Source organism: Sphingomonas adhaesiva, assembly GCF_036946125.1.
Taxonomy (GTDB): Bacteria; Pseudomonadota; Alphaproteobacteria; order Sphingomonadales; family Sphingomonadaceae; genus Sphingomonas; species Sphingomonas adhaesiva_A.
Window position 1 is genome coordinate 226,644 of record NZ_JAQIJT010000001.1, and the last position, 112,317, is coordinate 338,960.

A 112,317-nucleotide genomic window follows, 5' to 3' on the forward strand; every position below is an offset into this window, starting at 1 on the left:
CCCCATCACCCGTCACCCCGGACCTGTTCCGGGGTCCAGGGTTTCGCACGCCTCGCCGCCGTTGAGTCCGCGGAACCGTGGATGCCGGAACAGGTCCGGCATGACGAAGAAGCCGTTTCACCCCCGCGGCAACCCCTCGATATACGCGCGGATCGCGTCCGGGATCGCCACCGGCCGCCCCGTGGGCAGGTGGACGTTGACGCTCACCATCTGAATGACCGCACACAGCGCGTCCGTGCCCGCCTTCACCAGCTCGAACCGCTTCGTCACGCTCGAATTGCCGAGCTTTTCGATGCGCACGAAGGCCTCCACCTCGTCCCCCAGCACGAACGGGGCGAGATAATCGACCTCCGCCCGCCGCACGTGGAACTCGGTCTCGTGCCACAGCGCGCCCAGGGCGTCGCCGATCCCGGTCCATTCCCAGAATTCGGTCACCGCGACGTCGGCATATTCCAGATAGCGCGAGTTGAAGACGACCTTCTGGCCGTCGATCTCGGCGTAGCGGACCTTGAAACGGGTGGAAAAGGCGAAGCCGGGACGTGTCATGCGCGCCTGATGACGGCGCATGACGGGCCGGTCAACGCTGACGCGCGATGGATTACCCCGCCGCTTTCCCCGGCGTGTTGACCCCCATGCTCTGCAGATAGCGCTTCACGTTGCGCGCCGCCTGGCGCAGCCGCTGCTCGTTCTCCACCATCGCGATCCGCACGAACCCCTCGCCGTTCTCGCCGTAACCCACCCCGGGCGCCACCGCGACCTTGGCATGGCCGAGCAGCTGCTTGGAGAATTCGAGCGACCCCAGATGCGCCAGCGCCGGCGGCAGCGGGGCCCAGGCGAACATCGACGCCCGCGGCGACGGAATGTCCCACCCGGCGCGTCCGAAGCTCTCCACCATGACGTCGCGCCGCTTGTGATACAGCTGGCGATTCTTCTCGACGATGTCCTGCGGACCGTTGAGCGCCGCGCACGCCGCCGCCTGGATCGGGGTGAAGGCGCCGTAGTCCAGGTAAGACTTCACCCGCGTCATCGCCGCGATCAGCGTCTTGTTGCCGACCGCGAACCCGATCCGCCAGCCCGCCATCGAATAGGTCTTGCTGAGCGAGGTGAACTCGACCGCGACGTCCTTCGCGCCCTTCACCTGCAGGATGGAGGGCGTCGGGTTGCCGTCGTAATACAGCTCGGAATAGGCGAGATCGGAGATGATCCACACCTTGTTCTCGCGCGCCCAGGCGACCAGCCGCTCGTAGAAGGCGAGGTCGACCGCCTCCGCGGTGGGGTTCGACGGATAATTGACCACCAGCACGCTGGGCCGCGGCACGGTGAACGCCATCGCCCGGTCCAGGCTCTCGAAATAATGTTCGTCCGGCGTCGTCGGCACGGCGCGAATCGTCGCGCCCGCGATGATGAAGCCGAAGGTGTGGATTGGGTAGCTGGGGTTGGGTGCCAGCACCACGTCGCCGGGCGCGGTGATCGCAGTGGCGAGGCTCGCCAGCCCCTCCTTCGACCCCATCGTCACCACCACCTCGCTCTCGGGATCGAGGTCGACGCCGAAGCGGCGGCCATAATAATTGGCCTGTGCGCGCCGCAGCCCGGGAATCCCCTTCGACTGCGAATAGCCGTGCGCGTTGGGCTTGCGCGTCACCTCGATCAGCTTCTCGATGACATGGTCGGGCGGGGGCAGGTCGGGATTGCCCATGCCCAGGTCGATGATGTCCTCGCCCCCCGCCCGCGCCGCTGCCCGCATCGCGTTCACCTCGGCGATGACGTACGGGGGCAGGCGCTTCATGCGGTAGAATTCGTCGGACAAGGGAACGCTCCTCTTCTGCGTGACGCTATAGCCGCATCGGATGCCCGCGGCTATCATGGCGTGGAGAGGAAGCCCCGTGACCCAGCAAGCGCCCGAGTTCCGCCTCCCCGACCTGGCCGAGATGCAGCATTGGACGCAGATGGTCGGCCGTGCGCAGCAGCTGATGCTGGAGGCCGGCGTGCCGATCGCCTCGGGCGAGGCGGTGGCGGCGCAGGTCCGCGACTTCTGGAGCGACTATCTGGGGATGTGGCAGCGCTTCACCCAGCCGGGCGCCGCCGCCGACACCCCGCCGGAAAAGGACAAGCGCTTCGCCGCCGACGCCTGGCGCACCAACCCGCTCTTCGACTGGATGCGGCAAAGCTATGCGCTGATCGCCGACCACCTGCTACGCGGCGTTGATGCGCTCGAGGGGCTGGACGAGAAGCAGCGCGAGCAGCTGCGCTTCGCCACGCGCGGCTTCGTCGATGCGATGAGCCCGTCGAACTTTCCGATGACCAATCCCGAGGTGATCGAGAAGACGATCGCCACCCGCGGCGAAAACCTGCTGACCGGGCTGCAGAACATGCTGACCGATCTGGGCAAGGGGCAGCTGACCCACACCGATCCCGAGGCGTTCGAGCTGGGTCGCAACCTCGCCACCACGCCGGGACAGGTGGTGAAGCGCACGCCGCTGTACGAGCTGATCCAATATGCACCCACGACCGAGAAGGTGCTGAAGACGCCGCTGGTGATCTTCCCGCCGTGGATCAACCGCTTCTACATCCTCGACCTGACGCCGGAGAAAAGCTTCATCCGCTGGGCGGTGGAGCAGGGCGTGACCGTCTTCATGGTGTCGTGGAAGTCCGCCGACGCCTCGCTCGCGGACGTCACCTGGGACGATTACATCGCCGCGCAGATCGATGCGATCGACACGATCCGCGATCTGCTGGGCGTACCCGCGGTCCATACGATCGGCTATTGCGTCGCGGGGACGACCCTCGCGGCGACGCTGGCGCTGCTGGCGGCGCGGGGCGAGGCGGACAAGGTCGCCAGCGCCACCTTCTTCACCGCGCAGGTCGATTTCGCGAACGCGGGCGAGCTCACGAACTTCATCGACGACGAACAGCTCAAGCTGATCGAGCAGCTGAGCCCGGAGGGCTATCTCGACGGGCGCTTCATGGCGCTGACCTTCAACCTGCTGCGCGGGCGCGACCTGATCTGGAATTACGTCACCAACAACTATCTGCTGGGCAAGGATTACGCGCCGTTCGACCTGCTCCACTGGAACGGCGACACCACCAACCTGCCCGCGAAATGGCATCTGTCGTACCTGCGCGACCTCTATCGCGACAATTTGCTTGTGCAGCCCGGCGCGCTGAGCGCGCTCGGCACCCCGCTCGATTTGACGCAGGTCGTCACGCCCGCCTATGTCCAGGCCGGGCGCGAGGATCATATCGCCCCCGCCGAAAGCGTGTGGCAGCTGACCCGCCATTTCCGCGGCCCGGTGCGCTTCCTGCTCGCCGCCTCGGGGCATATCGCGGGCGTGGTCAATCCGCCCGCGGCGAAGAAGTACCGCTACTGGACCAACGATGCCGCGGTCGATTCGCTGGAGGCTTTCACCGCCGGCGCGCGCGAGACGGCGGGCAGCTGGTGGCCGGACTGGATCGACTGGTTGCGCGCGCGTGCGCCGGACGAGGTGAAGGCGAAGGGCGCGCGCGTCCCCGGCAAGGGCGACCTTCCCGCCATCGAACCCGCACCGGGGCGCTACGTCCGCACGCGCTGACGGTTTTTGCTGCACCGCAATAATGGCTTGAAACGCGCACCGCGAACCGCTATGTTGCACCGCAGCAAAAAGGAGTCGGTGCATGGCGGACCATCGCGAGCCAATCGCCCCCAAGGTTGCGGGCGCCGGATCGAACGGCGCCGGATCGAGCGGCAAGGGCAAGGTGCGGGTCGCCGCGCCCCGCGCCACGCGCGTCCGCGTCACCCCGCCGCCGCCCGCCGTCGCGACCCCGGTCGCCTCGGCACCCGTCGCGGCCGACATGACGACCGACCCGACCCCCCTCGCAGCGAAGGACGAGATCATGAACGAGACCGTGACCAACATCGCCGACAAGGCGCAGGACCAGGCCCGCACCATGTTCGCGCAGGCCAACGAGCAGACCCGCTCCACGATGGAGAAGGGCAAGAAGGTCGCCGAAGATATGGCGGAGTTCGGCAAGGGCAACGTCGAGGCGATCGTCGAGTCGGCGCGCATCGCCGCCAAGGGCATCGAATCGTTCGGCAAGGACAGCGCCGCCTTCGCGCGTGCGCGGTACGAGAGCACCGCCGAAACCGTCCGCGCGATGGCGTCGGTCAAGTCGCCGACCGAGCTGATGCAGCTCCAGGCCGACTATGTCCGCAGCGCGTTCGATGCGATCGTGGCCGAGGCGTCGCGCTCGACCGAGGCGTCGCTGAAGCTGGCCGGCGAGATCGCCGCCCCGCTGCAGAACCGCCTCGCGATCGCGACCGACAAGATCAAGGCCGCGGCCTGATCGACGTCCGCACGATCGACCGATCGTGCCCCGAAAGGGCGGCCGCAGCGATGCGGTCGCCCTTTTCGCATTCTCCGGGCTTGCCCTGCCCCGCCCCTATGCCATATTTTGCGAAACGTCCATGCAGCAGCTGATCCCCCTCACGGCCGCGGGCCAGAACGATGACGCCGACGGCGCCGATGGCAACGGCACCGGGCTGGGTGTCGCCACGCGGACGCGGACCCGCACGAAGAAGCCGACGCCGTACCGCGTCCTGATGCTCAACGACGATTATACGCCGATGGAATTCGTCGTCCTGTGCCTCCAGCGCTTCTTCCGCATGAGCACGGAGGAGGCGACCCGCGTGATGCTCCACGTCCACCAGCGCGGCGTCGGCGTCTGCGGCGTCTTCAGCTACGAGGTGGCGGAGACGAAGGTGACGCAGGTGATGGATTTCGCCCGCGCGAACCAGCACCCGCTACAATGCACGCTGGAGAAGGCGTAGGCGGGCAAGGCTCTCTGTGTGAGGACCGTCCCCCTCCGTTCGTGCCGAGGAGGCATCGAGCGAAGTCGAGAGGCCGTCTCGAAGCACAAGCACAGCGCCCGCCTCGGCCCACGCTGCGGCCGTCCCCCCCCTATTCCATCGCCATCCTGAGCGCCGCGCCCGCCACCACCGGCCCACCGACGCTCAGCAGCAGGCTGACCGCCGCCAGCAGCTTCAGCCCGCCGACGCCGCCCGCCAGCGCACCCGCGCCGAAGATCAGCAGCGGGACCGCCAGCGGCAGCATCACCAGCCCGGCGATCGCCCCCGCACCGCGCAACCCCGCGACCAGCGCCCCGGTCGCCACCGCCAGCGCGGCCAGCCCCGGCGTGCCCAGCAGCAACCCTGCCTCCACCAGCAGCAGCCGCTGGGTGGGCAGGTCGAGCAACCCCGCCGCCACCACCGCCGCCGCCATCAGCGGCGGCGCGAAGGCGAGCCAGTGCCCCAGCGTCCGTGCCGCCGCGATCGTCACCGGCGACAGCCCGCGCACCACCAGCTGGTCGAACACGCCCGCCTCCAGGTCGGGCTGGACCAGCCGCTCGACCGGCAGCAATGCCGCCAGCAGCGCCGCCGCCCAGATCACCCCGCCGCCGATCCGCGCCAGCAGCGCCGCATCCGGCCCGATCGCGAACGGGAACAGCATCGCCACCAGCAGGAAGAACGCGACCACCAGCGTCGCCCCGCCCGCGCCATAGCCGCGCCGCACGTCGCGCCAGATCAGCGCGATCACAGCCGCACCTCGACCGCGTCGGGCATGGCGAACGGCTGATGCGTCGCCGCCACCACCATGCCGCCCGTGGCGCGGTGCCCCGCGATCAGCTGCTCCAGCCGCACCACCGCGGGCGCATCCAGCCCGTTGGCGGGCTCGTCGAGCAGCCACAGCGGCGCCGCCGACGCGACCACCCGCGCCAGCGCCGCGCGCCGCCGCTGCCCGGTCGACAGCAGCCGCACCGGGACATCGCCCAGATCGTCCAGTCCGACCGCCGCCAGCGCCGCGTCGACGCGCAGGCCGGGCGCCCCGGCGGCGTCCAGCCGCGTCCAGAAGGTCAGCGCGTCGCGCAACCGCTGCTCGCCGTCCAGCGCCGCCGCCTCCGCCAGCAGCGCCACCGCGCCCGGCCGCTCGATCACGCCCGTACCGCGCACCAGCCCGGCCAGCGCGCGCAGCAGGCTCGACTTGCCGACGCCGTTCGGCCCGCTGACGCGCACCGCCCCGCCCCGCTGGGCCGCGAACGACAGGTCCTCGAACAGCACGCGCCCGCCGCGCACCAGCGTCAGCGCCTCGACGCGCAACGCGCCGCTCAATCCGCCACCGCCTCTTCCAGCGCGTGCATGTCGTCGTCCGACAGCCCGAAATGATGCCCGATCTCGTGAATGGTGACATGCGCGATCAGATCGTCCAGCCGTACCCCCGTCTCGCACCATTCCGCCAGGATCGCCTGGCGATACAGATGGATGCGATCGGGCATCGCACCGCTGTCGAACGCGGATTTCTCGCCGATCGGGCGGCCGTGGTACACGCCGGTCAGCTCCAGCGGATGCTCCAGCCCCAGGTCGGCCAGCGTCTCCGCATCCGCCTCCTCCTCGATCAGCAGCACGACCTCGCCCAGATGCGCGCGGAACGCATCGGGGAGGCGCGCGATCGTCGCGCGCGCCACCGCCTCGAACGCTGCGGCGTCGGGCGCTTCGCCCATCGGGTCTTGCCGGTCCATCGCCACCGCCATACCGCTGCGCTCACCAACGTCGCAAGGGAGGGACACGATGGCCAAAGCGATCCAGCAGCTGAGCGAGGCAGAGCGCGCCGATGCCCTCGATGGCCTGCCCGACTGGGACTATGACGACGGGCGCGACGCGATCACGCGTACCATCGTCTTCACCGATTTCGCCGAGGCGTTCGGTTTCATGACGCAGGTCGCGTTGCTGGCGGAGCGCGCCGACCACCATCCGGAATGGAGCAACGTGTGGAACCGGGTCGAAATCCTGCTCACCACCCATGACGCCGGCGGCCTGTCGTCGCGCGACATCGACCTGGCGACCGCGATCGACGGCATATTGGGGGGCTGATTCACCGCCCCAACGAGCGTTTCCTCATCGTCGCGCGCAGTCGCCCGGGCAGCCAGCGCGCGGCGAAGGTCAGCCGGCGCGCGGTCTTGCCCACCGGCGTGTGGACGCGGTCGCCGTGGACGGCCTCCCATGCCGCCTGCGCCACCGTCTCGACCGGGGTGAACTCCAGCCCGGCATCCACCACCGCGTCGCGTGCGGTACGGTTGGTGCCCGCCACCCCGATCGACAGCAGGTTGGTATCGATGAAGCCCGGCATCAGCGAGCGGACGCGGATGCCCTCCGCCGCCCATTCCGCGTCCAGCGCCTCGGTCAGGCCGCGCACCGCGAACTTGGTCGCGGAATAGGCCGCCAGCCCCGCCGTGCCATAGATGGCGGAGGCGGAGGCGGTGTTGAGCAGGCACGCCCCCGCTCCCCCTTCTGCGGCCGCCCGCCTCAGATACGGGTAGGACAGCCGCGCGCCATATGCCATGCCGCGGAAGTTGACGTCTATCACGCGGTCGAGCGCATCGATCGCCATGTCGCCGAACGCACCCCCCGCGGCGATCCCGGCATTGTTGAAGACCGTGTCGATCCGACCCCCGGTCCGCGCGGCGAACCCGGTCAGCACATGCTCCCATTGCGACGCATCGCGCACGTCCATGACATGCGTCGATGTGCGCTCCGCCGGCAGCATCGCGGCGGTGTCGCGCAGGCCGGTAGCGTCGATATCCGCCAGCCCCACGCGCCATCCCTTGTCCGCGAACAGCCGCGCCACCGCACGCCCGATCCCCGATCCGCCGCCCGTGACCAGGATCGCCTTCATGCCCGCTTCCTTATGCGCTTGTCTCCGCGGCGTTCCTCCCGCATCGTCGCCGCCGATGCCAGCACAATCGACCGGCCCCGCCGTCGCCTTCGACGGGATCACGAAGCGGTACGGCGACGGCACTGCCGCGGTCGACGCGGTGACGCTGGAAATCGCCGCGGGCGCGTTCGTCGCGCTGGTCGGCACGTCGGGGTCGGGCAAGTCGACGCTGCTCAAGACCGTCAACCGGCTGGTCGTGCCCAGCGCGGGCCGGATCACGCTGGACGGGGCGGACGTCGCCGAACAGCCCGCGCACGAATTGCGCCGCCGCATCGGCTATGTCTTCCAGAACGTCGGGCTGTTCCCGCACCTGAGCGTGGCGGACAATATCGCGATGCCGCTGACGCTGGTCGGGTGGCGCGATCCGGCCCGCGTCGCCGCGATGCTCGACCTGGTGGAACTGCCCGCCGCGCTCGCGACGCGGATGCCGGCCGATCTGTCCGGCGGGCAGCGCCAGCGCGTCGGGGTCGCGCGCGCGCTGGTCGCGGGCCCCGGACTGCTGCTGATGGACGAGCCGTTCGGCGCGCTCGATCCCGTCACGCGCGAGGCGCTGGCGCAAGGAGTGCGCCGGCTCCACGACGATCTCGCGCTCACCACGATCATGGTGACGCACGACATGGCGGAGGCGCTGCTGACCGCGGACCGCGTGCTGGTGATGGAGCGGGGGCGCGTCGTCGCCGATGCCACCCCCGCGGCGATGCTGGCGGGCGAGGGGGGCGCGGCGGCCGATGCGCTGGTCGCGGTCCCGCGCGAGCAGGCACGCCGGCTGGCGGCGCTGTCACGATGACGGATGCGCTCGCCCGCGTCCCCGGACTGGCGGCGCAGCATCTGCTGCTGGCGATGGCAGCGCTCGCGCTCGCGCTCGCCATCGCGCTGCCGCTGGGGGTGCGCGCCGCGCGCTCGCCGCGGCTGGCGGGGGTGGTGCTCGGGGCGGCCAGCCTGGTCCAGACGATCCCCAGCCTGGCGCTGCTGGCGCTCTTCTACCCGGTGCTGCTGTGGCTGTCGGGGCTGGTCGGCGGCGGCATCCCCGCGCTGGGTTTCCTGCCCGCGCTGCTGGCGCTGACGCTCTATGCGCTGCTGCCGATCGTGCGCAACCTCGTCACCGGGCTGACCGGGCTCGACCCCGCGGTGCTGGAGGCGGCGGACGGCATCGGCATGACCCCGCGGCAGAAGCTGTGGCGGGTCGAGGCGCCGCTGGTGCTGCCGATCGTCATGGCGGGCATCCGCACCGCCGCGGTCTGGACGATCGGCGCGGCGACGCTGTCGACCACCGTGGGGCAGCCGAGCCTCGGCGACCTGATCTTCGCCGGGCTTCAGACGCAGGCCTGGACGCTGGTCATCGCGGGCTGCATCGCCGCCGCAGCGCTGGCGCTGGCGGTCGACGCGCTGCTGGGCCTCGCCGAGCGCGCCGCGGGGCGGCGACGCTGGCCGCTGGTCTGGGGCGTCGCTGCCGCGCTGCTGCTCGCCACGCTCGCCGCCAGCGTACCGCTGTGGCCGCGCGGCGACGGCAGCGACCGGACCGTCGTCATCGGCGCCAAGAACTTCTCCGAGCAATATATCCTCGCCCGGCTGATCGGCGCGCGGCTGGAACGCGCCGGCTACACCGTCAGCTACCGCGACGGCCTGGGCTCCGCGGTCGCGTTCGGTGCGGTCGCGGGGGGCGGCATCGACGTCTATGTCGATTATGCCGGCACCATCTGGACCGGCGCGATGGCGCGGCGCGACGTGATCCCGCGCGAGGCGCAGGTCCGCGCGATCGCGGATTGGGCGGAAAAGTCGCGCGGCGTCACTTTGCTGGGCACGCTGGGGTTCGAGAATGCCTATGCGCTGGCGATGCGCGGCGCGGACGCGCGCGCGAAGGGGATCGCGACCATCGCCGACCTGGTCCCCGCCGCGCCGGCGCTGGCGCTGGGGGCGGACCTGGAATTCCTCGACCGGCCCGAATGGGCCGCGATCCGGCGCGCGTACCCGCTGCGCTTCGCCTCGACGACGCCGTACAGCCCGACGTTCATGTACCGCGCGCTGGCGAGCGGGCGCGCCGACGTCATCAGCGCCTTCTCCTCCGACGGCCGCATCGCGGCGGACGACCTGACCGTGCTCGCCGATCCCAGGGGGGCGATCCCGGGCTATGACGCCATCCTGCTGCTGGCGCCATCGCGGCGCGGCGACGCGCGGTTCCGCGACGCCCTGCGCCCGCTGGTCGGCCGCATCCCGGTCGCCGCGATGCGCGAGGCGAACTACCGTGTCGACCGCGACCGCGACAAGCAGACGCCGGAGGCCGCCGCCGCCTGGCTCGCGGCCCGCATCGGGCTGTAGCGCCTCAGAAGAACAGCTTGCGGATCGACACCCGCATCGTCCGCCCGATCGGATCGAGATACCCCGGCTGGTATCCGATCGGCACCGTCCCCGCGGCATCGGTGACCTGCTGCCGGGTATTGAACAGATTGTCGAGCTGCAGGCTGACGCGCATCCCGCGCATCCACGGATGCGCGCGGACCCAGTCGATATTGCCGCCCAGATCGGCGAACAGCCGCAGATTGGCGGTGGCCAGGCTGCCGAAGTTCAGCGTCTGCGGCGCGGCGGCGGTGCCGCCGTTGACGCGGGTCGCGCTCTGGTAGTTGACCGACAGCCGCGCGCCGAGCCCATTGTTGACATAGCCCGCCTGCCCCTCCAGCTCGTGCCGCGGCTGCCCGCCCGACGCGCCGATCGCATCGCCGCGCAGCAGGTCCAGAACGGGGCCGCCGTCCGCCACCGTCACCCGCTCCATCAGATGCCAGGTGTGATAGAGCGCGAACTGCAACCGACCGCCCGCCTGTCCGCCGCGTCCGCCACCACCGAAACGCCCGAAGCCGCCGCCGCCGCCACCACCGCGCCGCGCGCCGCCCCCGTCACCCGCACCCCCACCCGCACCCGCACCCGCACCCTCCGGCCGCTGCCGTCCGCCGGGCGGGCGCAACCCTTCGAACGGGTTCGGCCCGGTGCCGGCGCGAAACGCCTCCAGCTCGCGCTGGAGCTTCGACGTCAGCCGGAACGACAGGTTGACGCCGTAGCGCAGCTGCGACCGCTCGCTGCGCGCGAAGTTGATCGGGCGCGTATCGATCCGCAGCAGGTCGTTGGTCAGCGGATCGCGCGTGAAGCGATCGGGGAAGGCGCGCTCGATCGCCGCGGTCGCGCTGGGAAAGGCGGCGATCGGATCGTCGGTCGACTGGCGCGTATAATCGGCGCGAAGGTTGATCTCTCGCGCGCTCCACGGCTTGATCTCCAGCCCCAGCTTCAGCGCGTGGCGATTGTCCGCCCCCAGCGCGGGATTGCCGCCGGTGACGGTGGTGACGGTCGCGGTCGTGCCCTGGACATAGTCGAACACGCGCACGCCCGGCGTCGTCACCTGCGGATTGCCCAGCTGCTGCGCGCTGGGCGCCTCGTCCTGATCGGTGACCGATGCGAGCAGACGCACCGCGTCGATCGGCGACCAGTTCAGGCCGTAGCCGAGCGTCCACAGGGTTCCGAAGTCGGACAGCCGATCGACCGCGACATTGCCGTTGAGCGACAGCTTGCCCAGGAACGGCAGCACATCGGCGCTGCGGCTGGCGATCGGCAGGTCCAGGTTCCACTGCGCGTTGGCGACGTCGCGCCCGATGTCGCCCGGCGTCACCGTGCCGCCGCGGACCGAGCGGCTGGAGAAAGCGCTGGTCGACGCACCGATGCGCAGGCTGGTGCTCGCGTCCCCCGCGGGCAGGGCGAACAGCGGGCCGCTGACCAGCGTGTCCAGCCCCGCGGCGGTCGCGACCGACCGCGCGCTGTTGTCGGGCAGCCGCGCCAGCGTCAGCGGCCCGAACGGGTTGGCGGTCGGATCGCCGGCTGCCAGACGATCGGCGAACGCGGTCGCGTCGAGCCCCGCCTGCGTCACGGTATCGCTGCTGTCGCGGTCGACGGTGCCGGTCGCCGACCAGCGCCACCGCCCCGCGTCGCCGTTCAGCGTCGCGCCCAGATGCAGGTCGGTGGTCGCCACCCGCTGCCCCAGCGCGCCGATGTCGTCGAACGCGCGCGTGACCGTCACGTCCTGCGTAAACGGGGAGAAGGGATTGCCCGCCGGCAGCGGCAGCGCGATACCCGGCAGCCCGCGCAACGCCTGCGACGTGTTGCGATCGACCGTCGCGTTCAGGCTGGCGGCCACGTTGCCGAAGATCGTCGTCGCGTACGTGCCGTTGGCGGAGAAGCTCTGCTGGCGCGGCAACAGCGTGCGATAGGCGCCCGCATCGGTCGAATTGGGGGTGGCGAGGAAATCGGCCAGCTGCGGCGCGCCTGTCGCGGCGCTCGCGGGCACCCCCGCCACCTGCCCCAGCCCGCCGCCCAGCGTGGTGCCCCGCGGCGCGACGACGTTGCCCGCGACCGCGTTGTTGCCGACCGGCTGGAGGATGTCGCGCTCATCCTCGGTCAGCGCATCGGCGCGGCTGTATTCCAGATGCAGGTTGACGCGGCCGTTGTTGCGGATGCGCAGCAGGTCGACCTCCGCCTTGGGCTGATGGCGCCCGCCCTCGGTCGCGACACGATCCTCCGCCTCCGCGGTGACCGCGCGGAAGCGGCGGCGCAGGACGAAGTTCACCACGCGCTGGTCGGCGCGATAGCCGTATTTCAGCGCGACTTCCTCGGGCAGGATGTCGACCCGCGCGATCGCCTCGGTCGGCAGGTCGCGGATCTCCTGGAAGCCGGAGATGCGACGCCCGTTGAGCAGCACCACCGGCGCCCCGCCGGCGCCGCGCCCCGATGCGGTCTGCGGCGACAGTTCGTTGAGCAGTTCGGTGACCGAGCTGACGCCGTAGCTGCGGATGTCCGCGGGCGACAATTGCTGCTCGGCCTTGATATCGCCGATCACCGCGCCCGACTGCGCCCGCGATCCGGTGACGACGATGTCGGGGCCGCTTTCTTCCTCCTCCTCGTCCGACGCCACCGGCGCGGGCGCGGGGGCGGGGGTGGGCTGACGCACCGCGGGCGGCGGGGTCTGCGCGTGCGCCGGGATTGCCGCCACGCCGGCGAGAAGGAGGAAGGGGACGCGCATCGACAACTCCGTAAGGTAACGGAGCGCGGCTACGGCGCAATTGTCGCAGGATTATGCCGATGGCCCCGGCGCTTCGTCACCCCGGACTTGATCCGGGGTCCCGCTTGTACCTCGCAAGCGCCCTCGGGAAAAAGCGGGACCCCGGCTCAAGGCCGGGGTGACGAGCACAGTAGCAGGTGCGCGAGCGGATGGGTTCAGTCCTTCCAGCCCCAGTAGAGCTGCGCCGGCGGCACGTTCCACCATTCCATGTCATGGTCGATCCGCTGGAAGTGCGGCGCGATGAAGTCGCGGACCTTGGGGCTGAACTGATAGACCAGGAACGCGCCGCCGGGGCGGATCACGCGCTGCGTCGCGGCCGCGATCGCGGGGCCGACGCCATCGGGCAGCGTCGAGAAGGGCAGGCCCGACAGCACGTAATCGGCCGCGTCGTGGCCGTGCTCGGCCACGATCCGCTCCACGTCCGCGGCGGAGCCATGGACCGCGACGAAGCGGCTGTCGGTGATGGTATGGTCGAGATAGCGGATGAAATCGGCGTTGGTGTCGATCGCGATCAGCATCGCGTCGGGCGCCATCTTCTCCAGGATCGGGCGGCAGAAGGTGCCGACGCCGGGGCCGTATTCCACGAACAGCTTCGTGTTCGCCCAGTCGACCTTGCTCAGCATCTTCGCGATCAGCCGGTCGGACGACGGGATGATCGACCCCACCATCACCGGATGCTTCAGAAATCCCTGAAAAAACATCTGCCAGGGTCCGGGCACACCGGCGGTTCTGCTGCGGCCGCGCCGCATGGCGTTGGTCGAACTAGGCATGTGGAAAGATACGACTCCAGACCCGGAAGCGATGACACACGGGTGTCACCGCGATGACGAACGCCTTTGGGGCGCAGCGGTTGCCTTAGCGGGGTTGCGCGCCGCTCCCAAGCGCCTAATCGCTGTCGGGTGCCGTACCAAAAGGACGCGCCGGCAACAGGGGAGGCGAATTCAGCGATGCGCCGCGGCTTCGATTCGACCTTCATCCTGATGTTCCTCGTCATGCTGACCAGCGCGGCCGGCAATACCGCGCTGCAATCCGTCCTGCCCGCGCTGGGCCGCTCGCTGGGGGTGAAGGATTCCGCGGTCGCCGCGGCCTTTTCCGTTTCCGCGCTGCTGTGGGTGATCGCCGCGCCCTTCTGGGCCAATCGTTCCGACCGGCACGGGCGGCGGGTCATGATCCTGCTCGGCATGGGCGGCTTCTGCCTCAGCCTGCTGCTGTGCGGCGTGTTCCTGGCATTGGGGATCAACGGCTGGATCGGCGGGACCAGCGCGTTCCTGCTCTTCATCCTGGGGCGGCTGATCTACGGCACGTTCGGATCCGCCGCGCCGCCCGCGGTGCAGGCGCTGGTCGCGGGCAACACCACGCGGGAGGAACGCACCCGCGCGCTGACGCTGCTCGCCTCAGCCTTCGGGCTGGGGACGATCATGGGGCCCGCGATCGCGCCCTATCTGATCCTGGGGCATATCGGCACGTTCCATGTCGGGCTGGCGGGGCCGGCGTTCGTGTTCGCGGCCTTCGGCGCGATCATGTTCGTGCTGGTGCGCACGCGCCTGCCCGACGACCGCGATCTGGGCGCGGAGGCGCACGGCGCGGCCAACGCCTATCCCTCGATCGGCGGGCAGTCGAGCGGCGCCAGCGTGAAGGCTGCCACCTCGCCCAAGGGGACGCAGGTCGGCTATCTCGATCCGCGCATCCGCACCTGGATGATGGCCGGGCTGGTGATGGGCCATGCGCAGGCGATGACCAGCCAGGCGATCGGCTTCCTGGTGATCGACCGCATGAACCTGCCCCCGGCGCAGGCACTGGAATCGACCGGGCTGGTGCTGATGATGGGGGCGGGCGCGTCGCTTCTCGCGCAATGGGGGCTGATCCCCCTGCTCAACCTGCGCCCGCGCATGCTGGTGCTGGTCGGGCTGGTGCTGGCCGCGTTCGGCACCGCGCTGACGGGCCTCGCGCCGTCGCTCTACGGCATCGCCACCGCCTATGCGCTCGCCAGCCTCGGCTTCGGCTTCACCCGGCCCGGCTTCACCGCGGGGTCCAGCCTGGCGGTGGGTGCGGAATCGCAGGGGTCGGTCGCGGGCAAGGTCACCAGCATCAACGGCGCCAGCTTCGTGCTCGGGCCGTCGATCGGCGTCGGGCTGTACCAGATCACGCACGCGCTGCCCTATGTCGTCGCGGGCGCGGCGTGCGTGACCCTGTTCGTGTGGTGCTGGTTCGCGCTGCGCGACCCCGCGCCGGCCGAGGTGACGCGCTTCGACGATCCGGTGGTGTAGGTTCCCTGCAAGCCCGCGCCGTCATCCCGGGCTTGACCCGGGATCCCGCTTCTTCTCCCCAAGCGCCGACGAGGTAGCGGGACCCCGGGTCAAGCCCGGGGTGACGGGCGTCAATCGCTCCCCTTCGGCCCGCGCGGGGTCAGCTGCCCCGGCACGATGAAGCCCAAAGGCTGGATCGCATTGGCCTCCTGCTTCAGCTTCGATGCCATCTGCCGATACTCGCGCTCCACCTCGGGCGTGACGCTGGCGCGGCTTTCCTCCAGCGCGCGTTCGAAATGCGCCTGTGTCACCGCCGTCGTCTCCAGCGATTCGCGCAGCGCGACCAGGCCGGCGCGCCGCACCACGTCCTCCAGGTCGGCGCCGGTGAACCGCTCGGTCCGCGCCGCGATCGCGTCGAGGTCGACATCGTCCGCCAGCGGCATCTTCTGCGTCTGGATCGCCAGGATGCGCCGCCGCCCGTCCGCGCTCGGCACCCCGACGTAGATCAGTTCGTCGAACCGCCCCGGCCGCAGCAAGGCGGGATCGACCAGATTGGGGCGGTTGGTCGCACCGATCACGACCACCGACTGGAGTTCCTCCAGCCCGTCCATCTCCGCCAGGATGGTGTTCACCACCCGCTCGGTCACCTGCGGCTCGCCCATCCCGCCGCCGCGCGCCGGCACCAGCGAATCCAGCTCGTCGATGAAGATCACGCAGGGCGCCACCTGCCGCGCGCGCTGGAACAGCCGCGCGATCTGCTGCTCGCTCTCGCCATACCATTTGCTCAGCAGGTCGCTGGACTTGGTGGCGATGAAATTCGCCTCCGCCTCGCGCGCGACCGCCTTCGCCAGCAGCGTCTTGCCGGTGCCGGGCGGGCCGTACAGCAGGAACCCCTTGGCCGGGCGGATGCCCAGCCGGCGGAACGCATCGGGGTCCTTGAGCGGCAGCTCGACCCCTTCCTTCAGCCGCATCTGCGCATCGTCCAGCCCGCCGACGTCGGACCATTTGGTCGTCGGCGCCTGCACCATCACCTCGCGCATCGCGCTCGGCTGGACGCGCTTGAGCGCTTCCATGAAGTCCTCGCGCGTCACCGCCAGCGTGTCGAGCACCTCGGAGGGGATCGTGCGATCCTCCAGGTTCAGCCGCGGCATCATCCGCCGCACCGTCTCGATCGCCGCCTCGCGCGTCAGCGCCGCCAGATCGGCGCCGACGAAGCCGAACGTCGTGCGCGCCAGCTCGCCCAGGTCGACGCGGTCGCCCAGCGGCATGCCGCGCGTGTGGATGCCCAGGATCTCGCGCCGCCCGCGCTCGTCGGGCACGCCGACGATGATCTCGCGGTCGAACCGGCCTGGCCGGCGCAGCGCCTCGTCGATCGCCTCGGGCCGGTTGGTCGCCGCGATCACCACCAGGTTGGCGCGCGCCTCCAGCCCGTCCATCAGCGTCAGCAGCTGCGCGACGACGCGCTTCTCCGCCTCGCCCGACACCTGCCCGCGCTTGGGCGCGATCGAGTCGATCTCGTCGATGAAGACGATGGAGGGCGCGTTCTTCGTCGCCTCCTCGAACACCTGCCGCAGCCGCTGCTCGGATTCGCCATAGGCCGAGCCCATGATCTCCGGCCCGTTGATAAGGAAGAATTGCGCATCCGACTCGTTCGCCACCGCGCGGGCGAGGCGCGTCTTGCCGGTGCCGGGCGGTCCATGCAGCAGCACCCCCTTGGGCGGATCGACGCCCAGCCGCTGGAACAGCTCCGGGTAGCGCAGCGGCAGCTCGACCATCTCGCGCAATTGGTCGATCGTCTGTCCCATGCCGCCGATGTCGTCATAGGTGACGTCGGCGCGGCGCGTCGCCTCCGGCTCGGTATATTCCGGGCGCAGCTCGATCTCGGTATGCTCGTCGATATGCACCACGCCCTTGGGCGCGGCGGACACCACGGTCAGGCGGATTTCCTGCAGCGCATAGGCGGGCGCGTTGACGAACCGTTCCATCCCCGGCGGCATGTTCTGCACGCGCTGGTGACCCGCGGTCGCCACCACGTCGCCCGCGCACAGCGGCCGACCGAAGAAGGTGCGCTTCAGCGCGTTGGTCGACCCCTGCAACCGCAGGTTCTGCTGCGCGGGGGCGAAGACGACGCGGGTCGCCGCCTTGCTCTCCCCCTTGCGCACCTCGACGAAATCGCCCGAGCCGACCCCGGCATTGGCGCGTTGCAGCCCGTCGATCCGCAGCAGCTCCAGCCCCTCGTCCTCGGCATAGGGGCCGACCGCGCGCGCGGGCGTCGTCTTCTTGCCGACGATCTCGACCACGTCGCCGTCGGTGATGCCCAACTGCGCCATGATCGAACGCGGCAGATGCGCGATGCCGCGCCCGCTGTCCTCGGGGCGTGCATTCGCGACCTGGAGCTTGACCGTCTTCTCGCCCGCTGCCCGATCCTCGGCGTCGGCCATCCCGCTTCCTTCCATCGATCCGTTCGTATCGAGCGCGGAACATAGGGCGCGGGTTCCCGATTGCAGCGGGCGGGCCGGGCGTGGACCAAGAAAAAAGGGCCGGTCCCGAAGGACCGACCCGGAAAGTTTTATAGGAGAGGATGCCTGAAAGGCAGGCTCTATGTGCAGTGCAGCACGATCATTTGCAATTGCGAAATTATCCGCTACGAATGCAAATAGTGCAACTCAGGCGTACCGGGGGTTGCGCCCCGCGACGTGAATTGCATGATGCACTGCACAACGAACGAAACCGGAGCCGAATGCGCCGCCTGCCGCCCCTGACCGCCATCGAAGCCTTCATCGCGGTCGCGCGGCTGGGTTCGATCAAGGTCGCCGCGCAGGAACTGGCGCTGTCGGCCCCCGCGCTCAGCCGCCGGATCCAGACGCTGGAACGCTTCCTGGCGCGCCCGTTGTTCGACCGCCGGCATCAGGCGATGGTGCCCAATGCCGATGGCGAGCGGCTGCTGTCCGCGATCGCCCCCGCGCTCGACAGCCTGTCCGATGCGATCGAATCGATGACCAGCAGCACCGACGTGCTGCGGCTTCGGCTGGGGGTGCTGCCGCTGTACGCGTCGCAGCGGCTCTTCCCGCAGCTCGCCGCGCTGCGCGCGACGCATCCCGAGCTGCACCTCGACATCGATACCGGCGCGAATGCGATCGGGCGGCTGGGCGAGGGGCTGGACGCGGTGATCGTGCTGGCGCGCGACATCGACCCGACGCTCTATGCGGAGCGGCTGGATCGCAACATGGTCTATCCGATCGCCGCGCGGTCGCTGGTGGAGGGCGACGATCCGCTGGTCCATCCCGACCAGCTGGCGAGCCATACGGTGCTGCTCCACCGCGAGATGATCGACACGTTCGTGGCGTGGCGTCACGCGGCCGGACTGGGGGCGATCGAGCCGGCCGCGATCGACTATTTCGATTCCGGCGCGCTGATGCTGGAGGCCGCGGCGCAGGGGCTGGGTGTCGCGTTCATGCACGAAAGCCATTTCCACGACGCGAACGACCCGCGTCTGGTCAAGCTCTTCGACATCGATGTGACCAGCCCGTACAGCTATTGGTTCGCCTGCCGCCCGCGCGCGCTCCAGACCAAGCCGGTGCGGCTGTTCCGCGACTGGCTGATCGCGACGCTGCGGGAGGCGTGACGCCGCTATGTCGTCATTGCGAGCGGAGCGAAGCAATGACGGCGTCAGCTACGCTTCTTCGCTCGCCGCATCGTCGCCCCGGACTTGATCGAGACCTCGGCGAAACTCAGTTTTTTGTCCCCCGGCGAAGGCGGGACCTTTGCAAAAGGCTGCACCGTGCTTCTGCGCAGGCAGGAGCCCAGGGTTACAGGCACCATAAGGCGTTGATGTGCTGGGCCCTGGGCTCCTGCCTGCGCAGGAGCACGGCCACATTGTCGAGCGATCCACGACGTTCGCAGAGGTGTCGACTTGATCCGGGGTCCCGCTCCTTACCCACATCACGGACGAAGCAGGACCCCGGGTCGAGCCCGGGGTGACAGCAGGGCCTTACTCCGCCCGCATCGTGACGATCTTGCCCGGATTCGCCGGCGGCTCGCCCTTGGGCAGCGCGTCGATCAGCTCCATGCCCTCGGTCACTTCGCCCCAGACGGTGTACTGATTGTCCAGGAAGCGCGCGTCGTCGAAGCAGATGAAGAACTGCGAATTGGCGCTGTTCGGGTCCATCGTGCGCGCCATCGAGCACACGCCGCGCACATGCGGCTCCTTGTTGAATTCCTGCTTCAAATTGGGCTTGGACGAGCCGCCGGTGCCGTTGTGGTTCCCGCCGTCGCCGCCCTGCGCCATGAAGCCGGGGATCACGCGGTGGAACGGCACGCCGTCGTAGAAGCCTTCGTTCGCCAGCTCGGCGATGCGCTGCGCGTGGTTGGGCGCCAGGTCGGGGCGCAGCTTGATCGTCACGTCGCCGCCCTCGAGCGTCATCGTCAGCGTGGAATAGGTATCGGCCATGGGAATCCTTTCGGGACAGATGCCGCGCAGGTAGTGGCGCGGCTGGCAAATAGCCAGATGCCGCGCTAGGGCCGCCCATGCAGCAACACCGTGCAGCGATTGGGAGGCGGCACATGAGCGACACCGAGCTTCCCGAGGTGGCAGAGGATACCCGCCACGACGAGCTGGACGAGGACGACCGGCTGAAGCCCGAATTCGTCTCCGCGGTGCTCGACGCGGTCGAGGACGGCGATGCCGAGGCGGCGCGCGCGCTGGTCGAGCCGCTCCACCCCGCCGACATCGCCGACCTGTTCGAGCTGACGCCCGAGGACCGCCGCCGCGACCTGGCCGCCGCGATCGCCGATCTGGTCGACGCGGACGTGTTCGCGGAGATGAACGACTATGTCCGCGAGGCGCTGATCGACGCGCTCGACGCGCGCCAGGTCGCGGACATCGCCAGCGAGCTCGATACCGACGACGCCGTCGCCATCATCGAGGACATGGAGCCGGAGGACCAGCGCGAGGTCCTGCGCGCGATGGAGCCCGACGACCGCGCCGCGATCGAGGAGGCGCTGTCCTATCCCGAGGAATCCGCCGGCCGCCTGATGCAGCGCGACCTGGTCGCGGTGCCGGAGCATTGGACGGTGGGCGACGTGCTCGACTATCTGCGCGGGCACGAGGAGCTGACGACCGACTTCTGGGAGATCTTCGTCGTCGATCCGGGGCATCGCCCGATCGGCACCTGCGCGCTGTCGTGGATCCTGCGCACGCCGCGCGGCATCCCCGTCGGCGACGTCATGAAGCGCGAGCAGACGCTGATCCCGGTCGATATGGATCAGGAAGAGGTGGCGCTGCGCTTCCAGAAATATGCGCTCATCTCCGCTGCGGTCACCGATGCCTCCGGTCGGCTGGTGGGCATGATTACCGTCGACGACATCGTCCATATCATTCAGGAGGAGGCGGGCGAGGACACGCTGCGGCTCGCGGGCGCCGGTGACGGCGACATCAACGAGCCGATCCGGTTCACGGTGCGGACGCGCGTGGCGTGGCTGGTGGTCAACCTCGGCGCGACCCTGCTGTCCGCCTCGGTCGTCGGGCTGTTCCAGGGCGAGATCGCGCGCTTCGCGCTGCTCGCCGCCTTGATGCCGATCGTCTCGGCGCTCGGCGGCAATGCGGGGACGCAGACGCTGGCGGTGATGGTCCGCGCGATCGCCACCAACCAGCTGACCAGTTCCAACACGGTCCGCATGCTGCTGCGCGAGTTCCGCATCGCGATCTGCAACGGCATCGCGCTGGGCGCGGTGGGCGCGATCGGCAGCTACGTCCTGCTCGGCAACGGCGGGCTGTCGATCGTCTTCGCCGCGGCGATGATGCTGACGTCGGTGGTCGCCGGGCTGGTCGGCGTGATCGTCCCCGTCGCCCTCGACAAGGCGAACGTCGACCCTGCGGTGTCCTCTGCGGTGTTCGTGACCACCGCCACCGACGTCATGGGGTTCCTGTCGTTCCTGGGCCTCGCCAGCCTGTGGGGCCTGGGGGGCTGATCCTTTCGCCCCCTGCCCGTCGGCTCGACCTGCCATCCCGGCGCAGGCCGGGATCCAGTTGGGGGACGGCCGCGATCGATCTCCACCGCTCCGAAACCGGACCCGGCCTTCGCGGGGCCTTTGCAAAACAGGTGCAACGGCATCGAGCCCACGCCGCGCTCATGCGCAGGCAGGAGCCCAGGGCCCAGCAGAGCAACCCCTTATGGGACCTGCAACTCTGGGCTCCTGCCTTCGCAGGAGCACGGTGTAGCCTTTTGCAAAGGTCCCGCTCGAGGCCGGGGTGGATCGGGAAAGGCGATATCGTATCGCGATCCTGAAAGGGAGGGGAGTTGATCCCCCCTCCCCCCTCTCCCACATCTGACGCCATGCCGCTCCATCTCACGAAGGTCGCGTTCGGCGCCGCCAGCGTCGACCTGCTCGCCGAGCGTCTGGCGGCGCGCGCGCAGGCCGGCCCGGTGTTCCTCACGACGCGCTACCTGCCCAAGCGGCATGAGGAGATCGCGGGGACGGGTTCGCTGTTCTGGATCATCAGGCACCAGCTGGTCGCCCGCTCGCCGATCCTCTCCTTCGGCGAGGCGGAGGGCGGACGCATCGCGATCCACATCGATCCGGCGTTGCGGCTGGTCCAGGCGCGCCCGAAGCGCGCGCATCAGGGCTGGCGCTACCTGGAGGCGGCCGAGGCGCCGCTCGATCTCGGCGGCGAGGCAGCCGACGGCCTCGCTGCGATGCCCCCCGCGCTCGTCGGCCGGCTGAGCGAGCTGGCGCTGATCTGAACCGCCGCCGTCCGCGGGGATCAGTCCTTCCCCTCCAGCTTCGCCTTCAATCCCGCGAGCGCCCCGAACGGCCCCGCCTCGTCCTCGCTCAGCACCCCGGCCTCCTTCAGCCGCTCGGCCGCCCGCGGGCTGCGCGGAAAGGGATCGAGCGCCAGCGCCAGCGTCTCCGCCGCGGCCTCGCCCAGGTCGATGCCGCCGCCCTCGATCTCGATCGTATCCAGCTCGCCTTCGTTCAGCTCGACCTCTTCGCCCGTGCCGGACGATTCGACGAACAGCAGCGCCACCGGCTCCTCGACGCGCGCCGGCAGCGGGTCGCCGGTCACCCCGCAGGCCTGCACCACCTCGCCGTGCACCATTCCGGTCGCCGAAATGCCTGCCGCGGTACGCCGGATCGCGAACGTCGCCTCCAGTCTGTCGACCGACACCAGCCCGAATCGCGTCGCGAGCGCCGCGCGCTCCGCCTGATCGGCGGCAATGGCGACGCTGCGCTCCTCTTCGCCGATCGTATCCAGCCGCTCGACCCGCATGAATTCGGGCGCGTTCATGGCAATTCCCCGCGTTCGATCGCATCCAGCGGCACCGCGTCGAGCGCCCCGCGCCACGCGGTCAGGCGATCGCGCACATGCGCCACCGCCTCCTTCGCCGGCGCCTGCCCGCGATACACGTTGCGCACCAGCGCCTCGTCCAGCGTGCCCGCCTGCAATCCCTCGCGATACGCGCCCAACCGGCCGCCCAGCATCCCCATCATGCGGCCGACATGCTTGCCCACCACCATGTCGCCGAAGCCGATCTGGCGTACCTGCGCGTCCATATCGTCGACGAACCGCTCGGTCAGCTGCGCGATCACCGGCGCGCCGCCCTCCTCCCGCTCCAGCCGCAGCACCACCATCGCCAGCACCGCCGCGACCATGTCGAAGCGGCCGTCCAGCGTATCGGGCACCTGCCCGTCCAGATACCAGTGCGGCGCGCGCGCGCGCGCGATCACCGCATCGTACAGCGGCAGCGCGGCGGTGCGGTCGCGCCCGCGAAACAGTCGTTTCCACCAACCCAAAGCGTTTGATCCCTCACGTCGCCCCCGCGCTTGTCTCGCGCGGCCGGGCAGCATATTGAGGCGCACGGCCGCAAAGTCCACGCACGCGTTGCGGCGACCGGCCCTGACGCTGTGTCACGCGGAGTATCGATGCGCCCCCTACTCGCTTTTTCGCTCCTGGCCGGCGTGCTGGCCGCCGGTTGCACCCCGCTGCGCTCGCATCAGGGCTATATCGTCGATGCCGATCTGGTGAATTCGGTCCAGCCCGGCGTCGACAACCGCCAGTCGGTGCTCGCGACGCTCGGCACGCCCAGCTTCGCCAGCCAGTTCAACCAGGGCGACTGGTATTATATCGCGCGCGACAGCCGCAACCTGGCGTTCAACCCGCCCAAGCCGAAGGAGCAGCTGACGCTGCGCATCAGCTTCGACCAGGCCGGCAACGTCACCGCGGTGCGCAAGTCGGGGATGGAGCAGGTCGTCAACGTCGATCCCTGGGGCAAGACCACGCCCACGCTGGGGCGCAAGCGCGGCTTCTTCCAGGATCTGTTCGGCAACATCGGCACCGTCGGTGCGCCGGGCGCGGCCGGCGGCGGCACTGCGGGCGGGCGCAGCGGGCAGCCGTGACGTCCAACCTGTCGTTTCGCTGACGATCGCATTCCCGCCGCGTTCAGCGCGCGCAGCCTAGCAGTGTCGTCATGGCGGTGCCGAGCCCCGGTGCCGCCGCGACGAACGAAAGGCCTTGTGATGCGTAAGCTGATGACCGCGGCGCTGATCGCCGCCACGCTGATTCCCGGCTCGCTGGCCGCGGGCGCCGCCGCGGCGCAATCGCGCGGCGAATTGTGGCGCTATCGCGAGAATATCATGCGCGAGGAGCGCGACCTGCAGCGCGCGCAGGCACGCGGCAACGTGTGGGAGATCCGCCGCCAGCGGGCCGAGCTGCATCAGGCGCGACTGGCCTATCGCAATCTGATCTATGGCCCCGGCAGCCCCTACGCGCGCGGCAACTGGCGCGACGACGACCGCTACGACCGTTACGACCGACGGGACGACCGCGGCTATGGCCAGCGTGACGGTTACGTCCCGGATGCGTGGGATCGCGAACGCTTCTGATCGCGCGTCCGCGGCCGGAACTCCACGGTTCGGCCGCGTCGCAACAACGCGCGACGCGGCCAGTACCGGCTTGGGGTCGGCACTCGGTCCCGAAAGGGGGAAAGGGACCGGCGGGCCAACGCACCGATCGCCGGATGGTTCGGCGACGACGAGCGGTCGCGCGAGGTTCGGCGCTTGTCTGTCAAAAAGCGTTGCAGATGCGCCACAGCCCCCGCATGACATTAACTCATGTCAGGCTGGGGGGACGGGCTGGCGGCCTCGGCTGCCGAGATGCTGGCGCTGCTCGATGCGGCGCTGGCGGAGGTGACTCTGTTCGCCGCCGTGGCGATCCTGATCGGCGGGATCGACGACCTGCTGGTCGACCTGTTGTGGCGCGTACGCCGCACGCCGCCGTCCTCGCTCGACACGCTCCCCGATGCGCCGCCGCTGCGCCTGGCGGTCTTCGTCGCCGCGTGGGACGAGCATCGCGTCATCGGGGCGATGCTGCGCGCGGCGCTGCGCCGCTACGACCACCCCGATTATCGCCTCTATGTCGGCTGCTACCCCAACGATCCCGCCACCATCGCCGCGGTCGCGGAGGTGGCGGGGCAGGATGGGCGGGTACGCGTCGTCACCGTCACCGGCGACGGACCGACGACGAAGGCCGACTGCCTCAATCACCTGTGGCGCGCGCTGCGGCGCGACGATGCCGCGGGCGGCCGCCCGACCGACGCGGTCGTCCTCCACGATGCGGAGGATGTCGTCCACCCTGCGGAATTGCGCGTGTTCGACCATCACCTGCGCGCGGCGGCGCTCGTGCAACTGCCGGTCGTGCCGCTGATCGATCCGCGGCGCCGTCTGGTATCGGGGACGTACGCAGACGAATTCGCCGAGTCGCATGGCCGCCATCTGGTGGTGCGTGCCGGGTTGGGCGCGGCGCTGCCGCTGGCGGGGGTGGGCTGCGCCATCCGCTGCGATGCGCTGGTCGCGCTGGCGGGCGATGGACAGGCCCCGTTCGACGCGCACAGCCTGACCGAGGATTACGAACTCGGCCTGCGCATCGGGGCGATGGGGCTGCCCGCGTGCTTCGCGCGCTGGCGCGATCCGGACGGTGCGCTGGTGGCGACCCGCGCCTATTTCCCCGACACGATCGACGCCGCGGTACGTCAGAAGGCGCGCTGGGTGACGGGGATCGCGCTGTCCGGCTGGGATCGCACCGGCTGGGGCGGGCGCTGGCGCTGGGCGGAGCGCTGGATGCGGATGCGCGACCGCCGCGGGCCGCTGGCGGTCCTGGCGCTGCTCGCCGCCTATCTCGCGCTGGTCGGCTTCACGCTGTCGCTCGCCGGGCATGCGCTCGCGGGCGGCACCGTCCCGGCGGCGACGCCCGCGATGCGGCTGATGCTGATGGTCAATGCGGGGCTGCTCGGCTGGCGGCTCGCGGTGCGCGCGCGCAGCACCGCGCAGGAGCATGGCTGGCGCGAGGGGTGGTGGTCGCTGCCGCGCGCGCTGGTCGGCAACATCATCGCGATGCTGGCGGCGCGACGGGCGCTGGCGCGCTACGTGGCGACGCTGCGCGGTGTCCCGCCGCGCTGGGACAAGACCGTCCACCGCTTCCCCGACGTGCTGCCGGGCGACGCATGATCGCCGCGGGGCGTGGCCGGCCGCTCCGCTTCATGGGGCTGGTGCTGGGTGGATGGGTGGCGGCGCGGACGTGGTGGCTGTGGCCCGTCGCCACGCCGATCGAGATCGAGCCGTGGCGCGCGATCCTCCCCGTCGCCGTCGCGGCGACCGCGCCGGTGGAGCCGACGGAGATCGCGATGACGACGCCGCCGTCGTTCCCGACGCCTCGACGACCTTCCCCGTTGCGGTTCGTCACGCCCGCCGTCGCCACGCCGGCCAGCGCAGCCGCGCTTCCCGATCGATCGGCGCCACCCAAGGCGTCCGCGGCGCGGACGGATGACCGACGCGTCACGCTCGCGCTGCTGGGCATGGTCCGCTACGGCGCGCCCGCGCCGCCGCCGCCCGGCCCGTCGCGCTGGTCGGGCAGCCTCTGGTCGATCGTGCGCGACGGCCGCCAGCGCGCCGGGGTCGCCACGCCGCAGCTGGGGGGCAGCCAGATCGGCGCACGCATCGCCTACACGCTGGACGATGCGCGCCGCGTCGCCATCGTGGCGCGCGCCTCCGGCGCGCTGGCGGTGCGTCAGCAGGAACTCGCGCTCGGCATCGAATGGCAACCCGGCGCGCTGCCGGCGCGGGTCACGCTGGAACGCCGCATCGGGGTCGCCGGGATCCGCAGCGGCACCGCCATCGGCGTGGCCGGCGGGGTCGGCGACCGCGACCTCGCCGCCGGCTTTCGCCTCGACGGCTATGCGCAGGCCGGCGCGATTGCGCGTGATGGCATGGAGGGCTATGCCGATGGCGCGATCCGCATCGCGCGGCCCGTCGCCCGCTCGCATGGCGGCATCGCACTCGATCTCGGCATCGGCGCCTGGGGTGCGGCGCAGCGCGGCGCGGCCCGATTCGATATCGGCCCCACCGCCGCGGTGACGCTGCCCGCGGGGGCGCGGCGCCTGCGCGTCACGCTCGACTGGCGACAGCGCGTCGCGGGCAACGCCGCGCCCGTCTCCGGTCCCGCCCTGTCGCTCGGCACCGACTTCTGAATGGCGCGCGCGCACCGAACCGGGTAGCGACGGCGGCGTCATGGATCTCTACCTGCCGATCGCGAACCTGTCGGTGAACGCGCTGGTGATGATCGCGCTGGGCGCGGGCGTCGGGTTCCTGTCGGGAATGTTCGGGGTCGGCGGCGGGTTCCTGACCACGCCGCTGCTGATCGTCTACGGCATTCCCCCCACCGTCGCCGCCGCCTCCGCCGCGACGCAGGTCACCGGCGCGAGCGTGTCGGGCGTGTTCGCGCATTTCCGCCGCGGCGGGGTCGATACGCGGATGGGCATGGTGCTGGTGATCGGCGGCGTGCTGGGGTCGCTGTTCGGCGCGTGGCTGTTCCGCCTGCTCCAGCAATGGGGGCAGATCGATACCGTCATCGCCATCACCTACGTCCTGCTGCTCGGCACGATCGGCGTGCTGATGCTGCGCGAGGCGGTCGTCGCGATCCTCGTCTCGCGCGGGCGCCGCGTCGCCGCGGCGCGCCGGCGGCGGCACCACCCGCTGGTCGCGGCCATGCCGTTCCGCATGCGCTTCTATGCCTCTGGCCTGTACATCTCGCCGCTGGCGCCGTTGCTGCTGGGGTTCGCGACCGGCATCCTGACGATCCTGCTGGGCATCGGCGGCGGCTTCGTGCTGGTGCCGGCGATGATCTACCTGCTGGGCATGTCGACCGCGGTGGTGGTCGGCACCAGCCTGTTCCAGATCCTGTTCGTCACCGCCGCCGCGACCATGGTCCATGCCACCACCACCAAGGCCGTCGACATCGTGCTGGCCGCGCTGCTGCTGGTCGGCTCGGTCGTGGGGGCGCAGGTCGGCGCGCGCTTCGCGGCGAAGGCGAAGCCGGAATATCTCCGCCTCGCGCTGGCGATCATGGTGCTGCTGGTCGCGTTCCGCATCGCACTGGGGCTGGGGTGGCGGCCCGACGAAATCTATTCGGTCGAGCTGTCGTGAGGCGTGCCGCCCTCCTCCTCGCCGCGCCGCTGCTGACCGCGCAGGCCAAGCCGGTGCTGGTGCCCGACGTGTCGCAGCGCAATATCGAGATCGCGTACAGCTTCACCGGCGCCGAGCTGCTGCTGTTCGGCGCGATCCTCTACCCCGGCGGGCGGCTGCCGCGCGGCGCGGCGCCTACCGATGTGGTGATCGTCGTGAAGGGACCGACCCAGTCGATCGTCATCCGCGAGAAGGAGAAGGTCGCCGGCATCTGGGTCAATGCCGGCAAGCTGCGCTACCGCTCGGCCCCCAGCTTCTACGCGGTCGCCTCGTCCCGCCCGCTCGACCGGCTGGTCGATGCCCGTACCCGCGCGATCTACGAACTGGGGCTCGACGGCCTCCAACTCTCCCCCGCCTCCGCCGCCCCCGCGCCGGTGCAGGACCGCTTCACCCGCGGGCTGGTCGAGCAGCGCACCCGCACCGGCCTGTTCTACGAGGCGCCGGGCGCGGTCGAGATCACCGACGGCGTGCTCTACCGCGCGCGCGTCGCGATCCCGGCGCGCGTGCCGGTCGGGCGCTTCACCGCGGAGACGTTCCTGATCCGCGACGGCCGCGTCCTCGCCGCCGCGGTGCGCGACATCGATATCCGCAAATCGGGGCTCGAGCGTTTCGTGGCGCAGGCCGCCGACCGCCACTCGATCCTCTACGGCCTCAGCGCGGTGGCGCTGTCGGTGCTGCTGGGCTGGGCGGCGGGGCGCTGGGCGGCACGCGGCTGACCGGCTGCACGATTTCTTCATCCTCCCCGATTAGCGGTGGACCGTTCGGGCAGGGGTGATTCACGCAATGAACGATATTCCGGCAGCGTCCGCCTTCGCCGGCGTCCGGCACGATCCGGCCGCGCACGACCCCATCGGCTATGTCCGCGAGGTCGCCGGCGCGCAGAGCGAGGTGGTGCTGGATGCGACCGCGCTCGCGGCGCTGGCGAACGATCCCGATCCCATCGTCGCGACGGCGGGGCAGGTCGGCGGGCAGATCAAGGTCCGCGTCGGCACCCGCTGGCTGCTGGCCAACATCCGCACGCTCAGGCTGGCGAGCGCGACCGGGCATCAGGTCGCCGCCGCGATCGACTTCCTGGGGGAGGCCGACGAGCAACCGCTGACCGCGCGCCTGCACCACTTCCGCCGCGGCGTCACGCGCTATCCCATGCCCGGTGACGAGGTCTTTCCGGTCACCGACGCCGACCTGAAGCAGGTCCATGCCGCCCCCGACCGCCCCGCGATCGAGATCGGCCATGTCCATCCGACCGACGATGTGCGCGCCTCGCTGCTGATCGACCCGCTGCTCGGCAGGCATTTCGCGCTGCTGGGCTCCACCGGCACCGGCAAATCGACCGCCGCCGCGCTCATTCTCCACCGGATCTGCGCGCTCGCCCCGCAGGGACACGTCGTGATGATCGACCCGCACGGCGAATATGGCGCCGCGTTCGGCGAGATCGGCGCGCTGTACGACGTCTCGAACCTACAGATGCCCTATTGGCTGATGAATTTCGAGGAACATGCCGAGGTGTTCCTGACCACCACCGGCGCCGAGCGGCAGGTGGATGCCGACATCCTCGCCAAATGCCTGCTCACCGCCCGCGCGAAGAACCGGCTGGGACAGGAGATCCCCAAGCTGACGGTCGACGCGCCGATCCCGTACCTGCTCAGCGACCTGACGCAGATCATCCAGCAGGAGATGGGCAAGATGGACCGCGCGGGCGACACCGCGCCCTATCTGCGGCTGAAGAACAAGATCGACGAGATGAAGGGCGATCCGCGCTTCGGTTTCATGTTCTCCGGCATGCTGGTCGCGGACACGATGGCGTCGTTCCTGGCGCGTGTGTTCCGCCTGCCGGGCGACGGCAAGCCGATCTCGATCATCGACGTGTCGGGCGTGCCGAGCGAGATCACCTCGGTGGTGGTCGCGATGCTGAGCCGCATGGTCTTCGATTTCGCGATCTGGTCGCGCAACGAGCCGCAGCGCCCGATCCTCCTCGTCTGCGAGGAGGCGCACCGCTACATCCCGTCCGACCGCGAGGCGCCGACCGCCGTCGCGCGCATCCTGGGCCGCATCGCCAAGGAAGGCCGCAAGTACGGCGTGTCGCTGGGGCTCATCACGCAGCGACCGTCCGATCTGGCGGAGGGCGTGCTGTCGCAATGCGGCACGATCATCGCGATGCGCCTCAACAACGACCGCGATCAGTCGTTCGTCCGCGCCGCGATGCCGGAGGGTGCGCGCGGCTTCCTCGACACGCTGCCCGCCTTGCGCAACCGCGAATGCATCGTCTGTGGCGAGGGCGTCGCGATCCCGATCCGGGTCGCGTTCGACGCGCTCGAAGAGGGCAAGCGCCCCGCCTCGGCCGACCCGCTGTTCTCGTCGCTGTGGCGCGAAACCGGCGGCGAGGCGGACATCATCGCCCGCACGATCCAGCGCTGGCGCGCGCAGGGACGGTGAGAATGGCGTGTTCCGGCGAACGCCGGAACCCAAGGGTCAGGCGGACGACGCCTGATGGTGCGCTGGACCCTGGGCTCCTGCGTGCGCAGGAGCACGAGGTCAGCGCGCCGCCGTCCCCAGCAACCGCGCGATCTTCGCCTTCATCGCGCGCAGCGTCTCCGCCGGCAGCGTCTGGATGCTGCTCATCGAGATCGAGCGCGGGTTGACCGGCCGCCCGTTCCTCCACACTTCCCAGTGCAGGTGCGGCCCGGTCGAGATGCCGGTCGAGCCGACATAGCCGATCACCTGGCCGCGCCGCACGCGCGTCCCCGGCGACACCGCGATCCGGCTCATATGGCCGTACCCGGTCGCCAGTCCCCCGGCATGCGCCAGCTTGACGAAATTGCCGTAGCCGCCGGAGCGGCCCGCGAACTGCACCACGCCGTCGACCGCGGCCAGGATCGGGGCGCCGTAGCGCGCGCCGATGTCCATCCCCTTGTGCATCCGCATGAAGCCCAGCAGCGGGTGCATCCGCATCCCGAACGTGGACGTCACGCGGCCGGCGACCGGCATCCCCATCGCGCCGCGGCGCTCGTACTGGCCGTTGGCGTCCATGAACGTGCCCGACCCGCTGTCGCCCCAGCGCACCAGCTGGAGGCGGCCGCCGTTATGCTCCAGCCCGGCATATTGCAGCTGCCCGACCTCGACCTCGCCGGTCGCGGCGCGCGCCTGGTCGGCGACCAGGTCGAACGTGTCGGCGGCGGCGACGTCGCCGATCGACATGCTGCCCGCCAGCGCCTTGATATAGGCCTCGACCACGCGCGCCGGCACGCCTGCGGCGCGCGCCGAGCGGTACAGGCTGGGGCCGACGATCCCGCGCACGCGCAGCGGCGTGCGGTCGATCGCGATCGGGTGGCGATCGAGCGCCAGCCCGCCGTCCATCGTGCGATGGACCGACAGGTTGAGATCGAACGCGGCGCGAAACGCCAGCGCCTCCAGCGGGCGCGGCTGGAATTTCGTCGGGCGCCGTCCCAGCGTCAGCGACAGGATCGTGCCGGGGCGAAGGTCGTCCAGCTTGACCGCGCCCGCCACCAGACCGGCGACGCGCCCCGCCTCGCCCCCGCCGACCCCGGCGCGCTGGAGCGCGTTGCGCAGCGTGTCGCCGTCGGCCAGCGCCGCGGTCAGCTCGACCTGCGGGCGCTCGGGCGTCTCCGCCAGCGGCCGCACCAGCGCGCTCGCCGCCATCCGCCGCCCGGTGGTCGCCCCCAGCCCCAGCGGGGCGATCGACTGGGTACGTGTTTCCTCGAACGCGGCGCCGATCGCGACCGGCGCGGTATAGCCGGTGACGGGCGCGAATCCGGGCGATACCAGCCATGCCGCCCCCGCCAGCGCGGCGCAGGTGGCGAGCCCGCGCCACCACTGGCGCGAACCGATGCGCTGCCCCAGATCGGGTGTCCAGTCGGTGGTCGCGGCGGCGACGCGCAGGCGGTCGTACAGGCTGCGATCCGCCAGCGGCACCAGCGCACGCCCGAAGGCGCGCGATCCCGCGCCCCCGGCCCATTCCAGCCCCTGTTGCTCGCGCAAGAACACGCCCGCGTCAGCCCTTCGTCACAGGTTGAACGCCGACATACCCCCCGGCGCCTGAGGTGGGGAGCGTTGTGGACCGGAGTCGCTAAAGTCAAATTAACCGCACGCGTAGACCTTCGCGGCTGCGCCGAAACGTTCGCACCCTGCGCCGAACCGGGATGTACGCTCATCACGATTGCATCCGGCGCGCGCAGACCCGATGTACCGTGTACCATGACGCGCATCGATCGACCCCGCGTGACCGCGGTATTGGGGCCGACCAACACCGGCAAGACGCATCTCGCGATCGAGCGTATGTGCGCGCATTCCAGCGGCATGATCGGCTTCCCGCTGCGGCTGCTGGCGCGCGAGGTCTACGACCGCGTCGTCGCGATCAAGGGGCCGGACCGCGTCGCGCTCATCACCGGCGAGGAGCGGATCGTTCCCCCCGACGCGCGCTGGTTCCTGTGCACCGCCGAAAGCATGCCGCTCCAGCGCGATGTCGCCTTCGTCGCGCTGGACGAGGCGCAGCTGGGCGCGGATGCGGAGCGCGGCCACGTCTTCACCGACCGCCTGCTGCGCGCCCGCGGGCGCGAGGAGACGATGATCCTGGGGTCGGAGGCGCTGCGCCCGGTGCTGCGCGCGCTGATCCCCGACGTGGAGATCGTCGAGCGACCGCGTTTCTCCACCCTGTCCTATGCCGGCGCGAAGAAGCTGTCGCGCCTGCCGCGCCGCTCCGCGATCGTCGCCTTCTCCGCCGAAGAGGTCTATGCGACCGCCGAAATGCTGCGCCGGTTGCGCGGGGGTGCCGCGGTGGTGATGGGCGCGCTCAGCCCACGCACCCGCAACGCCCAGGTGGCGATGTTCCAGGCCGGTGAGGTCGACTATCTCGTCGCCACCGACGCGATCGGCATGGGGCTCAACCTCGACGTGGGGCATGTCGCGTTCGCCGGACTGTCGAAGTTCGACGGCCAGCGCCGCCGCCGGCTGACCGTCGCGGAGATGGCGCAGATTGCGGGCCGCGCCGGGCGCCATCAGCGCGACGGCACCTTCGGCGGACTGGTCGCGGAGGGACCCGACTCGTTCGAGCCCGAGGAGGTCGCCGCGATCGAGGCGCATCGCTTCCCCCGGCTCGACTGGCTCTACTGGCGCGAGGGGCAGCCCGATCTGTCGAGCGTCGATGCGCTGATCGCCAGCCTGACCACGCGGCCGGACCACGAACGGCTGCGCGCCGCGCCGGAGGCGATCGATCTCAAGGTGCTGAAGCGGCTGGTCGAGGATCCCGCGATCCGTGCGAGCGCGCGCGGCGGCAACGTGTCGCGGCTGTGGGCGGCGTGCGGCATTCCCGACTTCGCGAAGCTGGGGCTCGACCCGCATGCACGCTTCGTCGCGCGCGTGTTCGGCTATCTCGCGCAGGGCCATATCCCGCACCAGTGGTTCGCCGACGAGGTCGCGCGGCTCGACCGGACCGAGGGCGATGTCGAGACGATCGCCGGGCGCATCGCCGCGATCCGCAGCTGGGCGTATATCGCGCAGCGCCCCGACTGGCTCGCCGATCCGCAGGCCTGGGCCGCGCGGACGCTCGCGATCGAGGAGCGGCTGTCCGACGCGCTCCACGCCAGCCTGACGCAGCGCTTCGTCGACAAGCGCACCACCGCGCTTGCAAAGAAGATCGGCGGCGGCCTGGGCGCCTTGCCCGTCGAGATCGATGCCGAGGGCGAGGTGACGATCGACACCCATGCCATCGGCCGGCTGGAGGGGTTCCGCTTCGTCGTCGCGCCCGATGCCAATGCCGCCGACAAGCGCCTGCTGCTCGCCACCGCGGAAAAGCGCCTCGCAGGCGAGCGTCGCCGCCGCGCGCAGACGCTGGTGGCGAGCGACGACGGCGCCTTTGCCCTCACCCACGCCGGGGAGATCGCCGCCGACCGGCTGATCGTCGCGCGGCTGGCGCGCGGCCCCTCGCTCGCCCGGCCGCAGATCGCGCTGGACGGTGCGCTCGACTGCCTCGACCCGGCGGTGCGGCAGGCGGTGGCGACGCGGCTGCGCACCTGGCTCGACGCGGCGATCGCCCGCGCGCTGCCTGCGGTCGCGGCACTGGCCGACGCCGCCCGCGCGAAGGAGGCGGGGCCGGCGCTGCGCAGCGTCGCGGGGGCGATGGAGGCGGGCGCGGGGTTCGCCGCGCGCCTGCCGCTGCGCGAGGCGGTGGAGGCGCTCACCCCCGACAACCGGCGCTGGCTGCGTCGGCACGGCGTCACCGTCGGCGCGCTCGACCTGTTCGACCCCCGCCTGCTGAAGGCGGGCGCGCAGGTGTGGCGGCGCGCGTTGCTGGCCGCGGCGGGGACGCCCGCGGTCGATGCGCTGCCGCCGCCCGGCGCGGTCACCCTGCCGCGCGGGGCGCCCGGCGCGACGCCGGCGTCCGGCTACCGTGCCTTCGGCGCGCAGGCGGTGCGGATCGACCTGGTCGAGCGGGTGGCGCGCGCCGCGCATGACGCGCGGGAGAAGGCGGGCAAGGTCCCCTTCGCCCCCGATGCGACGCTGGCCGTCTCGATCGGCCTGCATGCGGCGACGGTCGCGCGGCTGATGGCGGAACTGGGATTCCGTCCCGTCGCGCCGGTCGAGGGGATCGCGCGATACGTGTGGCAGGGGCGTCCCCGCGCCCGTCGCGTCGCCCCGACGCCCGACAACGCCTTCGCCGCGCTGGCGGGGTGGGGGCGCGCATGAAGGAGGCCGGCTGATGGGCGGCACCATGCGGCTCGACCTGTTCCTGTGGTACGTCCGCATCGCGAAGACGCGCAGCATCGCGCAGGGGATGGCGTGCGACGGCCACCTGCGCATCGACGGCCGCGCGATCGACCGTGCGCATGCGCCGGTGCGCGTCGGCAATATCCTGACCTTCGCGCATCACGGCGCGGTCCGCGTGCTGCGGGTGGAAGCGCTCCCGCTGCGCCGCGGGCCCGCGCCGGAGGCCGTGGCGTGCTATCAGGAACTCCTCGCCGGTGAGACTGCAAACGTCTCGCAGCAGGCAGCGGAGCGTTGACGCCGCCGTCAGGTAGCGCAAAAGCGGACGGGAGAACGCAAAGGAACCCGCGCCCATGACCTATGTCGTCACCGATGCCTGCATCCGCTGCAAGTACATGGACTGCGTCGAGGTGTGTCCGGTCGACTGCTTCTACGAGGGCGAGAACATGCTCGTCATCAACCCGTCCGAGTGCATCGACTGCGGCGTGTGCGAGCCGGAATGCCCCGCGGAAGCGATCCTGCCCGATACCGAAAGCGGGCTGGAGCAGTGGCTGGAGCTGAACAACACCTTCTCCGCGCAATGGCCCAACGTCACGCGCAAGGCGGACCAGACCCCCGCCGATGCCGACGAGCACAAGGGCGAAGAGGGCAAGTACGACAAGTATTTCTCCGCGGAGCCGGGTTCGGGCGACTGATCGATCCGATGCGGCTCGCGCGCCGCGACCTGTTGCGTCTGGCGGCGGCGGGCGTGTGCGTCCCGCTGCCGGCCCTCGTGCGTCCGGCGCGGGCGCGCGAGGCCGGCTATCCCGCCCCCACGCGCGAGGCGATGCTGCCGGTGCCGGGCGGGCGCGTGTACGTCCGCGTCAACGGCGACCTCGCCGGTCCGCGCCCGCCGCTGGTGATCGTGCACGGCGGGCCCGGCGGCACGCATGCCGGCTATCTCGACGCGCTGGCGCTGGCGGACGAGCGCGCGGTCATCCTCTACGACCAGCTCGACAGCGGGCGCTCCGATCATCCGAACGATCCCGCCAACTGGCGCGTGGCGCGCTTCGTCGACGAGCTGGAGGCGGTGCGCCGCGGGCTGAACGTCGCGCGCTGGCACGTCTGCGGGCACAGCTGGGGCGGGACGATCGCGCTGGAATATGCCGCGCGCCGCGCGCCCGCGATGGCCAGCGCGATCCTCGCCAGCCCGCTGGTGTCCACGCGCAGCTGGATCGCCGATGCCGATGCGCTCCGCCGCGAGCTGCCCGGCGAGACGCAGGCCGCGCTCGCCACGTGCGATACGCCCGCACCCGCCACCGCCGCCGCCTGCGAGGCGGGAACGGCGGAATTCTACCGTCGCTTCAACGGTCGCGAGCCGGACCCGCCGGGCTTGCGCGACTATGCACGCGCCAACGGCCGCGGCTTCAACGCGCGATTGTACGAGACGATGTGGGGCAGGAGCGAGTTCGTCGCGACCGGCAGCTTGCGCGACTATGACGGCGAGCCGCTGCTGGCGCGGCTCGACGGCGCCCGCACCCTCTTCATGGTCGGCCAGTATGACGAGGCGCGCCCGGTCACGAGCCTGCGCTTCGCCGCGCGCGTGCCCGGCGCAGAGCTGGCGGTGATCCCGGGCGCGGCGCATGGCACCTTCACCGACCGCCCGGACGAAACGATCGCGACGCTGCGCGCATGGATGCACCGCCACGACGGCTGACGTGCCATCGTGACGCGGATCGCGGAACGCTTTCTCGCGAAAAGGTTCCCGCCCGTCAGCGTTGCTGCCCCAAACACGCTGGAAATATTGTGTCGCGGATGCTATATGGGTCCGGCACGGGCGCTTGTACCTCGCGCCCGGTGGAGACGTCCAACCTACCTGCCCCGTTCCATCTCCTGCCCGCGACTCCCCTATATCGCGGACCGGCGGGAGCGCGGGGCCATAACAGCGGAAAGGCCACCCATGGCTGCCAAGGCTCTGCATTTCGATGTCGGTGATTACGTTGTCTATCCCAAGCACGGTGTCGGCCGTGTCATCGAGCTGCAGAAACAGGAAATCGCGGGCATGCAGCTGGAGCTGTACGTCCTGCGCTTCGAAAAGGAGCGCATGACGCTGCGCGTGCCGACCAACAAGGCGGAGTCGGTGGGGATGCGCAAGCTGTCCTCCGACAAGACCATGCGCGAGGCGATGGAGACGCTGAAGGGCAAGCCCAAGGTAAAGCGCACGATGTGGTCGCGCCGCGCGCAGGAATATGAGGCGAAGATCAACTCGGGCGACCTGGTGTCGATCGCCGAGGTGGTCCGCGACCTGTTCCGCGCCGACGACCAGCCCGAGCAGAGCTATTCCGAGCGCCAGATCTTCGAGGGTGCGTGCAGCCGCCTGGCGCGCGAGCTGGCCGCGATGGAGGAACTGGACGAGCCGGCGGCGCAGGAGAAGATCCTGGACATCCTGCGCAAGGCCGCGGCGATCTACAACAAGGACAAGGTACCGGCCTGACGCCGCATCCCTCTCCCCATACACCGGACGGGGCGGCCTCGCGGGGTCGCCCTTTTCGTTTGCGCGCGCGCCCGACGTGTATTATCTTAGCAATACACGGTTTGGGAGGATGCTCATGCGAACGGTCGTGATGGCGGCGCTGCTGCCGCTGGCGGCGTGCGGTAACAGTATCGATATCGGCAGCGGCGACGGCACGTCCATCCCCGCGCAGGGCAGCGGCACGACGCGCACGTTCGCCGCGGCCGACTTCGACCGGATCGAGCTGCGCGGCAGCGACGATGTGGTCGTCCGCGTCGGCCCGGGCTTCTCCGTGCGCGCCGAGGGGACGCCCGCCATTCTCGACCGGCTGGCGATCACCCGCGATGGCCGGACGCTCAAGGTCAGCCGGCAGAAGGGCGTCTATCGCGAGGGGCAGGTGCGCGTGTTCGTGACGCTCCCCGCCATCGCTGCGGTCGGTGTCGCCGGATCGGGGAACATGAGCGTGGACCGCGTCGGCGGACGCGCGTTCGATGCGTCGGTCGCCGGATCGGGCAACCTCGCGCTGCCGTCGCTGCGCGTCGAACGGGCCCAGCTGACGATCGCGGGATCGGGCGACGTCACCGCCGCGGGCGAGGCGCGGACCCTGAAGGTCGACGTCGCCGGATCGGGCAATCTTTCGGCGCGCCGGTTCGTCGCGAACGGCGCCGACGTGAACGTGGTCGGCTCGGGCAACGTGGTCGCGACGGTACGCGGCCAGGCCAGGGTCACGTCGATGGGCTCGGGCGATGTCGACCTGGGCGCCGCCGCGCGCTGTTCTGTCACGAAGATGGGGTCCGGCGAGGTGCGGTGCGGCGGCTGATCGCGCCGGCGCTGCCGGCGCTCCTGCTGCTGCCGGCGTCGGCACAGGCGGCGGAGCGGACATGGGCGATCGGCAGCGTCGAGCGGCTGCGCGTCGAGACCCCGGTCGAGGTCCGCGTCGTCACCGGGGGCGGCAACGGCGTCACCGCGCGCGGCGACGACGCGAAGGCGCTCGCCACGCTCGACGTCACGGCGAGCGGCGGCACGCTGGTGGTGCGTCGCCCCGGCGGCCGGCTCGCCGCGCCCGATACGATGCACATGGTCGTGACCGTCCGCACGCCGCGGATCGAGGGCGCGGCGCTCTATGCCGCGGCGACCGTCACGATCGACGGCATGAAGGGCGACCGTGTCACCCTGTCGGTGACCGGCGGCGGCGCGCTGGCGGTCGAACGGATCGCGGCGACCGACCTGGCCGCGACGCTGGCGGGCGACGGCGCGATGACGCTGGCCGGGCGCAGCGCCGACACGCGGCTGATCGCCAACGGCAGCGGCACGATCGACGCCGCGGCGCTGGTTGCGGATCGGCTCGACGTCCAGGCGCTCGACACGGTGCGCGTCACCGCCGCGGCGCGCGACAGCGCGCGCGTCAACGCGATCGGCGACGCGGCGGTCGTCGTTTCGGGACGCCCCGCCTGCACGGTGCGCACGACGGGGGCGGCGCAGGTATCGTGCGGCGCCCCGTCTCCGCCCCGACGCTGATCGCAAGCCTATCCGAGCGCCGCCTTCGAGGCGCTCTCGACCCGCGCCCGTTCGGCCAGCATCAGCGTCGAGGATGCCTTGGCCAGCACCGTGCCGCCCTCGTCCAGCAGACGCCCTTCGAAGAAGCACGTCCGCTTGCCGCGGCGCTCGACCCATGCCTCCGCGATCACCGTGCCCGGGCGCGCCGGCGCGAAGAAGCTGACCTTCAGCTCCAGCGACATCGGCACCACGTCCGCGCCGCCCATCGCGATCGCCGCATGCGCCATCGCCGCGTCGATCCAGCCGGTGACGAACCCGCCCTGCACCACCCCGCCGGAGTGGCACATATGCTGGCCCGCGGCATAGGCGATCCGCGCGCGTCCCTCCGGGTTCATCTCGATCACCCGGATCAGCCCCAGGGTGCGCGACAATTCGTGAACCTGCGTATCGCTCTCCGCCATCCTGCTCCCTTTGCTCGCGATTTTGCGCAGCGTGGCGGGTCGCGGCGGGGCTGTCAAAGCGTGCGGTGCATCACCAGCGTATCGACCGCGCCCAGCGTCGGGTGACGGAACGCGCCGGGCACCCGCCCCACGATCGCGAACCCCAGCGCCTGCCACAGCGCGACCGCGCGCGTGTTGGTGGAGACGACGATATTGAACTGCATCGCGGTGAAGCCGCCCGCCCGCGCCGCGTCGAACGAATGCTCCGCCATCGCCCGCGCCACGCCGCGTCCCCGCGCCGCCTCCGCGGTGACATAGCCGGCGTTGGCGACATGCGATCCGCCACCGCGCTGGTTGGCGCGCAGGTAGGAGGTGCCGAGCAACACGCCGTCCGCATCCTCCACCACGAAGACCGCATGCAGCGGATCGCACCAGTAAGCGAGCGCCCCGGCGGCATCCACGTCGCGCTCGATCGCGTTGGTTTCGCCCGCCTGGAACACCGGCAGCAGGATCGCCGCGATCGCGGCATCATCCACCGCCTTCGCCGCGCGGATGCGGATCGTCACCCCTCGTCCGGGCCCAGCGTCGCGTCCACGTCGCGCGGGCGCACGAAGCGCGTCAGCGTCGCACCGCCCGCCGCCACATCGGCCCAGTCGTCGACCGCGAAGGTCATTTCGGCGAGCGTCGCGGTGGGATATTTCTCCTCCACCGTATCGCGCAGCCCCCCGCGTTCGTCCGGCACCAGCATCAGCACCAGATCCTCCAGCCCCGGATTATGCCCGACCAGCAGCAGCGACGCGGCCTCCGCGGGCGTCTCGCGCACCACGTCGAGCAGGCTGGCGGCCGACGCCAGATACAGCCGCTTGTCCCATTCCGGCGACAGCGGGCCGAAGCCGGTCGCGACGTCGTCCAGCGTTTCCCGCACGCGCACCGCGGGCGAGGCGATCACGCGGTCGAACGTCAGCCCCAGCTCGCGCAGGTGCTTCCCCATCGCGGCGGCGGCGCGGCGGCCCTTGGGATTGAGCGGACGGTCGAAGTCGCGCGCGACGGGATCGTCCCAGCCCGATTTGGCATGGCGCAGCAGCGTCAGCGTCTTCACGGGCACCGATCCTCTTCAATCCGGGGCGAGGGCCGCCTCATGCCCGATCGCAGGCCCGGAGGAAAGTGACTGCGCGGAAAGTGACTGCGCGGAAAGCCGCTGCCGCACCCGCGCCACCGCCTCGTCCAGCGGCACGCGCGCGATCGGGACGCCGGGGGGGAAGGCGTCGAGCAGCCGCGACGGCATCGCCGCCGACAACAGCACGAACATCCCCGAATCGTCCGCACGCCGGATCAGCCGCCCGAACGCCTGGGCGAGCCGGGCGCGGACGATACGGTCGTCATAGGCGGTGCCCCCCTCCGGCGCCGCCAGCCGCCGCGCGGCGTGGAGGACGGTCGGCTTGGGCCAGGGCACCCCCTCCATCACCACCAGCCGTAGCGAATGGCCCGGCACGTCCATCCCGTCGCGCAGCGCATCGGTGCCGAACAGGCTGGCGTGGGAATCGTCGCGGAAAATGTCGACCAGAGTCCCCGTATCGACCGGATCGACGTGCTGCGCATGCAGCGGCAGCCCGGCACGCGCCAGCCGGTCGGCAACGCGGGCGTGCACCGCACGCAGCCGCCGGATCGCGGTGAACAGCCCCAGTGCGCCGCCGTCGCTCGCCTCCACCAGCCGGGCATAGGCGTTGGCGAGCGCGGGCACGTCGCCGCGCTTCACGTCGGTGACGATCACGACCTCGGCACGCGCGGCATAGTCGAACGGGCTGGGCGCCTCGAACCGCGCCGGGGGGCGGGGCAGGTGCGGCGCGCCGATCCGCGCCTCGGCCGTCTCCCACCCGCCCCCCGCGGTGAGCGTCGCGGAGGTGACGAGCGCGCCGTGCGCGGGCTTCAGCACCGTCTCGACGAAGGGGATCGTCGGATCGAGCCAGCGACGATGGATCCCGACGTCGAATTCGCGACCCTCGACCCGGTCGACCGCGAGCCAGTCGACGAAGCGCGGGTCCGCCGGCCCGCCGATGCGCGCCAGCAGCGCCAGCCACGCCGCCACCGTCTCCGCGCGCCACCCCAGCGACGCGATCGCGCCCTCGATCCGCGCGCGTGCCGGGCCGTCCATCCAGTCGGGCGCCTCCGCCAGCACCGCCTCCAGCCGCTTGCCGAGCGCCACCATCGGCCGCACCAGTGCGTCGAGCGCCTGCGCCGCGGGCGCCGCCGCCTCGATCAGCGCGGGCGACGGCTCGGCCAGTTCGGTTTCCAGGCCATAGCCGGCATCCGTCCCCGCCGCCTCCGCGCGTGCATAGGACAGCCCCCGCACCGCCCCCAGCAGCGTCTCGATCGCGCCGAAGGGGGCGCCCTCCGCCACCCGCGCCAGCCAGCCGTCCGACGCCAGTGCGCCCGCCGCGGCGACGATGTCCGCGATCGCGCGCCCGCCCTGCTCGTCATAGCTGCCGACGTCGGACAGCCGCGCCTGCAACCCGCGGCGGCGCCCGCGCGCCGTCCCCTCCGGCCCGACGATCCAGCGGCGCAGCTCGATCGTCTCCGCCCCGGTCAACGCGGTCGCGAACATCGCGTCGGCGGCGTCGAACACGTGATGCCCCTCGTCGAAGACGTAGCGCGTCGGCCGCGTCGACAATTCGCGCCCGCGCGCGGCATTGACCATCACCAGCGCATGGTTGGCGATCACCAGATCCGCCTCCGCCGAGGCGCGGGCGGCGCGCTCGATGAAGCATTTGCGGTAATGCGGACAGCCGGCATAGACGCACTCGCCGCGCCGGTCGGTCAGCGCGGCGGAGCCGTTGCGGCGGAACAGCGTCGTCAGCCAGCCGGGCAGGTCGCCGCCGACCATGTCGCCGTCGTCGGTATAGGCGGCCCAGCGCGCCACCAGCTGCGCCAGGATCGCCGCGCGCCCGGCGAACCCGCCCTGCAACGCATCCTCCAGGTTGAGCAGGCAGAGGTAGTTCTCGCGCCCCTTGCGCGTCACCACCCGCGCCTTGCGCGTGGCGCGGTCGGGGTGGAGGCGCACGGTTTCGTGCCCCAGCTGGCGTTGCAGTGCCTTCGTATAGGTACTGATCCACACCGCGCCGCCGGCCTGCTCCGCCCATAGCGACGCCGGCGCGAGATAGCCCAGCGTCTTGCCGATCCCGGTCCCCGCCTCCGCCAGCACCAGCTGCGGCGCATCGCGCGCCACGCGCGGGCCGAACGCCGCGGCGGCGGCGGCGGCATAGGCGCGCTGTCCGCCGCGCGCCTCCGCCCCCCGCCCCGTCAGCGCATCGAGCCGGTCGAGCACCGCGTCCTCCACCAGCGTCACCGTGCGCGGCGCGGGGCGCGGGGCGACCTCTTCCCATTCGGGCAGGCGGGAGAAGAGCCAGCGCTCGTTCTGCGCCGGCCTGGCGAGCCGCGGCCCGACGACCGGCGCCCAGGCCCAGCGCGCGCGCGCGAGCGACTGCGCCGCGGTCCACGCCCCCTCGCGCTCGGCCCACTCGCCCGCGATCCCCGCCAGCAATCGCTCGACCGCGGCGAGCAGGAACGGCGCCACCTCCTCGTCCCGCTCGGGCACGGGGAGCCCCGCCACCTGCGCCACGCCCTTGGCGGTGGGCACCATGAAGCGGGCGGGGTGCAGGAACGCGAACAGCTCCAGCAGATCGAGCCCCGACAGGTCGGCATAGCCCAGCCGCTGACCCACCAGCGGCGCGTTGAGCAGCACCACCGGCGTATCGGCGGCGAGCCGGATCGCCTCGCCCCGCGACAGCGCGCGTACCTCGCCGCCCTGCGCCATCCAGATGCCCGAATGGCTGGCGTGCAGCGCAGGATAGGAGAAGGGCGGCACCGGGTTCACCGCGCCGGAGTGCACCCCCGGGAACAGATTGGCAACCGGAACACGCCTAACGCTACCGCTTCGCAAGTGCGGAAAAGAGAGTGGATTTGCGTCAGACCGTGTGCTTTAGCCAAGCTCAGACTCGACTGCATCAATCTCCGGGAGGATCGGCCATGAACATCCATGAATATCAGGCCAAGGAACTGCTCGCGAAATTCGGCGTCCCCGTGCCCGCCGGCTATGCCGCGATGAGCGTGGACGAGGCGGTCGAGGTGTCGAAGAAGCTGCCCGGGCCGCTCTATGTCGTCAAGGCGCAGATCCACGCCGGCGGCCGCGGCAAGGGCAAGTTCAAGGAGCTGCCCGAGGGCAGCAAGGGCGGCGTCCGCCTCGCCAAGACCGAGGGGGAGGTCCGCCACGCCGCGACCGAGATGCTCGGCAACACGCTGGTGACGATCCAGACCGGCGACGCGGGCAAGCAGGTCAACCGCCTGTACGTGACCGACGGCGTCGACATCGCCAAGGAATTCTATCTCGCGCTGCTGGTCGACCGCGCCACGGGCCGCGTCGCCTTCGTCGTCTCGACCGAGGGCGGGATGGACATCGAGACGGTCGCGCACGACACGCCCGAGAAGATCCACACCTTCGCGGTCGACCCCGCCACCGGGTTCCAGCCGCATCACGGCCGCGCCGTCGCCAATGCGCTGGGCCTGACCGGCGACCTCGCCAAGCAGGCGCAGAGCCTCGCCTCCAAGGTCTATGACGCGTTCCTGGGCACCGATGCCGCGCAGATCGAGATCAACCCGCTCGCCGTCACCGAGGACGACAAGCTGATGGTCCTCGACGCCAAGGTCGGCTTCGACGGCAACGCGCTGTTCCGCCACAAGGACCTGATGGAGCTGCGCGACGAGACCGAGGAGGACCCCGCCGAGCTCGAGGCGTCGAAGTACGACCTGGCCTATATCAAGCTGGACGGCGACATCGGCTGCATGGTCAACGGCGCCGGCCTCGCGATGGCGACGATGGACATCATCAAGCTGAACGGCATGTTCCCGGCCAACTTCCTCGACGTCGGCGGCGGCGCCAGCAAGGAGAAGGTGACCGCGGCGTTCAAGATCATCCTCGCCGATCCGAACGTGAAGGGCATTCTGGTCAACATCTTCGGCGGCATCATGAAATGCGACATCATCGCCGACGGCATCGTCGCCGCGGCGAAGGAGGTGAACCTGTCGGTGCCGCTGGTCGTCCGCCTGGAGGGCACCAACGTCGACAAGGGCAAGGAAATCCTCGCCAATTCGGGCCTCGCGATCGTTCCCGCCAACGACCTGGGCGATGCGGCGAAGAAGATCGTCGCCGAGGTGCAGAAGGCGGCATGATCCTGCTCGCGCGCCGCGGGTCGCGGCGCGCGTCACCGGATATCGGGGGCGGGAACGGGATGCCGTTCCCGCCCCTTGTCGCATCGACCCGCGACGGCCGGTGCGACGAAACCGCCGCCCCGCGTCATCGCGATGGACACCCTGGCGTGGTGAGGCTTTATCCCTCACGGCAACAGCTTGGGTCGCGGCACACTTGATGTTGACGTAAACGTCAGGTAGCAGCCGCGAGGAATGAGGAGAGTAGCGCAATGAAGGTGCTGGTTCCGGTCAAGCGCGTGCTTGATTACAACGTGAAGCCCCGGGTGAAGGCGGACGGCTCGGGCGTCGATCTCGCGAACGTCAAGATGTCGATGAACCCGTTCGACGAGATCGCGGTCGAGGAAGCGATCCGCCTGAAGGAGAAGGGCACGGTCACCGAGATCGTCGCCGTCTCGATCGGCGAGGCGAAGGCACAGGAGACGCTGCGCACCGCGCTGGCAATGGGCGCCGACCGCGCGATCCTGGTCACGTCGGACGAGAAGGTCGAGCCGCTGGGCGTGGCCAAGATCCTCGCCAAGATCGTCGAGGAGGAGCAGCCCTCGCTCGTGATCCTGGGCAAGCAGGCGATCGACGACGACAACAACCAGACCGGGCAGATGCTGGCCGGGCTGCTCGGCTGGGGTCAGGCGACCGCGGCGTCGAAGGTCGAGCTGTCGGCCGACAGCGCCAAGGTGACGCGCGAGGTCGACGGCGGTCTGGAGACCGACACGTACAAGCTGCCCGCGATCGTCACCACCGACCTGCGGCTCAACGAGCCGCGCTACGCCTCGCTGCCCAACATCATGAAGGCGAAGTCGAAGCCGATGGCGACCAAGACGGCGGCCGACTACGGCGTCGACGTGGCGCCGCGCCTGAAGGTGGTGAAGGTCACCGAGCCGGCGAAGCGCACCGCAGGCGTGAAGGTCGCGGATGTCGACGAGCTGGTCGGCAAGCTCAAGGCGATGGGCATCGCGAAGTAAGGCTTCGCGCCCACCCCCCGTTCGGGCTGAGCGCAGTCGAAGCCCAAGCACCACGTCCGCCACTCGCCCCTCGACGTTGCTCAGGGCGAATGGGCGTAGGATCGAAGGAAGGCTGAGAAGATGAAGACGCTGGTTTGGGTCGAGCACGACGGCTCGACCGTCAAGGACGCCACGCTCTCCGCGGTGACCGCCGCGGCGAAGCTGGGCGAGGTACATCTGCTGGTCGCAGGGCAAGGCGTCGACGGCGTCGCGCAGGCCGCGGCGACAATCGCGGGCGTCGGCAAGGTGCATGTCGCGGACGACGCGGCCTATGCGCACCAGCTGGCCGAGAACGTCGCGCCGCTGGTCCAGCAGCTGATGGACCATCACGACGCGTTCGTCGTGCCCGCCACCACCACCGGCAAGGCGCTGGCGCCGCGCGTCGCCGCGCTGCTCGACGTCATGCAGATCAGCGACATCCTGTCGGTCGAGGGCGAGGACACGTTCACGCGTCCGATCTACGCCGGCAATGCGATCGCCACCGTCCAGACGTCGGACGCGAAGAAGGTCATCACCGTGCGCGGCACCGCGTTCGAGAAGGCCGCCGCCGAGGGCGGCTCCGGCACCGTAGAGGCGGTCGCCGCGACCCCGGACACCGGCCTCGCCACCTTCGAGGGTCAGGAGATCGCCGAGCTGACGCGCCCGGAGCTGACCAGCGCGAAGATCATCGTCTCGGGCGGACGCGCGCTCGGCTCGGGCGAGAAGTTCACCGAGGTGATCGAGCCGCTGGCGGACAAGCTGGGCGCCGGCGTCGGCGCGAGCCGCGCCGCGGTCGACGCCGGGTTCGTCCCCAACGACTATCAGGTCGGCCAGACGGGCAAGATCGTCGCGCCGGAGGTCTATGTCGCGGTCGGCATCTCGGGCGCGATCCAGCACCTCGCCGGCATGAAGGACAGCAAGACGATCATCGCGATCAACAAGGACGAGGACGCGCCGATCTTCCAGGTCGCGGACATCGGCCTGGTCGGCGACCTGTTCAAGGTCGTCCCCGAGCTGACATCGAAGCTGTAATATCCCCCGTCACCCCGGCGTCGCGCCGGGGTGACGCGCCTGCCGGGGCCAACCTTCCGTTCCCCGGCGAAGGCGGGACCCTTGCAAAACAGGTGCAACGGCACCTTCGCAGGAGCACGGCGTAGCCTTTTGCAAAGGTCTCGCGGAGGCCGGGGTCCAGTCGGGCGACGACGCCATATCCCGCAAGCCGGTCGTCCCTGGCCCCCGGCCTGCGCCGGGGAACAGAAAGCGAGTTTTGCGGAGGCCTCGATCGAGGCCGCGCGACCTGCGCCTGCCGGGCCGATACACCGCCGCGGTTATACGCCTCACGCGTTTTCGCTCTGTCGCGACGCGTCGCGATCTGCTGTCATTCGCGGCATGATCGCCCTGTTCCTCGCGCAGGCCGCCGCTGCGGCCACCCCCGCCCCCGTTTCGAGCCCCGTCTCGACCCCCGTCCCGGCCCGGATCGAGCGCCTGCTCGAACGCACGCCGGTCATCGACGGGCACAACGACCTGCCCTGGGAAATCCGCCAGAATTACGAGGCGAAGGTCGAGAAGCTCGACCTGCGGCAGGACAGTTCGCGCTGGTCCTATCCGCTCCAGACCGACATCGCGCGGCTGCGGCGCGGGCATGTCGGGGGACAGTTCTGGTCGGTCTATATCCCCGCCAGCGTCACCGGGCCGCGCGCGGTGGAGATGACGCTGGAGGAAATCGACATCGTGCGCCGCATGGCCGCGGCCTATCCCGATACGTTCGCGCTGGCGACGACCGCGACGGACGTGCGGCGCGCGCAGAAGGCGGGCAGGATCGCTTCCCTGATCGGGGTCGAGGGCGGGCATCAGATCGACAAGCGGCTGTCGGTGCTGCGCCAGTACAAGGCGCTGGGCGTCGGTTACATGACGCTGACCCATGGCAAGAGCCTGGAATGGGCCGACAGCAGCACCGATGCGCCGCGCGCGGGCGGGCTGAACGCGTTCGGGCGGCAGGTAGTGGCGGAGATGAACCGCATCGGCATGATCGTCGACGTCAGCCATGTCGCCGATTCGACGATGGCGGCGGTACTGGACGTGTCGACGGCGCCCGTCATGGCGTCGCATTCGTCGGCGCGCGCGATCGCCGATGCCCCGCGCAACATCCCCGACGCGCTGCTGAAACGGATCGGCGACGCCGGCGGGGTGGTGATGGTGAACTTCTACCCCAGCTTCGTCTCCGCGCGATGGCGCGCATGGGACGGCGAACGCACCGCTTTCGCCAAAAGCCGCGGCCTGGCAGGCGACCTGTATGGCCCCGGCGCCCCCGTGCCGCTGGCGAAATGGGACGCGGAACACCCCGAACCGGCGGTGACGGTGGGCGATGTCGCCGACCATATCGAGCATGTCGCGCGGGTGGCGGGGCGCGGCGCGGTGGGTCTGGGCGGCGATTTCGACGGAATCAGCGGCACCGGGCCGGTCGGATTGAAGGGAGTCGACGGCTATCCGCGCATCTTCGCCGAGCTGGCACGGCGTGGCTGGAGCGATGCCGACCTGTCCGCGCTTGCGCAGGGTAACATCCTGCGGGTGATGGAGCGGGTCGAGGCGGTGGCGGCGGCGTCCGCAGGGACGCCCCCGGTGGACGCCACCGCGCCGAATTGACGGGCGCAGCCTCCCTGTGCCCCGGCGGAGGCGCGACCTTTGCAAAAGGCTACACCCGTGCTCCTGCGAAGGCAGGAGCACGGCGTGGACTCGATGCCGTTGCACCTGTCTTGCAAAGGCCCGGCGAAGGCCGGGGCACAGCGCTGCTCAGGCCGCCGCGGTCTCCACCTGATCGAGCGCGGGATAGTCGATATACCCCTCCGGCCCGGGCGCGTAGAAGGTCTTCGGATTGGGCGTATTGAGCGGTGCGTCCCGGCGGAAGCGCTCCACCAGATCGGGGTTGGCGATGTAGAGCCGGCCCCAGGCGACCGCGTCCGCGACGCCCGAATCGAGATCCGCCTGCGCGGCCTCCTTCGAATAATCCTGGTTGAGCACCAGCGGCCCGGTGAACACCTCGCGGATCTTCGGGCTGAGCTTGGGCACGCTGCTCGCGCCGAAGGTGCCGTCGGGCGACTGCTCGCGCAGTTCCAGGAACGCGATGCCCAGATCGTCGAGCGCCTTCGCCGCGGGCAGGAACACCGCCTCCGGATCGCTGTCGTCGGCGCCCTGCGTCTCGCCGTTGGGGGACAGGCGGATCGAGGTGCGGCCGGCACCGACCTCCGCGACCACGCGCTCCATCACCTCGCGCATCAGGCGGATGCGGTTCTCCGGCGCGCCGCCGTAATCATCGTCGCGCAGGTTGGTGTTGTCGCGCAGGAACTGGTCGATCAGATAGCCATTGGCGCCGTGCACCTGCACGCCGTCGAACCCGGCCTCGATCGCGTGGCGCGCGGCCCGGCCGTAATCCTCGATCGTCTGGCGGATGTCGTCCAGCGTCGCGGCGCGCGGCGTGTCATAGGGATTCTTGTCGGGATCGTGATAGGGTGCGCGCAGGGTCGAGGAGGACAGCGACTGCATCCCCGTGACGTCGGGACGCGCCAGCCGACCCATGTGCCACAGCTGTGCGACGATCCGCCCGCCGGCGCCATGCACCGCCTCCGTCACCGGCTTCCACGCCTCGACCTGATCGCGCGTCCATAGTCCCGGCGCGTGCGGCCAGCCGAGTCCCAGGCGGCTGATCCCGGTCGCCTCGGAGATGATGAGCCCCGCGCTCGCGCGCTGGCGGTAATATTCGATCATCAGCTCGGTCGGCACGTGTTCCGCGGTGGCGCGCGTGCGGGTCAGCGGCGCCATCAGGATGCGGTTGGGCGCCTCGATCGCCCCCAGGGTAATCGGATCGAACAGGCTGGGCATGGGCTTCCTTTCGGTGATGATGGGCTGACGCGCCTAAAGCTATGTCGCTAAGGGGCTTCATGCATCAGGTCGGTACGCGAAGAAAACCTATCATGACGAGAAGCGGCAACGGGCGTGCGTTTCTCGCGCTGGTCGTCGCCAACGTGGCGCTGGCGTTCGGCCCCATGTTCGTGCGGCTGGCGGATACCGGCCCGGTCGCCGCGGCCTTCTGGCGGATGTCGCTGGCGCTGCCGCTGGTCGCCGGCATGGCGTGGACGACGCGGAGCCGGGGCGGCGCGGCGGGCGGGACGCGGACGCGCCCGTCGCCGCGGATGATCTGGCTGCTGGCGGGCGCGGGCATCGCCTTCGCCGCCGATCTGGGCAGCTGGCATGTCGGGATCGTGCGCACCACGCTCGCCAACGCCACGCTGTTCGGCAACGTGGCGACGTTCATCTTCCCGCTGTGGGGGTTCCTGGTCGCGCGCGCCTGGCCATCGCGCGGGCAGTCGCTCGCGCTGCTGCTGGCGGCAGGCGGTGCGGCGCTGCTGATGGGGCGGTCGTATCAGCTCGACCCCGGCCATCTGGTCGGCGACCTGCTGTGCGTCCTGGCGGGCGTGCTCTACGCGGCCTATTTCGTGCTGATGGCGGACGTGCGCGCGACGATGGCACCGCTGCCCGCGCTCGCCTGGTCGTCGCTGACCGCGCTGCCGCCGCTGCTCGCCTTCGCGCTGCTGCTGGGCGAACGCGTGATGCCGGGGGACTGGACCCCGCTGCTGGGGCTCGCGTTGTGCAGCCAGGTGATCGGTCAGGGCTGCATGACCTATGCGCTGGGGCGATTGTCGCCGCTGGCGATCGGGCTGGCGCTGCTGGTGCAGCCGGTGGTGGCGGGCGTGGTCGGCTGGCTGCTGTTCGGCGAGCGGCTGGGCGCCCCCGACCTGATCGGCGTGGCGATGGTCGCCGCCGCGCTGGTGCTGGTGCGGCGCGAGCCGGGACCTGCTAGGGCCATCGCGCCGGCGGCCAACGGGGTACGCGAGGAGGTGGCATGAATCAGGACGGGAAGGCGGACTGGACGCTCGACGAGGTCCGCGAGAGGCTGGCGCCCGCGATCGCCGCCAATGCCGCGTTCGACGGCTGGGGCGATGCCGCGCGCGATCTGGCGGCGGAGACGAGCGGGGTCGACCCCGACATCGCCCGCGTCGCCTTCGCCGATGGCCCGGTGGCGATGATCGATGCCTGGTTCGAGCATGTCGACGCCGCGATGGTCGCCGCCGTGCCCGCCGAGGCGCTGGCGACGATGAAGATCCGTCAGCGCATCACCGCGCTGGTCGAGGCGCGGCTCGCCGTGCTGGCGCCCGAGCGCGAATCGCTGCGCCGCGCGCTCGCGGTGCTCGCCACGCCGAATCACGTTCCCCGCGCCGCCCGGCTGGGGTGGCGCAGCGTCGATCGCATCTGGCGCGTCGCGGGCGATACCGCGACCGACTACAACCACTATACGAAGCGGGCGATGCTGCTGGCGGTCTATGGCGCGACGATCACCGTCTTCCTCGACGACGACAGCGAGGGGCAGGCGGACACGCGCGCGTTCCTGGCGCGGCGGATCGACGGCATCATGCGGTTCGAAAAGGCGAAGGCCGGGATGACGCGGCGGGCGCAGCGGCGGCCCAGCCTCAGCCGGTTCGTCGGTCGGCTGCGCTACCCGGTGGTCTGACGCCCGCGGCGTCCCGGCGCATCGTCGCGCCCCGCGCGTCGATCGGCGAACTCGTTTATTGATAATCAATCGCACGCGCCATATAGCAGGCCTCGTGACCGGCTATCCCCACCCCGCCCCGCTTCATGCCGCCAACGATGCGACGCTCGAGTCGCGCTGGAACCTGGAGACGCTGCCGCGGCATGCGCCCGCGACCGTCGCCGCGATCGACTGGTCCCGGCTGGCGACGCCCGAGGCGCGCAGGTTGCGCGAACTGGGCTTCGGCGAGGGCGTGGGGGTGGAGGTCCTTCACCGTGCAACGCTGGGCGGTGGCCCGATCGCGTGCCGGATCGGGCGGATGACGGTGGCGCTGCGCCGCGCGGTCGCCGCGACGATCCACGTCGCGCGCGACGTGGAAGGCGGCGAGCTGCTGGCCGCGGAATGACGGCCGCGCACTGATGGAGCTCCCCCCGCTGGTCGCGATGGTCGGCAACCCCAATGCCGGCAAGAGCGCGCTGTTCAACGCGCTGACCGGCGCGCGGCAGAAGGTTGGCAACTATCCCGGCGTCACGGTCGAGCGGCATGCCGGGCGGCTGGCGCTGGACGACGGACGCCCGGTCGAGCTGGTCGACCTGCCCGGCGCGTACAGCCTAGACCCGTCCTCCCCCGACGAGCGCGTGACGCGCGACGTGGTGACGGGGGCGCAGGCGGGCGAGCGGCTGCCCGACGCGTTGCTGGTCGTGGTCGACGCCGCCAATCTGGACAATCACCTGCGCTTCGCGATGCAGCTGATCGCGTTGAAGCTGCCGGTCGTGATCGCGCTCAACATGGTCGACCTGGCCGAGCGCGACGGGCTGGTGCTCGACCCGGCGGTGCTGGAGCGTGAGCTGGGCGTCCCCGTCGTCGCCACGGTGGCGGTGCGCCGCCGCGGGATCGACGACCTGCGCGCGCGACTGACCGATGCGATCGGCGCGGCGAAGCGTCGCGACGCGGGGCCGCTGCCGGTGCCGCAGGACGACATCGTCGTGCTCCAGCGCCGCGCCCGTGCCCTGTCGCGCGCGGCGACGCTCAGCGAGACGCCGGTGCGGCGCTGGAACACCGCGCTCGACGCGGTCGCGCTGCACCCGGTGGTCGGCCCGATCCTGCTCGTCGCGCTGTTGTTCGTGATGTTCCAGGCGGTGTTCAGCTGGTCGGAAGCGCCGGTCGGCTGGATCGAGGATGGGTTCGCCGCGCTCGACGCCATGGTGAAGGCATCGCTGCCCGACGGTTTCCTGCGATCGCTGCTGACCGATGGCGTCATCGCCGGCGTCGGCGCGGTCGTCGTCTTCCTGCCGCTGATCCTGATCCTGTTTCTCTTCATCCTGGTGCTGGAGGCGTCGGGCTACATGGTGCGGGCCGCGTTCCTGCTCGATCGGATGATGAGCCATGTCGGGCTGTCGGGACGGGCGTTCATCCCGCTGCTGTCCAGCTTCGCCTGCGCGGTGCCCGGGATCATGGCGACGCGCACGATCGACGACGAGAAGGACCGGCTGACCACGATCCTGATCGCGCCGCTGATGACCTGCTCGGCGCGGCTCCCGGTCTATACGATCATCATCGGCGCGTTCATCCCGGCGCGCCGGGTGGTGCCGTTCGTCGGCCTTCAGGGGCTGGTGCTGCTCGGTCTCTACCTGATGGGGATCGTGGGCGCGTTCGTCGCCGCGCTGCTGTTGCGGCGCACCGTGACGAAAGGCGAGTCGTCGGGCTTCATGATGGAGATGCCGCGCTATCAGTGGCCGCGCATCCGCGACGTGCTGATCGGGCTGTGGAGCCGCGCGGCGATCTTCCTGAAGCGCGCCGGCACGACGATCGCGATCACCACCATCGTGCTGTGGGCGCTGCTGAGCTTCCCGCAGGCGCCCCCGGGGCAGAAGCAGGTCGAATATTCGGTCGCGGGCCGCATCGCCAGCGGGCTGGAGGTCGTGGTGCGCCCGATCGGCTTCAACCACGACATCGCGCTGGCGCTGATCCCCGCGATGGCGGCGCGCGAGGTGGCGGTGGCGGCGATCGGCACCGCCTATGCGATCGACGATACCGAGGATGCGAGGGGCGAACAGTCGCTGGTGGAGCGGCTTCGCGCGCGCTGGTCGCTGCCGACCGCGCTCGCCTTCCTGATGTGGTTCGTCTTCGCGCCGCAATGCATCTCCACGATCGCGGTGACCCGGCGCGAGACGAACGGGTGGAAATGGCCGCTCTTCATGCTCGGCTACCTTTTCGCCATCGCTTATGTCATGGCGGGTCTGACATACTGGCTGGCGGTGTTCGCCGGCCTCTAAGAGGGTCGCATGGCAGGCAGCGTCAACAAGGTCATTCTCGTCGGCAATCTCGGGCGCGATCCCGAGTCGCGCTCGTTCCAGAACGGCGGCAAGGTGGTGAACCTGCGCATCGCCACGTCCGAAAGCTGGAAGGACCGCAACACCGGCGAGAAGAAGGAAAAGACCGAATGGCATTCGGTCGCGATCTTCAACGAAGGGCTCGCCAACGTGGCCGAGCGGTTCCTGCGCAAGGGTAGCAAGGTCTATATCGAGGGCCAGTTGCAGACCCGGAAGTGGCAGGACCAGCAGGGTAACGACCGATATTCGACGGAGGTCGTGCTGCAGGGCTTCAACTCCGTGCTGACGATGCTCGACGGACCGCAGGGCGGGTCCGGCGGCGGCGGCGGTCGTGACGACTGGGGCGGCGGCGGCGACGACTTCGGCGGCGGATCGCGCGGCGGTGGTGGTGGCAGCCGCGGCGGCGGCGCCTCGTCCGGCGGCGGGTCGCGCGGCGGCGGCGGCGGTGGCAACTTCGGCGGCGGCTATGCCGACGATCTCGATGACGACGTGCCGTTCTAAGTGACGCAACCCCTGTCGCCATCGGTATGCAGCGAGGAGCAGCGCGTCGCCGCGCTCGCCTCGCACGAAATCGGCACGCTCTACGATTCGAGCGCACTGCGGCAGATCACCGATTTCGCCGCAGCGCTGTGCGACGTACCGACCGCACTCGTCAGCATGGTCGAAACCGATCGCCAGCTGTTCCTGGCGCGGACCGGCATGGACGTGAGCGAGACCCCGCGCGAACAGTCCTTCTGCGCCTATGCGATGTGGGAAGACGGCGTCATGGTGGTGCCCGACGCGACGCTGGACCCGCGCTTCGCCGACAATCCGCTCGTCACCGGCGAGCGGAACCTGCGCTTCTACGCCGGGGCGCCGCTGGTGTCGGACGAAGGCTATCCGCTGGGATCGCTGTGCGTGCTGGATACCAGGCCCCGGCCCGAGGGGCTGACCGCGTTCCAGCGGCAGGGGCTGGAGGTGCTGGCCGCCAATGTCCTCGCCCGGTTGCGCGACAAGCGCGAGGGCGCCGCGCGCCGTGCATCGGAGCGCGAGGCGCTGGCCGCGGCGAGCGACAGCGACCTGCGCTTCCGCACGCTGGCGGACACCATGCCGCAGATGGTGTGGTCGACGCTGCCCGATGGCTATCACGATTATTACAACGCGCGCTGGTACGAATTCACCGGGGCGCCGGTGGGCACGACCGATGGCGAGGGCTGGAACGACATGTTCCATGCCGAGGATCGGGATCGTGCCTGGGCGGTATGGCGCCGGTCGCTGGAAACGGGGGCGCCGTACCAGATCGAATATCGCCTGCGCCACCGTGACGGCACCTACCGCTGGGTGCTGGGGCGCGCGCTGCCGATCCGCGACGAGGACGGGCGGATCACGCGCTGGATCGGGACGTGCACCGACGTCCACGAGCAGAAGCTGGCGCTGGAGGAGCGCGAGGTCATCAGCCAGGAGCTGAGCCATCGCATCAAGAACATCTTCTCGGTCATCGCCGGGCTGATCCAGTTCGCGGCGCGGTCGCATCCCGAGGTGGCGGGCGTCGCCACCGACCTGCGCCAGCGCATCACCGCGCTGGGCCGCGCGCACGATTTCGTACGCCCGCACAGCCCCAATTCGCGTCCGCATCTGGCGCAGGACAGCCTGGTCGGGCTGCTGCAGGAGCTGTTCGCCCCCTATCAGTCCGCCCCCGGCGAGCGGATCGACATCATCGGCGACGACGTGCCGATCGACGATCGCGCCGCGACCCCGCTGGCGTTGCTGTTCCATGAGCTGGCCACCAACGCGAGCAAATACGGCGCGCTGTCGGTCGGGACCGGGAAGGTGTTGCTGGCCGTCTCGCGCGAGGGCGCCGAGGTGGAGCTCGTCTGGCGGGAAACCGGAGGGCCGGCGGTGACGACGCCGTCGGCGAACGGCGGGTTCGGCACGCAGCTGATGGAATTGAGCGCGGTGCGCCAGCTGGGCGGCACGGTCGAGCGCGCGTGGCAGCCGGAGGGGCTGGAGGTGACCGTCCGGGTGCCGGCGCCGGCGTTCAGCCGGACGTCAGCGGCCACCTGACGAAATCGGCATTGTCCGCCACCAGGTCCGGGCGGCTGGCGGTCTGCGCCGCCGCCAGGATCGCTTCGTCGCTGAACGGCTTGCGGATATAGCCCAGCGCGCCGGCCGGATCCTCGATCTGGCTGGGGTTGGCGGTCACGAAGACGACGCGGACGCCATGTTCCCGATGGATGCGCTGCGCGATCTCGGGTCCGGTGGCACCGTCGCGCAGGTTCACGTCGACGAAGGCGAAGGTGCAGCCGGGTGCCGCACGCAGCGCGGTATCGGCGTCGGCCGCGATCCCGGCGACCGTATAACCGGCGTCGATCAGGATCCGCTCGAGGTCGAGCGCGACGAAGATTTCGTCCTCCACGATCAATGCGGTCTTCGGCATCCTACCTTCCCTGTCGAGCCGGCTTAACCGGGATCAACGCGAAGGGTTCCGTGTCAAGAGGAATACGGCATGCTCCGCCAGGAAATTGGCGGCCGCGCCGCCGGTGTTCTTGTCGCCCGAGAGGAACCATGCCCCCTCCACCGTGATCGCCCGCTCGCGCAGGTGCGCGCGGAAGTCGTCGATGGTCAGGTGGTGGATGTTGGGCGTGTCGTACCAGCGCTCCGGCAGCAGCCGCGTCACCGGCATCCGCCCGCCCCACAGCAGCGACAACCGCACGCGCCAGTGCGCGAAATTGGGGAAGCTGACGAAGGCGCGGCGCCCGATCCGCAGCAATTCTTCCAGCACGCGGTCCGGCGCGCGCGCGGTCTGCAACGTCTGGCTGAGGATCGCATAGTCGAAGCTCTGGTCGGGATAGCCCGCCAGGTCGCTGTCCGCGTCGCCCTGGATCACCGGCAGCCCGCGCGCCATCGCCAGCGCGACGTTGGTCGCATCCAGCTCCAGCCCGCGCGCATCCACGCCGCGCCCGTCGCGCAGCGCCGCCATCAGGTCGCCGTCGCCGCAGCCGACGTCCAGCACGCGCGCGCCGGGCCGGACGTGGCGCGCGATGATCGCGAGATCGGGGCGCAGATTCATCGCCCCGCCCTCAGGAACCCGCCGACCAGCCGCTCCAGTTCGGGCGAATCGAGCAGGAAGGCGTCATGGCCGTAGGGGCTGGACAGCTCCACGAAGCTGGCCGGTGCGCCCGCGGCGTTGAGCGCCTGCACGATACTGCGCGAATCCGCGGTGGGATAGAGCCAGTCGGTATCGAAGCTGACGAGGCAGAAGCGCGTCCCCGCCCCGCGGAACGCCTGCGCCAGCAGCCCGCCATGCTCCTCCGCAAGGTCGAAATAGTCCATCGCGCGGGTGATATAGAGGTAGCTGTTGGCGTCGAACCGATCGGTGAACGACAGCCCCTGATAGCGCAGGTAGCTTTCGACCTGGAAATCGGCGTCGAAGCCGAAGCTCTTGTGTTCGCGCGCCTGCAGCCGGCGTCCGAATTTCTCGGTCAGCCCGGCCTCCGACAGATAGGTGATATGCGCCGCCATCCGCGCCACCGCGAGGCCCGCGGCGGGTGGCTCGCCGCCGTAATAGTCGCCGCCGTTCCACCGCGGATCGGCCATCACCGCCTGCCGCCCGACCTCGTGGAAGGCGATGTTCTGCGCGGTGTGCCGCGCGGTGGAGGCGATCACCACCGCGGCACGGACCCGGTCGGGATAGGTCGCCGCCCAGCTGAGCGCCTGCATCCCGCCCATCGATCCGCCGACCACCGCGGCGAGCCGCGCGACGCCCAGATGGTCCAGCAGCATCGCCTGCGCGCGCACCATGTCGCGGATGGTGATGACGGGGAAGGCCATCGCATAGGGACGTCCCGTCGCCGCGTCGATGCTGGCGGGGCCGGACGATCCCATGCAGCTGCCCAGCACGTTGGCACAGATGACGAAATAGCGGTCGGTATCGATCGGACGGCCGGGGCCGACCATCCGCGTCCACCAGCCCGGCTTGCCGGTGCGGGGATTGGGGCCGGCGACATGCTGGTCCATCGTCAGAGCGTGGCACAGCAGCAGCGCGTTCTCGCCGTCCGGCGCCAGCGTGCCGTAGGTTTCGTAGGCGATGTCGACCGGGGCCAGCAGCGCGCCGCTATCGAGCCGGAGCGGGCCCGGCAGCGTCACGCGCCGTGCCAGGCCGAAGCGCTGGTCGAGATCGGAAGGGGTCGTCAGCATCGAGCGACGGGCCTTACCCTCCCGCGGGGGGGCAAGTCGAGCGGGCGCGCACGTTGCCTCTGCGGCGTGCGGCTTCTACAGCGCACGGCCATGACCGACGCCGCTCTTGCCCCCACCCCGAAGCCCTGGATCATGGGGATCGCTCCGTACGTCCCGGGTCGCGCCACCGCGGAGGACGGGCGCCCGGTGGTGAAACTGTCGTCGAACGAAAACCCGTTCGGTACTCCCGCCGCGGCGCGCGACGCCTATCGCAGCGCCGCCGACGAGCTGGAGCGCTATCCCGACGCCGCCGCGGTCGAGCTGCGCGCGGCACTGTCGGCGCATTACGGGGTGGAGGCCGACCGCATCGTCTATGGCACCGGGTCGGACGAGGTGCTGCACCTGGCGGCGGGCACGTTCGCGGGGCCGGGGGACGAGATCGTCTTCGTCCGCTACGGCTTCGCGGTGTACGAGATCGCGGCGCGCCGCGTGGGGGCGGTGCCGGTGATCGCCGCCGACGCGGACTATGCGACCGATGTCGACGCGATCCTGGCGGCGGTGACGGAGCGGACGAAGGTCGTCTTCGTCGCCAATCCCAACAACCCGACCGGCACCTATACGTCGCGCGAAGAGATCGCGCGCCTCCACGCCGGGCTGCCGCGCGACGTGCTGCTGGTGGTCGATCAGGCCTATACCGAATATCTGGAGGCACAGGACGACGATGGCGCGCTGGAGCTGCCGCGCACCCAGCCCAACGTGCTGGTGACGCGCACCTTCTCCAAGATCTTCGGGCTGGCCGCCGAGCGGGTCGGCTGGGGCTATGCCGCGCCCGAGGTGATCGCGGCGATGCACCGCATCCGCGCGCCCTTCGCGTTCGGCATCGGTGCGCAGCGCGCCGCGATCGCCGCGCTGGGCGACGCGGGGTTCGTGCGCCACAGCCGCGAGCACAATGCGACATGGCGCGCCTGGTTCGCGGACCAGATCGCCGCACTCGGCAACGCCGGTCTCCGCGCGGTGCCCAGCAAGGCCAATTTCGTGCTGGTGCTGTTCGAGGGCACGGTGAGCGCGGAGGCGGCGTATCGGGCGCTGATGGCGGCGGGCTACGCCACCCGCTGGCTGCCGGGACAGGGGCTGCCCCACGGGCTGCGCATCACGATCGGCAGCGAGGGCGACATGCGCGCGGTCGTCGACGTGCTGCGCGCGCTGGTGGAACGGGCGGGCTGATGCTCCCCTTCTCCCGGGTCGCCATCATCGGGCTGGGGCTGCTCGGCTCGTCGATCGCGCGCGCGGTGCGCCAGGCGATGCCGACGGTGCGCATGACCGGGCATGACGCCAGTGCCGAGGTGCGCGAGGTGGCGCGGCGGATCGAGCTGGTCGACGACGTCGCCGATACGCCGGGCGCGGCGGTGATCGATGCCGACCTCGTCATCCTGTGCGTGCCGGTGGGGGCGATGGAGGCCGTCGCGACCGTGATCGCCGATGATTTGCCCGCCGAGGCGATCGTCAGCGACGTCGGCAGCTGCAAGGCGTCGGTCGCGCGCGCGCTGTCCGCGGTGCTGCCGCCCGCGCGCGTGGTACCCGCGCACCCGGTCGCGGGCACCGAGAAGAGCGGGCCCGAATCGGGCTTCGCCACCCTGTTCCGCGGCCGCTGGTGCATCGTCACCCCGCTGGCGGAAAGCGACGCCAGCGCAGTGGAGCGGGTGTCCGCATTCTGGCGCCGGCTGGGCGCCGATGTCGAACAGATGACGCCCGACCACCACGATCTGGTGCTGGCGGTGACCAGCCACCTGCCGCATCTGATCGCCTATACGATCGTCGGCACCGCGGACGATCTGGAGACCGTGACCCAGTCGGAGGTCATCAAATATTCCGCCGGCGGCTTCCGCGACTTCACCCGCATCGCCGCGTCCGACCCGACGATGTGGCGCGACGTGTTTTTGTCGAACAAGGATGCGGTGCTGGAGATGCTCCAGCGCTTCAGCGAGGACCTGAGCCAGTTGCAGCGCGCGATCCGCTGGGGCGACGGCGATGCGCTGTTCGACCGCTTCGCGAAGACGCGCGCGATCCGCCGCTCGATCGTCGACCAGGGACAGGACGATGCCGCCGCCGATTTCGGCCGGCGGCACGACTGACCCGCGATCAGAACAGCCCCGGCGTCTCGCGCTGCGCGGTCGTCGGGCGCTCGGGCGTGACGATCCGCCGCGCCGGGGTGGCGAGCGCGGTGCGCGACAGCGACGCGCTGGCGCCGATGCGCGAGCAGCTGCGCCCCGCGAGATAGTCGAGCGCGGCGCGGGTCGAGGATTCGCCCGGGTCGCCCATCGGATGCGTCAGGTCGTCGGTCGCCTGGCAGCTCGCCTCCACCTTGCTGGCGAGGCCGTCGAAATAGTCGCCCTGCCGCGCGGCATTCTGAATCGACAGCGCCACCACGCGCAGCCGGTCGTCGGGGCAGGCGGGGTTGTCGAGCGCGATCTGCCCCACCGGCTTGCCGAAGGTGTTGGTACCGATCAGCGCGGCGTTGCCGTGCAGGTACGGGATCATCGCGTTGATGACATATTCGCTGGCGGACGCGGTGCCGCCGGTGCCAATGAACGCGACGCGCGTCGGCACGATCGCCTGGGCTTCGCGCTCGAAGAAGCGCGTCTCGTTCTCGCTCGACTTGGAGGCGCGGAACGTGGTGTAGGATTGCACGTCCCCGCGCGTCCGGTTGCCGCCGAGCAGGTCGGCGAACGTCCCCGCGGTCGCCAGCAGCCCGCCGCCGTTGTAGCGCAGGTCGACGATCAGGTTGGTGACGCCCTGCGCCCGGAACGTCGCGAACGCGCTGCGCAGCTGGTCGTCGGCGGTGCCGATGAAGGTGCGCAGGTTGACGTAGCCGACCTTGCGACCGCCATCGTCGAGCACCTTCGCGCCGTAGCGCGGCGAGAGCGGCGACAGGTCGAAATCGGCGGTACGCAAGGTCACGTCGCGCGTCGCCCCGTCGCCGCCGATGACGCGAAACACCCGCGTCGCATTCGCCGTGCCGGGATCGACCGCCTGATAGAAGGCCGCCTGATCCCCGGCAGCGACATAGCTGGCGATGCTGCGGACGGAATTCTCGCCATAGCCGATGCCGACGATTTCCGTGCCGCGGTCGATCCCGGCCAGCAGCGCCGGCCCGCCCTCGAACGCCTCCGTCACCATCAGCCGGTTCGCGCCGTCGAACGTCAGCCGCACGCCGAAGCCGCCGGTCGTCCCCGCCGTGTAATAGGCCGTCTCCTCCGCGACCGAGGTGACGTAGGAAAACTGGCGATCGCGGCGCTGCGCCCGCGCGGTCGCGGTCAGCGCGTCGAGGTAATCCTCCAGGTCGGTGTAGCGCGACGGGTCGAGCATCGTCGGCAGCGTCTCGGGGAAGAGATACCATTCGTTCATCTGCGCCAGCAGCCAGTCCTGGCGCGCGCGCAGGGAACAGCCCCCCGCGGTCGTCGGGGACGGGGTCGGCGTCGACACCGGGACGGGCGTCGGGGTCGGCGCGGTCGCCGTGCCGCCGCTGCTCGACGACGCGCCGCCGCCCCCGTCGCCCCCGCCGCACGACGCGAGCAGCCCCGCCATCACGAGGCCACCGATAAAGCGCGCGCCCGAACCGTTTCGTATCCGCATGTGCCCCCACCCGTCGACGCTGGACGATCCCTCCCCTCTAGCCGGTGCGCTGGCGGCGCGACAGGGACCTGCGCCGAAACAATCGGCGCCCGACCTCGTTCGGTACGGTGTCACACAGCCCCCGAAAGAAAGGATCCGCCCATGCCGCATCGCGCGCTTCTCGCCCTCGCCGCCTTCCTCCCGCTCGCCGCCTGCGGCGGTGCAGGCAGCGACGCGGCGAACAATGCCGCGGCGGCAGAGGATACGCAGGGCAATGCCATCGCCCGGATCGGGACGCTGAACGAGGGCGAGCGCAACGCGGTCCTGTTCCGCGCGATCCGCGACGCGAACCGCGACTGCCAGGGGGTGGTCCGCTCCGCGGCCAGCGATCCGGTGCAGGGCAAGCCCGCCTGGATCGCGACGTGCGACAATGGCGGCGAATGGCTGGTCGCGATCGGCGCGGACGGCACCGCGCTGGTCACCAACGGCCTGCCGTCCTGACGCTATAGCAGGCGCAGCGTCGCCGCGTCGGGGCCGGGATAGAATGCCGACAGCGCGGCATCGACATCCGCCCCCGCCCCGGCGCGCGCGAACAGCGTCAGCGACGAGCGCAGCTTCAGCGCATCCACCTCGCCCAGGATCGCCGCCGCCGGGCGGCCGCGGTGATCCATCAGCGCGGCGACGCTGGCGCGGTAGCGCGGCCCCAGCAGCGGGTGCGCCAGATAGGCACGCGCCTCGGCCAGGTCGCGGATGGCGTAGAATTGCGCGGTCGGACTGCGGCCCAGCCCCGCGATCTGCGGGAAGATGTACCACATCCAATGGCTGCGCTTGCGCCCCGCCGTCAGCTCGGCGAGCGCGCGGTCATAGTCGGCCGCCTGCGCGGCGACGAAGCGATCGAGGTCCATGCCGCGACCAACGCGCGGCCCGGGGGGCGGGTGCCGCGGTCAGGCGGCGACCGCGCTCACCATATCGACATAGACCAGCAGCGCGGTGGTGGCGACGCCCGCGACGGCCAGCAGGGCGGCGCGGTAGAGATCGGTGGTGACGGTCACGGCGGCGATCCTTTCGGCTCAGGCGATCGGGGTCAGCGGTACGGCAGCGGCGATCATCGTGCCGGCGACCGCGAGCGCGGCGACGGCGGCCAGCGCGGAGTGGCTCCAGGTGGAAAGCAGGCGGGTCATTGTCGTGTCTCCTCTATCGGCAAACGACCGTCGATCCGGTCGATGCCAGAGACTTTGCACAACCCGTGCCAAAATGTGTTACGCCGCATTTACAGCGATTTAGCCACCACACCCCGCCGCGGTTAGCAAAAGTCGCCACTCTCGCTACGCAAAAAGCGCCAACCTATGGCGCCATGATCGTGCGGGCGCGCCCCTGATCCTTGGCGCGGTACAAGGCGGCATCGGCGCGCCCGATCATCGCCGCGCGGCCCTCGCTCGGCACCCCCTCGGCGACGCCGGCGGAGAAGGAGATCGTCCCGATCGCCTCGCCGGTTTCGCGCACGCGCAGCCGGCGCGCGGACATGTCGTGGCGTGCCTTTTCCAGCCGGCGCGCCGCCTCGTCCAGGCTCAGGTTCCGGAACAGCAGCGCGAACTCCTCGCCGCCGTAGCGCGCGACCAGGCAATCGCACTGCTCGGCCAGCGTCTTCGCGACCGCGCGGATGACGCGGTCGCCGACCGCGTGGCCGAAGCTGTCGTTGACGCGCTTGAAGTGATCGATATCGCAGATCGACACCACGATCGGGGTCGACGGCGGCAGCGCGGCGAACGCCTCGTCGAAGGCGCGGCGATTCGGCAGGTCGGTCAGCGGATCGGTCCGCGCGGAGCCGCGCGCCTCTTCCAGCGCGGTGCGCAGTTCGTCGGTTTCGCGGCGGGCGGCGTCCAGCTTCGCCTCGGCCTGGCGGACGCGCTCGATCATGTTGTCGGTCAGGCGGCCGATCTCCTCCGCGCTGGCGGCCGGGCCGGCATCGCGCATCTGCGCGGCGCTACGCTCCAGGTCGCGGCCGAAGGTGTTGGCATCGGCATGCGCGTTGCGCATCGTGTCGCCGAAACCGTCGATCTGCATCAGCACGCGCTCGATCATCGCCTCGTGCGTGGCGGTATCGGCGACCATCGGCTCCGAATCGGTGTCGGTGACCGGCGCGCCGGCAATCGCGCGACCGCCGAGCTGCTCGATATCCTGCGCGGTCAGCCGCACCCCGCCGTCGGTGATCTCCGCGACGCGGCGCGCGATGACCCCGCCGGCGTTCTTCAGCACCTCGTACGCGAAGGCGTAATGCGCGGGATCGGGGCTCAGCCGGTGCGCGGTCAGGAACGCGCCGATCTGCGTGAACAGCCGATCGCCCGTCGTCGCCTGCCGGATATCGATCGCCTTGCTCGCCACGCCTGCCCCCCGAAGGATCGGACGCGACAGCGCCCTGAACAGTGGCAGGGGGTATCAGGAGATGTGCTAACAAATGGTGTGGCGCCTACACCGTTCGGATGAGGCGCCTTTTTCGGGTCAGCGCGCCGCCAGCTTCTGCACCGCCGCCAGCGTCAGCGCGACATGCTCCGCCGGGTTCATGTCGGCATGGACGAACTTCACGCGGCCGTCCCGCCCGATGACGTAGCTGGTGCGGCTGGTCACGTCGCGGCCCTTCACCTGCCGCCCCAGCGCCACGTCATAGCCCGCGATCACCGCCGGCCCCGCGCTCGCCACCGCGAACTTGCCGGCGCATTCGCTGGCGGAAAAGCGCTGGAGATCGGCGACGTTGTCGGCGGACATGCCGATCACGGTCGCGCCCGCCGCCTTGAACGCATCGACCTTCTCCGCGAACGCGCGCGCCTCGGCGTTGCAGCCGGAGGTGAAGGCGGCCGGGAAGAAATAGAGCACCACCGGCCCCTTCCGCAGCTGTTGCTTCAGGTCGATCGCGACCACCTTGCCCGCGACCGCGCCACGGGTGCTGAACGCGGGCGCGACCGCCCCGGGGGCGAGCGCCGCTTCGGCAGGGACGGCGAGCGTGAGGGCGAGCGCGGCGAGGGGCAGCAGGCGCATGGGATCGTTCTCCTGAAATCGCCCGCACCCTAGCGCGCACGATCCCTGCGCGATAGGCGGTAGCGATGCCCGTCCGCCCCGCCGATATCGCGCTCGCCCATCGCCTCGCCGACGCCGCAGGTGCGGTGATCCGCCCCTATTTCCGCCAGCCCGCCGGGGTGGAGATGAAGGCGGACCGTTCCCCCGTCACCCGTGCCGACCGCGAGGCGGAGGAAGCGATGCGCCGCATCCTCGACGCGGAGCGCTCCGGCGACGGCATCGTCGGGGAGGAGCACGGGATCAAGGAGGGCGTCACCGGGCGGCAATGGATCCTCGATCCGATCGACGGCACCCGCAGCTTCACCGTCGGGCGCGCCATCTTCGGCACGCTGATCGCGCTGGTGGAGGATGGCTGGCCGGTGCTGGGCGTCATCGACCAGCCGGTGCAGCGCGAGCGCTGGATCGGGGTCGCGGGCCACGCGACCGAATTCAACGGCGCACCCGCGCGCACCCGCGCCTGTCCCGCGCTGGAGGGAGCGATCGTCGCCACCACCAGCCCGCATCTGTTCGGCGAGGGCGACGTGCCGCATTACATGGCGCTGATCGCGGCGGCGAGCGGCGGGGCGCCGCGGCAGGGGCCGGTGTACGGCGGGGACTGCTACAATTACGGGCTGCTGGCGAGCGGGCACCTCGACGTGGTGTGCGAGTCCGGGCTGCAACTCTACGACTTCGCCGCGCTGGCGCCGATCGTCGAGGGGGCGGGCGGGCGGATGTGCGACTGGAACGGCGATCCGCTGACCGCGGCGAGCGAGGGGCATGTGCTGGCGATCGGCGACCCCGCGCGCACCGACGACGTGCTGGAGGCGCTGCACCAGCAGCATCACGATCACCACGATCACCATGACCATCACGGCCGATAATCCGTCACCCGGCCTTGAGCGAGAGCCCCGCTTCTACTGAGCCCGCCGTCAAGAGCGGGACCCCGGATCCAGTCGAGACCTCAGCGAACGTCGTGGATCGCTCGACGAGTTCGCCGTTCCCCGACGCAGGCCGGGGCCCAGTTGGCGTGGCTTTTCCGTCTGTTACCACCGTCCCCCAGCTGGGCCCCGGCCCTCGCCGGGGAACAGGGAACTGAGTTGCGCAGAGGTTTCGCCTACCGTCAGAAGATGCCCAGGAACTTCTTCCGTTTGGGCGCCGCCTCGCCCGTCTGGCCGTTACCGACATCCTTGCGCGGCTCCCCGGTGTCGGTGCGCTGCGCCGCGGCGGTCCTGGCGCCCAGCACGGGGCCGCATTGCGCCGCCTTCGCATCGCCCGGATCGATGAAGGCGAGCAGGCCGGCGATCGGCGTCGCCACCACCGCCAGCCCCAGCCCCGCCCCGGCGCGGGCGAGCAATTGCGGGGAGATCACGCGCAATCCGGGATCGGCGAACGTGCCGCCGATCCCCACCGGGGACTGGCCCGAGAACAGGCTGAACTTCTTCGCGTCGGCGCGGATCGCCAGATCGACCGATTCGTCGCGGAAGCTGAACCCGCCGCGGCCCAGGATCACGTTCTTGGTCGTGTCGATCAGGATCGGGTCGGTCGCCGCCACCCCGCCGCGCACGGTGAAGGCGACCAGCCCGCAATTGATCCTCACGGGCTCCTTCAGCTCATCCTGGAACATCTTCTGGACGAACGTGCCGATATCGAGCTCCGACAGCTCGACGTTGCGCGTCCACAGCGTGCCGGCGGGCATCACGAAGGCGATCCGCCCGTTCGCGGTCGCCAGCGAATCGTGGATCGTGTCGCCCCGCCCGGCCAGCTGGATACGCCCGCGGATCGTGCCCGTCGTGCCCGCCTCCGCCACGCCGTATCCCGCGAGCAGCCGCGCCATCGGTGTCGGCGCCAGACGGATGTCGTAGCGCACCGCGCTCGGTCGCTGCCGCGTATCGAATACCGCATCCGCCGCGACGTTGCCGCGCGCCATCGCGAAGGTCAGCGGCGACAGCGCCAGCCGGCCGCGGTCGAGCGCGAGCGTCACGTCCACGTCGCTGATCGGCACGCGGCGCGACCGCAGCGTGCCGATCCGCCATTTCAGGTCGGCATCGAACCGCTGCATCGTCGCGACCGGCAATTCGGCATCGGGCATGATGCGTTGCGGACCCGCGCCGGTCGCCGCCGCCGCGGCGACGGCGCCCCTTGCCGCGACGATATCGGGATTGTAGCCGATGAACGGTGCCGCATCGACGATATCGAGTCGCTTGGTTTCGAGCTGCGAATCGAGGTGCAGCCGCTCGCCGTTAGAGACGGTCAGCCGCCCGGCGACGTCGCTGTCGCCGAACGTGCCGGCGATCCGCGTGAATCGATATTCCTGCCCGCTCTGCACCAGCTGCGCGCGCAGGCGATAGTCGCGGGTGTTGGGGATGACGACGCCGATGATGTCGAGCAGGCTCGCCAGATTGCGTCCCCGCGCGCGTACCGCCAGCGGCACGTTCTCCACCGCGGCGATGCTCGGCAGCGTGCCCGCCACGTCGATCACGTTCCCCGCGGCGCGCGCGCGCAGCACCAGCTCGTTCCGCCCGCGCGCCACGGTCGCGTCGGGCGACAGCAGCCGCGCCGCGACCGTGAACGGCGTGTCGCGCAGCCGTCCGCCGCCCCGCACCCCCACCGCATCGCCGATTCGCGCGTCGGTGGAGCGGATCGTATCGAGCTTCAGATCGGCGACCAGCCGCATCCGCGGATCGCGGTAGCGCACCGTCGTGCCCGTCGCCGTCGCGCGGTCGATCCGCGGCAGGTCGAGCGGTTTGCCCCCCTGCTTCGGCGCGCCGAAGGTCCAGCTGTTGGTGCGGTGCGCCGCGTCCCACTCCAGGTCGACCGCGCCGTTGGTGAGGTCCAGCCACGACAGGTGCCGCTTGCCCCACAGCAGCGACAGCGGCGCGATGCGCGAATCGATGCGGTCGGCGGTGAAGAGATAGGGCCGCGTCGCCCAGCCGGGGTTGGAGATGCGCAGCCCCTCGGCGCGGAATGCGATATGCCACGGCGCGAAATACAGCTGGAAATCGCCACCCACCTGCACCTCGCGCCCGGTCAGGCGGCCGACGATCGACTCGAACGGGCGCTTCAGGAACCGTCCCTTGGTGATGAAGAGCACCAACCACGCCGCCGCGATCGCCGTCAGCAGGCCCAGCGCGACGGCGCGCGCGATGCGCCAGCCGCGGTGAGGCGGGGTCGCGGCGGACACCGGGGGCGCGGTCGTTGCCATCCCGGCACAATCGCCGGCAGCGTCGCGGGTTCCGCGGTTGCTTTTCGCCGCCGCAGCGGCTAGGGGGCCCGCTTCCATGAGCGACATGGCGCTTGACGAACGGCCCGGCCTTCCAGGGCTGCCGCGGCCGTTCCAGTCATTTCGCTGCAGACGAAAGGACCAAAATGCCCAAGCTCAAGACCAAGAGTGGCGTGAAGAAGCGCTTCAAGATGACCGCGTCGGGCATGCTGAAGCACGGCGTAGCCGGCAAGCGCCACCGCCTGCTGCATCACACCGGCAAGTACATCCGCCAGAACCGCGGCACCAAGGTGCTGTCGAAGGCCGACACCGCGACGGTGAAGGCCTGGGCGCCGTACGGCCTGAACTGAGCGACGGGAAGGAATAGCATATGGCACGCGTCAAGCGGGGCGTAACCACTCGCGCCAAGCACAAGAACATCCTGGAACAGGCCAAGGGCTATCGCGGTCGTCGCAAGAACACGATCCGGGTCGCCCGTCAGGCGGTCGAGAAGGCCGGCCAGTACGCCTATCGCGACCGCAAGGTGAAGAAGCGCACCTTCCGCGGCCTGTGGATCCAGCGCATCAACGCCGGCGTCCGCGCCGAGGGGCTGAGCTACAGCCAGTTCATGCACGGGCTGAAGCTGGCCGGCGTCGAGCTGGACCGCAAGGTCCTGGCCGACATCGCGATGCACGAAGGCGAGGCGTTCAGCGCCATCATCGCGCAGGCGAAGGCGGCCCTCCCGCAGGCCGCCTGAGCGACCTGACGCGAGGACGAGAGGCGGGGCGCCGGTGGCAACACCGGCGCCCTTCTTTTTTGTCCGTCTCCCTGCCCCCTTTCGTCATTCCCGCGCAGGCGGGAATCCAGAAACGGAGGTGCGCGTGATATATCGCGACGGCAGCGTATCTGGATCCCCGCCTGCGCGGGGATGACGGGGTGGAGGTGGTGTCATGAAGCAACCGTGCGTCTACATCCTCGCCAGCGGACAGCACGGGACGCTCTATACAGGTGTCACCTCAAACCTTGAAAGCCGCATCGTCCAGCATCGCGAAGGATTGATCGAAGGCTTCACCACCCGCTACGGCGTAACGCGACTGGTGTGGTTTGAAATGGCCGACACGATGGAGGCCGCGATCACGCGCGAGAAGCAGCTCAAGAAATGGAATCGCGACTGGAAGCTGCGATTGATCGAGGGCACCAACCCGCACTGGGCAGACCTCGCGCTCGCAATGGGCCTGGCCGCGACGACGAACGGAAACGACGCATGACCGACACCGACGACCTCAAGGCCCACCTCCTCGCCGCGATCGATGCGAGCGTCTCGCTCGATGCGCTGGATGCGGTGCGCGTCGATGCGCTGGGCAAGCAGGGGCGGGTCACGCAGCTGCTCAAGACGATGGGCGCGCTCTCGCCCGAGGAGCGGCAGGTGCGCGGCCCCGCGATCCACGGGCTGCGCGAGGCGGTGACGAACGCGATCGCGGCGCGCAAGGCCGTGCTGGAACAGGCCGCGCTCGACGCACAGCTGGCCAGCGAGGCGCTCGACATGACGCTGCCGGTCGACACGGTCGCACCGGGCACCGTCCACCCGGTCAGCCAGGTCATGGACGAACTGGCGGAGATCTTCGCCGACCTGGGCTTCGCGGTCGCGACCGGCCCGGAGATCGAGGACGACTGGCACAATTTCGGCGCGCTCAACATCCCCGAGACGCATCCGGCGCGGGCGATGCAGGATACGTTCTACATCGAGCCTATGGCGAGATCGGCCGGCGACGGCCCCGGCGTTGCCGGGGACGGCGCGCAAAGCGCGCCCATGGTCCTGCGCACGCACACCTCGCCCGTCCAGATCCGCACCATGGTGGAGGTCGCCAAACGTCGGAACGGCGCGGGCGAACCGATCCGCATCATCGCGCCGGGCCGCGTCTATCGCTCCGACTGGGACGCCACGCACACGCCGATGTTCCACCAGGTCGAGGGGCTGGTGATCGACAAGGGCATCACGCTGGCGCACCTGAAATGGACGCTGGAGACGTTCCTGCGCGCCTATTTCGAGCGCGACGACGTCGTTCTGCGGCTGCGCCCCAGCTATTTCCCCTTCACCGAACCCTCCGCCGAGGTCGACGTCGGCTTCTCGATCGAGAAGGGCAAGCGCGTCATCGGTGGCAGCGAGGGCTGGATGGAGGTGCTGGGCAGCGGCATGGTCCACCCGCGCGTCATCGCCGCCTGCGGGCTCGATCCGAACGAGTGGCAGGGCTTCGCCTTCGGCTGCGGGATCGACCGGCTGGCGATGCTGAAATACGGCATCGACGACCTGCGCCCGGTGTTCGAGGCGGACGTGCGCTGGCTGAAGCACTACGGCTTCGCCGCGCTCGACGTACCGACCCTGTCCGGCGGCGTCGGCACCGCTGCCTGATCCGCTACCCTGACCAGAAGTAGAACCGATGAAACTGACCCTTTCCTGGCTCAAGGACCATCTCGACACCGATGCATCGCTCGATGCGATCGTCGAGGCGCTCACCCGCATCGGGCTGGAGGTCGAGGGGGTCGAGGACCCCTCCGCCAGGCTGACCGGCTTCACCGTCGCGCGCGTGCTGACCGCCGAGCGCCATCCGCAGGCGGACAAGCTTCAGGTCCTCTCGGTCGACGCGGGTGACGGCCCCTTGCAGGTCGTCTGCGGCGCGCCCAACGCGCGAGCCGGCCTGATCGGCGTGTTCGGCCGGCCGGGCGCGGAGGTCCCCGCCAACGGCATGGTGCTGAAGGTCGCGGCAATCCGCGGGGTCGAATCGAACGGCATGATGTGCTCGACCCGCGAGCTGGAGCTGGGCGACGACCACGACGGCATCATCGAGCTGCCCGCGGACGCGCCGGTCGGCACGGCGTTTGCCGATTACGCCGGGCTGTCCGATCCGGTGATCGACATCTCCGTCACCCCCAACCGGCAGGATTGCATGGGCGTGCGCGGCATCGCGCGCGACCTCGCCGCCGCGGGGGTGGGCATGCTCAAGCCGCTCGCGGTCGAAGCGGTCGCGGGCGAGGGCCCCGGCCCCGACGTGCGCACCGACGACGCTGCCGGCTGCCCCGCTTTCTATGCGCAGTCCGTCCGCGGCCTCACCAACGGCGCCGCGCCGGAGTGGATGGCCAGGCGGCTGCGCGCCGTCGGACAGAAGCCGATCAGCGCGCTGGTCGACATCACCAATTACGTTTCGATCGACCTCGGCCGCCCGCTGCACGTCTATGACGCGGCGACGCTGTCGGGCGGGCTGGTCGCGCGGAAAGCGCGCGGCGGCGAGCAGGTGCTGGCGCTCAACGGCCGCACCTACACGCTGGACGAAACGATGACCGCCATCGCGGACGCGCAGAAGGTGCACGACATCGGCGGCATCATGGGCGGCGAGGAATCGGGCGTTTCCGAATCCACGACCGACGTCGTCATCGAATGCGCCTTCTTCGATCCCGACACGATCGCGCGGACGGGGCAGAAGCTGGCGCTGACCAGCGACGCGCGCCAGCGGTTCGAGCGCGGGGTGGACCCCGCCTTCCTCGACGACGGCCTCGCGATCGCCACGCGGCTGGTGCTCGACCTGTGCGGCGGCACCGCCAGCGCGGTGACGCGCAGCGGCGAGCCGCCGCTGGCACCGCGCGCGCATGCCTATGACCCGGCGCGCAGCGAGACGCTGGGCGGGCTCGCGATTCCCGCCGACCGTCAGCGCGCGATCCTGGAGTCGCTCGGCTTCACGGTCGCGAGCGACTGGCAGGTGACGGTGCCGACGTGGCGGCGCGACATCGACGGCCCCGCCGACCTGGTCGAGGAAGTGATCCGAATCGAGGGGCTGGACAAGGTGCCCTCGACGCCGCTGCCCCGCCCCGCGGGCGTCGCCGTCCCGACCGCGACGCCCGAACAGCGCATCGAGCGCCGCGTCCGCCGTGCCGCCGCCGCGCGCGGGATGGATGAAGCGGTGACGTGGAGCTTCATCCCGGAGGAGCAGGCCGCCGCCTTCGGCGGGGCGCCGTGGCGCGTTGCCAACCCGATCAGCGAGCTGCTGAAGGTCATGCGTCCCTCGCTCCTGCCGGGGCTGCTGTCCGCCGCCGAGCGCAACCTGCGGCAGGGCGCGGACGGCGTGCGGCTGTTCGAGATCGGCCGCCGCTATCTCGACGACAACGGCGCGCCCAAGGAGCGCGCGACGCTGGGCGTCGTGCTCGCGGGCGACCGCCGGCCGCGCGGGTGGCGGGCGGGCAAGGCCGCACCGTTCGACGCCTTCGATGCCAAGGCCGAGGCGCTCGCGCTGCTCGCCGCGGCGGGCGCGCCGATCGACAACCTGCAGGTCATGGGGGAGGCGGGCGCGGCCTTCCACCCCGGCCGCTCGGGCACGCTGCGGCTGGGGCCGAAGACGGTGCTGGCGGCGTTCGGCGCGGTCCACCCCGCGATCCTGAAGGCGTTCGATCTGTCGGGCGCGGTCGTCGCGGTCGAACTGTATCTCGATGCGATCCCGGCGAAGCGCGGCGCCGGCTTCATGCGCGCCGCCTATGCCCCGCCCACGCTCCAGCCGGTACGCCGCGACTTCGCGTTCCTGGTGCCCGAGGCGGTGACCGCCGAGGCGCTGACCCGTGCGGTGAAGGGCGCGGACAAGGCCGCGATCGTCCGCGCGCGCGTGTTCGACGTGTTCACCGGCACGAGCGTGGCGGAGGGACACAAGTCCGTGGCGGTCGAAATCGTCCTGCAACCGGGCGAGAAGAGCTTCACCGACGCCGATCTGAAGGCGATCAGCGACAAGGTGGTGGCCGCCGCCGCCAAACAGGGAGCGCAATTGCGTGGCTGACGACTGGATCCGCATCGGCAACGCGCGGCTGGGCGCGGCGATCGACCCGCACGGGGCGCAATTGTCGTCGATCACCGACGCCGATGGGCGCGAATTGATGACCGATGCGGATCCGCGCTTCTGGACCGGGCGCGCGCCGATCCTGTTTCCGGTGGTCGGCGCCCCCGCGGGCGAGATCATCCGTCTCGACGGGCGCGACTATCCGATGCCCAAGCACGGCTTCGCGCGCCGCCGCGATTTCGTCGCGACGCGCGAAAGCGATACGCGCGCGGTCTTCGTCCTGACCGACGATGCGCAGACCCGCGCCGCCTATCCCTTCGCCTTCCGGCTGGAGATCGCGTTCACCGTCACCGATGCGACGCTGGCGATCGACGTTACGATCACGAACCCGGCGGCGGACGTGTCGCTGCCCGCCAGCTTCGGTTTCCACCCCGCCTTCGCCTGGCCGCTGCCCTATGGCCGCGCGCGCAGCGATCACCGCATCACCTTCGACCGCGACGAACCCGGCATGCTCAAGGCGATCGAGCCCGACGGCACGATCGCGCCGCACGAGGTCCCCTCCCCGCTCGACGGCCGGGTGCTGCACCTCAGGGACGAGCTGTTCGTCCCCGATGCTTTGGTCTGGAACCCGGTTCATTCGGATGCGGTCCGCTACGGCGCGTCGGACGGCCCGCAGCTCGACATCGCCTTTCCCGACACGCCGATGCTGGGCATCTGGACGAAGCCGGGCGCGGCCTATGTCTGCGTCGAGCCGTGGCACGGCCATGCCGATCCGCATGGCTATACCGGCGATTTCCGCGACAAGCCGGGGATCTTCGAGGTCGCGCCGGGGGGCGAGAAGCGGATCGCGATGTCGGTGACGCTGGTCGTCTGATGTCCCGTCATTCCCGCGCAGGCGGGAATCCAGACACGCAGGTGGCGCGGCTTCATCAACAACGGCTGCGTTTCTGGATCCCCGCCTTCGCGGGGATGACGGACCGATCGTAGGGCGGCCCGGCCCCCTCAGCGCCCCTTCTTCTTCCCCGTCGGGACCGTCACCGCCACCGCGTCGTCGGGGGCGTCGTGCAGCTTCAGGTACAGCGTCCCCGCCGCGGGCCGGGGCACCTCCAGCGTGGTACCGACGAACCCCAGCGGCACCGCCTGCGCCTTCGCGAACGTCTCCTCCGGCGACACCGCGGCGATCAGGAACAGCCGCTCCCCCGCCAGCGTACACGCCCCCGCCGCGGGGCAGGCGAGCGCCGTCACCGCGGGCAGCCGGACGACGCGCGCCAGCGGCTGCCATTCGCCCGTCAGGTCGCCCTGCACCAGCCGCATCTTGATCGGCCCCACCGCCGCCGCGCCCAGCGCCTCCTTCGGCACCAGCGCGCCCACCGCGACGTCGCCGCCGAGCAGCTGGAGCGCGCCCGACGCCACGGTGAGCCTCGCGGTCGCGGTATCGTCCGCGATCGCCACCTCGATCGCGTCGCCCGCGCTCAGCCGCGTGTTCACCGCCCGCACCGAGAAGGTCAGCCGCGCCTCCGGCGACAGCGCATTGTCGGGCAGGTTCAGCGTCACGCCCCCCTCGACCGGCGGCGTCTCCACGTTGCGGCTCACCAGCTCGACGCGCGGGCGCGGCGCGGTGATCGTCGCGCGTACCGTCGTCACGCGCCCGTCGTGCAGGGTGACGCGCGCGTCGCTCGTCCCGGTCGGAAGCGTGCCGGTCGACCCGGTGGTGGCGAGTACCAGCCGGTCGCCGCCCCCGGCGTCGCGGGTCAGCGTGGCCGGCGTGAAGGTCAGCCCCGCCACCTCCAGCCGCTCGACCTGATCCAGCCGCGCGCCCACCAGCCGGCCGTCCGTGTCGCCGGTGTAGAGCGTGAAGCCCTCCAGCCGGCTCGCCTCGCTCTGCCCCTTCAGCGGGATCTGCGCGGGCGCGGCAGCGCCGTAATGCGCCACCAGCAGCGTCATGTCGCCGGGGCGCACCCGCGCGAGCGGCAGCGTGGCGACGATCGCATCGCCGCCGTCCGCCTTCCACTCGACCGCCTTTGCGCTACCCGCCTTGTCGCGCAGGCTCACCTGCTCGACGCAGGCCGAAGCACCGCCCTGCAGCGTCAGCGGCGTGTCGCGGCCGACGACGACCGCATTGTCGGGCCGGGGCGCCCAGGCGGCGGGCGCACCGTTCTGCAACGGAAAGCGCGGACCGGAGAAGGTGTCGAACCCCCAGCGCCCGGTCAGCACCGCCTCGCCGATCGCCGCGGTGCCGATGGCGGCGACATCGCCGGTCGGGACCAGCCCGCCGCGTTCCGCATCGGCGCGCAGCGGCAGGTCGACGGTCCGCCCGTCCGCCAGCACCACGCGCAGCGACAGGTCGCGCGCATAATCGGTGGCGAAGACCAGCGGCGCATCGTCCAGCGCCAGCGCCAGTCCGGGGCGCATCAGGCACACCGCGTCCTTCATCGCCGCCCGGAGCGCGGGGGGCGGGCCGGCGTTGATCGGGGGCAGCGGCGCGACCAGCACCGATTTCGGGTTCTGGAACGACGGCGGATTGTTGAGCTGGAGCCGCAGCGTGTCGCCCGCCCCCACCGCCAGTGCGGGCGCATATTGATAGTCGGCGCTGCGGAAGACGCCGAACAGCCGCGCGAAATCGCGCGCGAGCGAGATATAGGGGCTGTAGAATCCGGCCCCGCCCTCCTTCGTCGCGGCCAGCGAATAGGCCAGCTGCGTCGGCGTGCCCCCCAGCATCTCCGCCAGCGACGTGCCGCGCCCGGTCTGGAGCACCAGCCCGTCGCGGTTCTGCGTCAGGCACGCCGCCTGGAGCGCGCGCGGCCGCGACAGGCAGTCCGCGTTGAGCCGGATCGCCAGCGTCTGCGCCAGCGTCGTCGATACCGCGCCCAGCCGGTCGGGCGCCGCCTCCTCCACGCGCGCGATTCCGGCGACGAACGCCTCCAGCCGCGCCCGGTCGAGCGAGGCCTGGAACAGGTCCTGCGACGCGCGCACGAACACGCCGGGCCGCCCGCGCACCGCATTGACCAGCGCGTTGTACCCGCCGCCCGTCTCCGGTGCGAGGAACGCGATCGCCTGTTCCGCCCCCTCGGGCACCGCGACCTCCAGCGTCGCCTTCTTGCGGTTCCACGTCTCGGCCTTGAAGAACCAGTTCTTGGGCGGCGGGTTGGTCGCCCCGCGCAGGAACGCGAGCACCAGCAGGTAGCGCGCGGACTGGTCGTCGGGCAGGTCCGCGCTCAGCGTCATGCGATCGCCGATGCGCAGCCCCGGGACCTGCGCGATCGGCAGCGACACCGCCCCGCGCGTCACCGTCACCTTCAGCGCCGGCCCGGCCAGATCGAACGTCGCATTGCCCTGTCCCATCGCCGGGACCGCGAGCGTGAGCGCGGCGAGGAACGCCAGTATCCGGATAAGCAGGGTTCGCATGGCCACGCGCTATAGAACGGTTGCGCGGTCCGCGTTAACCCCGCGGGCGACCCCGGCATTAACCTTTGCTCAACCACCTTCCTTCATTGCCCGTTCGTCACGGTGGGCGCGGTGGCGCGAGAGAGGCATTGAGCGATGGCGAATGACGGCAACATGGCAGTGGACGTCGCGATCGTCGGTGCCGGCCCCGCGGGGCTGACCGCGGGCTATCTGCTGACCAGGGCCGGCTATTCGGTCGCCATCATCGAAAAGGACGCGCATTACGTCGGCGGCATCAGCCGCACCGTGGAGCACAACGGCTTCCGCTTCGACATCGGCGGGCACCGCTTCTTCTCGCGCTCGCGCGAGGTGGTCGACCTGTGGAACGAGATCCTGCCGGACGACTTCATCGAGCGCCCGCGGATGAGCCGCATCTATTACGAGGGCAAGTTCTACAGCTATCCGCTGCGCGCGTTCGAGGCGCTGGGGAACCTCGGCATCGTCCGCTCGACGCTGTGCATGGCGAGCTTCGCCAAGGCCAGGATGTTCCCGAAGCGCGACATCCGCAGCTTCGAGGACTGGACCGTCAACGCCTTCGGCCGGAAGCTGTTCTCGATCTTCTTCAAGACCTATACCGAGAAGGTGTGGGGCATGCCGTGCGACGAGATGAGCGCGGACTGGGCGGCGCAGCGGATCAAGGGGCTGTCGCTGTGGGGCGCGGTGGTCGACGGGCTGAAGCGTTCGCTCGGTCTCAACAAGCGCCCCAACGACGGCATGCAGACCAAGACGCTGCTGGAGACGTTCCGCTATCCGCGGCTGGGCCCGGGGATGATGTGGGATGCGGCGCGCGACCGCATCGTCGAGCGCGGCGGGCGGGTGCTGATGGGGCATGCGCTGCGCCAGCTGACCTTCAACGCGGCGACGCAGCGCTGGACCGTCGCCGCGACGCATGGCGGTGCCACGGCGACGATCCCCGTCACGATCAACGCCGCGCATGTCATCTCCTCCGCGCCGATGCGCGAGCTGGCGAGCCGGCTCCACCCGCTGCCCGCGACGCTGCCGGAGGCGGCGAACCTGAAATATCGCGACTTCCTGACGGTGGCGCTGATGATCCGTTCGCCCGATCTGTTCCCGGACAACTGGATCTACATCCACGATCCCAAGGTGCAGGTCGGCCGCATCCAGAATTTCCGCAGCTGGTCGCCCGAGATGGTGCCCGATCCCGCGATCGCCTGCGTCGGCCTGGAATATTTCTGCTTCGAGGGCGACGGGCTGTGGGCGTCGAGCGACGACGAGCTGGTCGCGCTGGCGACCGCCGAGATGGCGGCGCTGGGGCTGTGCGATCCGCGCCAGGTCGAGGGCGGCGTGGTCGTGCGGCAGGAGAAGGCCTATCCCGTCTACGACGAGGATTATGCACAGAACGTCGACATGCTGCGCCGCGAGATCGAGGACCGCTTCCCCACGCTCCATTGCGTCGGGCGCAACGGCATGCATCGCTACAACAATCAGGATCATGCGATGATGACGGCGATGCTGACCGTCCGCAACATCCAGGCCGGCGCGCGCGTGTACGACGTATGGGCCGTCAACGAGGACGCCGAATATCACGAGAGCGGCAACGAGGGCGAGGCTGCGGCGCTGGCCAGCGTGCGCCAGGTGCCGGGGCGGCTGAAGGCGGCCTGATCCGATCGCCCGGAGCCGCCGCGTGACCCAGCCGCCACCGGACACCGCCCCGCGCCGTCGCCTCGTGCTGGCGGTGCTGGGCGGATGGCTGTTCGCCGCCGTCGTCCTGCTCGTGCTCAGCGCCGGCGCCATCGCGCGTCCATTCTACGCAGACCCCGACGATGCGATGCGCATCCTGGAGGTGCGCGACTGGCTGGCGGGGCAATCCTGGTTCGATGTCGCGCAGCACCGGCTGAACGGCGGCGCCTTCGCGATGCACTGGTCGCGGCTGGTCGACCTACCGCTCGCCGCGACCATGCTGCTGCTGCGCCCGGTGCTGGGCGCTGCGCAGGCAGAGGTGGCGGCGGCGGTGATCGTGCCGCTGCTGACGTTGCTGGCGATCATGGCGTTGGTCGCGTCCATCACGCGGCGGCTGGGCGGGCTGGTGCCGGCGCAGCTGGCGGTGCTGATCGTCGGCTTCGCCGCGCCTCTGCTGGGACAGGCGCGGCCGCTCAGGGTCGATCACCACGCGTGGCAGATCGTGCTGGCGCTGGTCGCGGTCCGCGCGCTGCTCGGGGCCCCGACGGCGCGCAGCGGGGCCACGATCGGGCTGGCGCTTGCGGCGCTGCTGACCGTCTCGCTGGAGGGCCTGCCGATCGCCGCCGCCATCGCCGGGGTGGCGACGCTCGCCTGGGCGTGGCGGGGCGACGGCCGCGACGCACCCGCGATGGCATGGACGCTCTTCCTCGCCAGCGCGTTGCTCCAGGCGGCGACCCGCGGACCCGCGATGTGGGCAAGCGCGTGCGACGCGATGGCCCCCGCGTGGATCGCGAGCCTGGGGGGCGCCGCGATGGGGGTCACGATCGCGGTGGCGGTGTCGCGCTTCGGACGGATCGCGCGCTTCGGCGGCGTCGCGCTGGGCGGCGCGCTGGCGGCGGGGGTGGTGCTGGTGCTGTCGCCTGCCTGCCTCGCGGGTCCGTTCGCGACGCTGCCGCCGCGTGTCTTCCGCCTCTGGTACATGATGGTGCTGGAGGGACGGCCGCTGTGGGAACAGGGCTGGTCGCGCGCGGCGCTGACGGTCGGGCTGCCGCTCGTGGGGCTGATCGGCGCATGGCGCGCGCGGGCGCTGGCGACCCCCGGCGAGCAGCGCACGCGCTGGACGATGCTGCTGGCGATCCAGACCGCGGCGCTCGCGATCGCGATCATGGTCAACCGCGCCGGGGCAACCGCCAACGCGCTGGCGGTGCCGGGCTCGGCCGTGCTGCTGGTCGCATTGCTGGGTCGCGCGCGCCGCATCGAGGCGACGGGTCCGCGCGTCCTCGCGACGGTCGGGGCCTTCCTGCTGATCTCGCCGGGGCAGCTGGTCTCCCTGCCGCTGATCGTATCCAATGAGGCGGCGGATGCGGTCGGCCCGCCGCGCCATCGCCGCGCCTGCCGCGATGCGGGCGACGCCGCCGCGCTGGCGGCGTTGCCGCAGGCGACCCTGTTCGCACCGCTCGACATGACACCCGCATTGCTCGTCTCGACCCCACACCATGCGGTGGCGAGCGGCTATCATCGCAACGGCGCGGCGATGGACCGGGTCGTCCATGCGTTCGTCGCCCCTCCGGACGAAGCACGCGCGCTCGTGACAGCCACGGGGGCCGATTACCTCGTCGCCTGCCCCGGGCTGGGCGATGTCGAGCTCTATCGCAACGTCGCGCCGCGCGGACTGTGGGCGCGGCTGGAGCGGGGCGAGCGCATCGACTGGCTGCGCCCCGTCCGCCTCGCCGGCCCGGTGCTCGTCTGGCAGGTGATCCGTCCCGCCGCCGCTGCCCCCTTGCGGGAAAGCCCCGCGCGCCGGTAAGGCGCCGGGGATGCAGGGGGACGACCGGCTTCACTGGTGGCAGACGCGATGGTTCGTGATCGCGGCCGTGCTCGCGGCGGCGATCCCGTTGTTATACCCCGCGATTCCGCCGATCGTCGATCTGCCGGGGCATATGGGGCGCTACCGCGTCCAGCTCGATCGCGCCGCCTATCCCTGGCTGCACGACTGGTACAAGTTCGAATGGTCGCTGATCGGCAACCTGGGCGTCGACCTGCTGATCGAGCCGCTGGCGCCGCTGATCGGGCTGGAGCCGGCGGTCAAGCTGATCGTGCTGACGATCCCGATGCTGACCGTCGCCGGGCTGCTGTGGATCGCGCGCGAGGTGCATGGCCGCATCCCCGCCACCGCGCTGTTCGCGCTGCCGCTGGCCTATGGCTATCCGTTCCAGTTCGGCTTCGTGAACTTCGCGCTGTCGCTGGGGCTGGCCTTGTGCCTGTTCGGGCTGTGGCTGCGCATGGCGCGGCTGGGCCGGCTGCGCTTGCGCGCGGCGGTGTTCGTGCCGCTGTCGTGCCTGCTGTGGCTGTGCCACACCTTCGGCTGGGGCGTGCTGGGAGTGCTGGCCTTTTCCAGCGAGATGATCCGCCAGCACGACCTGCGTCGCGAGCGCGGCAACGGTCACTGGCTGCACAGCTGGTTCCGCGCCGGGCTCGGCTGCGTGCCGCTGGCGCTGCCGATGCTGCTGATGATCGCGTGGCGATCGGGGGCGGACGTCACGGGGCAGACCGCCGACTTCTTCTACTGGCGCACGAAGATCGCGTGGGTCGTCATGGCGCTGCGCGACCGCTGGCTGTGGTGGGACATCGTCGGCATGGCGGTCATCTACCTCGTGCTGTTCAAGGCGCTGCGCGACCCGCGCATCGGCTATTCGCGCCATCTGGGACTGTCGGCGCTGTTCATGCTGGCGGTCTATATCGTGCTGCCGCGCATCGTCTTCGGCTCGGCCTATGCCGACATGCGGATGGCGCCGTTCCTGATCGCGATCGCGGTGATCGCGATCCGACCGAAGCCGGGGACGACCTTCCGCCATACCGCGATCCTTGCCGCGCTGGGGCTCGCCTTCTACGCCGCGCGGCTGACCGGCACGACGATCAGCTATGCCATGTTCGCGCAGGATTACGAGGAGGAGCTGGCCGCGCTGCCGCAGGTGCCGATCGGCGCGCGGCTCATCAGCTTCGTCGGACACAATTGCAACAACGCCTGGCGCATGTCGCGGCTGGAGCACCTCCCCGCGATCGCGCTGGAGCGGCGCATGGCCTATACCGACGATCAATGGTCGATGGCGGGCGCGCAGCTGCTCACCTCGCGCTACGCCGATGCCGGCGGCTTCGCGCACGATCCGACGCAGATCGTGACCGAGGTGAAGTGCGCGCGCGAATGGTGGCGCCCGATCAACTACGCGCTGGCGCGCTTCCCGCGCGATGCGTTCGATTACGTCTGGCTGATCCGCCCCCCGGCCTATGACCCGCGCTTCGCCGTCGGGCTGAAGCCGATCTGGCGTGCGCCCGGGGGCACGTCGGTGCTGTTCGAGATCGATCATTCCGTCCCCGCGCCGGAGGCGACCGACGAGGAACTGGGCGTGCCGCGCTGGCTGATCCTGGCGATGGAGCGCCGCCGTGCGCGGCTGGAGCGCGCGGAAAAGGCGAAGATGGAGCGCGCCGATCGCCGCGAGCGACTGCAGCGGCTGCGCGAGGAACAGGAGAATTGACGCGCGCTACCCCCGTTTGAACGGGGTCATCGCGTCCATGAACTCTTGGTCCGCCTCCACCGCGGCCCGCTCGCGCGACAGGAAGTCGGCCACCGCGCGGCGGAACCCCGCATCCGGGATGTAATGCGCCGACCAGGTCGGCACCGGGACATAGCCGCGCGCCAGCTTGTGCTCGCCCTGCGCGCCCGCCTCGACCGTCGCCAGCCCGCGCGCGATGGCAGCGTCGATCGCCTGGTAATAGCACAGCTCGAAATGCAGGAACGGCACGTCCTGCGTGCACCCCCAATAACGGCCATAGAGCGCGTGCTCGCCGATCAGGTTGAGTGCCCCCGCGATCGGCACGCCCTCGCGCTCCGCCAGGATCAGCAGCACGCGCTCCCCCAGCGCCGCCCCCAGCAGCGGGAAGAAGGCGCGCGTCAGATACGGCTGGCCCCACTTCCGGCTGCCCGTGTCCTGGTAGAAGGTCCAGAACGCGTCCCATTCGCGCGCACCGATCTGCGCGCCGGTCAGGTGACGGATCGTCAGCCCCTCGACCGCGGCGGCGCGTTCCTTGCGGATCGCCTTCCTCTTGCGGCTGGACAGCGCGGCGAGGAAGTCGTCGAACGTCGAATAGCCGTCGTTGCGCCAGTGGAACTGCGTCCCCTCGCGCACCAGCCACCCCGCCGCCTCGAACGCCGGCACCTGCTCGGGCGCGACGAAGGTGGCATGCGCGGACGACAGCTGGTGCCGGTCGGTCACCGCCTCCAGCGCCGCGATCAGCGCCGGCGCGGCGGCGGGATCGCGCAGCAGCAGCCGCGGCCCGGGCACCGGGGTGAACGGGACCGCCACCTGCAACTTGGGATAATAGCTGCCCCCGGCGCGCTCCCACGCATCGGCCCAGGCATGGTCGAAGACATATTCGCCCTGGCTGTGCGTCTTGGCATAGGCCGGGGCGATCGCCGCGGGCGTGCCGTCCGCCCCATCCACCACGATCGGGATCGGCTGCCATCCGCTGCGCCCGCCGACGCTGCCCGATTGCTCCAGCGCCGCGAGAAAGGCGTGGGCGAGGAACGGGTTGGCGGTGCCGGCGCAGGCATCCCATTGCTCGGCCGGGATGGCGGCCACGCCATCGGCGATACGCGCGGTCAGCGAGGTCATCCCCGCCTAATTAGGAACGTCACAGCGCCGGCGCCACCTCGATGATCGCATCCACCTCCACCGCGGCGCCCAGCGGCAGCGCGGCCACGCCCACCGCGGCGCGGGCGTGCTTGCCCGCATCGCCGAACAGCTTGACCATCAGCTCCGACGCGCCGTTGGCGACCTTGGGATGATCCGCGAAGTCCGCGGTCGAATTGACGAACACGCCCAGCTTCACGACGCGCGCGACGCGCCCCAGATTGCCGATATGCGCCTTCACCTGCGCCACGACCATCAGCGCGCAGCGCTGCGCCGCGTCCTGCCCGTCCTCCAGCGAGAAGCCGTCGCCGAGCCGCCCGGTCACGACCTTGCCGTCCCTGAACGGCAGCTGGCCCGAGACGTGGAGGAGCCCGCCCGCCTCGACGACGGGAACATAGGCGGCGATGGGGGCCGCGGCCTGCGGCAGTTCGAGGCCGAGGTCCTGGAGCGTGCGGTCGATGCGATCGGTCATCCGCGCTGCTTGCGGCGACCGGCGAGCGCGGTCAAGCCTGCGCCGGCACCCCGTCGGCGAAGCGGGCCAGCACCCACGCCTGCGCGCCCACCCAATCGTCGATCCGCGCATGGGCAGCCGGCGGCGTCGGTACGCCGGGGGCCAGTTGCGGTTCCGACACCATATGCAGCCGCCACACCTGCGGCGCATGCTCCGCGACCGAGGCGTGATGCTGCGGCAGGTCGTCGACGAAGACCGTGACGGGGTGGCCGTGCTCCGCCACCAGCCGCGCGACCGGCTCGCCCTTGCCGCCCTGGTTGCACTCGACGCGGTGTTCGATGCCGAACTGCGCCAGCTGGTCGATGCGATGGGTGCGGCACTGATCCTCCAGATTGGTCAGGATCACCACGTCCGCCTGCGCCGCGATCGCCGCCAGCGCCTCGCGCGCGTGCGGTACCAGCGACTGGCGATGCATCTGCGCGGGGAAGAAGCCGCCCAGGAACCCGCCCATCTCGGCGCGGGTCAGCGGCGGGCCGCCGGCGCGGCGCTTCATCGCGTTCGCCAGGTCCCACGACCCGATCGTGAACTCGACGTCATGCGCCTCCCCCAGCCAGTCGGCGAAGGGGCGCAGCATGTAGAGCAGCACCTCGTCGCAGTCGCAGATCAGCAGCGGGCGCGTCATGCCGCGCGCTCCAGCGCCGCGCGTGCCGCCACCAACGCCTCGGGCGTGGCACCGATCGCGTCGGCACAGGCCAGCAGGTCGGGCTCATGCCCCTCCAGGAAGGCGAGGCAGGCCGCCAGCACCGGCGGCTCCGCCAGTCGCGCGCGCAGGTCCGCGGGGGTGAGGCCGGTCAGCGACACCAGCCGCTCGGCGCGCCGTTCGTCGCCCAGCGTCCATACCAGCGCGTTCAGGGCAACCGTTTGGGTATCCCGGGGGTTTGTGTCGCTTCGGCCCATTCTCTATCGTGCCCTTCGAGGGGGTGTTTCGCGCGTGACTAAACGGGTGCTCGTTGTCGAGGACAACGAACTCAATCTCAAGCTGTTCTGCGACCTATTGCGCGCGCACGACTTCGCCGTCGAGCCGGTGCGCGACGGGCGCGAGGCGGTGGAGCGCGCGCGCGCCTTCGTCCCCGACCTGGTGGTGATGGACATCCAGATGCCGCACGTCACCGGCTACGAGCTGATCCTGGAGATGAAGGCGGACGAGACGCTGCGCCACATTCCGGTGATGGCGGTCACCGCTTATGCCGGGCGCGAGGACGAGGAGCGGCTGCGCGCCGCCGGTGCCAACGCCTATGTATCGAAGCCGATCACGCTGGCGCGCTTCATGACCGCGGTGAACGAGCTGATCTGAGGGTAGAAACCGCCCTCCATACCGTCGTCATGCCGGACTCGTTCCGGCATCCAGGGCACCGCAAACTTCACATGCGATGAAGCCCGGAACCCTGGCCCCCGCAACAAGTCGGGACCGACCTCTGCGAAAGTCGTGGATCGCTCGACAATTTTGCCGTTCCCCGGCGAAGGCCGGGGCCCAGTTGGCGTGGCTTATCCGTCTGTTACCACCGTCCCCCAGCTGGGCCCCGGCCTTCGCCGGGGAACAAGGAACCGAGTTTCGCGGAAGGCTCGAACGCGTCCGGGGTGACGGGCGGACGATGATGCCGAAAGGCTTCGCACAGGCGGCCACCGACGTACGAAAGGAGCCGCCGGCGCGTGCCCGCGGCTCCTGTCCGTCCACCCGATCAGGCAGCGCGAGGCGGCATCACGCCGCCCGCCGCTTACTTGATCTTGGCTTCCTTGAACGCGACGTGCTTGCGCACGACGGGATCGTACTTGTTGAAGCTCAGCTTCTCGGTCTTGGTACGCGGGTTCTTCTTCGTCACGTAGAAGAAGCCGGTGTCGGCGGAGCTGACGAGCTTGATCTTGACGGTGGTCGGCTTTGCCATGACCAATTCCTGATAGTATGAAACAAAAAAGAGCGGCGAGGGCAGCCCCGCCGCAACAGACGCGGCCGATTGGCGCAAATGCGGCCCCGAGTCAAGCAGCGCGCCCGATTAAGCCCGCCGTAACCGCCGCGTGCGATGCTCTCCACCATAAAGGAGCGGGAACATGGGCAGCGACGGACTAAGCGACATCAGGCACGATCTGGCCAACCGCGTGGCCGCGATCGAGTGGCGCGCCGGGCCGGCGCGAATCGCCGATGAGGTCGACCGCATCCGCGCCATCGCGCACCGCCACCGCCTGTTGCCCGCGGTCACCGTCGCGCACCTGCTCGGGTCGGCGCTGGCGCGCGGCGAGCGGGGAGCGCTGATCCACGGCTGGCTGGCGCTGCTGCGCGAGGCGGTGGTGAGCGAGCGGCAGGACCAGGGGGCGTGCGACGCGTTCGCCGCGGCCTGCACGGTCCGATTCGCCGCCTGACGGGGCTACGCCGATGGACGCGCTGATGGCGGCGCTGCTGCTCGGCGCGATCACGCAGGCCGCCGACCGGACGCCGTGGCTGGCGGCGATGCTCGCCGATCGCTGGCGCTCGCCTGCCCTCGTGATCGTGGCCGGGGCGGTCGCGCTGGCCGCGAATTATGCGATCGGGACAATCGGCGGCATCGCGGTCGCCGCGCTGCTGACGCCGGCGGCGCGGCTGCTGCTGCTCGCGCTGGCGCTGGTGCTCGCCGGGCTGGGGACGGGATGGCGCAGCACGCGGCCGGAGGATCTGGCGGGATGGCGCATCGGCCGCTTCCCCACCGCGCTGGCGGGGCTCTTCATCATGGCGTTCGGCGACCGGATGCAGTTCATCGCGGCGGCGCTGGCGGCGCGCAGCCCGCTGCCCTGGGCCGCTGCGGTGGGGGCGACGATGGGAGCGCTCGCGGTCGTCGCGGTGGCGGTGACGCTGGGGGAGCGCGGCTGGGCGGCGCTGCCGCTGCGCGCGATCCGCGTCGCCAACATGGTGCTGCTGACCGGGATCGGCGTGGTGCTGGGGTTGCGCGCCGTCGCGCTGATCTGACCGGCCGCTCACGGTCGACGACCATCCCGGGCGGAGCGATTCCGCTTCGCCGTCGTTCCGCCACCGACCCCAAATGACGGAGCGACACGTGGCCGACATCAATCCCGCGCTGGAAACGCCGACCGATCTGGCGCGCAACGACACGAAAACGGTGGCCGAGGCGCTGAACGGCGCGCTGGCGGACTGCTATGCCGTGTATCTGAAGACAAAGAACTTCCATTGGCACGTCTCCGGCCCGCACTTCCGCGACTATCACCTGCTGCTCGACGATCAGGCGGCGCAGATCCTGGGCGTGACCGACGCCATCGCGGAGCGCGTACGCAAGACCGGCAACGTCACGCTGCGCTCGATCGGCGACATCTCGCGCCGCCAGTCGATCGTCGACAACGACCGCGACTTCGTCAGCGCGGCCGACATGCTGGCGGAGCTGCGCGACGACAATCTGAAGCTCGTCGAGCGCTTTCGCGAGGTGAAGGACGCTGCCGAAGAGGCGAAGGACAACGCCACCAGCGGCATCGTCGACGAATGGACCGATCAGGCCGAGGAACGCGCCTGGTTCCTGTTCGAGGCCAGCCGCAAGGGCTGATGTTGCGGGGGAGGCGCCGTCATGCTGAAACTTGCCGTGCTGTTCCTCATCGCCGGATTGCTGCTCGGGGCGCTCGGCTTCGGCGGAATCGGCGGCGCGTTTGTCGGGATCGCCAAGATCCTGTTCTTCGTCGTCGCGGCGCTCTTCGTCATCTTCCTCGTGCTGGGGCTGATGGCGGCCAGGGCGGCGAAGGACGCGATCGACTGACGGGCGGATGCACGCGTTCGCCGCCCTGCTCGATTCGCTGATCTATACCCGGTCGCGCAATGCCAAGCTGAAGCTGATCGGCGACTATCTGCGCGCCGTGCCCGACCCCGATCGCGGCTGGGCGATGGCGGCGCTGACCGGGGACCTCGACCTGCCCGGCGTGAAGCCGGCGGTCATCCGCACGCTGATCGAGGCGCGGGTCGATCCGGTCCTGTTCCGGATGAGCCGTGACTATGTCGGCGATACCGCGGAAACGGTATCGCTGCTGTGGCCGACCCCCGATCCGCCCCCGGTCGACGCCACGCCGCTGAGCGTCGGTGCGGTGGTCGACCGGCTGATGCATCTGTCGCGCGCCGATGCCCCCGCCGCGCTCGCCGACATGCTCGACCGGATGGATGCCGAGGAGCGGTTCGCGCTGCTGAAGATGGCGACGGGGGGCCTGCGCGTCGGCGTCTCCGCGCGGCTCGCGAAGCAGGCGCTGGCGGACGCGTTCGGGCTGGACGTCGATGCCGTGGAGGAGGTATGGCACGGGCTGGAGCCCCCCTACCCCACGCTGTTCGCCTGGGCCGAGGGGACGGGGGCGCAGCCCACCACCGCCGACGTGCCCGTCTTTCGCCCCTTCATGCTGGCGCATCCGCTGGACGACCTGCGCGTCGATCTCGCCGATTACGTCGCGGAGTGGAAGTGGGACGGCATCCGCGTCCAGATCGTCCATGTGCCGGGCGACGACGGGGGCGAGACGCGGCTCTACAGCCGCACCGGCGACGACGTGACCCGCGCCTTCCCCGATGTCGCCGGTGCCTTTTCGACCCCCGGCGTGGTCGATGGCGAGCTGATGGTGAAGGGCGATTTCCAGGGCGGTGCGCTGGAGAGCGGAGGCGGGGCGGCGAGCTTCAACGCGCTGCAACAGCGGCTGGGGCGCAAGGTCGTGTCGGCCAGGATGCTGGCGGAGTCGCCCGCCTTCGTCCGGCTGTACGACATCCTGTTCGACGGGACGGAGGATCTGCGCGCGCTGCCGTGGAGCGAGCGGCGCACCCGGCTGGAGGCGTTCGCCGCGCGGCTCGACGCCGACCGCTTCGACCTGTCGCAGGTGATCGAGGCGGCGGATTTCACCGCGCTGGAGGGCATCCGCGCCGGCGCGCGCGATGCCGCGATCGAGGGGATGATGCTCAAGCGGCGCGACAGCCCCTATGTCGCGGGGCGGCGCACGGGACTGTGGTACAAATGGAAGCGCGATCCGCTGACCGCCGATTGCGTGATGATGTATGCGCAGCGCGGCAACGGCCGCCGATCCAGCTGGTACAGCGACTATACCTTCGGCTGCTGGACGCCCGACGGCGAGCTGCTGCCGGTGGGCAAGGCCTATCAGGGCATCACCGATCAGGAGATCGCGCAGCTCGACCGTTTCGTGCGCCAGCACACGCTGAACCGCTTCGGCCCGGTCCGCGAGGTCGAGAAGACGCTGGTGCTGGAGATCGCGTTCGATTCGATCCACGAATCGAAACGGCACAAGTCCGGCGTCGCGATGCGCTTCCCCCGCATCGCGCGCATCCGCACCGACAAGCCCGCGGAGGAGGCCGATACGCTGGAGGCGCTGCGCCGCCTGGTGACGTAGCCCACACCCGTCATCCCGGGCATGACCCGGGGTGACGAAGAGAAGACAGCGGCGCATACCGCCGCCATGCCCGCCTATACCCTGGCCGCCGCGATGATGATCGCCTCCGGTTCGATCCACGCGGTCGTCAACGCCATCGTGAAGGGCGGGCGTGACAAGATGGCGGCCCGCGCCTTCACCGATGCCGCGGCGGCGATCATCCTGCTGCCCGCGATCCTGATCGTGCCGCTGCCGCACGGCGCCTGGGGCTGGCTGGCGGCGAGTGCGCTGGGCCATGCGATCTATCTCTATGCGCTGATCCGCGCCTATCAGGTGGCGGATTTCACCGCCGCCTATCCGGTGCTGCGCGGCACCGCCCCCGTCGTCACCGCGCTGGCGACGATCGGCTGGCTGGGCGAGCCGGCGACGGTGGCGCAGGTGGCCGGCATCGCGCTGATCGCGGGGGCGATGCTGACCCTGACGGTCGGGCGGCATATCGGCCGCGCGGCGCTCGGCTGGTCGCTGCTGACCGGGGTGACGATCGCGGCCTATACCGTGATCGACGCGCGCGGCGTCCGCGCCGCGCCGACGCCGACGAGCTACATCGTCTGGCTCTTCGTCCTGATGGGCGGGGTGGTGCTGGTCATGTTCGGCACCGCGTCGAAGGGTGCGATCTTCGCGCAGGTCCGCCGTGGCTGGCGCCCCGGTGCGATCGCGGGGGCGCTGTCGATCGTCACCTACGGGCTGGCGCTGTCCGCGCTGGCGCTCGGCCCCACCGCGCCGCTGGCGGCCCTGCGCGAGACGGGAATGGTCACCGCGCTGCTCATCGGCATCTTCGCGCTGGGGGAGCGGGTGACGGGACGCCGCGCGCTCGCGGTATTGGGAATATTGGCGGGCGCGGCGCTGATCGTCGCCCGCTAGGCCGCCATCGCCTGACCCAGCCGCCGCACGTCCAGCGCGGTGACGCCGACCAGCGTCAGGTCGCCCAGCCGGCGGTCGCCCGTCTCCACCACGATCCCCTCTGCGGTCTGGCGCAGCATCGGCCACGTCACCTCGCGCCCGCTCACCCGCGTGCCGCGCACCCGCACGACCGCCACGCGGCGATCCGCGGTCACCGCCAGCGCGGTGCGCCCGTCCTCGGCCGTGACCGCATCGATCGCGGGAAACCCGGGCAGCGCGACGCCGATCGCCTCCAGCGCCTCCTCGGGCGCGCGCATCATGCGGTCGGTGCCGCCCAGCCCCAACAATGCCGCGAGCGTCATGCCTGCTGCGACACCGCATCCATCAGCGGGCGCAGCCCGGCGATATCGTAGCCCGCGCCCGCCGCCTTCGCGGTCAGCACATCCGCATCCTCGCCCAGCCCCGCGCCCGCCAGCGCCCACAGGTTGCACGACCGCGTACCCGAGCGGCAATAGGCCAGCACCGGGCCGCCCGCCGCATCGAGCGCGCCGATCATCGCCTGCACCTGCGCGAAGCTGAACCCGGCCTGCGTGACGGGGATCGCGGTATAGGTCAGCCCCGCCGCCTCCGCTGCCGCCCGAATGGCGGCGCCGCTCGGCTGGCCCGCCTCCTCGCCATCGGGACGGTTGTTGACGATCGCGACATAGCCGGCCGCGGCGATAGCGGGGACGTCCTCTGGCCGGATCTGCGGCGCGACGGCGATCTTCTCGTCGATGGGGCGAAGCATAAGCGGACCCTAGCGCGTACCGATCGTCATGACGAGTGGTCCGCGATCACTTTCAGGAACGCCGCCCCGTAGGCATCCAGCTTGCGCTGCCCGATCCCCGAAATCCGCCCCAAGGCGCTCGCGGACGCGGGCCGCAGCGCCGCCATCTCGCGCAGCGCGGAATCGTGGAAGATGACATAGGGCGGCACCCCCGCCTCCTTCGCCAGGTCGCGGCGGCACGCGCGCAGCGCCTCGAACAGCGGATCGTCGACCGGGTTGGCGGTCTGCGCCCCCGCCCCCTTGCGCCGCCGCTCGCGCGCGGGCGGCTCGATCAGCGGCAGCGTCGCCTCGCCCTTCAGCAGCGCGCGGGCCGCCGGGCCGAACTCCAGCCCGCCGTGCGGATTGGTGCGCAGCGCGTCCTTCAGCAGCAGCGCGCGCCCGACCGGCTTCAGCAGCCGCAGCTCCTCGCCCTCGACGATGTTCCACACCGTCAGTTGCTCGTGCCCGTTCATCAGGCTGCGCTCGGTCGACTGGCCGGTCAGCACCTGCTCGATATAGCCCGCGCCGAACATCTGCCCGGTGCGAAAGACGGCGGAGAGATATTTGCGCGCCACCTGCGTCGCGTCGATCGCGGCGGGCGGGTTCAGGCAATTGTCGCAATTGCCGCACGTCTCGGGCGGGTCCTCGCCGAAGTGCCGCAACAGGACCCTGCGGCGGCACCCCGCGGTTTCCACCAGCGCGGCAAGCGCGGTCAGCCGCTGGCGCTCGCCCGGCTGGCGCGCGGGCTCCACCTCGCCGATGCGCTGGCGCGCGCGCGCGAAATCGTCCGCGCCCCAGAACAGATGCGCCACGGCCGGATCGCCGTCGCGCCCGGCGCGCCCGGTTTCCTGATAATAGGCCTCGATCGACTTCGGCAGCCCGGCGTGCGCCACGAAGCGGACGTCGGGCTTGTCGATCCCCATCCCGAACGCCACCGTGGCGCAGATCACCATGTCCTCTGACGCGACGAAGTCGCGCTGGTTGCGCGCGCGCACGCTCGCGTCCAGTCCGGCATGATAGGCGCGCACCGGCCGTCCGGTGCTGCGCCCCAGCGTCTCCGCCATCTTCTCGGTCCCCGCGCGAGAGGGGACGTAGACGATGCCGGGCCCCGGCGTGCGCGCGATCAGGTCGGCGATCTGGCGCGCCGTCTGGTCGCGCGGCTGGATGGCGTAGCGGATGTTGGGGCGGTCGAACCCCGCGACGATCATTCCCTCTTCGGGGATGCCCAGCTGCTCCAGCACGTCGCGCCGGGTATGGTCGTCCGCGGTCGCGGTCAGCGCCAGCCGCGGCACCTGCGGGAAGGCGTCCAGCAACGGGCGCAGCAGGCGGTAGTCGGGGCGGAAGTCGTGCCCCCATTCGCTGACGCAATGCGCCTCGTCGATCGCGAACAGCGCGATGCGCCCACGCTCCAGCAGGTCGCGGAAATCGGCGGTCGAGGCACGCTCCGGCGCGATGTAGAGCAGGTCCAGCTCGCCATCCAGGAACCGGCCGCGCGTCTCCGCCCTGTTCTCGTCCACGCTGGTCAGCGTCGCCGCCCGCAGCCCCACCGCGGTCGCGGCGCGCAGCTGGTCGTGCATCAGCGCGATCAGCGGGCTGACGACGACGCACGTCCCCTCCAGCATGGCGGAGGGCAGCTGATAGCAGAGCGACTTGCCCGCGCCGGTCGGCATGACCGCCAGCGTCCGCTGCCCGGCGAGCACGCGCGTGACGACATCCTCCTGCACGCCGCGGAAGGCGGGAAAACCGAAGATGCGGTGGAGTGTTGCGACCGGGTCGGCGACCATCGCGGCTCATCTAGGGCGCGGGATCGCCGGTGGCAACGGAACGCACGGGCCGTTTCGGGCGTAGAACGACGATGATCCCCGCCCCCCGCCGCAACCTAGCGCTCTTCACCTTCGGCGCCGCGATCCTGTCCGGCTGCGGCCGCGAGGAGGACCTCCGCAAGACCGGCGTCAACACGACCGCCCCGCATCAGGTCTCCCCCGTGGCCAAGGGCGTCGACGCGCCACCGGCGGCCGATCCGGTCGCGCCGTGAGCGTCGAGCGCGTACGCGACAACCGCTCCGAGCAGGAGTTCGTGCTGGAGGTCGACGGGCATCGCGCGGTCGCCGCCTATCAGCGCGAGGGCGACACGATCGTCTTCACCCACACCGTCGTCCCGCCCGAGATCGAGGGGCGCGGCGTCGGCAGCCGCCTGATCCGCGGCGCACTCGACGCGGTGCGCGACCGCGGGCTGAAGGTGGTGCCGCAATGCACCTTCGTCCGCGCGTATATCGAGAAGCACCCGGAGACGCGCGACCTGCTGGCGTAGGTCGTCACCCCGGCCTCGAGCGGGACCTTTGCGGCCATCTCCACCGTGCTCCTGCGCAGGCAGGAGCCCAGTGTTGCCGATCCCATAAGACGTCGTTCTGCCTGTCTCCGTGCTCCTGCCTGCGCAGGAGCACGGCCGGTACGCGGCGCCGTTCCAGCCGTCTGGCGAAGCTACCGCCTCGACCCGGGGTCCCGCTTTATCCCAGCGTGTCAGAAGAAGCGGGACCCCGGATCAAGTCCGGGGTGACGAAGGATCACGGGGTTACCCGCGATCCGTCGGCGTTGAGCCCTAGGTCCTTCAGCAGCGGCGCCACCTCGGGATCCTTGCCGTAGAAGGCCCGGAACATCGGCGCATAATCCTCCGTATGCCCCTTCGACAGGATCATGTCGCGGAAGCGCTGGCCATTGGCCCGGGTCAGCCCGCCGTTCGCCTCGAACCAGGAATAGGCGTTGGCATCCAGCATCTTGGTCCATTGATAGGCGTAATAGCCCGCCGAATAGCCATTGCCCCAGATATGGAGGAAATAGCTGGAGCGGTACCGCGGCGGCACGTCCGCCACGTCGAGCCCGGAGGCCGCCAGCGCCTGCGCCTCGAACGCATCGGCGTCCTTCGGCGCCTGCCCGGCGGGCAGCGAGTGCCACGCCATGTCCAGCTGCGACGCGGCCAGCGCCTCGCCGAAGGAATAGCCGGTGTTGAACGTGGCCGCGCGCTTGATCTTGTCGACCAGCGCCTGCGGGATCGGCCGACCGCTGCGATAGTCGACCGCGTAATGCGCCAGCACCTTCGGGTCGAGCGCCCAGTGCTCGTTGAACTGCGACGGGAACTCGACGAAATCGCGCGCGGTGTTGGTGCCCGACACGCTGGGATAGGTCTGGTTCGCGAACAGCCCGTGCAGCGCATGGCCGAATTCGTGGAACATCGTCGTCACATCGTCGAAGGTGATGAGCGCGGGCTGCCCGGCGGCGGGCTTGGTGAAATTGCCGACGTTGTAGATCACCGGCTTCGTCCCCAGCAGCTTGGACTGGTTGACGAAGTTCGACATCCACGCGCCGCCGTTCTTGTTGTCGCGCTTCCAATAGTCGAAGTACATCAGCCCCAGCGGCTGGCCATTCTCCTCGAACACCTCGTAGACCATCACGTCGCTCTGCCACACCGGCAGGTCGGTGCGCTTCTTGAAGGTGATGCCGTACAGCTGGGTCGCGGCGTAGAAGACGCCGTCCTCCAGCACCTTGTCGATCTGGAAATACGGTTTCAGCTCGTCCTGGTTCAGGTCGTAGCGCGCCTTGCGCAGCTTCTCCGAATAGAAGTTCCAGTCCCACGGCTTCAGCGCGAAATCGCCGCCCTCGGCCTTCACCTGCGCCTGCAGCTCCGCCGCCTCGCGCTTCTGCTCGACCGACACCGCGCCCGCGATCCGGCGCAGGAAGCCCTGCGCGGTCTGCGGCGTCTTCGCCATCTGGTCGGCCAGCTTGTAATCGGCCCAGCTGGCGAACCCCAGCAGCTTCGCCTTCTGCGCGCGCAGGTCCGCGATCCGCAGCAGCGTGGCGCGGGTGTCGTTGGCGTCCCCCTTCTCCGCGCGGGTCCAGCTCGCCTCGAACAGCGCCTGGCGCGTGGCGCGATCGGTCAGCTGCGCCAGCGCGGGCTGCTGCGTCGTGTTCTGGAGCGACAGGACGTATTTGCCCGGCAGTCCGCGCGCCTGCGCATCGGCCGCCGCCGCGGCGATCTCCGCATCGGACAGCCCGGCGAGCTTCGCCTTGTCGTCGACCACCAGCGCGCCGGCCTTCGCCGCGGCGAGCAGGCGCTGCTTGAACGTCGTCTCCAGCGTCGACAATTGCCCGTTGACGTCGCGCAGCGCCTTCTGGTCGGTCGCCGACAGCTGCGCCCCAGCGCGCACCATCTTGTCGTAGGTCAGCGTCAGCACCATCGCCTGCTCGGGCGTCAGCCCCAGCGTGGCCTGGCGATCGTGCAGCGATTTCACCCGCGCGAAGAGCCTCGCATCCTGATTGATCGCATCGCGGTGCGCCGACTGGAGCGGCGCCAGTTCCGCCTCGGTCTTCTGGAGCACCGGGTTGGTATTGGCGCCGTTGACGCCGCTGAACGCGTTCTCGGCCCGCTCCAGCAGCTGACCCGACCGCTCCAGCGCGGCGATCGTATTGTCGAATGTCGGGGCCGCACGGTCGTTCGCGATCCGCGCCACCTCGGCGCGCTGCTCCGCCATCCCCGCCTTGATCGCCGGCAGATAGTCGGTGTCCTTGATCCGGTCGAAGGGCGGCGCCTGGTACGGCAGCGTGCTCGGCTTGGCGAAGGGGTTGCTGGCGGGCAGCGTCTGGGCGACCGCCGTCGTCGTCATCAGCGCCACGGACAGGGTGGCGGCGAACATCGAACGCATTGATACTCCTTGGTTATCGTGATGAAGCGCAGTGCACGTGGCGACACGATACGGCAAGGTGGCTGTCGTATCGCTGAATGGGGATCAAGTCCGGATGGCGGTCCACTCAGGCCACGCCCTCCTCGACCGCCGCCGCCCGCTCGGCCGCCTGCCGCAGCCACATCTCCGCATATAGCCCGCCCGCCGCCAGCAGCGCGGCGTGGGTGCCGCGCTCGACCACGCGGCCCGCCTCCAGCACGACGATCTGGTCGGCATGGACGATCGTCGACAGCCGGTGCGCGATCACGATCGTCGTCCGCCCGCGCTCGATCGCCTGAAGCGTCTCCATGATCTCGCCCTCGGTCCGGCTGTCGAGCGCGCTGGTCGCCTCGTCCAGGATCAGGATCGGGGGGTCCTTCAGCAGCGTGCGTGCGATCGCGACGCGCTGCTTCTCGCCGCCCGACAGCTTCAGCCCGCGCTCGCCGACGCGCGTCGCGTAACCGTCCGCCTGCCGCTCGATGAACCCCGCGATCGCCGCGCTGCGCGCGGCACGCTCGATCGCGGTCTGGTCCGCGCCCTCGCGCCCGTACGCGATGTTGTAGCCGATCGTGTCGTTGAACAGCACCGTATCCTGCGGCACGATCCCGATCGCGGCGCGCACCGAATCCTGCGTCACCTGCGCGATATCCTGCCCGTCGATCGCGATCCGGCCCGAATCGACGTCGTAGAAGCGGTACATCAGCCGCGCGAGCGTCGACTTACCCGCGCCCGATGGCCCCACCACGGCCAATGTCGACCCCGCGGGCACGTCCAGATCGATCCCCTTCAGGATCTCTGCGCCCGCATCATAGCCGAACCGCACGTTCTCGAACCGCACATGACCGTTGCGGATCGACAGCGGCGGCGCATCCGGCGCGTCCACCACCTCCGACGGCGTGTCGATCAGGTCGAACATCGCGCCCATGTCGATCACGCCCTGCCGGATCGTACGATAGACCATGCCCAACAGGTCGAGCGGGCGGAACAATTGCGACAGCAACGTCGACACCAGCACGACATTGCCCGCGGTGAAACGCCCCTGGCTCCACCCCCAGGCGACCCAGGCCATGCCCGCGCCCAGCATCAGGTTGGTGATCGCAGCCTGCCCGATGTTGAGCCATGCCAGGCTGTTCTCGCTCTTCACCGCCGCCTGCGCATAGGCTCGCATCGCCGCATCGTAGCGTCGCGCCTCGCGCTCCTCCGCGCCGAAATACTTCACCGTCTCGAAATTGAGCAGCGAATCGACCGCATGCGCGACCGCGCCGGTGTCCAGATCGTTCATCCGCTCGCGCAGGGACGCACGCCAGTCGGTGACGACGCGCGTGAACCAGATGTAGACGACGACCATGACGACGGTCGCCGCGACCAGCGGCCAGCCGAACTTCACCTGAAAGATGCCGAGCACCAGCACCAGCTCCAGCACCGTCGGCGCGATGTTGAAGAGCAGGAAATACAGCATCGTATCGATGCTCTTCGTGCCGCGCTCGACCACCTTGGTCACCGCGCCCGTGCGCCGCTCCAGATGGAAGCGCAGCGACAGCTGGTGCAGGTGGCGGAACACGCGCGCCGCCAGCCGCCGCGTCGCCTCCTGCCCCACCCGCTCGAACACCGTGTTGCGCAGATTGTCGAACAGCGTGCTGCCGAAGCGCGCCGCGGCATAGCCCACCACCAGCAGCACGATCAGCGACACCGGCGTCGTCGGCACGGTCATCCCGTCGACCGCCCCCTGCAGCGCGAACGGCGCGCCGTACACCTGCACCAGCTTCGAGGCGACGACCAGCGCCATCGCACCGACCACGCGCACCTTCATCCCCGGCGCGTCGGACGGCCACAGATCGGGCAGGAAGCGCCGCAGCGTCGGCAGCAGCGGACGTTCGACGGAGGCGGAGGTAGCGGAGAGCGGCGGCATGAGCCCGCGATGTCGGGCGCGCGGCGTGCGGCGTCAACCTCGCCCCGGAACGGCACGATGCGATGCCCGGAACGCAAGCGCCGCCGATGCGTATTTACGACAGGAAATCATAGGGATGGGAGGGGTCGGTGGAGCCGGTCTTCTTCGTGATGGCGATCATGGGCTGCGCCGATGGCGCGTCCGGTTGCACCCAGGCCCGGGTCGAGCCGGCGCATTATTCGACCGTGCAGCAATGCCAGGCGGCGATGCCCGCCGCGCTGACCCGCAGCACCGACATCGACTATCCGGTCGTCACCGCCGCGTGCCGGCGGAGCGGCTTGCAGATGGCGGACAACGCCGCCGCCGTCACGCGCGCCGCGCGGTGAGGAAATAGTCGAGCGCGGTCGACGCGCCGAGCGCAAACCCGCTCGTTCCCAGCGTCAGGCCGGTGACATCGCCGACCTCCAGCCCCGCGTCACGCACCATCCCGCCCAGTTCGTCCGGCGTCAGGAACTTGTCCCAGTCGTGCGTTCCGCGCGGGATTTGGCCCGTCAGTTCCGCCCCCTCGACCAGCGCCACGCGGGACAGCCACGTCCGGTTGGGGGTGCTCATCACCAGCAGTCCGCCCGGCGCCACTGCCGCCGCCAGCGCCGCCACGAAGGTGCGCGGATCGGCGACGTGCTCGACCACCTCCATCGAGGTGACGAGATCGAACGTCTCGCCTGCCACCGCCTCGACGCCCCCGGCACGATAGTCGATCGTCAGCCCGCCCGCCCCGGCATGCGCGCGCGCCACGGCGATGCTCTCGGGTGCGGCATCCACCGCCGTCACGCTCGCCCCCAGTCGCGCCAGCGGCTCCGCCAGCAACCCCGCGCCGCAACCCATGTCGAGCGCGCGCCGCCCCGCGAGCGGAGTGAAGGAACGGTCGTCGAGGTCCCAATGGCGGTCGATCGCGGCGCGGATGTAGCGCAAGCGCACCGGGTTCAGCCGGTGGAGCATCGCCGACGATCCCTTCGGGTCCCACCATTCCTGCGCCATCCCCCCGAAATGCGCGGCCTCCCCCGCCACGACGGAGGGGTGGATGGTGTCGGTTGTTACGCTTGCGTCGGTCATGCGCGCTTCCTATCAGGGCGCCCCCTCCACCCCAAGGCGTTTGGACAGCATAGTGGCGCGCATCGTCATGAAATTCGGCGGCACCTCGATGGCCGGGATCGAGCGTATCCGCTCCGTCGCCGCCCGGGTGAAGCGCGAGGCCGACGCCGGCAACCAGGTCGCGGTCGTCGTGTCCGCCATGGCGGGCGAGACCGACCGCCTCGTCGGCTTCTGCCGCGAGGCGTCGCCGCTGTACGATCCGCGCGAATATGACGTCGTCGTCGCCGCGGGCGAGCAGATCACCAGCGGCCTTCTGGCGATTGCGCTACAGGCGATCGGGGTCGAGGCGCGGTCGTGGCTCGGCTGGCAGCTGCCGATCAACACCGACGACGCCTTCGCCAAGGCGCGGATCGGCACGATCGATACCGACGCGCTGATCGCCAGCATGGCATCGGGCGCGGTCGCGGTCATCCCCGGCTTCCAGGGGATGAACGCCGATGGCCGGATCACCACGCTGGGCCGCGGCGGGTCGGACACGTCCGCGGTGGCGGTGGCGGCGGCGGTGAAGGCCGACCGCTGCGACATCTATACCGACGTCGACGGGGTCTACACCACCGATCCCCGCATCGTGCCGCGCGCGCGCAAGCTGGTGAAGGTGACGTACGAGGAAATGCTGGAACTGGCGAGCGTGGGGGCCAAGGTGCTCCAGACGCGCTCGGTCGGGCTGGCGATGAAGGAAAAGGTCCGCGTCCAGGTGCTGTCGTCGTTCACCGGCGCGGATGCACCGATGGCGGACACCCTGCCCGGAACGATGATCGTGGGCGAAGAGGAGATCGACGAAGTGGAACGCCAGCTCATCACCGGCATCGCGCACGACAAGAACGAGGCGAAGATCACGCTGACCAGCGTGCCCGACAAGCCCGGTTCGGTCGCCGCGATCTTCGAGCCGCTGTCCGCAGCCAATATCAACGTCGACATGATCATCCAGAATATCGCGCACCGCTCCAGCGGCTCGGCCAGCGCGACCGACGTGACCTTCACCGTCCCCGCCGCCGACCTGCCGCGTTCGATCGAGGCGCTGAACCAGGCGCGCGAGGCGATCGGCTTCGGCGAACTGGTCCACGACCCCCGCGTCGCGAAGATCAGCGTCGTCGGGGTCGGGATGCGCAGCCATGCCGGCGTCGCCAGCACCATGTTCACGACGCTGGGCGCGCGCGGGATCAACATCCTCGCCATCTCGACCAGCGAGATCAAGGTGTCGGTGTTGATCCACGAGGACGAGACGGAACTGGCGGTCCGCGTCCTCCACACCGCCTACGGGCTGGACGCCGACGAGGCGGCCTGATCTTTTCTTCGTTACCCCGGGCTTGACCCGGGGTGACGGAAGTCACTCCGCCGGCGCGGCGCTGGCGACCTGCTCCTCCGGGATCCGCGTCGCCTCCGCCTGGAACCCCAGCGTCGCGCGGCCGTGCGCGGTGCCGGCGATGTCCGCGACCAGATACAGCGGACGCCGTTTCGCCTCGATATACAGCCGCCCCAGATACTCGCCGATCATGCCGAGCACGAACATCTGGATCGCGGACAGCACAACGACGACCAGCATGGTCGAGGTCCAGCCCTGCACTCGAGCCCCGCTGAAATAGCCGTAGGCGATGTAGAACAGCAGCAGCACCGAGCAGCCCGCCAGGATCACCGACAAATGGCTCGCCCAGCGCAACGGCGCGGTGGAGAAGCCGGTGACCGCGTCCAGCGCCAGCCGCACCATCTTGCCCAGCGGATAGTTCGTCTCGCCCGCATGCCGCTCGGCGCGGTCATAGGGAAAGGGCACCTGGCGGAAGCCGACCCAGGCCACCATCCCGCGGATGAAGCGCGCCTGCTCGGGCAGCGACAGCAAGGCGTCGAGCGCCCGCCTGGTCATCAGCCGGAAATCGCCGGTGTCGAGCGGGATCGGCGTGTCGGTGACGCGGTCGAGCACGCGGTAGAAGGCCGCCGCCGTCGCCTTCTTGAACAGCGTCTCGCCATCGCGCTTGCGCCGCACGGCATAGACGACGTCGGCCTGCTCGCGCGCCATGGTCGCGCGCATCTCCGCCACGAGTTCGGGCGGGTCCTGCAGGTCCGCGTCGATGATGAGGATCTGCTCGCCCGCGCACAGGTCCAGCCCCGCGGTCAGCGCGAGCTGGTGGCCGTGGTTGCGCGACAGATTGACCGCGACGACGCGCGGGTCGGCCGCCGCCAGCGTCTGCATCACGCGCCAGCTGTCGTCGCGCGACCCGTCGTTGACGAGCACGATCTCATGATCGTCGCCGACGACGCCGCGCGCCGCGGCGGACACGCGCGCATGGAGCAGCGGCAGCGTCGCCTCTTCGTTGTAACAGGGGATGACGACCGAGAGCGCAGGACGGTTCATGGTGCCGCCGCGCTGTAACGACCTGTCAGCCGGTCGTCACGACCTTTACCAGCATTCCGGCGCGCAGCGGCGCATCGGGGTCCAGCCCGTTCAGCGTCACGAACCGTTCGCGCTGAAGCGTGGGATAGGCCATCTGCCCCGCGAAGGTGTCGATCGTATCCCCCTGCTTCACCGTCACGATGCGGACGCGCTTGCCGGTAATCGCATTCGCCTGCGCCGGGGTGAGCACCGCGACGCTCTCCACCAGCGACGCCAGCGGACGGATTCCCTGCCCCGCCGGGGTCACGATCGTGAACCAGTTGGTGGCGCTGGGGAAGCGATAGGCGACGATGGTCGCATCGACCGCGCGCCCGCCCGCCGAGGCGCGCGTGGTCGAGGCGGCGTAGCGCACGCCGTTGGCGGTACCCGACGTCACCTCTCCGCCGGCATTCGCGCCCAGCTGGCGGAACCGCGCGGCGATGAAGCCGGCGAGATCGTCGGTAGCGGCCGCGGTCTTCATCTGCGCCTGACCGCCGCTGCCCGCCACCGTGACCGCGTCCGCACCGTTGGCGATCGTATAGCCCTGCGGCGCGGTGAAGCGCAGCCGCAGTCCCGGATGCCGGAAGGTCTGCCCCTCGATCACGCCTTCGGTCGGGTCATCGTCGTAGCGCAGCCCGTCCAGCCGGCGGAGGAACGCGGTATCCTGCGGCGGGGTCGTTTCCGGTCGCCCGGTCGCCTGCGCGAGCCGGGCGGCGCGGCGGACCCGCTCCAGGCTGTTGGGGTGGGTCGATGCCCAGGTGGGGAGCGCGTTCGCGTCGTGCCCGGCCGCGCGCGCCTGCAGCGTCGTCGCGGCGTTCAGCTGCGCCAGCATGTCGGCGGCGGCATAGGGATCGTACCCCGCGGCGGTGATGTACTTCACCCCCAGCGCGTCGGCGGCATATTCCTGATCGCGGCCGTATTTCAGCGTGTAGAGCCCGGCTGCCTGCTGCGCGCCGGCGCCCACCAGCTGCCCGATCGCGCCATTGCCCGCCACCGCGCCGACGATCCCCGCCAGCACGCCGCCGATCGAGGCGGTACGGTTGCGCGCCGCCGAATGGCGCGCGGCGACGTGGCCGACCTCATGCCCCATCACCGAGGCCAGCTCCGCCTCGCTGTTCATCAGCGCCAGCAGCTGTCGCGTGACGTAGATATAGCCCCCGGGGATCGCGAAGGCATTCTCCACCGGCGAATTGAGCAGTGCCACGGTGAAATCGCCCTGCGCGTTCGACAGCCCGGACTGGACCGCGACGCGCTTGCCCACCTGCTCGACATAGGCCGCCTGCGGGCCGTCGTACTTGCCGCCGAACTCGGCCAGCAGCTGCGGGTTGGCCTGCGCCCCCTGCGCCTTGTCCGATGCGGAGATCGACTGCGCCGCCGCCGGCACGGCGACCGAGACGAGCGCCGTGGCGGCGAGCAGATGGCGTAACATGCGTTGGTCCTCCCGTGTCGGACACTGAAATGCGGCAGGCGGCGAACGGTTTCCCGTCGCCGGTCACAGGCCGTCAGTCGGCCCGGCCGATGACGCGGAGGCGGTCGCGCCCGCGATGTCGACATCCATCGATCGCGCCGCCGTCCCCGTCATCGTCAGCACGCCGCTGCCCGGCGACACCGCGAGCAGGTCGCCGTCGTAGGTCACGACGGTCGCCGCGATCAGATCCGCTCGGCCGCGTTCACCGCATCCGCCGCGCGCAACGCGGACAGCAATCGCATCAGCTGATGCGAGTCATGGACCTCCAGGTCGATCATGTTCGTGTGGAATTGCGCGTCGCGGTTGTCGAGCCGCAGGTTGATGATGTTCGCCCTGTGCTGCCCGATCACCGTCGCCAGCAGCCCGAGCGCGCCGGGTTCGTTGCGCACCTCGACCGAAATGCGCGCCACCGCGCCCTCGGTCTTGTCGCCCCATTGCACGTCGATCCAGTCGGTTTCCTCGTCGGACCGCTCGGCCAGGTCGGACAGGATGCGACAGTCGATCGCATGCACCTCGATCGAGGCGTCGGGACGGCGCAGGCCCACGATACGGTCGCCCGGCACCGGGTGGCAGCACGCCGCCAGTTCGTAGGCGACCCCCGGTGCCAGTCCCTGGATCGAGATCGCGCCCGACTGCGGCGGGGCATGCGCCAGATCGGCACCGGCCGAACCCGGCATCAGCGCCTCCATCACCTGCCCGTCGGTCAGCGTGCGCCGCGCGATCGCCTGCATCAGCGCCGCCTCGTCCGGCAGCTTCAGCCGCTTGAGCGCCTCGTCCATCGCGCCCGCGGACAGGGTCGCGGGCAGCCGCGCGACGATGTCGTCGTACAGCTTGCGCCCCAGCGCGACGGTTTGCCCGCGCTCTTCGTTGCGCAGGTGGCGGCGGATCGCCGCCAGCGCCTTCGCGGTGATCGCGAGGTTGAGCCACGACGCCTGCGGCACCTGCGCCTTGGAGCGCAGCACCTGCACCTGGTCGCCGTTCTCCAGCACCGTCGACAGCGGCACGACGCGGCCGTTGACCTTCGCGCCGACCGCCTGATCGCCCAGATCGGTATGGACCGCATAGGCGAAGTCGATCGGCGTCGCGCCCTTGGGCAACTGGATCAGCTCGCCTTTGGGGGTGAAGGCGAAGATGCGATCCTGATACATCGCGATCCTGGTATGCTCGAGCAGTTCCTCGGGCGTCGCGGCGGTATCCAGGATCTCGACCAGATCGGCGATCCAGCCGTGCTGCGCGTCGGGGCGCAGCCGCGTGTCGCCCGGCGTGTCGCGTCCGGTGATCGGGGCCTTGTCCGGCTTGTCCGGTCGCTCCGTCACCTCCGCGGTGACGGACTGCTTGTAGGCCCAGTGCGCGGCGAGGCCGAATTCCGCCTCGGCGTGCATCTCGGGCGTGCGGATCTGGATCTCGATGCGGCGATTCTCGGCGTGGATGACGCTGGTGTGGAGCGAGCGATAGCCGTTGCGCTTGGGCGTCGAGATATAATCCTTGAACCGTCCCGGCACCATCGGCCAGCGCCGGTGGATGATGCCCAGCGCGCGGTAGCAATCCTCCTCCGTGGGCACGATCGCGCGGAACGCCATGATATCGGACAGCTGCTCGAAGCTGATGTGGCGCTCCTGCATCTTGCGCCAGATCGAATAGGGATGCTTCTCCCGCCCCGACACCTGCGCATCGATCCGCCCGCGCGACAGCAGCAGCTTCAGCCCCGAGCCGATCTTCGCGATGCGGTCCCCGCCGGAGCCTTCCTTCAGCTGCTCCAGCCGGCGCGTGATCGATTCGTACGCCTCGGGCTCCAGCTGCGCGAAGGCGAGCGTCTGCATCTCCTTCATGAATTCGTACATGCCGATCCGCTCGGCGAGCGGGGCGTAGATATCCATCGTCTCGCGCGCAATGCGGCGGCGCTTCTCCGGCTTCGGGATGTGATGGAGCGTGCGCATGTTGTGCAGCCGGTCGGCCAGCTTCACCAGCAGCACGCGGATATCGCCCGACATCGCCATCAGGAACTTGCGCAGGTTTTCCGCCGCGCGCTCGTTCTCGGTCTGCGCCTCGATCTTGCTGAGCTTCGTCACGCCGTCGACCAGCCGCGCGACATTGGCGCCGAAGATGCGCTCGATCTCCTCCGACGTGGCGACCGTATCCTCGACCGTGTCGTGCAGGATCGCGGTCGCGATCGTCTCGTCGTCGAGGTGAAGCTCGGTCAGGATGCCCGCCACCTCGATCGGGTGGCTGAAATAGGGATCGCCGCTGGCACGCTTCTGCGTCCCGTGCGCGTTGACGGAGAAGACGTAGGCGCGGTTGAGCATCGCCTCGTCGGCGCCCGGATCGTAGTCGAGTACCCGGTCGACCAGTTCATACTGTCTCAGCACGGCCATAAGATGCTTCCATCGACCGCCGCATTGCAACACGCGAGACACAAAAAATTGGCCCCCGCCGCGGGAGTTGCGGCGGGGGCCAGATTCTCCCGTCAGAGGGGACGGAAAAGGCTCAGTTGTTCGCCATCGTCGGCGCGGTGATCCCAGCCTTGGCGTTGCAGGCGCCCAGCTGCGCCGCATCGAAGGTCTTGCCCCCCGCCGAGAAGGCGGTCAGCCCGCCGACGTCGCGCGCCAGCAGCTGGCACAGGATGGCGTCGCGCTCCGGCGCGCGGGCGGCGACCAGCGCGCCATTGTCGACGTGCCATGCGGTCGAGCGGGTGATGAAGCGGGCCTTCGTCGGCGCTGCGGCCGGGGTGGCGACGTAATAGGCACCGGCAGGCTGCGCCTGGACACCGGCGGCGGCCAGCGTGGCGGCGGAGGCGACGATCGCGGAGATGACGGCACGAAGCATCGGACGATTCCCTGTTGAGTTGCTGATCGCTACCTAGATGTTGCGGTTGCGAGTTGCAAGAGGAAACTCGCACTTGCGAGTAGCCAAACGAAACTTATTTTCTACAATTCCGGACCGGGCGTGCAAAGAGGTTGACGCCGATGCCCGTTCGGCAGGAGACTTGTCGCGTGGGAAACGTGCGTGAAAATCTGGCCGAGTGCAGCTTGCCGGCGGCGTTGGAGTCGATGGGCGAGCGCTGGGCGTTCCTGATCCTGCGGGCGGCGTTCAACGGCCTGCACCATTTCGAGGAATTCCAGCAGGAGCTGGGCATCGCGCGCAACATCCTGGCCAACCGGCTGGCGCGCTTCGTCGAGCACGGCATCATGGAGCGGTCGTCGGTGCCCGAGGATCGCCGCAAGATCGTCTACAATTTGACCGACAAGGGCTTTGCGCTGCTGCCGACGATGGTCGCGTTGCGGCAATGGGGCGAACGGTGGGAAACCGGCTGCCCCGCCTTCCCGATCCTGGTCGACGTGCGCGACGGCCGCCCGATCCGCGAGGTCGCGGTGCTCAGCCACGACGGGCGCGTCCTGGGCAAGAGCGACATGCACTGGGCGCTGCCGTCGGACGTCGATGCGCCGGAGGCGCGCGCGGCGGAATAGACCCCCTCGTTCGTCATCCCGCGTGGGCGGGGATCCCGACACACCGCGCTCGCGGCCTGGCATGCCACCTCAGCGCGTCAGGCTGCCCTCGTTCGCCAGCGTCGCTTCCTCCGCGCGCGGCACGCGGCGGAACAGCGCACGATCCGCGGGCGCCAGCGCGAACTTCCACAGCAGCAATACGTAGCTGCCCGCGATCAGCGGTAGCCCGATCAGCAGCCGCAGCCCGCTCGACAGCGGCAGCAGATGCGTCGCCGCCCAGCCCAGTCCACCCGCCACCGCCAGCGCCACCAGCAGCGAACCGCGCACCGGCGACACCGGCGCCGACAGCATCCGCCCCAACAGCCGCGCCTTCACCACCGACATCACGCCCAGCGCGGTCATCAGCGCGATCGCGGGCCCCGCCGCCTGCCATTCCAGCGGCCAGCCGAGCGCGCGCATCGCCAGGACCAGCGCCACGCTGAGCCCGATCTGGAACGCCAGCGCCGCCGCGGACACCATCAGGTTGCGGTGCCGCGCGATATAGACCAGCGCCGATTCCGCGGTCGCGCCGGGCGACGCCAGCACCTCCGCGGCCAGCAGGAAGGCGAGCGCGGCACTGCCCGCGACGAACTGCGGCCCCAATACCGTCATCACCGACGTCGCCGGGATCGCCCCCATCAGCGCCAGCCCGCCCTGCGCCGCCATGATCCAGAACGCCACCTGCCGCACCTGGTTGGCGACCGCGGCGCGGTCGTTCTCCGCCAGGCTGCGCGTGATGACCGGGCCCAGGATCGGGTCGAAGCTGGTCTTCAGCTTGCCCGGCAGCGTCGCGACCTGCTGCGCCATGTAATAGATGCCGACGACCTTGGGCGCGAACATCAGCCCCAGGATGAAGCGGTCGACGTTGCGCATCGACCATTCCAGCGCGTCCGCCCCGGCGAGCGGCGCGTTGTCGCGCGCCAGCGACAGGATCTCGCGCACCCGCGGCGACCAGCCCTGCGGCAGGCCGTAGCTGCGCACGAAGGGCACGATCGACGCGATCAGCGCCGCGACCATCGACGCGACATAGGACAGCACCAACCCGTCCTTGATCGTGAAGAAGCTGAAGGCCCAGGCCGCGCCCGAGATGGTCCACGGCTCCACGATCGCGCGCGCGGTCACCGCCGCCTTCACATCGTGGCGATAGGCCAGCGCGGCCAGGCTGACGTCGGACCACGCCACGGCCAGGATGACGAGCGGCAGGTAGCGGTCCAGCCCGGTCACCTGCGTATTGGCGTACATCACCTGCGGAAAGGTCCACAGCACCACGCTGGCGGCGAGCGACAGCAGCCCCGCGACCACCATCCCGTCCCACACGACATGCGCGTGGGGTCGCGTCGTCGTCGCCAGCGCCTGCGCCAGCCCGCGCTTCAGCCCCAGCGTGGCGAGCAGCGCGGCGAGCTCCACCACCACCACCGCCAGCGCGAAGCGACCGACCAGCGCCGGGCCGTAGATGTGCCCGGCGATGAAGAGGAACGGCAACCGCGCGGCGAGGCGCAGGATGAACCCCGCCATGTTGGTTCGTCCGCCCTTCGCCAGCTGCGCGATATCGCGCTTCTCGCTCAATGTGCGGCGCCCCAGCTCTTGCCGGTGCCGATCTCCACCGCCAGCGGCACGTCGAGGACCACCGCGGGCTCCGCCGCGGTCGCCATGACGCGCTCGATCACCGGCGTCGCCGCCGCCACGTCCGCCTCGGGCAGTTCGAAGACGAGTTCGTCGTGGACCTGGAGCAGCATGCGGACGTGCGAAAGGCCGGCCGCCGCCAGCGCCGGTTCCATGCGCGCCATCGCACGCTTGATGATGTCCGCGGACGTGCCCTGGATCGGGGCGTTGATCGCGGCGCGCTCGGCGCCCTGCCGCTCGTGCTGCACCTTGCTGCGGATGCGCGGGAAGTGCGTCTTGCGGCCGAACAGGGTCTGCGTGAACCCGCGCTCGCGCACGAATTGCGTGGTGCTGTGGATATAGTCGCGGATGCCGGGGAAGCGATCGAAATAGCGGTCGATCATCCCCTGCGCCTCGTCCGCGGTGACGTCGAGCCGGCCGGCCAGTCCCCAGCGGCTGATGCCGTAGAGGATCGCGAAGTTGATCGTCTTGGCGCGGCCGCGCGTGTCGCGATTGACCTCGCCGAACAGTTCCTGCGCGGTCATGCTGTGGATGTCGTCTCCGCGCGCGAACGCCTCCTTCAGCTGCGGTACGTCGGCCATGTGCGCGGCCAGCCGCAGCTCGATCTGCGAATAGTCCGCCGCCAGGATGACGTTGCCCGCGTCCGCGACGAAGGCGTCGCGGATCTGCCGCCCCGTTTCGGTGCGGATCGGGATGTTCTGCAGGTTCGGATCGGTCGAGGACAGCCGCCCGGTCTGCGCGCCGGTCAGCGAATAGCTGGTGTGGACGCGGCCGGTGGCGGGATTGATCTGTTCCTGCAACGCGTCGGTATAGGTGTTCTTCAGCTTGGTCAGCTGGCGCCAGTCGAGCACGCGCGCGGCGATCTGCGCACCCGGCGAATCCTTGTCGGCGGCGAGCCGCTCCATTTCATTGACGTCGGTCGAATAGACCCCGCTCTTGCCCTTGCGCCCGCCCTTCAGCCCCATGCGCTCGAACAGCACGTCGCCCAGCTGCTTGGGGCTGCCGATCGTGAACGGCCCCCCGGCGAGATCGTGGATGACCCCCTCCAGCGCGCCGATCTGCGTCGAGAAATCGTCGGAGAGCTGCGCCAGCTTCGCGGCGTCGACCCTGATCCCGTGCCGCTCCATCCGCGCCACCACCGCGGGCAGGGCGCGGTCGACCATCTCGTAGACGCGGGTCGCCCCCTCCACCGGCAGCCGCGCGCGGAAGCGCCGCCACAGCCTGAGGGTCACGTCCGCATCCTCCGCGGCGTAGCGGGTCGCCGCCTTCAGATCGACCTCGTGAAAGCCGAGCGCCTTCTTGCCCGTGCCGACCACGTCCTTGTACGCGATGCAGCTGTGCGACAGATGCGTCGCCGCCAGTTCGTCCATGCCGTGCCCGTGCAAGCCGGCGTCGAGATCGAAGCTGAGCACGATCGTATCGTCATAGGGCGCGACCTCGACACCCTGCCGCGCCAGCACGATCAGATCGTATTTGAGATTATGCCCGATCTTCAGGACGCCCGGGTCCTCCAGCAGCGGCTTCAGCTTCGCCAGCGCCACCGCCTTGTCCAGCTGCACCGGCCTTTCGGCGAACATGTCGGTCCCGCCGTGCGCGAGCGGGATGTAGCAGGCCAGGTTCGGGTGCAACGCCAGCGAGACGCCGACCAGATCGGCGGTCATCGGGTCCTTGCCCGTGGTCTCGGTATCGATCGCGACGAACCCCTGGTGCCGCGCAACCGTGATCCAGCGGTCGAGCGCCGGTTCGTCCACCACCGTCTCATAGCCGTCGTGGTTGCAGGGTTCGTCCTCCTGCTCGGGCACGCCCACCGCCGCGGGCTGTGGCGCATCGGCGACCTGTTCCAGCCGCGAGAGGAGCGTGCGGAAGCCGTGGTGCTCCAGGAACGCGCGCAGCGGCGCATCGGGGATACCCTGCAACGCCAGTTCGTCGAGCGGCTGGGGCAGCGGGGCGTCGCACTTCAGCGTCACCAGCACCTTCGACAGCCGCGCGTTTTCCGCGTGCTCGATCAGATTGTCGCGCAGCTTGCCCTTCTTCATCCCGGGCGCGGCGGCGAGCACCGCCTCCAGATCGCCATGCTCGCCGATCAGCTTGGCCGCGGTCTTCGGCCCGACACCCGGCACGCCCGGCACGTTGTCGACGCTGTCGCCCATCAGCGCGAGCACGTCGCCGAGCTTCTCCGGGCCGACGCCGAACTTCTCGACCACATACTCCGGCCCGAGCGTACGGTTGTTCATCGTATCGAGCATGTCGACCGACGGATCGGTCATCAGCTGCATCAGGTCCTTGTCGGAGCTGACGATCGTCACCTGCCACCCCTGCGCCAGCGCGGCCTGGGTGTAGCAGGCGATGATGTCGTCCGCCTCCAGCCCCTCGGTCTCGATGCAGGGCAGGCTGAACGCGCGCGTCGCGTCGCGGATCATCGGGAATTGCGGGACGAGATCCTCGGGCGGCGGCGGGCGATGCGCCTTGTACTGGTCGTACAGCTCGTTGCGGAACGTCTTGCTCGACTTGTCGAGGATGACCGCCATGTGCGTCGGCCCGTCCGCCCGGTGCAACTGATCCGCCAGCTTCCACAGCATCGCGGTATAGCCGTAGACGGCGCCCACCGGCTCGCCATGCTTGTTCGTGAGCGGCGGCAGACGGTGATAGGCCCGGAAGATATAGCCCGATCCGTCGACGAGATAGAGGTGCGGCATGGCCGCTGCCCTACCGGGAATCGCGCGGGGGCGAAACCGATTAGCGTGCCGCCCTCGCCACCCGGCCCCCGGGCCGGGGCGACGAGGTCACTCCGTCGTCTCGTCCGCCTCGCTCACGCCGCTGCGCGGCTGCGCGCCGGTCAGCGCGGCGCAGACGTTCTGGATCAGTTGCTGGCGCTCGCGCATCGGGCGGGTGGTATCGCCGATCATCACCGCGATCGCGTAGCGCCGCCCGTCGGGCGCGGTCAGGATGCCGACGTCGTTGAACCCGGCGTTGCGCCGTCCCAGTTCCTGCCCGGTGCCGGTCTTGTGCGCCAGCGACCAGCCCGCGGGGGTCGCGGCGCGCAATCGCGCGTGGCCGGTGCGCGACGCGGTCATCGTATCGATCAGGATGCGGGTCGAGGTCTCGCTCAGCAACTCGCCGCGCGCCAGCCGGGCGAGCGCATCGGTCATCCCCTTGGGCGTCGCGCCGTCGGGGGGATTGTCGATGTAGCGCTGCATCGCCGCCTGCCGCACCTCGGGCGCGAGCCGCGCGCGCGCCGCCTCGAACCCGCGCCCCAGGCTCATCGACTGGGTCCAGGTCAGCCCGGCGGTGCCGCTCTGGAGCAGCCGCTCGCCGGGGCCGAAGCGGATGCCGGTGATGTCCTTCGCCGCCAGGAAGCGCCGCACCGCGGCGGGGCCGCCGACATATTGCAGCAGCCGGTCGTTGGCGGTGTTGTCGCTCTGCGTCAGCGCGCGCGTCAGCAGCCCGCCGATCGTCGTCGGATACCCCGTACCCTTCACCAGCGAGGCGATCGGCTGGTGGAACAGCGTCAGGTCGCCGCGCGTCACCAGCACCGGCGTATCGAGCGTCAGCCGCCCCGCGTCGCGCTGCGAGAAGACGGTCATCGCGACCCACAATTTGCTGACGCTCTGCTGCGGCAGCGACAGGTCGCCGCCGCTCGACACCACCCAGCCTTCGTCGACCGAGCGGATCGCCGCCCCGGCCTTGCCGCCGAAATCGCGGATCAGCATGTCGATGCGCGACTGGAGCGCCCGCGGCGGCATCGCCGGCCGGGTCGCGACCGGCGGCGGCGGCAGCTGGACCGATACCAGAGGCGGCGGCGGCGGGGCGGGGATCAGCGCGGAGCCCGCCCCCGCGCCGCATCCGGCGATCAGCAGCGATCCCGCGATGATGGCCGTGCGATGGCCGAGAGTCCTGCTGTTCATGTCGTCGGTCACCACCCCTGCTGGCGGCGACCCTGTCGCGGCGGGAGCGGTGCTGACAATCCCGCCGAGTCGCCCGCTGCGACGACTGCGTGCGCCCGCACGACGAATGGTGACGACCTCGCCCGTCATCGCGAAGGCATTGATCCGGAGGCGGTTTGCGCGCGCGTCACGGCACCAGCACGGTATCGACCGGCGGATCGACCGCGTCGGGATAGTCGAGCGTATAATGCAGCCCGCGGCTTTCCTTGCGGTGCAGCGCGGAGCGTACGATGAGGTCCGCGGTCTGGAGCAGGTTGCGCAGTTCGATCAGGTCCGGGGTGACGCGGAAATGGCCGTAATAATCCTCGATCTCGGAGCGCAGCAGGTCGATGCGGTGCTTGGCGCGCTCCAGCCGCTTCGTGGTGCGCACGATGCCGACGTAATTCCACATGAAACGGCGGATCTCGGTCCAGTTCTGCTTGATGACCACTTCCTCGTCGGAATCGGTCACGCGGCTTTCGTCCCACGCGCGGATCGCGGGCACCGCGGGCAGCATATCCCAATGCGCCGCGATATGCCGCGCCGCCGCCTCGCCGAAGACGAAGCATTCCAGCAGCGAGTTCGACGCCAGGCGGTTGGCGCCGTGCAGCCCCGATTGCGTACACTCGCCCGCGGCATACAGGCCGGGCAGGTCGGTGCGCCCGTCGCGGTCCACCACCACCCCGCCGCAGGTGTAATGCTGCGCGGGCACCACCGGGATCGGCGAGGCCGTCATGTCGATCCCCAGCCCCAGCAGCTTCTCGTGGATGTTGGGGAAGTGTGCGCGCACGAAGTCCGCGGGCTGGTGACTGATGTCGAGATGGACGTAGTCGAGTCCGTAGCGCTTGATCTCGGCGTCGATCGCGCGCGCCACGACGTCGCGCGGCGCCAGTTCGAGCCGCTCGTCGTAATAGGGCATGAAGCGCTTGCCGGTCACCGGGTTGATGAGCCGCCCGCCCTCCCCGCGCACCGCCTCGGTGATGAGGAAGTTCTTGACCTCCAGATGGTAGAGGCAGGTCGGGTGGAACTGCATGAATTCCATGTTCGACACGCGGGCGCCCGCGCGCCACGCCATCGCGATCCCGTCGCCGGTCGCCCCGCGCGGCGCGGTGGAGAACAGGTACGTCCGTCCCGCCCCGCCGGTCGCCAGCACCGTGGCGCGCGCGGTATGCAGGTTCACCCGCCCCGTCCGCCGGTCGATCGCATAGACGCCCCAGACGTTGCCCGCGCCCGAATAGCGCTCCTCGTGCCGGCTGGTGGCGAGATCGATCGCCACCTGATCGGGCACCAGCGTGACGTTGGGGTGCGCCTCCGCGGCCTTCTGCAACGCCTCCTGCACCGCCCAGCCGGTGGCATCGGCGACATGCACGATGCGGCGGTGCGAATGCCCGCCCTCGCGCGTCAGGTGGAGCGCCCCCGCCTCCTGCGCGAAGGGGACGCCGAGCTGCTGCAGCCGCTCGATCGCGGCGGGCGCGCGCTCGACCACGAACTCCACCGTCGCGCGGTCGTTGAGCCCCGCCCCCGCGACCATCGTGTCGCTGACGTGATTCTCGAACGTGTCGCCCGGCTCCAGCACCGCGGCGATCCCGCCCTGCGCCCAGGCGGTCGACCCGTCGTTCAGCGCGCCCTTCGCCAGCACCGTGACCTTGAAGCGATCCGCCAGGTTCAGCGCCGCGGTCAGCCCCGCCGCGCCCGAGCCGACGATCAGGACATCGCTCATGCCGCGCCGCGCGTCAGGCTGAGGAACACGTCCTCCAGATCGGCCTCCTTGGTCGAGACGTCGACGATGCCCAGCCCGCTGGCCTGCACCGCGCCCAGCACCTCGCCCGCGTTCACCCGGTCCTTCGAATAGGTGATCTCCAGCACGCGCGTGCCCTTCAGCACCACCTTGTCGAAGCAGATCGCGCGCGGCGGGCTGTCGACGTCACGGTCGACGGTGACCGAGACGATCTTCTCCTGCGCCTTGCCCAGCAGCTCGCGCGTCGGCTCGTTGGCGACGACGCGGCCGTGATTGATGATCGCGATGCGGTCGCACAGCTCCTCCGCCTCCTCCAGATAGTGCGTCGTCAGCACCACCGTGACCCCGGCGTCGTTGAGGCTGCGGACATAGCTCCAGAGTTGCTGGCGCAGCTCGATGTCGACGCCCGCGGTCGGCTCGTCCAGCACCAGCACGGGCGGCGAGTGGACCATCGCCTTGGCCACCATCAGGCGCCGCTTCATGCCCCCCGACAGCGTGCGCGCATACGCCTTGGCCTTGTCCTCCAGATGCACCGCGCGCAGCAGCTCCATCGACCGCCGCTGCGCCCTGGGGACCCCGTACAGCCCCGCCTGGATCTCCAGCGTCTCGATCGGGGTGAAGAACGGGTCGAACAGGATCTCCTGGTTGACGATCCCGATCGACGCCTTGGCATTGCGCGGATGCTCGTCGATGTCGAAGCCCCAGATCGAGGCATGGCCGCAGGTCTTGTTCACCAGCCCGGCCAGGATGTTGATGAGCGTCGACTTTCCCGCGCCGTTGGGGCCGAGCAGCCCGAAGATGCTGCCGCGCGGCACGTCGAACGACACGCCGTCCAGCGCGCGCTTGCCCCCCTGATAGGTCTTGCACAGGTCGTGGATGGCGATCGCGGCGTCGGTCATGGCTCCGACGTAGGCCGCTGCCGGTA

The 112,317-nt window shown here is 70.4% G+C and carries 106 protein-coding genes and 1 pseudogene; 59 read left to right on the forward strand and 48 right to left on the reverse strand.

All coding sequences use genetic code 11. The features are described from left to right. Positions 1-117: 117 nt before the first annotated feature. Together PGN23_RS01080 and PGN23_RS01085 are read right to left on the reverse strand one after the other, a co-directional pair. On the reverse strand, positions 118-546 hold the full coding sequence (locus tag PGN23_RS01080) for an acyl-CoA thioesterase (protein WP_335300988.1): 429 nt from the start codon (positions 544-546) through the stop codon (positions 118-120). A 52-nt stretch (positions 547-598) separates the two neighbouring features. After that, positions 599-1,807 carry an LL-diaminopimelate aminotransferase gene (locus PGN23_RS01085; RefSeq protein WP_335300990.1) on the reverse strand — a complete coding sequence of 403 codons (1,209 nt, stop codon included), beginning with the start codon at positions 1,805-1,807 and terminating at the stop codon, positions 599-601. Between the two features lie 55 nt (positions 1,808-1,862). On the opposite strand from PGN23_RS01085, the gene PGN23_RS01090 reads away from it, so the two are divergent. The 3 genes from PGN23_RS01090 (at position 1,863) to clpS (ending at position 4,804) form a co-directional block, all read left to right on the forward strand. Continuing rightward, on the forward strand, positions 1,863-3,569 hold the full coding sequence (locus PGN23_RS01090; protein ID WP_443019735.1) for a PHA/PHB synthase family protein: 1,707 nt from the start codon (positions 1,863-1,865) through the stop codon (positions 3,567-3,569). A gap of 82 nt (positions 3,570-3,651) precedes the next feature. Then, positions 3,652-4,320 carry a phasin family protein gene (locus PGN23_RS01095; RefSeq protein WP_335300992.1) on the forward strand — a complete coding sequence of 223 codons (669 nt, stop codon included), beginning with the start codon at positions 3,652-3,654 and terminating at the stop codon, positions 4,318-4,320. Between the two features lie 121 nt (positions 4,321-4,441). After that, positions 4,442-4,804 carry an ATP-dependent Clp protease adapter ClpS gene (clpS, locus tag PGN23_RS01100; protein ID WP_335300994.1) on the forward strand — a complete coding sequence of 121 codons (363 nt, stop codon included), beginning with the start codon at positions 4,442-4,444 and terminating at the stop codon, positions 4,802-4,804. A gap of 130 nt (positions 4,805-4,934) precedes the next feature. On the opposite strand, the gene PGN23_RS01105 is transcribed toward clpS, so the two are convergent. The 3 genes from PGN23_RS01105 to PGN23_RS01115 are packed head-to-tail and all read right to left on the reverse strand — an operon-like array spanning position 4,935 to position 6,549. Then, entirely contained in the window at positions 4,935-5,570 is a 636-nt protein-coding gene (locus tag PGN23_RS01105) for a heme exporter protein CcmB (protein ID WP_335300996.1), read from the reverse strand. Then, a complete protein-coding gene (gene ccmA / locus PGN23_RS01110) occupies positions 5,567-6,142 on the reverse strand; it encodes a heme ABC exporter ATP-binding protein CcmA (protein WP_335300997.1) in 576 nt (191 codons plus the stop codon). The genes PGN23_RS01105 and ccmA overlap by 4 nt, the downstream gene beginning before the upstream one ends. Continuing rightward, positions 6,139-6,549 carry a metallopeptidase family protein gene (locus PGN23_RS01115; protein ID WP_335300998.1) on the reverse strand — a complete coding sequence of 137 codons (411 nt, stop codon included), beginning with the start codon at positions 6,547-6,549 and terminating at the stop codon, positions 6,139-6,141. The genes ccmA and PGN23_RS01115 overlap by 4 nt, the downstream gene beginning before the upstream one ends. A gap of 49 nt (positions 6,550-6,598) precedes the next feature. Here PGN23_RS01115 and PGN23_RS01120 point away from each other — a divergent pair, with 49 nt between their 5' ends. Further along, positions 6,599-6,901, forward strand: coding sequence for a 4a-hydroxytetrahydrobiopterin dehydratase (locus PGN23_RS01120; RefSeq protein ID WP_335300999.1), 303 nt, complete (start codon positions 6,599-6,601; stop codon positions 6,899-6,901). Position 6,902: 1 nt separating this feature from the next. Here PGN23_RS01120 and PGN23_RS01125 read toward each other — a convergent pair whose 3' ends face one another. Further along, a complete protein-coding gene (locus PGN23_RS01125; RefSeq protein WP_335301000.1) occupies positions 6,903-7,703 on the reverse strand; it encodes an SDR family oxidoreductase in 801 nt (266 codons plus the stop codon). 55 nt (positions 7,704-7,758) lie between these two features. Here PGN23_RS01125 and PGN23_RS01130 point away from each other — a divergent pair, with 55 nt between their 5' ends. Both PGN23_RS01130 and PGN23_RS01135 read left to right on the forward strand, forming a co-directional pair. Beyond that, positions 7,759-8,529 carry an ATP-binding cassette domain-containing protein gene (locus PGN23_RS01130; protein WP_335301002.1) on the forward strand — a complete coding sequence of 257 codons (771 nt, stop codon included), beginning with the start codon at positions 7,759-7,761 and terminating at the stop codon, positions 8,527-8,529. Next, positions 8,526-10,058 carry an ABC transporter permease/substrate-binding protein gene (locus tag PGN23_RS01135; RefSeq protein WP_335301004.1) on the forward strand — a complete coding sequence of 511 codons (1,533 nt, stop codon included), beginning with the start codon at positions 8,526-8,528 and terminating at the stop codon, positions 10,056-10,058. Before PGN23_RS01130 ends, PGN23_RS01135 begins: the two co-directional genes overlap by 4 nt. A 4-nt stretch (positions 10,059-10,062) precedes the next feature. Here the strand turns inward: PGN23_RS01135 and PGN23_RS01140 are convergent, their stop codons facing one another. Together PGN23_RS01140 and PGN23_RS01145 are read right to left on the reverse strand one after the other, a co-directional pair. Continuing rightward, complete coding sequence (locus tag PGN23_RS01140) at positions 10,063-12,798, reverse strand: TonB-dependent receptor (protein ID WP_335301006.1); 2,736 nt, start codon at positions 12,796-12,798, stop codon at positions 10,063-10,065. 194 nt (positions 12,799-12,992) lie between these two features. Then, complete coding sequence (locus PGN23_RS01145; RefSeq protein WP_335301008.1) at positions 12,993-13,607, reverse strand: class I SAM-dependent methyltransferase; 615 nt, start codon at positions 13,605-13,607, stop codon at positions 12,993-12,995. A gap of 177 nt (positions 13,608-13,784) precedes the next feature. Here PGN23_RS01145 and PGN23_RS01150 point away from each other — a divergent pair, with 177 nt between their 5' ends. Beyond that, the gene (locus tag PGN23_RS01150) at positions 13,785-15,104 is read left to right on the forward strand and encodes an MFS transporter (protein WP_335301010.1); all 1,320 of its coding nucleotides are present in this window, start codon (positions 13,785-13,787) and stop codon (positions 15,102-15,104) included. A 110-nt stretch (positions 15,105-15,214) separates the two neighbouring features. On the opposite strand, the gene PGN23_RS01155 is transcribed toward PGN23_RS01150, so the two are convergent. After that, positions 15,215-17,524: a CDC48 family AAA ATPase gene (locus tag PGN23_RS01155; protein WP_335301012.1), complete on the reverse strand. Its 2,310-nt coding sequence runs from the start codon at positions 17,522-17,524 to the stop codon at positions 15,215-15,217. 299 nt (positions 17,525-17,823) lie between these two features. Between PGN23_RS01155 and PGN23_RS01160 the strand changes: the two genes are divergently transcribed. Beyond that, positions 17,824-18,708 (forward strand): LysR substrate-binding domain-containing protein, encoded by an 885-nt coding sequence (locus PGN23_RS01160; protein WP_335301014.1) that lies wholly within the window; start codon positions 17,824-17,826, stop codon positions 18,706-18,708. A 366-nt stretch (positions 18,709-19,074) separates the two neighbouring features. Here PGN23_RS01160 and PGN23_RS01165 read toward each other — a convergent pair whose 3' ends face one another. Further along, positions 19,075-19,533 carry a peptidylprolyl isomerase gene (locus PGN23_RS01165; protein WP_335301016.1) on the reverse strand — a complete coding sequence of 153 codons (459 nt, stop codon included), beginning with the start codon at positions 19,531-19,533 and terminating at the stop codon, positions 19,075-19,077. A 113-nt stretch (positions 19,534-19,646) separates the two neighbouring features. Between PGN23_RS01165 and mgtE the strand changes: the two genes are divergently transcribed. Together mgtE and PGN23_RS01175 are read left to right on the forward strand one after the other, a co-directional pair. Then, entirely contained in the window at positions 19,647-21,053 is a 1,407-nt protein-coding gene (gene mgtE / locus PGN23_RS01170) for a magnesium transporter (RefSeq protein ID WP_335301018.1), read from the forward strand. Between the two features lie 365 nt (positions 21,054-21,418). Beyond that, a complete protein-coding gene (locus PGN23_RS01175; RefSeq protein WP_335301020.1) occupies positions 21,419-21,826 on the forward strand; it encodes a DUF1489 family protein in 408 nt (135 codons plus the stop codon). Between the two features lie 20 nt (positions 21,827-21,846). Here PGN23_RS01175 and PGN23_RS01180 read toward each other — a convergent pair whose 3' ends face one another. Continuing rightward, positions 21,847-22,371: a YceD family protein gene (locus PGN23_RS01180; RefSeq protein WP_335301022.1), complete on the reverse strand. Its 525-nt coding sequence runs from the start codon at positions 22,369-22,371 to the stop codon at positions 21,847-21,849. After that, positions 22,368-22,877: a ubiquinol-cytochrome C chaperone family protein gene (locus PGN23_RS01185; RefSeq protein ID WP_335301024.1), complete on the reverse strand. Its 510-nt coding sequence runs from the start codon at positions 22,875-22,877 to the stop codon at positions 22,368-22,370. Before PGN23_RS01185 ends, PGN23_RS01180 begins: the two co-directional genes overlap by 4 nt. Positions 22,878-23,006: 129 nt before the next feature. Here PGN23_RS01185 and PGN23_RS01190 point away from each other — a divergent pair, with 129 nt between their 5' ends. The 7 genes from PGN23_RS01190 to PGN23_RS01220 all read left to right on the forward strand — a co-directional run bounded on the left by PGN23_RS01190 (position 23,007) and on the right by PGN23_RS01220 (position 30,032). Continuing rightward, entirely contained in the window at positions 23,007-23,480 is a 474-nt protein-coding gene (locus PGN23_RS01190; protein ID WP_335301026.1) for an outer membrane protein assembly factor BamE, read from the forward strand. 120 nt (positions 23,481-23,600) lie between these two features. Next, entirely contained in the window at positions 23,601-23,966 is a 366-nt protein-coding gene (locus tag PGN23_RS01195; RefSeq protein WP_335301027.1) for a hypothetical protein, read from the forward strand. A gap of 228 nt (positions 23,967-24,194) precedes the next feature. Next, a complete protein-coding gene (locus PGN23_RS01200; RefSeq protein WP_335301028.1) occupies positions 24,195-25,586 on the forward strand; it encodes a glycosyl transferase family protein in 1,392 nt (463 codons plus the stop codon). After that, a complete protein-coding gene (locus tag PGN23_RS01205; RefSeq protein ID WP_335301029.1) occupies positions 25,583-26,605 on the forward strand; it encodes a hypothetical protein in 1,023 nt (340 codons plus the stop codon). Before PGN23_RS01200 ends, PGN23_RS01205 begins: the two co-directional genes overlap by 4 nt. A gap of 40 nt (positions 26,606-26,645) precedes the next feature. Beyond that, positions 26,646-27,560, forward strand: a complete 915-nt coding sequence (locus PGN23_RS01210) for a sulfite exporter TauE/SafE family protein (protein WP_335301030.1) — start codon at positions 26,646-26,648, stop codon at positions 27,558-27,560. After that, the gene (locus PGN23_RS01215) at positions 27,557-28,315 is read left to right on the forward strand and encodes a TIGR02186 family protein (RefSeq protein ID WP_335301031.1); all 759 of its coding nucleotides are present in this window, start codon (positions 27,557-27,559) and stop codon (positions 28,313-28,315) included. Before PGN23_RS01210 ends, PGN23_RS01215 begins: the two co-directional genes overlap by 4 nt. Before the next feature lie 67 nt (positions 28,316-28,382). After that, positions 28,383-30,032 carry an ATP-binding protein gene (locus PGN23_RS01220; protein WP_335301032.1) on the forward strand — a complete coding sequence of 550 codons (1,650 nt, stop codon included), beginning with the start codon at positions 28,383-28,385 and terminating at the stop codon, positions 30,030-30,032. A gap of 99 nt (positions 30,033-30,131) precedes the next feature. Here the strand turns inward: PGN23_RS01220 and PGN23_RS01225 are convergent, their stop codons facing one another. After that, positions 30,132-31,601: a peptidoglycan DD-metalloendopeptidase family protein gene (locus PGN23_RS01225; RefSeq protein ID WP_335301033.1), complete on the reverse strand. Its 1,470-nt coding sequence runs from the start codon at positions 31,599-31,601 to the stop codon at positions 30,132-30,134. 210 nt (positions 31,602-31,811) lie between these two features. Between PGN23_RS01225 and PGN23_RS01230 the strand changes: the two genes are divergently transcribed. The 7 genes from PGN23_RS01230 to PGN23_RS01260 all read left to right on the forward strand — a co-directional run bounded on the left by PGN23_RS01230 (position 31,812) and on the right by PGN23_RS01260 (position 38,325). Next, positions 31,812-34,298: a helicase-related protein gene (locus PGN23_RS01230; RefSeq protein WP_335301034.1), complete on the forward strand. Its 2,487-nt coding sequence runs from the start codon at positions 31,812-31,814 to the stop codon at positions 34,296-34,298. 13 nt (positions 34,299-34,311) lie between these two features. Next, positions 34,312-34,614: an RNA-binding S4 domain-containing protein gene (locus tag PGN23_RS01235; RefSeq protein WP_335301035.1), complete on the forward strand. Its 303-nt coding sequence runs from the start codon at positions 34,312-34,314 to the stop codon at positions 34,612-34,614. A 55-nt stretch (positions 34,615-34,669) separates the two neighbouring features. Next, positions 34,670-35,011 (forward strand): ferredoxin FdxA, encoded by a 342-nt coding sequence (gene fdxA, locus PGN23_RS01240; RefSeq protein WP_335301036.1) that lies wholly within the window; start codon positions 34,670-34,672, stop codon positions 35,009-35,011. 8 nt (positions 35,012-35,019) lie between these two features. Further along, positions 35,020-36,012, forward strand: coding sequence for a proline iminopeptidase-family hydrolase (locus PGN23_RS01245; RefSeq protein ID WP_335301037.1), 993 nt, complete (start codon positions 35,020-35,022; stop codon positions 36,010-36,012). A 243-nt stretch (positions 36,013-36,255) separates the two neighbouring features. Continuing rightward, a complete protein-coding gene (locus PGN23_RS01250; protein ID WP_335301038.1) occupies positions 36,256-36,789 on the forward strand; it encodes a CarD family transcriptional regulator in 534 nt (177 codons plus the stop codon). Positions 36,790-36,904: 115 nt separating this feature from the next. Then, positions 36,905-37,627, forward strand: coding sequence for a head GIN domain-containing protein (locus PGN23_RS01255; protein WP_335301039.1), 723 nt, complete (start codon positions 36,905-36,907; stop codon positions 37,625-37,627). After that, entirely contained in the window at positions 37,615-38,325 is a 711-nt protein-coding gene (locus tag PGN23_RS01260; protein ID WP_335301040.1) for a GIN domain-containing protein, read from the forward strand. The genes PGN23_RS01255 and PGN23_RS01260 overlap by 13 nt, the downstream gene beginning before the upstream one ends. Positions 38,326-38,333: 8 nt before the next feature. Here the strand turns inward: PGN23_RS01260 and PGN23_RS01265 are convergent, their stop codons facing one another. From PGN23_RS01265 to PGN23_RS01280, 4 genes are read right to left on the reverse strand one after another with little or no spacing between them, the layout of a single operon-like run. Next, positions 38,334-38,765 (reverse strand): PaaI family thioesterase, encoded by a 432-nt coding sequence (locus PGN23_RS01265; RefSeq protein ID WP_335301041.1) that lies wholly within the window; start codon positions 38,763-38,765, stop codon positions 38,334-38,336. 53 nt (positions 38,766-38,818) lie between these two features. Continuing rightward, positions 38,819-39,310, reverse strand: a complete 492-nt coding sequence (locus PGN23_RS01270; RefSeq protein WP_335301042.1) for a GNAT family N-acetyltransferase — start codon at positions 39,308-39,310, stop codon at positions 38,819-38,821. Beyond that, positions 39,307-39,843 (reverse strand): SixA phosphatase family protein, encoded by a 537-nt coding sequence (locus tag PGN23_RS01275; RefSeq protein ID WP_335301043.1) that lies wholly within the window; start codon positions 39,841-39,843, stop codon positions 39,307-39,309. Before PGN23_RS01275 ends, PGN23_RS01270 begins: the two co-directional genes overlap by 4 nt. A gap of 15 nt (positions 39,844-39,858) precedes the next feature. Further along, entirely contained in the window at positions 39,859-42,555 is a 2,697-nt protein-coding gene (locus PGN23_RS01280) for an ATP-dependent DNA helicase (protein ID WP_335302047.1), read from the reverse strand. 212 nt (positions 42,556-42,767) lie between these two features. Between PGN23_RS01280 and sucC the strand changes: the two genes are divergently transcribed. From sucC to PGN23_RS01300, 4 genes are all read left to right on the forward strand, one after another. Continuing rightward, positions 42,768-43,967 (forward strand): ADP-forming succinate--CoA ligase subunit beta, encoded by a 1,200-nt coding sequence (sucC, locus tag PGN23_RS01285; RefSeq protein WP_335301044.1) that lies wholly within the window; start codon positions 42,768-42,770, stop codon positions 43,965-43,967. Positions 43,968-44,215: 248 nt separating this feature from the next. Beyond that, a complete protein-coding gene (locus PGN23_RS01290) occupies positions 44,216-44,965 on the forward strand; it encodes an electron transfer flavoprotein subunit beta/FixA family protein (RefSeq protein ID WP_335301045.1) in 750 nt (249 codons plus the stop codon). Positions 44,966-45,085: 120 nt separating this feature from the next. After that, entirely contained in the window at positions 45,086-46,015 is a 930-nt protein-coding gene (locus PGN23_RS01295; RefSeq protein WP_335301046.1) for an electron transfer flavoprotein subunit alpha/FixB family protein, read from the forward strand. A 357-nt stretch (positions 46,016-46,372) separates the two neighbouring features. Beyond that, on the forward strand, positions 46,373-47,626 hold the full coding sequence (locus tag PGN23_RS01300) for a dipeptidase (RefSeq protein ID WP_335301047.1): 1,254 nt from the start codon (positions 46,373-46,375) through the stop codon (positions 47,624-47,626). A 147-nt stretch (positions 47,627-47,773) separates the two neighbouring features. Here the strand turns inward: PGN23_RS01300 and PGN23_RS01305 are convergent, their stop codons facing one another. After that, the gene (locus PGN23_RS01305; RefSeq protein WP_335301048.1) at positions 47,774-48,859 is read right to left on the reverse strand and encodes an alkene reductase; all 1,086 of its coding nucleotides are present in this window, start codon (positions 48,857-48,859) and stop codon (positions 47,774-47,776) included. 92 nt (positions 48,860-48,951) lie between these two features. On the opposite strand from PGN23_RS01305, the gene PGN23_RS01310 reads away from it, so the two are divergent. The 6 genes from PGN23_RS01310 to PGN23_RS01335 all read left to right on the forward strand — a co-directional run bounded on the left by PGN23_RS01310 (position 48,952) and on the right by PGN23_RS01335 (position 54,940). Then, complete coding sequence (locus PGN23_RS01310; protein ID WP_335301049.1) at positions 48,952-49,884, forward strand: DMT family transporter; 933 nt, start codon at positions 48,952-48,954, stop codon at positions 49,882-49,884. Next, positions 49,881-50,546: a COQ9 family protein gene (locus PGN23_RS01315; RefSeq protein ID WP_335301050.1), complete on the forward strand. Its 666-nt coding sequence runs from the start codon at positions 49,881-49,883 to the stop codon at positions 50,544-50,546. The genes PGN23_RS01310 and PGN23_RS01315 overlap by 4 nt, the downstream gene beginning before the upstream one ends. Before the next feature lie 163 nt (positions 50,547-50,709). Then, positions 50,710-50,970, forward strand: a complete 261-nt coding sequence (locus PGN23_RS01320; protein WP_335302048.1) for a FeoA family protein — start codon at positions 50,710-50,712, stop codon at positions 50,968-50,970. A gap of 13 nt (positions 50,971-50,983) precedes the next feature. After that, positions 50,984-52,840: a ferrous iron transporter B gene (gene feoB, locus PGN23_RS01325; protein ID WP_335301051.1), complete on the forward strand. Its 1,857-nt coding sequence runs from the start codon at positions 50,984-50,986 to the stop codon at positions 52,838-52,840. Positions 52,841-52,849: 9 nt separating this feature from the next. After that, positions 52,850-53,398 (forward strand): single-stranded DNA-binding protein, encoded by a 549-nt coding sequence (ssb, locus tag PGN23_RS01330; protein WP_335301052.1) that lies wholly within the window; start codon positions 52,850-52,852, stop codon positions 53,396-53,398. Next, a complete protein-coding gene (locus PGN23_RS01335; RefSeq protein ID WP_335301053.1) occupies positions 53,399-54,940 on the forward strand; it encodes a sensor histidine kinase in 1,542 nt (513 codons plus the stop codon). It abuts the gene before it with no gap. Here the strand turns inward: PGN23_RS01335 and PGN23_RS01340 are convergent. The 3 genes and pseudogenes from PGN23_RS01340 to metX all read right to left on the reverse strand — a co-directional run. Continuing rightward, positions 54,915-55,325: pseudogene (locus PGN23_RS01340) on the reverse strand (response regulator); the annotation flags it as partial. The gene PGN23_RS01335 and the pseudogene PGN23_RS01340 sit on opposite strands and share 26 nt — an antisense overlap. Positions 55,326-55,346: 21 nt before the next feature. Further along, a complete protein-coding gene (gene metW, locus PGN23_RS01345; RefSeq protein WP_335301054.1) occupies positions 55,347-55,946 on the reverse strand; it encodes a methionine biosynthesis protein MetW in 600 nt (199 codons plus the stop codon). Then, positions 55,943-57,073 (reverse strand): homoserine O-acetyltransferase MetX, encoded by a 1,131-nt coding sequence (metX, locus tag PGN23_RS01350; protein ID WP_335301055.1) that lies wholly within the window; start codon positions 57,071-57,073, stop codon positions 55,943-55,945. Before metX ends, metW begins: the two co-directional genes overlap by 4 nt. 90 nt (positions 57,074-57,163) lie before the next feature. Between metX and hisC the strand changes: the two genes are divergently transcribed. Together hisC and PGN23_RS01360 are read left to right on the forward strand one after the other, a co-directional pair. Then, positions 57,164-58,276, forward strand: coding sequence for a histidinol-phosphate transaminase (gene hisC / locus PGN23_RS01355; RefSeq protein WP_335301056.1), 1,113 nt, complete (start codon positions 57,164-57,166; stop codon positions 58,274-58,276). Next, positions 58,276-59,184, forward strand: a complete 909-nt coding sequence (locus PGN23_RS01360) for a prephenate/arogenate dehydrogenase family protein (protein WP_335301057.1) — start codon at positions 58,276-58,278, stop codon at positions 59,182-59,184. The genes hisC and PGN23_RS01360 overlap by 1 nt, the downstream gene beginning before the upstream one ends. 7 nt (positions 59,185-59,191) lie before the next feature. On the opposite strand, the gene PGN23_RS01365 is transcribed toward PGN23_RS01360, so the two are convergent. Beyond that, on the reverse strand, positions 59,192-60,637 hold the full coding sequence (locus tag PGN23_RS01365) for a S41 family peptidase (protein WP_335301058.1): 1,446 nt from the start codon (positions 60,635-60,637) through the stop codon (positions 59,192-59,194). Between the two features lie 189 nt (positions 60,638-60,826). Between PGN23_RS01365 and PGN23_RS01370 the strand changes: the two genes are divergently transcribed. After that, positions 60,827-61,165, forward strand: a complete 339-nt coding sequence (locus PGN23_RS01370) for a hypothetical protein (protein WP_335301059.1) — start codon at positions 60,827-60,829, stop codon at positions 61,163-61,165. Positions 61,166-61,167: 2 nt separating this feature from the next. Here the strand turns inward: PGN23_RS01370 and PGN23_RS01375 are convergent, their stop codons facing one another. The 3 genes from PGN23_RS01375 to PGN23_RS01385 all read right to left on the reverse strand — a co-directional run bounded on the left by PGN23_RS01375 (position 61,168) and on the right by PGN23_RS01385 (position 63,697). Then, positions 61,168-61,569: a DUF1810 domain-containing protein gene (locus tag PGN23_RS01375; protein WP_335301060.1), complete on the reverse strand. Its 402-nt coding sequence runs from the start codon at positions 61,567-61,569 to the stop codon at positions 61,168-61,170. A 439-nt stretch (positions 61,570-62,008) separates the two neighbouring features. Next, positions 62,009-63,046, reverse strand: coding sequence for a GGDEF domain-containing protein (locus tag PGN23_RS01380; RefSeq protein WP_335301061.1), 1,038 nt, complete (start codon positions 63,044-63,046; stop codon positions 62,009-62,011). 117 nt (positions 63,047-63,163) lie between these two features. After that, positions 63,164-63,697, reverse strand: a complete 534-nt coding sequence (locus PGN23_RS01385; protein ID WP_335301062.1) for a peroxiredoxin — start codon at positions 63,695-63,697, stop codon at positions 63,164-63,166. Between the two features lie 65 nt (positions 63,698-63,762). On the opposite strand from PGN23_RS01385, the gene PGN23_RS01390 reads away from it, so the two are divergent. Continuing rightward, on the forward strand, positions 63,763-64,596 hold the full coding sequence (locus PGN23_RS01390; protein ID WP_335301063.1) for an inositol monophosphatase family protein: 834 nt from the start codon (positions 63,763-63,765) through the stop codon (positions 64,594-64,596). 239 nt (positions 64,597-64,835) lie between these two features. Here the strand turns inward: PGN23_RS01390 and PGN23_RS01395 are convergent, their stop codons facing one another. Beyond that, positions 64,836-66,917 (reverse strand): AsmA family protein, encoded by a 2,082-nt coding sequence (locus PGN23_RS01395; protein ID WP_335301064.1) that lies wholly within the window; start codon positions 66,915-66,917, stop codon positions 64,836-64,838. A gap of 164 nt (positions 66,918-67,081) precedes the next feature. On the opposite strand from PGN23_RS01395, the gene rpmI reads away from it, so the two are divergent. The 6 genes from rpmI to PGN23_RS01425 all read left to right on the forward strand — a co-directional run bounded on the left by rpmI (position 67,082) and on the right by PGN23_RS01425 (position 72,602). Next, positions 67,082-67,285, forward strand: coding sequence for a 50S ribosomal protein L35 (gene rpmI / locus PGN23_RS01400; RefSeq protein WP_335301065.1), 204 nt, complete (start codon positions 67,082-67,084; stop codon positions 67,283-67,285). Between the two features lie 20 nt (positions 67,286-67,305). Then, positions 67,306-67,671 carry a 50S ribosomal protein L20 gene (gene rplT, locus PGN23_RS01405; protein ID WP_301044835.1) on the forward strand — a complete coding sequence of 122 codons (366 nt, stop codon included), beginning with the start codon at positions 67,306-67,308 and terminating at the stop codon, positions 67,669-67,671. Between the two features lie 193 nt (positions 67,672-67,864). Beyond that, a complete protein-coding gene (locus tag PGN23_RS01410; protein WP_335301066.1) occupies positions 67,865-68,182 on the forward strand; it encodes a GIY-YIG nuclease family protein in 318 nt (105 codons plus the stop codon). Next, the gene (gene pheS / locus PGN23_RS01415) at positions 68,179-69,324 is read left to right on the forward strand and encodes a phenylalanine--tRNA ligase subunit alpha (RefSeq protein WP_335301067.1); all 1,146 of its coding nucleotides are present in this window, start codon (positions 68,179-68,181) and stop codon (positions 69,322-69,324) included. Before PGN23_RS01410 ends, pheS begins: the two co-directional genes overlap by 4 nt. 28 nt (positions 69,325-69,352) lie before the next feature. Beyond that, positions 69,353-71,728: a phenylalanine--tRNA ligase subunit beta gene (pheT, locus tag PGN23_RS01420; RefSeq protein ID WP_335301068.1), complete on the forward strand. Its 2,376-nt coding sequence runs from the start codon at positions 69,353-69,355 to the stop codon at positions 71,726-71,728. After that, complete coding sequence (locus PGN23_RS01425) at positions 71,721-72,602, forward strand: aldose 1-epimerase family protein (RefSeq protein ID WP_335301069.1); 882 nt, start codon at positions 71,721-71,723, stop codon at positions 72,600-72,602. Before pheT ends, PGN23_RS01425 begins: the two co-directional genes overlap by 8 nt. A 128-nt stretch (positions 72,603-72,730) precedes the next feature. Here the strand turns inward: PGN23_RS01425 and PGN23_RS01430 are convergent, their stop codons facing one another. Then, positions 72,731-75,133, reverse strand: coding sequence for a hypothetical protein (locus PGN23_RS01430; protein WP_335301070.1), 2,403 nt, complete (start codon positions 75,131-75,133; stop codon positions 72,731-72,733). A 153-nt stretch (positions 75,134-75,286) separates the two neighbouring features. Between PGN23_RS01430 and PGN23_RS01435 the strand changes: the two genes are divergently transcribed. The 3 genes from PGN23_RS01435 to PGN23_RS01445 are packed head-to-tail and all read left to right on the forward strand — an operon-like array spanning position 75,287 to position 80,346. Further along, on the forward strand, positions 75,287-76,795 hold the full coding sequence (locus PGN23_RS01435; protein ID WP_335301071.1) for an NAD(P)/FAD-dependent oxidoreductase: 1,509 nt from the start codon (positions 75,287-75,289) through the stop codon (positions 76,793-76,795). 22 nt (positions 76,796-76,817) lie between these two features. Next, a complete protein-coding gene (locus PGN23_RS01440) occupies positions 76,818-78,620 on the forward strand; it encodes a hypothetical protein (protein ID WP_335301072.1) in 1,803 nt (600 codons plus the stop codon). Between the two features lie 10 nt (positions 78,621-78,630). After that, positions 78,631-80,346, forward strand: a complete 1,716-nt coding sequence (locus PGN23_RS01445; protein WP_335301073.1) for a hypothetical protein — start codon at positions 78,631-78,633, stop codon at positions 80,344-80,346. A 6-nt stretch (positions 80,347-80,352) separates the two neighbouring features. Here the strand turns inward: PGN23_RS01445 and PGN23_RS01450 are convergent, their stop codons facing one another. The 4 genes from PGN23_RS01450 to PGN23_RS01465 are packed head-to-tail and all read right to left on the reverse strand — an operon-like array spanning position 80,353 to position 82,909. Next, entirely contained in the window at positions 80,353-81,483 is a 1,131-nt protein-coding gene (locus PGN23_RS01450) for a GNAT family N-acetyltransferase (protein ID WP_335301074.1), read from the reverse strand. Between the two features lie 19 nt (positions 81,484-81,502). Then, a complete protein-coding gene (locus tag PGN23_RS01455) occupies positions 81,503-81,973 on the reverse strand; it encodes a RidA family protein (RefSeq protein WP_335301075.1) in 471 nt (156 codons plus the stop codon). Between the two features lie 31 nt (positions 81,974-82,004). Continuing rightward, the gene (locus tag PGN23_RS01460) at positions 82,005-82,634 is read right to left on the reverse strand and encodes an HAD family hydrolase (protein WP_335301076.1); all 630 of its coding nucleotides are present in this window, start codon (positions 82,632-82,634) and stop codon (positions 82,005-82,007) included. Next, positions 82,631-82,909, reverse strand: coding sequence for a DUF3572 family protein (locus PGN23_RS01465; protein WP_335301077.1), 279 nt, complete (start codon positions 82,907-82,909; stop codon positions 82,631-82,633). The genes PGN23_RS01460 and PGN23_RS01465 overlap by 4 nt, the downstream gene beginning before the upstream one ends. A 34-nt stretch (positions 82,910-82,943) precedes the next feature. On the opposite strand from PGN23_RS01465, the gene PGN23_RS01470 reads away from it, so the two are divergent. Beyond that, the gene (locus PGN23_RS01470) at positions 82,944-83,306 is read left to right on the forward strand and encodes a response regulator (RefSeq protein WP_335301078.1); all 363 of its coding nucleotides are present in this window, start codon (positions 82,944-82,946) and stop codon (positions 83,304-83,306) included. A 421-nt stretch (positions 83,307-83,727) separates the two neighbouring features. Here the strand turns inward: PGN23_RS01470 and rpmG are convergent, their stop codons facing one another. Continuing rightward, positions 83,728-83,895 carry a 50S ribosomal protein L33 gene (gene rpmG, locus PGN23_RS01475; RefSeq protein ID WP_022687989.1) on the reverse strand — a complete coding sequence of 56 codons (168 nt, stop codon included), beginning with the start codon at positions 83,893-83,895 and terminating at the stop codon, positions 83,728-83,730. 163 nt (positions 83,896-84,058) lie between these two features. Between rpmG and PGN23_RS01480 the strand changes: the two genes are divergently transcribed. The 6 genes from PGN23_RS01480 to PGN23_RS01505 all read left to right on the forward strand — a co-directional run bounded on the left by PGN23_RS01480 (position 84,059) and on the right by PGN23_RS01505 (position 88,255). Beyond that, positions 84,059-84,367, forward strand: coding sequence for a hypothetical protein (locus PGN23_RS01480; RefSeq protein WP_335301079.1), 309 nt, complete (start codon positions 84,059-84,061; stop codon positions 84,365-84,367). A gap of 13 nt (positions 84,368-84,380) precedes the next feature. After that, positions 84,381-84,947 (forward strand): TMEM165/GDT1 family protein, encoded by a 567-nt coding sequence (locus PGN23_RS01485; protein ID WP_335301080.1) that lies wholly within the window; start codon positions 84,381-84,383, stop codon positions 84,945-84,947. Between the two features lie 73 nt (positions 84,948-85,020). Beyond that, positions 85,021-85,533 (forward strand): Dps family protein, encoded by a 513-nt coding sequence (locus tag PGN23_RS01490; RefSeq protein WP_335301081.1) that lies wholly within the window; start codon positions 85,021-85,023, stop codon positions 85,531-85,533. 21 nt (positions 85,534-85,554) lie between these two features. Beyond that, positions 85,555-85,740, forward strand: coding sequence for a DUF1328 family protein (locus PGN23_RS01495; RefSeq protein WP_335301082.1), 186 nt, complete (start codon positions 85,555-85,557; stop codon positions 85,738-85,740). Positions 85,741-85,747: 7 nt separating this feature from the next. Further along, complete coding sequence (locus PGN23_RS01500; RefSeq protein ID WP_335301083.1) at positions 85,748-87,355, forward strand: cisplatin damage response ATP-dependent DNA ligase; 1,608 nt, start codon at positions 85,748-85,750, stop codon at positions 87,353-87,355. Positions 87,356-87,376: 21 nt separating this feature from the next. Continuing rightward, entirely contained in the window at positions 87,377-88,255 is an 879-nt protein-coding gene (locus PGN23_RS01505; protein ID WP_335301084.1) for a DMT family transporter, read from the forward strand. On the opposite strand, the gene PGN23_RS01510 is transcribed toward PGN23_RS01505, so the two are convergent. The 3 genes from PGN23_RS01510 to recQ are packed head-to-tail and all read right to left on the reverse strand — an operon-like array spanning position 88,252 to position 90,823. Then, complete coding sequence (locus PGN23_RS01510) at positions 88,252-88,596, reverse strand: hypothetical protein (RefSeq protein WP_335301085.1); 345 nt, start codon at positions 88,594-88,596, stop codon at positions 88,252-88,254. The genes PGN23_RS01505 and PGN23_RS01510 overlap by 4 nt on opposite strands. Beyond that, a complete protein-coding gene (locus PGN23_RS01515) occupies positions 88,593-89,021 on the reverse strand; it encodes a TIGR01244 family sulfur transferase (RefSeq protein ID WP_335301086.1) in 429 nt (142 codons plus the stop codon). The genes PGN23_RS01510 and PGN23_RS01515 overlap by 4 nt, the downstream gene beginning before the upstream one ends. A gap of 26 nt (positions 89,022-89,047) precedes the next feature. Further along, positions 89,048-90,823 (reverse strand): DNA helicase RecQ, encoded by a 1,776-nt coding sequence (gene recQ, locus PGN23_RS01520; protein WP_335301087.1) that lies wholly within the window; start codon positions 90,821-90,823, stop codon positions 89,048-89,050. Between the two features lie 71 nt (positions 90,824-90,894). On the opposite strand from recQ, the gene PGN23_RS01525 reads away from it, so the two are divergent. Continuing rightward, on the forward strand, positions 90,895-91,074 hold the full coding sequence (locus PGN23_RS01525; RefSeq protein WP_335301088.1) for a hypothetical protein: 180 nt from the start codon (positions 90,895-90,897) through the stop codon (positions 91,072-91,074). Further along, the gene (locus tag PGN23_RS01530; protein WP_335301089.1) at positions 91,071-91,349 is read left to right on the forward strand and encodes a GNAT family N-acetyltransferase; all 279 of its coding nucleotides are present in this window, start codon (positions 91,071-91,073) and stop codon (positions 91,347-91,349) included. Before PGN23_RS01525 ends, PGN23_RS01530 begins: the two co-directional genes overlap by 4 nt. Positions 91,350-91,602: 253 nt before the next feature. Here PGN23_RS01530 and PGN23_RS01535 read toward each other — a convergent pair whose 3' ends face one another. Together PGN23_RS01535 and PGN23_RS01540 are read right to left on the reverse strand one after the other, a co-directional pair. Then, positions 91,603-93,735, reverse strand: a complete 2,133-nt coding sequence (locus tag PGN23_RS01535) for a M3 family metallopeptidase (RefSeq protein ID WP_335301090.1) — start codon at positions 93,733-93,735, stop codon at positions 91,603-91,605. 106 nt (positions 93,736-93,841) lie between these two features. After that, a complete protein-coding gene (locus PGN23_RS01540; protein WP_335301091.1) occupies positions 93,842-95,662 on the reverse strand; it encodes an ABCB family ABC transporter ATP-binding protein/permease in 1,821 nt (606 codons plus the stop codon). 128 nt (positions 95,663-95,790) lie between these two features. On the opposite strand from PGN23_RS01540, the gene PGN23_RS01545 reads away from it, so the two are divergent. Continuing rightward, on the forward strand, positions 95,791-96,027 hold the full coding sequence (locus PGN23_RS01545) for a hypothetical protein (RefSeq protein ID WP_335301092.1): 237 nt from the start codon (positions 95,791-95,793) through the stop codon (positions 96,025-96,027). On the opposite strand, the gene ubiG is transcribed toward PGN23_RS01545, so the two are convergent. Continuing rightward, the gene (gene ubiG / locus PGN23_RS01550; RefSeq protein WP_335301093.1) at positions 96,008-96,754 is read right to left on the reverse strand and encodes a bifunctional 2-polyprenyl-6-hydroxyphenol methylase/3-demethylubiquinol 3-O-methyltransferase UbiG; all 747 of its coding nucleotides are present in this window, start codon (positions 96,752-96,754) and stop codon (positions 96,008-96,010) included. The genes PGN23_RS01545 and ubiG overlap by 20 nt on opposite strands. 52 nt (positions 96,755-96,806) lie before the next feature. Here ubiG and PGN23_RS01555 point away from each other — a divergent pair, with 52 nt between their 5' ends. Then, a complete protein-coding gene (locus PGN23_RS01555; RefSeq protein ID WP_335301094.1) occupies positions 96,807-98,078 on the forward strand; it encodes an aspartate kinase in 1,272 nt (423 codons plus the stop codon). Positions 98,079-98,120: 42 nt separating this feature from the next. Here PGN23_RS01555 and PGN23_RS01560 read toward each other — a convergent pair whose 3' ends face one another. From PGN23_RS01560 to PGN23_RS01580, 5 genes are all read right to left on the reverse strand, one after another. Beyond that, entirely contained in the window at positions 98,121-99,140 is a 1,020-nt protein-coding gene (locus PGN23_RS01560; protein ID WP_335301095.1) for a glycosyltransferase family 2 protein, read from the reverse strand. A gap of 25 nt (positions 99,141-99,165) precedes the next feature. Then, positions 99,166-100,587 carry a M48 family metalloprotease gene (locus PGN23_RS01565; RefSeq protein ID WP_335301096.1) on the reverse strand — a complete coding sequence of 474 codons (1,422 nt, stop codon included), beginning with the start codon at positions 100,585-100,587 and terminating at the stop codon, positions 99,166-99,168. Between the two features lie 63 nt (positions 100,588-100,650). Further along, positions 100,651-100,794 (reverse strand): hypothetical protein, encoded by a 144-nt coding sequence (locus tag PGN23_RS01570; protein ID WP_335301097.1) that lies wholly within the window; start codon positions 100,792-100,794, stop codon positions 100,651-100,653. A gap of 14 nt (positions 100,795-100,808) precedes the next feature. After that, positions 100,809-102,992 carry a RelA/SpoT family protein gene (locus PGN23_RS01575; RefSeq protein WP_335302049.1) on the reverse strand — a complete coding sequence of 728 codons (2,184 nt, stop codon included), beginning with the start codon at positions 102,990-102,992 and terminating at the stop codon, positions 100,809-100,811. 118 nt (positions 102,993-103,110) lie between these two features. Further along, positions 103,111-103,449 carry a CC_3452 family protein gene (locus PGN23_RS01580; RefSeq protein ID WP_335301098.1) on the reverse strand — a complete coding sequence of 113 codons (339 nt, stop codon included), beginning with the start codon at positions 103,447-103,449 and terminating at the stop codon, positions 103,111-103,113. A gap of 140 nt (positions 103,450-103,589) precedes the next feature. Between PGN23_RS01580 and PGN23_RS01585 the strand changes: the two genes are divergently transcribed. Beyond that, on the forward strand, positions 103,590-104,090 hold the full coding sequence (locus PGN23_RS01585; RefSeq protein ID WP_443019706.1) for a winged helix-turn-helix transcriptional regulator: 501 nt from the start codon (positions 103,590-103,592) through the stop codon (positions 104,088-104,090). A gap of 69 nt (positions 104,091-104,159) precedes the next feature. On the opposite strand, the gene PGN23_RS01590 is transcribed toward PGN23_RS01585, so the two are convergent. The 5 genes from PGN23_RS01590 to PGN23_RS01610 all read right to left on the reverse strand — a co-directional run bounded on the left by PGN23_RS01590 (position 104,160) and on the right by PGN23_RS01610 (position 112,291). Continuing rightward, positions 104,160-105,674, reverse strand: coding sequence for a lipopolysaccharide biosynthesis protein (locus PGN23_RS01590; RefSeq protein ID WP_335301099.1), 1,515 nt, complete (start codon positions 105,672-105,674; stop codon positions 104,160-104,162). Next, on the reverse strand, positions 105,671-108,427 hold the full coding sequence (gene polA, locus PGN23_RS01595) for a DNA polymerase I (protein ID WP_335301100.1): 2,757 nt from the start codon (positions 108,425-108,427) through the stop codon (positions 105,671-105,673). The genes PGN23_RS01590 and polA overlap by 4 nt, the downstream gene beginning before the upstream one ends. 87 nt (positions 108,428-108,514) lie before the next feature. Next, on the reverse strand, positions 108,515-109,648 hold the full coding sequence (locus tag PGN23_RS01600; RefSeq protein ID WP_335301101.1) for a serine hydrolase: 1,134 nt from the start codon (positions 109,646-109,648) through the stop codon (positions 108,515-108,517). 154 nt (positions 109,649-109,802) lie between these two features. Next, positions 109,803-111,374 carry an L-aspartate oxidase gene (nadB, locus tag PGN23_RS01605; RefSeq protein ID WP_335301102.1) on the reverse strand — a complete coding sequence of 524 codons (1,572 nt, stop codon included), beginning with the start codon at positions 111,372-111,374 and terminating at the stop codon, positions 109,803-109,805. Further along, entirely contained in the window at positions 111,371-112,291 is a 921-nt protein-coding gene (locus tag PGN23_RS01610) for an ABC transporter ATP-binding protein (protein ID WP_335301103.1), read from the reverse strand. Before PGN23_RS01610 ends, nadB begins: the two co-directional genes overlap by 4 nt. Positions 112,292-112,317: the final 26 nt, after the last annotated feature.

Excerpts from the sequence above, each read along its gene's own strand:
- PGN23_RS01305 (WP_335301048.1), bottom strand. The coding sequence starts at position 48,859 with ATGCCCAGCCTGTTCGATCCGATTACCCTGGGGGCGATCGAGGCGCCC.
- sucC (WP_335301044.1), top strand. The coding sequence starts at position 42,768 with ATGAACATCCATGAATATCAGGCCAAGGAACTGCTCGCGAAATTCGGC.
- PGN23_RS01315 (WP_335301050.1), top strand. The coding sequence starts at position 49,881 with ATGAATCAGGACGGGAAGGCGGACTGGACGCTCGACGAGGTCCGCGAG.
- PGN23_RS01365 (WP_335301058.1), bottom strand. The coding sequence starts at position 60,637 with ATGGCGGGGCTGCTCGCGTCGTGCGGCGGGGGCGACGGGGGCGGCGGC.
- metX (WP_335301055.1), bottom strand. The coding sequence starts at position 57,073 with ATGCTGACGACCCCTTCCGATCTCGACCAGCGCTTCGGCCTGGCACGG.
- metW (WP_335301054.1), bottom strand. The coding sequence starts at position 55,946 with ATGAATCTGCGCCCCGATCTCGCGATCATCGCGCGCCACGTCCGGCCC.
- rpmG (WP_022687989.1), bottom strand. The coding sequence starts at position 83,895 with ATGGCAAAGCCGACCACCGTCAAGATCAAGCTCGTCAGCTCCGCCGAC.
- PGN23_RS01435 (WP_335301071.1), top strand. The coding sequence starts at position 75,287 with ATGGCAGTGGACGTCGCGATCGTCGGTGCCGGCCCCGCGGGGCTGACC.
- PGN23_RS01180 (WP_335301022.1), bottom strand. The coding sequence starts at position 22,371 with ATGAACGCGCCCGAATTCATGCGGGTCGAGCGGCTGGATACGATCGGC.
- PGN23_RS01395 (WP_335301064.1), bottom strand. The coding sequence starts at position 66,917 with ATGGCAACGACCGCGCCCCCGGTGTCCGCCGCGACCCCGCCTCACCGC.
- PGN23_RS01200 (WP_335301028.1), top strand. The coding sequence starts at position 24,195 with ATGTCAGGCTGGGGGGACGGGCTGGCGGCCTCGGCTGCCGAGATGCTG.
- PGN23_RS01525 (WP_335301088.1), top strand. The coding sequence starts at position 90,895 with ATGATCCCCGCCCCCCGCCGCAACCTAGCGCTCTTCACCTTCGGCGCC.
- PGN23_RS01175 (WP_335301020.1), top strand. The coding sequence starts at position 21,419 with ATGCCGCTCCATCTCACGAAGGTCGCGTTCGGCGCCGCCAGCGTCGAC.
- clpS (WP_335300994.1), top strand. The coding sequence starts at position 4,442 with ATGCAGCAGCTGATCCCCCTCACGGCCGCGGGCCAGAACGATGACGCC.
- PGN23_RS01495 (WP_335301082.1), top strand. The coding sequence starts at position 85,555 with ATGCTGAAACTTGCCGTGCTGTTCCTCATCGCCGGATTGCTGCTCGGG.
- PGN23_RS01280 (WP_335302047.1), bottom strand. The coding sequence starts at position 42,555 with ATGGCGCAGGGCGGCGAGGTACGCGCGCTGTCGCGGGGCGAGGCGATC.
- PGN23_RS01090 (WP_443019735.1), top strand. The coding sequence starts at position 1,863 with ATGGCGTGGAGAGGAAGCCCCGTGACCCAGCAAGCGCCCGAGTTCCGC.
- PGN23_RS01490 (WP_335301081.1), top strand. The coding sequence starts at position 85,021 with ATGACGGAGCGACACGTGGCCGACATCAATCCCGCGCTGGAAACGCCG.
- PGN23_RS01245 (WP_335301037.1), top strand. The coding sequence starts at position 35,020 with ATGCGGCTCGCGCGCCGCGACCTGTTGCGTCTGGCGGCGGCGGGCGTG.
- PGN23_RS01130 (WP_335301002.1), top strand. The coding sequence starts at position 7,759 with ATGCCAGCACAATCGACCGGCCCCGCCGTCGCCTTCGACGGGATCACG.
- PGN23_RS01230 (WP_335301034.1), top strand. The coding sequence starts at position 31,812 with ATGACGCGCATCGATCGACCCCGCGTGACCGCGGTATTGGGGCCGACC.
- PGN23_RS01115 (WP_335300998.1), bottom strand. The coding sequence starts at position 6,549 with ATGGACCGGCAAGACCCGATGGGCGAAGCGCCCGACGCCGCAGCGTTC.
- rpmI (WP_335301065.1), top strand. The coding sequence starts at position 67,082 with ATGCCCAAGCTCAAGACCAAGAGTGGCGTGAAGAAGCGCTTCAAGATG.
- PGN23_RS01220 (WP_335301032.1), top strand. The coding sequence starts at position 28,383 with ATGAACGATATTCCGGCAGCGTCCGCCTTCGCCGGCGTCCGGCACGAT.
- PGN23_RS01500 (WP_335301083.1), top strand. The coding sequence starts at position 85,748 with ATGCACGCGTTCGCCGCCCTGCTCGATTCGCTGATCTATACCCGGTCG.
- PGN23_RS01510 (WP_335301085.1), bottom strand. The coding sequence starts at position 88,596 with ATGACGCTCGCGGCATTGTTGGGGCTGGGCGGCACCGACCGCATGATG.
- PGN23_RS01210 (WP_335301030.1), top strand. The coding sequence starts at position 26,646 with ATGGATCTCTACCTGCCGATCGCGAACCTGTCGGTGAACGCGCTGGTG.
- PGN23_RS01505 (WP_335301084.1), top strand. The coding sequence starts at position 87,377 with ATGACCCGGGGTGACGAAGAGAAGACAGCGGCGCATACCGCCGCCATG.
- PGN23_RS01560 (WP_335301095.1), bottom strand. The coding sequence starts at position 99,140 with ATGAACCGTCCTGCGCTCTCGGTCGTCATCCCCTGTTACAACGAAGAG.
- rplT (WP_301044835.1), top strand. The coding sequence starts at position 67,306 with ATGGCACGCGTCAAGCGGGGCGTAACCACTCGCGCCAAGCACAAGAAC.
- PGN23_RS01385 (WP_335301062.1), bottom strand. The coding sequence starts at position 63,697 with ATGCGCCTGCTGCCCCTCGCCGCGCTCGCCCTCACGCTCGCCGTCCCT.
- ubiG (WP_335301093.1), bottom strand. The coding sequence starts at position 96,754 with ATGACCGACGCAAGCGTAACAACCGACACCATCCACCCCTCCGTCGTG.
- mgtE (WP_335301018.1), top strand. The coding sequence starts at position 19,647 with ATGAGCGACACCGAGCTTCCCGAGGTGGCAGAGGATACCCGCCACGAC.
- PGN23_RS01165 (WP_335301016.1), bottom strand. The coding sequence starts at position 19,533 with ATGGCCGATACCTATTCCACGCTGACGATGACGCTCGAGGGCGGCGAC.
- nadB (WP_335301102.1), bottom strand. The coding sequence starts at position 111,374 with ATGAGCGATGTCCTGATCGTCGGCTCGGGCGCGGCGGGGCTGACCGCG.
- PGN23_RS01300 (WP_335301047.1), top strand. The coding sequence starts at position 46,373 with ATGATCGCCCTGTTCCTCGCGCAGGCCGCCGCTGCGGCCACCCCCGCC.
- PGN23_RS01290 (WP_335301045.1), top strand. The coding sequence starts at position 44,216 with ATGAAGGTGCTGGTTCCGGTCAAGCGCGTGCTTGATTACAACGTGAAG.
- PGN23_RS01190 (WP_335301026.1), top strand. The coding sequence starts at position 23,007 with ATGCGCCCCCTACTCGCTTTTTCGCTCCTGGCCGGCGTGCTGGCCGCC.
- PGN23_RS01125 (WP_335301000.1), bottom strand. The coding sequence starts at position 7,703 with ATGAAGGCGATCCTGGTCACGGGCGGCGGATCGGGGATCGGGCGTGCG.
- PGN23_RS01195 (WP_335301027.1), top strand. The coding sequence starts at position 23,601 with ATGCGTAAGCTGATGACCGCGGCGCTGATCGCCGCCACGCTGATTCCC.
- PGN23_RS01235 (WP_335301035.1), top strand. The coding sequence starts at position 34,312 with ATGGGCGGCACCATGCGGCTCGACCTGTTCCTGTGGTACGTCCGCATC.
- PGN23_RS01140 (WP_335301006.1), bottom strand. The coding sequence starts at position 12,798 with ATGCGCGTCCCCTTCCTCCTTCTCGCCGGCGTGGCGGCAATCCCGGCG.
- PGN23_RS01540 (WP_335301091.1), bottom strand. The coding sequence starts at position 95,662 with ATGCCGCCGCTCTCCGCTACCTCCGCCTCCGTCGAACGTCCGCTGCTG.
- PGN23_RS01370 (WP_335301059.1), top strand. The coding sequence starts at position 60,827 with ATGCCGCATCGCGCGCTTCTCGCCCTCGCCGCCTTCCTCCCGCTCGCC.
- PGN23_RS01160 (WP_335301014.1), top strand. The coding sequence starts at position 17,824 with ATGCGCCGCCTGCCGCCCCTGACCGCCATCGAAGCCTTCATCGCGGTC.
- PGN23_RS01485 (WP_335301080.1), top strand. The coding sequence starts at position 84,381 with ATGGACGCGCTGATGGCGGCGCTGCTGCTCGGCGCGATCACGCAGGCC.
- PGN23_RS01145 (WP_335301008.1), bottom strand. The coding sequence starts at position 13,607 with ATGCCTAGTTCGACCAACGCCATGCGGCGCGGCCGCAGCAGAACCGCC.
- ssb (WP_335301052.1), top strand. The coding sequence starts at position 52,850 with ATGGCAGGCAGCGTCAACAAGGTCATTCTCGTCGGCAATCTCGGGCGC.
- PGN23_RS01250 (WP_335301038.1), top strand. The coding sequence starts at position 36,256 with ATGGCTGCCAAGGCTCTGCATTTCGATGTCGGTGATTACGTTGTCTAT.
- PGN23_RS01515 (WP_335301086.1), bottom strand. The coding sequence starts at position 89,021 with ATGCTTCGCCCCATCGACGAGAAGATCGCCGTCGCGCCGCAGATCCGG.
- polA (WP_335301100.1), bottom strand. The coding sequence starts at position 108,427 with ATGCCGCACCTCTATCTCGTCGACGGATCGGGCTATATCTTCCGGGCC.
- PGN23_RS01390 (WP_335301063.1), top strand. The coding sequence starts at position 63,763 with ATGCCCGTCCGCCCCGCCGATATCGCGCTCGCCCATCGCCTCGCCGAC.
- pheT (WP_335301068.1), top strand. The coding sequence starts at position 69,353 with ATGAAACTGACCCTTTCCTGGCTCAAGGACCATCTCGACACCGATGCA.
- PGN23_RS01095 (WP_335300992.1), top strand. The coding sequence starts at position 3,652 with ATGGCGGACCATCGCGAGCCAATCGCCCCCAAGGTTGCGGGCGCCGGA.
- PGN23_RS01585 (WP_443019706.1), top strand. The coding sequence starts at position 103,590 with ATGCCCGTTCGGCAGGAGACTTGTCGCGTGGGAAACGTGCGTGAAAAT.
- recQ (WP_335301087.1), bottom strand. The coding sequence starts at position 90,823 with ATGGTCGCCGACCCGGTCGCAACACTCCACCGCATCTTCGGTTTTCCC.
- PGN23_RS01565 (WP_335301096.1), bottom strand. The coding sequence starts at position 100,587 with ATGTTACGCCATCTGCTCGCCGCCACGGCGCTCGTCTCGGTCGCCGTG.
- PGN23_RS01480 (WP_335301079.1), top strand. The coding sequence starts at position 84,059 with ATGGGCAGCGACGGACTAAGCGACATCAGGCACGATCTGGCCAACCGC.
- PGN23_RS01310 (WP_335301049.1), top strand. The coding sequence starts at position 48,952 with ATGACGAGAAGCGGCAACGGGCGTGCGTTTCTCGCGCTGGTCGTCGCC.
- PGN23_RS01155 (WP_335301012.1), bottom strand. The coding sequence starts at position 17,524 with ATGGCCGACGCCGAGGATCGGGCAGCGGGCGAGAAGACGGTCAAGCTC.
- hisC (WP_335301056.1), top strand. The coding sequence starts at position 57,164 with ATGACCGACGCCGCTCTTGCCCCCACCCCGAAGCCCTGGATCATGGGG.
- PGN23_RS01535 (WP_335301090.1), bottom strand. The coding sequence starts at position 93,735 with ATGCGTTCGATGTTCGCCGCCACCCTGTCCGTGGCGCTGATGACGACG.
- PGN23_RS01135 (WP_335301004.1), top strand. The coding sequence starts at position 8,526 with ATGACGGATGCGCTCGCCCGCGTCCCCGGACTGGCGGCGCAGCATCTG.
- PGN23_RS01460 (WP_335301076.1), bottom strand. The coding sequence starts at position 82,634 with ATGACGCGCCCGCTGCTGATCTGCGACTGCGACGAGGTGCTGCTCTAC.
- PGN23_RS01360 (WP_335301057.1), top strand. The coding sequence starts at position 58,276 with ATGCTCCCCTTCTCCCGGGTCGCCATCATCGGGCTGGGGCTGCTCGGC.
- PGN23_RS01430 (WP_335301070.1), bottom strand. The coding sequence starts at position 75,133 with ATGCGAACCCTGCTTATCCGGATACTGGCGTTCCTCGCCGCGCTCACG.
- PGN23_RS01610 (WP_335301103.1), bottom strand. The coding sequence starts at position 112,291 with ATGACCGACGCCGCGATCGCCATCCACGACCTGTGCAAGACCTATCAG.
- PGN23_RS01445 (WP_335301073.1), top strand. The coding sequence starts at position 78,631 with ATGCAGGGGGACGACCGGCTTCACTGGTGGCAGACGCGATGGTTCGTG.
- PGN23_RS01410 (WP_335301066.1), top strand. The coding sequence starts at position 67,865 with ATGAAGCAACCGTGCGTCTACATCCTCGCCAGCGGACAGCACGGGACG.
- fdxA (WP_335301036.1), top strand. The coding sequence starts at position 34,670 with ATGACCTATGTCGTCACCGATGCCTGCATCCGCTGCAAGTACATGGAC.
- PGN23_RS01580 (WP_335301098.1), bottom strand. The coding sequence starts at position 103,449 with ATGCTTCGTGCCGTCATCTCCGCGATCGTCGCCTCCGCCGCCACGCTG.
- PGN23_RS01455 (WP_335301075.1), bottom strand. The coding sequence starts at position 81,973 with ATGACCGATCGCATCGACCGCACGCTCCAGGACCTCGGCCTCGAACTG.
- PGN23_RS01120 (WP_335300999.1), top strand. The coding sequence starts at position 6,599 with ATGGCCAAAGCGATCCAGCAGCTGAGCGAGGCAGAGCGCGCCGATGCC.
- PGN23_RS01205 (WP_335301029.1), top strand. The coding sequence starts at position 25,583 with ATGATCGCCGCGGGGCGTGGCCGGCCGCTCCGCTTCATGGGGCTGGTG.
- PGN23_RS01150 (WP_335301010.1), top strand. The coding sequence starts at position 13,785 with ATGCGCCGCGGCTTCGATTCGACCTTCATCCTGATGTTCCTCGTCATG.
- PGN23_RS01450 (WP_335301074.1), bottom strand. The coding sequence starts at position 81,483 with ATGACCTCGCTGACCGCGCGTATCGCCGATGGCGTGGCCGCCATCCCG.
- PGN23_RS01295 (WP_335301046.1), top strand. The coding sequence starts at position 45,086 with ATGAAGACGCTGGTTTGGGTCGAGCACGACGGCTCGACCGTCAAGGAC.
- PGN23_RS01255 (WP_335301039.1), top strand. The coding sequence starts at position 36,905 with ATGCGAACGGTCGTGATGGCGGCGCTGCTGCCGCTGGCGGCGTGCGGT.
- feoB (WP_335301051.1), top strand. The coding sequence starts at position 50,984 with ATGGAGCTCCCCCCGCTGGTCGCGATGGTCGGCAACCCCAATGCCGGC.
- PGN23_RS01375 (WP_335301060.1), bottom strand. The coding sequence starts at position 61,569 with ATGGACCTCGATCGCTTCGTCGCCGCGCAGGCGGCCGACTATGACCGC.
- PGN23_RS01265 (WP_335301041.1), bottom strand. The coding sequence starts at position 38,765 with ATGGCGGAGAGCGATACGCAGGTTCACGAATTGTCGCGCACCCTGGGG.
- PGN23_RS01465 (WP_335301077.1), bottom strand. The coding sequence starts at position 82,909 with ATGGGCCGAAGCGACACAAACCCCCGGGATACCCAAACGGTTGCCCTG.
- pheS (WP_335301067.1), top strand. The coding sequence starts at position 68,179 with ATGACCGACACCGACGACCTCAAGGCCCACCTCCTCGCCGCGATCGAT.
- PGN23_RS01080 (WP_335300988.1), bottom strand. The coding sequence starts at position 546 with ATGACACGTCCCGGCTTCGCCTTTTCCACCCGTTTCAAGGTCCGCTAC.